This is a genomic window from Mesorhizobium sp. WSM4814, assembly GCF_055811595.1.
On the sequence record NZ_JBVVQT010000008.1, the window covers coordinates 1 to 111,762 of the forward strand.

The 111,762-nt window shown below is 62.3% G+C and carries 107 protein-coding genes and 1 tRNA gene; 31 read left to right on the plus strand and 77 right to left on the minus strand.

Going from position 1 to position 111,762, the window contains the following annotated elements; translation table 11 throughout:
• Positions 1-150: 150 nt before the first annotated feature.
• The 17 genes from lpxB to AC0L2V_RS14560 form a co-directional block, all read right to left on the minus strand.
• Entirely contained in the window at positions 151-1,317 is a 1,167-nt protein-coding gene (gene lpxB, locus AC0L2V_RS14480) for a lipid-A-disaccharide synthase (protein WP_473508462.1), read from the minus strand.
• Positions 1,307-2,209, minus strand: a complete 903-nt coding sequence (locus AC0L2V_RS14485) for an LpxI family protein (RefSeq protein ID WP_287222065.1) — start codon at positions 2,207-2,209, stop codon at positions 1,307-1,309. Before AC0L2V_RS14485 ends, lpxB begins: the two co-directional genes overlap by 11 nt.
• Positions 2,196-3,029 carry an acyl-ACP--UDP-N-acetylglucosamine O-acyltransferase gene (gene lpxA, locus AC0L2V_RS14490; RefSeq protein ID WP_473520451.1) on the minus strand — a complete coding sequence of 278 codons (834 nt, stop codon included), beginning with the start codon at positions 3,027-3,029 and terminating at the stop codon, positions 2,196-2,198. The genes AC0L2V_RS14485 and lpxA overlap by 14 nt, the downstream gene beginning before the upstream one ends.
• Before the next feature lie 13 nt (positions 3,030-3,042).
• Positions 3,043-3,501, minus strand: coding sequence for a 3-hydroxyacyl-ACP dehydratase FabZ (fabZ, locus tag AC0L2V_RS14495; RefSeq protein WP_023801228.1), 459 nt, complete (start codon positions 3,499-3,501; stop codon positions 3,043-3,045).
• Between the two features lies 1 nt (position 3,502).
• Positions 3,503-4,561, minus strand: coding sequence for a UDP-3-O-(3-hydroxymyristoyl)glucosamine N-acyltransferase (gene lpxD, locus AC0L2V_RS14500; protein WP_023801227.1), 1,059 nt, complete (start codon positions 4,559-4,561; stop codon positions 3,503-3,505).
• 180 nt (positions 4,562-4,741) lie between these two features.
• Positions 4,742-7,114 carry an outer membrane protein assembly factor BamA gene (gene bamA / locus AC0L2V_RS14505; RefSeq protein ID WP_091593793.1) on the minus strand — a complete coding sequence of 791 codons (2,373 nt, stop codon included), beginning with the start codon at positions 7,112-7,114 and terminating at the stop codon, positions 4,742-4,744.
• 217 nt (positions 7,115-7,331) lie between these two features.
• Positions 7,332-8,474, minus strand: coding sequence for an RIP metalloprotease RseP (gene rseP / locus AC0L2V_RS14510; RefSeq protein ID WP_473516748.1), 1,143 nt, complete (start codon positions 8,472-8,474; stop codon positions 7,332-7,334).
• Between the two features lie 134 nt (positions 8,475-8,608).
• A complete protein-coding gene (locus tag AC0L2V_RS14515) occupies positions 8,609-9,439 on the minus strand; it encodes a phosphatidate cytidylyltransferase (RefSeq protein ID WP_091593789.1) in 831 nt (276 codons plus the stop codon).
• The gene (locus tag AC0L2V_RS14520) at positions 9,436-10,167 is read right to left on the minus strand and encodes an isoprenyl transferase (protein WP_091593787.1); all 732 of its coding nucleotides are present in this window, start codon (positions 10,165-10,167) and stop codon (positions 9,436-9,438) included. Before AC0L2V_RS14520 ends, AC0L2V_RS14515 begins: the two co-directional genes overlap by 4 nt.
• A gap of 32 nt (positions 10,168-10,199) precedes the next feature.
• Positions 10,200-10,754 carry a ribosome recycling factor gene (gene frr / locus AC0L2V_RS14525; protein ID WP_077384157.1) on the minus strand — a complete coding sequence of 185 codons (555 nt, stop codon included), beginning with the start codon at positions 10,752-10,754 and terminating at the stop codon, positions 10,200-10,202.
• Positions 10,755-10,876: 122 nt separating this feature from the next.
• Positions 10,877-11,599 (minus strand): UMP kinase, encoded by a 723-nt coding sequence (gene pyrH / locus AC0L2V_RS14530; RefSeq protein WP_023801221.1) that lies wholly within the window; start codon positions 11,597-11,599, stop codon positions 10,877-10,879.
• Positions 11,600-11,919: 320 nt separating this feature from the next.
• Positions 11,920-12,843, minus strand: coding sequence for a translation elongation factor Ts (gene tsf / locus AC0L2V_RS14535; RefSeq protein ID WP_473520452.1), 924 nt, complete (start codon positions 12,841-12,843; stop codon positions 11,920-11,922).
• Between the two features lie 117 nt (positions 12,844-12,960).
• Positions 12,961-13,758 (minus strand): 30S ribosomal protein S2, encoded by a 798-nt coding sequence (gene rpsB, locus AC0L2V_RS14540; protein WP_473520453.1) that lies wholly within the window; start codon positions 13,756-13,758, stop codon positions 12,961-12,963.
• Positions 13,759-13,935: 177 nt separating this feature from the next.
• The gene (locus AC0L2V_RS14545) at positions 13,936-14,547 is read right to left on the minus strand and encodes a LysE family translocator (protein ID WP_473520454.1); all 612 of its coding nucleotides are present in this window, start codon (positions 14,545-14,547) and stop codon (positions 13,936-13,938) included.
• Positions 14,544-14,822 carry a DUF4031 domain-containing protein gene (locus AC0L2V_RS14550; protein ID WP_027151900.1) on the minus strand — a complete coding sequence of 93 codons (279 nt, stop codon included), beginning with the start codon at positions 14,820-14,822 and terminating at the stop codon, positions 14,544-14,546. Before AC0L2V_RS14550 ends, AC0L2V_RS14545 begins: the two co-directional genes overlap by 4 nt.
• Positions 14,823-14,908: 86 nt before the next feature.
• Complete coding sequence (locus AC0L2V_RS14555) at positions 14,909-16,207, minus strand: hypothetical protein (RefSeq protein ID WP_473520455.1); 1,299 nt, start codon at positions 16,205-16,207, stop codon at positions 14,909-14,911.
• Positions 16,208-16,306: 99 nt separating this feature from the next.
• Positions 16,307-17,134: a cell envelope integrity EipB family protein gene (locus tag AC0L2V_RS14560; protein ID WP_473520456.1), complete on the minus strand. Its 828-nt coding sequence runs from the start codon at positions 17,132-17,134 to the stop codon at positions 16,307-16,309.
• A 138-nt stretch (positions 17,135-17,272) separates the two neighbouring features.
• Here AC0L2V_RS14560 and AC0L2V_RS14565 point away from each other — a divergent pair, with 138 nt between their 5' ends.
• The 4 genes from AC0L2V_RS14565 (at position 17,273) to AC0L2V_RS14580 (ending at position 20,304) form a co-directional block, all read left to right on the plus strand.
• Positions 17,273-17,737 (plus strand): RidA family protein, encoded by a 465-nt coding sequence (locus AC0L2V_RS14565; protein WP_287069769.1) that lies wholly within the window; start codon positions 17,273-17,275, stop codon positions 17,735-17,737.
• Between the two features lie 7 nt (positions 17,738-17,744).
• A complete protein-coding gene (locus AC0L2V_RS14570) occupies positions 17,745-18,473 on the plus strand; it encodes a glycerophosphodiester phosphodiesterase (protein ID WP_473520457.1) in 729 nt (242 codons plus the stop codon).
• 56 nt (positions 18,474-18,529) lie between these two features.
• Positions 18,530-19,747, plus strand: coding sequence for a GNAT family N-acetyltransferase (locus AC0L2V_RS14575; protein WP_473520458.1), 1,218 nt, complete (start codon positions 18,530-18,532; stop codon positions 19,745-19,747).
• 122 nt (positions 19,748-19,869) lie between these two features.
• Positions 19,870-20,304, plus strand: a complete 435-nt coding sequence (locus tag AC0L2V_RS14580) for an HIT family protein (protein WP_473520459.1) — start codon at positions 19,870-19,872, stop codon at positions 20,302-20,304.
• A gap of 87 nt (positions 20,305-20,391) precedes the next feature.
• On the opposite strand, the gene clpA is transcribed toward AC0L2V_RS14580, so the two are convergent.
• The 6 genes from clpA to AC0L2V_RS14610 form a co-directional block, all read right to left on the minus strand.
• Positions 20,392-22,857 carry an ATP-dependent Clp protease ATP-binding subunit ClpA gene (gene clpA / locus AC0L2V_RS14585; RefSeq protein WP_473520460.1) on the minus strand — a complete coding sequence of 822 codons (2,466 nt, stop codon included), beginning with the start codon at positions 22,855-22,857 and terminating at the stop codon, positions 20,392-20,394.
• A gap of 6 nt (positions 22,858-22,863) precedes the next feature.
• On the minus strand, positions 22,864-23,190 hold the full coding sequence (gene clpS / locus AC0L2V_RS14590; RefSeq protein ID WP_023801212.1) for an ATP-dependent Clp protease adapter ClpS: 327 nt from the start codon (positions 23,188-23,190) through the stop codon (positions 22,864-22,866).
• 278 nt (positions 23,191-23,468) lie between these two features.
• Positions 23,469-25,145 (minus strand): ABC transporter permease, encoded by a 1,677-nt coding sequence (locus AC0L2V_RS14595; RefSeq protein WP_473520461.1) that lies wholly within the window; start codon positions 25,143-25,145, stop codon positions 23,469-23,471.
• 44 nt (positions 25,146-25,189) lie between these two features.
• Positions 25,190-26,215, minus strand: a complete 1,026-nt coding sequence (locus AC0L2V_RS14600; protein ID WP_473520462.1) for an extracellular solute-binding protein — start codon at positions 26,213-26,215, stop codon at positions 25,190-25,192.
• Between the two features lie 115 nt (positions 26,216-26,330).
• Positions 26,331-27,398 (minus strand): ABC transporter ATP-binding protein, encoded by a 1,068-nt coding sequence (locus tag AC0L2V_RS14605; protein ID WP_473520463.1) that lies wholly within the window; start codon positions 27,396-27,398, stop codon positions 26,331-26,333.
• A 154-nt stretch (positions 27,399-27,552) separates the two neighbouring features.
• Positions 27,553-27,882 (minus strand): phasin family protein, encoded by a 330-nt coding sequence (locus AC0L2V_RS14610; protein WP_023801209.1) that lies wholly within the window; start codon positions 27,880-27,882, stop codon positions 27,553-27,555.
• Between the two features lie 339 nt (positions 27,883-28,221).
• Between AC0L2V_RS14610 and AC0L2V_RS14615 the strand changes: the two genes are divergently transcribed.
• Positions 28,222-29,652 (plus strand): D-alanyl-D-alanine carboxypeptidase, encoded by a 1,431-nt coding sequence (locus tag AC0L2V_RS14615; protein ID WP_473520464.1) that lies wholly within the window; start codon positions 28,222-28,224, stop codon positions 29,650-29,652.
• A 44-nt stretch (positions 29,653-29,696) separates the two neighbouring features.
• Here AC0L2V_RS14615 and AC0L2V_RS14620 read toward each other — a convergent pair whose 3' ends face one another.
• The 4 genes from AC0L2V_RS14620 to AC0L2V_RS14635 form a co-directional block, all read right to left on the minus strand.
• Entirely contained in the window at positions 29,697-30,398 is a 702-nt protein-coding gene (locus tag AC0L2V_RS14620; RefSeq protein WP_091593763.1) for a DnaJ domain-containing protein, read from the minus strand.
• A complete protein-coding gene (locus tag AC0L2V_RS14625; protein ID WP_419693396.1) occupies positions 30,395-31,126 on the minus strand; it encodes a vWA domain-containing protein in 732 nt (243 codons plus the stop codon). The genes AC0L2V_RS14620 and AC0L2V_RS14625 overlap by 4 nt, the downstream gene beginning before the upstream one ends.
• Positions 31,127-31,223: 97 nt before the next feature.
• The gene (locus AC0L2V_RS14630; protein WP_473520465.1) at positions 31,224-31,661 is read right to left on the minus strand and encodes a DUF1489 family protein; all 438 of its coding nucleotides are present in this window, start codon (positions 31,659-31,661) and stop codon (positions 31,224-31,226) included.
• 122 nt (positions 31,662-31,783) lie between these two features.
• Positions 31,784-33,187, minus strand: a complete 1,404-nt coding sequence (locus tag AC0L2V_RS14635) for an L-serine ammonia-lyase (protein WP_287283966.1) — start codon at positions 33,185-33,187, stop codon at positions 31,784-31,786.
• 159 nt (positions 33,188-33,346) lie between these two features.
• On the opposite strand from AC0L2V_RS14635, the gene AC0L2V_RS14640 reads away from it, so the two are divergent.
• On the plus strand, positions 33,347-34,102 hold the full coding sequence (locus AC0L2V_RS14640) for a DUF599 domain-containing protein (protein WP_287210246.1): 756 nt from the start codon (positions 33,347-33,349) through the stop codon (positions 34,100-34,102).
• Positions 34,103-34,138: 36 nt separating this feature from the next.
• Here AC0L2V_RS14640 and AC0L2V_RS14645 read toward each other — a convergent pair whose 3' ends face one another.
• The 4 genes from AC0L2V_RS14645 to AC0L2V_RS14660 form a co-directional block, all read right to left on the minus strand.
• Positions 34,139-35,704 carry an amidase gene (locus AC0L2V_RS14645; RefSeq protein WP_473520466.1) on the minus strand — a complete coding sequence of 522 codons (1,566 nt, stop codon included), beginning with the start codon at positions 35,702-35,704 and terminating at the stop codon, positions 34,139-34,141.
• On the minus strand, positions 35,704-36,162 hold the full coding sequence (locus AC0L2V_RS14650) for a GNAT family N-acetyltransferase (protein ID WP_473520467.1): 459 nt from the start codon (positions 36,160-36,162) through the stop codon (positions 35,704-35,706). Before AC0L2V_RS14650 ends, AC0L2V_RS14645 begins: the two co-directional genes overlap by 1 nt.
• Positions 36,163-36,169: 7 nt before the next feature.
• The gene (gene gatC / locus AC0L2V_RS14655) at positions 36,170-36,457 is read right to left on the minus strand and encodes an Asp-tRNA(Asn)/Glu-tRNA(Gln) amidotransferase subunit GatC (RefSeq protein ID WP_128168140.1); all 288 of its coding nucleotides are present in this window, start codon (positions 36,455-36,457) and stop codon (positions 36,170-36,172) included.
• Positions 36,458-36,617: 160 nt separating this feature from the next.
• Positions 36,618-37,325 (minus strand): metal-dependent hydrolase, encoded by a 708-nt coding sequence (locus AC0L2V_RS14660; protein ID WP_473520468.1) that lies wholly within the window; start codon positions 37,323-37,325, stop codon positions 36,618-36,620.
• A 100-nt stretch (positions 37,326-37,425) separates the two neighbouring features.
• Here AC0L2V_RS14660 and ruvX point away from each other — a divergent pair, with 100 nt between their 5' ends.
• The gene (gene ruvX / locus AC0L2V_RS14665) at positions 37,426-37,911 is read left to right on the plus strand and encodes a Holliday junction resolvase RuvX (RefSeq protein WP_473520469.1); all 486 of its coding nucleotides are present in this window, start codon (positions 37,426-37,428) and stop codon (positions 37,909-37,911) included.
• Here ruvX and AC0L2V_RS14670 read toward each other — a convergent pair.
• The 3 genes from AC0L2V_RS14670 to AC0L2V_RS14680 form a co-directional block, all read right to left on the minus strand.
• Positions 37,878-38,219, minus strand: a complete 342-nt coding sequence (locus AC0L2V_RS14670) for a DUF6105 family protein (protein WP_473508484.1) — start codon at positions 38,217-38,219, stop codon at positions 37,878-37,880. The genes ruvX and AC0L2V_RS14670 overlap by 34 nt on opposite strands.
• 402 nt (positions 38,220-38,621) lie before the next feature.
• Positions 38,622-39,059, minus strand: coding sequence for a UPF0158 family protein (locus AC0L2V_RS14675; protein ID WP_473520470.1), 438 nt, complete (start codon positions 39,057-39,059; stop codon positions 38,622-38,624).
• 140 nt (positions 39,060-39,199) lie between these two features.
• On the minus strand, positions 39,200-40,828 hold the full coding sequence (locus AC0L2V_RS14680; RefSeq protein WP_023801194.1) for a DNA alkylation response protein: 1,629 nt from the start codon (positions 40,826-40,828) through the stop codon (positions 39,200-39,202).
• Positions 40,829-40,986: 158 nt separating this feature from the next.
• Between AC0L2V_RS14680 and AC0L2V_RS14685 the strand changes: the two genes are divergently transcribed.
• From AC0L2V_RS14685 to dprA, 4 genes are all read left to right on the plus strand, one after another.
• On the plus strand, positions 40,987-41,952 hold the full coding sequence (locus AC0L2V_RS14685) for an aspartate carbamoyltransferase catalytic subunit (RefSeq protein WP_128168134.1): 966 nt from the start codon (positions 40,987-40,989) through the stop codon (positions 41,950-41,952).
• Entirely contained in the window at positions 41,949-43,235 is a 1,287-nt protein-coding gene (locus tag AC0L2V_RS14690) for a dihydroorotase (protein ID WP_473520471.1), read from the plus strand. The genes AC0L2V_RS14685 and AC0L2V_RS14690 overlap by 4 nt, the downstream gene beginning before the upstream one ends.
• A gap of 146 nt (positions 43,236-43,381) precedes the next feature.
• Positions 43,382-43,969 carry a glycerol-3-phosphate 1-O-acyltransferase PlsY gene (plsY, locus tag AC0L2V_RS14695; RefSeq protein WP_473520472.1) on the plus strand — a complete coding sequence of 196 codons (588 nt, stop codon included), beginning with the start codon at positions 43,382-43,384 and terminating at the stop codon, positions 43,967-43,969.
• The gene (dprA, locus tag AC0L2V_RS14700; RefSeq protein ID WP_473520473.1) at positions 43,966-45,090 is read left to right on the plus strand and encodes a DNA-processing protein DprA; all 1,125 of its coding nucleotides are present in this window, start codon (positions 43,966-43,968) and stop codon (positions 45,088-45,090) included. Before plsY ends, dprA begins: the two co-directional genes overlap by 4 nt.
• 117 nt (positions 45,091-45,207) lie before the next feature.
• Here the strand turns inward: dprA and AC0L2V_RS14705 are convergent.
• Positions 45,208-45,283, minus strand: a tRNA-Lys gene (locus tag AC0L2V_RS14705).
• Between the two features lie 263 nt (positions 45,284-45,546).
• On the opposite strand from AC0L2V_RS14705, the gene AC0L2V_RS14710 reads away from it, so the two are divergent.
• Positions 45,547-46,113 carry a BA14K family protein gene (locus tag AC0L2V_RS14710; RefSeq protein WP_473520546.1) on the plus strand — a complete coding sequence of 189 codons (567 nt, stop codon included), beginning with the start codon at positions 45,547-45,549 and terminating at the stop codon, positions 46,111-46,113.
• Positions 46,114-46,193: 80 nt separating this feature from the next.
• On the opposite strand, the gene glpK is transcribed toward AC0L2V_RS14710, so the two are convergent.
• From glpK to coaD, 20 genes are all read right to left on the minus strand, one after another.
• Positions 46,194-47,687 carry a glycerol kinase GlpK gene (gene glpK, locus AC0L2V_RS14715; RefSeq protein ID WP_473520474.1) on the minus strand — a complete coding sequence of 498 codons (1,494 nt, stop codon included), beginning with the start codon at positions 47,685-47,687 and terminating at the stop codon, positions 46,194-46,196.
• Between the two features lie 88 nt (positions 47,688-47,775).
• Positions 47,776-49,500, minus strand: coding sequence for an ABC transporter substrate-binding protein (locus AC0L2V_RS14720; RefSeq protein WP_473490229.1), 1,725 nt, complete (start codon positions 49,498-49,500; stop codon positions 47,776-47,778).
• A gap of 72 nt (positions 49,501-49,572) precedes the next feature.
• The gene (locus AC0L2V_RS14725; protein WP_023801186.1) at positions 49,573-49,854 is read right to left on the minus strand and encodes a DUF2160 domain-containing protein; all 282 of its coding nucleotides are present in this window, start codon (positions 49,852-49,854) and stop codon (positions 49,573-49,575) included.
• A gap of 2 nt (positions 49,855-49,856) precedes the next feature.
• Positions 49,857-50,735, minus strand: a complete 879-nt coding sequence (locus AC0L2V_RS14730) for a carbohydrate ABC transporter permease (protein WP_473520547.1) — start codon at positions 50,733-50,735, stop codon at positions 49,857-49,859.
• A gap of 43 nt (positions 50,736-50,778) precedes the next feature.
• A complete protein-coding gene (locus tag AC0L2V_RS14735; protein ID WP_473520475.1) occupies positions 50,779-51,645 on the minus strand; it encodes a carbohydrate ABC transporter permease in 867 nt (288 codons plus the stop codon).
• Between the two features lie 2 nt (positions 51,646-51,647).
• On the minus strand, positions 51,648-52,718 hold the full coding sequence (locus AC0L2V_RS14740) for an ABC transporter ATP-binding protein (RefSeq protein WP_023801184.1): 1,071 nt from the start codon (positions 52,716-52,718) through the stop codon (positions 51,648-51,650).
• A gap of 12 nt (positions 52,719-52,730) precedes the next feature.
• Positions 52,731-53,813 (minus strand): ABC transporter ATP-binding protein, encoded by a 1,083-nt coding sequence (locus tag AC0L2V_RS14745; protein WP_023801183.1) that lies wholly within the window; start codon positions 53,811-53,813, stop codon positions 52,731-52,733.
• 28 nt (positions 53,814-53,841) lie between these two features.
• Positions 53,842-55,368 carry a glycerol-3-phosphate dehydrogenase gene (glpD, locus tag AC0L2V_RS14750; RefSeq protein ID WP_473520476.1) on the minus strand — a complete coding sequence of 509 codons (1,527 nt, stop codon included), beginning with the start codon at positions 55,366-55,368 and terminating at the stop codon, positions 53,842-53,844.
• Positions 55,369-55,507: 139 nt separating this feature from the next.
• A complete protein-coding gene (locus AC0L2V_RS14755; protein WP_128172387.1) occupies positions 55,508-56,275 on the minus strand; it encodes a DeoR/GlpR family DNA-binding transcription regulator in 768 nt (255 codons plus the stop codon).
• 126 nt (positions 56,276-56,401) lie between these two features.
• Positions 56,402-57,811, minus strand: coding sequence for a pyridoxal phosphate-dependent decarboxylase family protein (locus AC0L2V_RS14760; protein ID WP_473520477.1), 1,410 nt, complete (start codon positions 57,809-57,811; stop codon positions 56,402-56,404).
• A 54-nt stretch (positions 57,812-57,865) separates the two neighbouring features.
• The gene (locus AC0L2V_RS14765) at positions 57,866-58,597 is read right to left on the minus strand and encodes a proteasome-type protease (RefSeq protein ID WP_023801179.1); all 732 of its coding nucleotides are present in this window, start codon (positions 58,595-58,597) and stop codon (positions 57,866-57,868) included.
• A gap of 32 nt (positions 58,598-58,629) precedes the next feature.
• Complete coding sequence (locus AC0L2V_RS14770; protein ID WP_023801178.1) at positions 58,630-59,424, minus strand: transglutaminase family protein; 795 nt, start codon at positions 59,422-59,424, stop codon at positions 58,630-58,632.
• Positions 59,425-59,541: 117 nt separating this feature from the next.
• On the minus strand, positions 59,542-60,483 hold the full coding sequence (locus AC0L2V_RS14775; protein ID WP_236392442.1) for an alpha-E domain-containing protein: 942 nt from the start codon (positions 60,481-60,483) through the stop codon (positions 59,542-59,544).
• A gap of 208 nt (positions 60,484-60,691) precedes the next feature.
• Entirely contained in the window at positions 60,692-62,104 is a 1,413-nt protein-coding gene (locus AC0L2V_RS14780) for a circularly permuted type 2 ATP-grasp protein (RefSeq protein ID WP_287222125.1), read from the minus strand.
• Positions 62,105-62,275: 171 nt separating this feature from the next.
• The gene (locus AC0L2V_RS14785) at positions 62,276-62,512 is read right to left on the minus strand and encodes an Lrp/AsnC ligand binding domain-containing protein (protein ID WP_473490237.1); all 237 of its coding nucleotides are present in this window, start codon (positions 62,510-62,512) and stop codon (positions 62,276-62,278) included.
• A 220-nt stretch (positions 62,513-62,732) separates the two neighbouring features.
• The gene (gene tgt, locus AC0L2V_RS14790) at positions 62,733-63,863 is read right to left on the minus strand and encodes a tRNA guanosine(34) transglycosylase Tgt (RefSeq protein WP_473520478.1); all 1,131 of its coding nucleotides are present in this window, start codon (positions 63,861-63,863) and stop codon (positions 62,733-62,735) included.
• Positions 63,860-64,972, minus strand: a complete 1,113-nt coding sequence (queA, locus tag AC0L2V_RS14795; RefSeq protein ID WP_473520479.1) for a tRNA preQ1(34) S-adenosylmethionine ribosyltransferase-isomerase QueA — start codon at positions 64,970-64,972, stop codon at positions 63,860-63,862. The genes tgt and queA overlap by 4 nt, the downstream gene beginning before the upstream one ends.
• A 122-nt stretch (positions 64,973-65,094) precedes the next feature.
• Positions 65,095-65,607: a peptidylprolyl isomerase gene (locus AC0L2V_RS14800; protein ID WP_091593716.1), complete on the minus strand. Its 513-nt coding sequence runs from the start codon at positions 65,605-65,607 to the stop codon at positions 65,095-65,097.
• Between the two features lie 29 nt (positions 65,608-65,636).
• A complete protein-coding gene (locus tag AC0L2V_RS14805) occupies positions 65,637-66,227 on the minus strand; it encodes a peptidylprolyl isomerase (RefSeq protein WP_027151949.1) in 591 nt (196 codons plus the stop codon).
• Between the two features lie 74 nt (positions 66,228-66,301).
• The gene (gene coaD, locus AC0L2V_RS14810) at positions 66,302-66,802 is read right to left on the minus strand and encodes a pantetheine-phosphate adenylyltransferase (protein WP_473520480.1); all 501 of its coding nucleotides are present in this window, start codon (positions 66,800-66,802) and stop codon (positions 66,302-66,304) included.
• A gap of 325 nt (positions 66,803-67,127) precedes the next feature.
• On the opposite strand from coaD, the gene AC0L2V_RS14815 reads away from it, so the two are divergent.
• On the plus strand, positions 67,128-67,280 hold the full coding sequence (locus AC0L2V_RS14815; protein WP_084646649.1) for a hypothetical protein: 153 nt from the start codon (positions 67,128-67,130) through the stop codon (positions 67,278-67,280).
• Positions 67,281-67,337: 57 nt separating this feature from the next.
• Here the strand turns inward: AC0L2V_RS14815 and gyrA are convergent, their stop codons facing one another.
• Together gyrA and AC0L2V_RS14825 are read right to left on the minus strand one after the other, a co-directional pair.
• Positions 67,338-70,148: a DNA gyrase subunit A gene (gyrA, locus tag AC0L2V_RS14820; RefSeq protein WP_473520481.1), complete on the minus strand. Its 2,811-nt coding sequence runs from the start codon at positions 70,146-70,148 to the stop codon at positions 67,338-67,340.
• Between the two features lie 192 nt (positions 70,149-70,340).
• Positions 70,341-71,195, minus strand: coding sequence for a helix-turn-helix transcriptional regulator (locus AC0L2V_RS14825; RefSeq protein ID WP_473520482.1), 855 nt, complete (start codon positions 71,193-71,195; stop codon positions 70,341-70,343).
• Positions 71,196-71,297: 102 nt separating this feature from the next.
• Between AC0L2V_RS14825 and AC0L2V_RS14830 the strand changes: the two genes are divergently transcribed.
• Positions 71,298-71,834 carry a hypothetical protein gene (locus tag AC0L2V_RS14830; protein WP_473520483.1) on the plus strand — a complete coding sequence of 179 codons (537 nt, stop codon included), beginning with the start codon at positions 71,298-71,300 and terminating at the stop codon, positions 71,832-71,834.
• Between the two features lie 78 nt (positions 71,835-71,912).
• Positions 71,913-72,542 carry a MarC family protein gene (locus tag AC0L2V_RS14835; RefSeq protein ID WP_473520484.1) on the plus strand — a complete coding sequence of 210 codons (630 nt, stop codon included), beginning with the start codon at positions 71,913-71,915 and terminating at the stop codon, positions 72,540-72,542.
• Positions 72,543-72,624: 82 nt separating this feature from the next.
• On the opposite strand, the gene AC0L2V_RS14840 is transcribed toward AC0L2V_RS14835, so the two are convergent.
• A complete protein-coding gene (locus AC0L2V_RS14840; protein ID WP_473520485.1) occupies positions 72,625-73,053 on the minus strand; it encodes an OsmC family protein in 429 nt (142 codons plus the stop codon).
• A 132-nt stretch (positions 73,054-73,185) separates the two neighbouring features.
• Positions 73,186-73,698, minus strand: a complete 513-nt coding sequence (locus AC0L2V_RS14845; RefSeq protein ID WP_473520486.1) for a single-stranded DNA-binding protein — start codon at positions 73,696-73,698, stop codon at positions 73,186-73,188.
• Between the two features lie 237 nt (positions 73,699-73,935).
• Here AC0L2V_RS14845 and AC0L2V_RS14850 point away from each other — a divergent pair, with 237 nt between their 5' ends.
• From AC0L2V_RS14850 to AC0L2V_RS14870, 5 genes are all read left to right on the plus strand, one after another.
• A complete protein-coding gene (locus tag AC0L2V_RS14850) occupies positions 73,936-74,250 on the plus strand; it encodes an ArsR/SmtB family transcription factor (RefSeq protein WP_292484257.1) in 315 nt (104 codons plus the stop codon).
• Positions 74,247-74,723, plus strand: a complete 477-nt coding sequence (locus tag AC0L2V_RS14855; protein ID WP_473520487.1) for an SRPBCC family protein — start codon at positions 74,247-74,249, stop codon at positions 74,721-74,723. The genes AC0L2V_RS14850 and AC0L2V_RS14855 overlap by 4 nt, the downstream gene beginning before the upstream one ends.
• A 21-nt stretch (positions 74,724-74,744) precedes the next feature.
• Positions 74,745-75,350: an ATP-dependent Clp protease proteolytic subunit gene (locus tag AC0L2V_RS14860; RefSeq protein ID WP_473520488.1), complete on the plus strand. Its 606-nt coding sequence runs from the start codon at positions 74,745-74,747 to the stop codon at positions 75,348-75,350.
• Between the two features lie 764 nt (positions 75,351-76,114).
• The gene (gene uvrA, locus AC0L2V_RS14865; RefSeq protein WP_091593700.1) at positions 76,115-79,036 is read left to right on the plus strand and encodes an excinuclease ABC subunit UvrA; all 2,922 of its coding nucleotides are present in this window, start codon (positions 76,115-76,117) and stop codon (positions 79,034-79,036) included.
• Between the two features lie 189 nt (positions 79,037-79,225).
• Positions 79,226-80,032: a DUF72 domain-containing protein gene (locus tag AC0L2V_RS14870; RefSeq protein WP_473520489.1), complete on the plus strand. Its 807-nt coding sequence runs from the start codon at positions 79,226-79,228 to the stop codon at positions 80,030-80,032.
• A gap of 30 nt (positions 80,033-80,062) precedes the next feature.
• Here the strand turns inward: AC0L2V_RS14870 and AC0L2V_RS14875 are convergent, their stop codons facing one another.
• From AC0L2V_RS14875 to urtA, 6 genes are all read right to left on the minus strand, one after another.
• A complete protein-coding gene (locus tag AC0L2V_RS14875; RefSeq protein ID WP_091593697.1) occupies positions 80,063-80,239 on the minus strand; it encodes a hypothetical protein in 177 nt (58 codons plus the stop codon).
• Positions 80,240-80,753: 514 nt separating this feature from the next.
• On the minus strand, positions 80,754-81,449 hold the full coding sequence (gene urtE / locus AC0L2V_RS14880; protein WP_473508511.1) for an urea ABC transporter ATP-binding subunit UrtE: 696 nt from the start codon (positions 81,447-81,449) through the stop codon (positions 80,754-80,756).
• Positions 81,450-81,519: 70 nt separating this feature from the next.
• Positions 81,520-82,266 (minus strand): urea ABC transporter ATP-binding protein UrtD, encoded by a 747-nt coding sequence (urtD, locus tag AC0L2V_RS14885; protein WP_473490247.1) that lies wholly within the window; start codon positions 82,264-82,266, stop codon positions 81,520-81,522.
• A gap of 3 nt (positions 82,267-82,269) precedes the next feature.
• On the minus strand, positions 82,270-83,514 hold the full coding sequence (gene urtC, locus AC0L2V_RS14890; protein ID WP_473520490.1) for an urea ABC transporter permease subunit UrtC: 1,245 nt from the start codon (positions 83,512-83,514) through the stop codon (positions 82,270-82,272).
• Positions 83,511-85,127 (minus strand): urea ABC transporter permease subunit UrtB, encoded by a 1,617-nt coding sequence (gene urtB, locus AC0L2V_RS14895; RefSeq protein ID WP_473520491.1) that lies wholly within the window; start codon positions 85,125-85,127, stop codon positions 83,511-83,513. The genes urtC and urtB overlap by 4 nt, the downstream gene beginning before the upstream one ends.
• A 124-nt stretch (positions 85,128-85,251) precedes the next feature.
• The gene (urtA, locus tag AC0L2V_RS14900) at positions 85,252-86,562 is read right to left on the minus strand and encodes an urea ABC transporter substrate-binding protein (RefSeq protein WP_473508514.1); all 1,311 of its coding nucleotides are present in this window, start codon (positions 86,560-86,562) and stop codon (positions 85,252-85,254) included.
• Between the two features lie 292 nt (positions 86,563-86,854).
• Here urtA and AC0L2V_RS14905 point away from each other — a divergent pair, with 292 nt between their 5' ends.
• Positions 86,855-87,250: a hypothetical protein gene (locus AC0L2V_RS14905; RefSeq protein ID WP_473520548.1), complete on the plus strand. Its 396-nt coding sequence runs from the start codon at positions 86,855-86,857 to the stop codon at positions 87,248-87,250.
• Positions 87,251-87,316: 66 nt separating this feature from the next.
• Here AC0L2V_RS14905 and AC0L2V_RS14910 read toward each other — a convergent pair whose 3' ends face one another.
• The 3 genes from AC0L2V_RS14910 to AC0L2V_RS14920 all read right to left on the minus strand — a co-directional run bounded on the left by AC0L2V_RS14910 (position 87,317) and on the right by AC0L2V_RS14920 (position 89,958).
• Positions 87,317-88,888 (minus strand): GMC family oxidoreductase, encoded by a 1,572-nt coding sequence (locus AC0L2V_RS14910; protein WP_473520492.1) that lies wholly within the window; start codon positions 88,886-88,888, stop codon positions 87,317-87,319.
• 46 nt (positions 88,889-88,934) lie between these two features.
• Positions 88,935-89,483, minus strand: coding sequence for a gluconate 2-dehydrogenase subunit 3 family protein (locus AC0L2V_RS14915; protein ID WP_473520493.1), 549 nt, complete (start codon positions 89,481-89,483; stop codon positions 88,935-88,937).
• 79 nt (positions 89,484-89,562) lie between these two features.
• Positions 89,563-89,958, minus strand: a complete 396-nt coding sequence (locus AC0L2V_RS14920; protein ID WP_473520494.1) for a VOC family protein — start codon at positions 89,956-89,958, stop codon at positions 89,563-89,565.
• A 257-nt stretch (positions 89,959-90,215) separates the two neighbouring features.
• Between AC0L2V_RS14920 and AC0L2V_RS14925 the strand changes: the two genes are divergently transcribed.
• Entirely contained in the window at positions 90,216-90,521 is a 306-nt protein-coding gene (locus tag AC0L2V_RS14925) for a ribbon-helix-helix domain-containing protein (protein ID WP_027151971.1), read from the plus strand.
• Here AC0L2V_RS14925 and AC0L2V_RS14930 read toward each other — a convergent pair.
• Complete coding sequence (locus AC0L2V_RS14930) at positions 90,518-91,228, minus strand: purine-nucleoside phosphorylase (RefSeq protein WP_473520495.1); 711 nt, start codon at positions 91,226-91,228, stop codon at positions 90,518-90,520. The genes AC0L2V_RS14925 and AC0L2V_RS14930 overlap by 4 nt on opposite strands.
• 188 nt (positions 91,229-91,416) lie before the next feature.
• A complete protein-coding gene (gene cckA, locus AC0L2V_RS14935; protein ID WP_091593676.1) occupies positions 91,417-93,987 on the minus strand; it encodes a cell cycle histidine kinase CckA in 2,571 nt (856 codons plus the stop codon).
• 368 nt (positions 93,988-94,355) lie between these two features.
• Between cckA and AC0L2V_RS14940 the strand changes: the two genes are divergently transcribed.
• Positions 94,356-95,102, plus strand: coding sequence for a hypothetical protein (locus AC0L2V_RS14940; RefSeq protein ID WP_473520496.1), 747 nt, complete (start codon positions 94,356-94,358; stop codon positions 95,100-95,102).
• A gap of 85 nt (positions 95,103-95,187) precedes the next feature.
• Here the strand turns inward: AC0L2V_RS14940 and dksA are convergent, their stop codons facing one another.
• On the minus strand, positions 95,188-95,604 hold the full coding sequence (gene dksA / locus AC0L2V_RS14945; RefSeq protein WP_006202025.1) for an RNA polymerase-binding protein DksA: 417 nt from the start codon (positions 95,602-95,604) through the stop codon (positions 95,188-95,190).
• A 264-nt stretch (positions 95,605-95,868) separates the two neighbouring features.
• Between dksA and AC0L2V_RS14950 the strand changes: the two genes are divergently transcribed.
• From AC0L2V_RS14950 to AC0L2V_RS14975, 6 genes are all read left to right on the plus strand, one after another.
• Positions 95,869-96,372: a SixA phosphatase family protein gene (locus tag AC0L2V_RS14950; RefSeq protein ID WP_473520497.1), complete on the plus strand. Its 504-nt coding sequence runs from the start codon at positions 95,869-95,871 to the stop codon at positions 96,370-96,372.
• 318 nt (positions 96,373-96,690) lie between these two features.
• Positions 96,691-98,205, plus strand: coding sequence for a YcjX family GTP-binding protein (locus AC0L2V_RS14955; protein ID WP_473520498.1), 1,515 nt, complete (start codon positions 96,691-96,693; stop codon positions 98,203-98,205).
• Positions 98,202-99,290, plus strand: coding sequence for a YcjF family protein (locus AC0L2V_RS14960; protein WP_473520499.1), 1,089 nt, complete (start codon positions 98,202-98,204; stop codon positions 99,288-99,290). The genes AC0L2V_RS14955 and AC0L2V_RS14960 overlap by 4 nt, the downstream gene beginning before the upstream one ends.
• A 190-nt stretch (positions 99,291-99,480) precedes the next feature.
• Positions 99,481-100,032, plus strand: coding sequence for a hypothetical protein (locus AC0L2V_RS14965; protein ID WP_473490259.1), 552 nt, complete (start codon positions 99,481-99,483; stop codon positions 100,030-100,032).
• Between the two features lie 323 nt (positions 100,033-100,355).
• Complete coding sequence (locus AC0L2V_RS14970) at positions 100,356-102,191, plus strand: monovalent cation:proton antiporter-2 (CPA2) family protein (protein ID WP_473520500.1); 1,836 nt, start codon at positions 100,356-100,358, stop codon at positions 102,189-102,191.
• Positions 102,192-102,209: 18 nt separating this feature from the next.
• Positions 102,210-102,758 carry a DUF924 family protein gene (locus AC0L2V_RS14975; protein WP_031255672.1) on the plus strand — a complete coding sequence of 183 codons (549 nt, stop codon included), beginning with the start codon at positions 102,210-102,212 and terminating at the stop codon, positions 102,756-102,758.
• 48 nt (positions 102,759-102,806) lie between these two features.
• On the opposite strand, the gene folK is transcribed toward AC0L2V_RS14975, so the two are convergent.
• The 3 genes from folK to folP all read right to left on the minus strand — a co-directional run bounded on the left by folK (position 102,807) and on the right by folP (position 104,614).
• Complete coding sequence (folK, locus tag AC0L2V_RS14980) at positions 102,807-103,319, minus strand: 2-amino-4-hydroxy-6-hydroxymethyldihydropteridine diphosphokinase (protein WP_473520501.1); 513 nt, start codon at positions 103,317-103,319, stop codon at positions 102,807-102,809.
• Positions 103,303-103,662: a dihydroneopterin aldolase gene (gene folB / locus AC0L2V_RS14985; RefSeq protein WP_027151983.1), complete on the minus strand. Its 360-nt coding sequence runs from the start codon at positions 103,660-103,662 to the stop codon at positions 103,303-103,305. Before folB ends, folK begins: the two co-directional genes overlap by 17 nt.
• A gap of 109 nt (positions 103,663-103,771) precedes the next feature.
• Complete coding sequence (gene folP, locus AC0L2V_RS14990; protein ID WP_473520502.1) at positions 103,772-104,614, minus strand: dihydropteroate synthase; 843 nt, start codon at positions 104,612-104,614, stop codon at positions 103,772-103,774.
• An 84-nt stretch (positions 104,615-104,698) separates the two neighbouring features.
• Between folP and AC0L2V_RS14995 the strand changes: the two genes are divergently transcribed.
• Positions 104,699-105,316 carry a DUF922 domain-containing Zn-dependent protease gene (locus AC0L2V_RS14995; RefSeq protein ID WP_473520503.1) on the plus strand — a complete coding sequence of 206 codons (618 nt, stop codon included), beginning with the start codon at positions 104,699-104,701 and terminating at the stop codon, positions 105,314-105,316.
• A gap of 42 nt (positions 105,317-105,358) precedes the next feature.
• On the opposite strand, the gene AC0L2V_RS15000 is transcribed toward AC0L2V_RS14995, so the two are convergent.
• The 3 genes from AC0L2V_RS15000 to AC0L2V_RS15010 all read right to left on the minus strand — a co-directional run bounded on the left by AC0L2V_RS15000 (position 105,359) and on the right by AC0L2V_RS15010 (position 107,384).
• Positions 105,359-106,387: an NAD(P)/FAD-dependent oxidoreductase gene (locus tag AC0L2V_RS15000; RefSeq protein WP_473520504.1), complete on the minus strand. Its 1,029-nt coding sequence runs from the start codon at positions 106,385-106,387 to the stop codon at positions 105,359-105,361.
• 206 nt (positions 106,388-106,593) lie between these two features.
• The gene (locus tag AC0L2V_RS15005) at positions 106,594-106,914 is read right to left on the minus strand and encodes a 2Fe-2S iron-sulfur cluster-binding protein (RefSeq protein ID WP_455840385.1); all 321 of its coding nucleotides are present in this window, start codon (positions 106,912-106,914) and stop codon (positions 106,594-106,596) included.
• Between the two features lie 101 nt (positions 106,915-107,015).
• Complete coding sequence (locus AC0L2V_RS15010) at positions 107,016-107,384, minus strand: Hpt domain-containing protein (protein WP_027151987.1); 369 nt, start codon at positions 107,382-107,384, stop codon at positions 107,016-107,018.
• 292 nt (positions 107,385-107,676) lie between these two features.
• On the opposite strand from AC0L2V_RS15010, the gene AC0L2V_RS15015 reads away from it, so the two are divergent.
• On the plus strand, positions 107,677-111,762 hold a 4,086-nt coding region (locus tag AC0L2V_RS15015), incomplete at its 3' end, for a coiled-coil domain-containing protein (protein WP_473520505.1).

Genomic DNA, 111,762 nt, shown 5'->3' on the forward strand with positions numbered 1-111,762 from the left:
TAGTGAATAGTGAATAGTGAATAGTGAATAGTGAATAGTGAATAGTGAATAGTGAATAGTGAATAGTGAATAGTGAAGCAGGGTCTCTTTGTGGCCTATGGTCAAGCACGATTTTGACCGTTCACCATTCACTATTCACCACTTCACCATTCACCGCTTGATACACCTCATCACGACCCCCGCAGCGATGTCGCCGGACGGTCTGTCCACAGCCATGCGTCTGGCCACCTCGGCAAAACCATCCTTCTGCCATGCGCGATAGGGGGTGTCGGAAAACAGCGCCTCCAACTGCCGCGCCAGGTAGTGCGGTCGCACATATTCGTTGTAGCTTTCCGGCACGATCGGGCGGTCGGCGATGAGATTGGGCAAGGAGGCGCTCCATACGGTGATCAGGCGTTGGGCCATCCGCATGACTGGATCGAGCCGGTAGCAGGAGATCATCGGCACACCCGACAGCGCCAGTTCCAGCGACACCGTTCCCGATGCGATCAGCGCTGCATCGGCCTTGCCGAAGGCCTGCCATTTGCGCTCGGGATCAAGGATGATCTCCGGCTTCTCGTACCAACTTGCCACCGAAGCCCTGACCAGGTCGGCGACATGCGGCACCGTCGGCAACAGCAGGCGCAAGCGGTGTCCGCGCGCACGCAGGATCGAGATCGTCTTGCCGAACGGGCCGGCCAGCCGTCGCACCTCGCCGCGGCGCGAGCCGGGCAGCACAAGCAGTGTCTTCACACGATCGTCGGACAGGTCGCGCGGCAGGCTTTGCGCCTTGGCGGCGCCGAGCATGCCCGGATCGTGGGTAAGGCGATGGCCGACATAGGTGCCGGTCGGACCGCCGAGGCGGGCGAGTTCCCTCACTTCGAAAGGCAGGATACAGAGGATGTGGTCGACATACGGTTTCATCGCCACCGCCCTGCCTGGCCGCCATGCCCAGACGCTCGGGCAGACATAGTGGACGATCGGGATTGCCGGATCGGCGGCACGCACCTTTTTCGCCACGCGCAGCGAAAAATCCGGGCTGTCGATGGTGACAAGGCAGTCGGGCTTTTCATTGGCGACCGCAGCGGCCGTCTGGCTGATCCGTCGTATCAGGCGCGGCAGATCGCGCAGGATGGCGCTCAATCCCATCAGCGCGATCTCGCCGCCGTCGAACAACGGCGTGAGGCCGAGCGCCTGCAAATGCCGGCCGCCGATGCCGACGAGCCGGACCTCGCGGCCGGTCACGCGCTTGAGCGCCTCTACGATGTCGGCGCCAAGCAGATCGCCGGATTCTTCGCCGGCGACGATGGCGATCTTCAGCGGTCGCTCAGTCGCCATGCACCGGCTCCGCAGCAGGCAGGCCGATCACGAACAGGCCGAGCGCGTTGGCGCGAGCGACGACTGTCGGGCCTTCGAGAACCAGCGAGCGGCCGGCTTCGACGGCAATGCCGGCAAGTCCGGCGGCATGCGCCGCCTCGATCGTCTGCGGCCCGATCGAGGGCAGATCGGCGCGCAACTCCTGGCCAGGCTTGGCGCATTTGACCAGGACGCCGCGCGTTCTGCCGGCCAGCCTGCCATGGCCGCGCAACTGCCGTGTTCGATCGAGCAATCCGTCGGTGCCCTCGATGCCTTCCAGCGCGATGGCGCGGCCGCCGATCGCAACAGCCGCCTGGCCGATATCCAGCGCGCCGATGGCCATTGCCGCTGCGTGGGCCGCTTTGATGTCGCGCCAGTCGGATTTCCGCGGCGCTGCCTTGGTCAGCGCGCCTTCGGCGGCGACCAGTTCCGGCACGATCTCATGGGCGCCGACCACCTTGATGCCGCTGCGCTCGACCCTTCGCACGAACAGTTTCAGCACGGTGTCGTCGCCTTGGGTTACACCGACAAGAAGGCTGGGCACCCAGGCGAGCAGGCCGAGATTGAGGCGCATGGCGCTCAGCCTGGGGCGGCGTGTGATATGTCCCGCTGTCACCAGATGGGTAACATGACTATTTTTGAGCGTCGGCAGCAGAGAGCCGACATCCTCCAGCCTCAACGTCGCCTGCTCATACGCGTCGAAGTCGGATATGCGGTCGACCTCGCCCGCCACTATCACCACGAAGGGAGACTTGCCTTGCACAGCAAGCGCCCTGGCGACTTCGACCGGTAAACTGCCGCCGCCGGCAATGATGCCGACTTTGACGTCTGGCGCGAGATCAAGGCCCGTCCGGGTGCCCTCAATCTTCGTCATCGGCATCGTCGCCGCCACCGGCCTTGAGCGACGGGACGGCATAGTGCCGCTTACCGCGACTGGCGATGAAATCGATGATCTTCATGGCGGTCGGTGACGAGGCGAATTCCGCCTTGGCGAACTCGATGTTTTCACCGACGGTTCGGGAGCGATCGAAGATCGTCCTGTAGGCCTTGCGCAGCGTGTGGATCTCGGAGCGCGGCAGGCCGGCGCGCTTCAGGCCGATGATATTGAGGCCGCGAAGGCTGGCGCGATTGCCGACGGCGATGGCGTAGGGAATGACATCGCCGACGAATGCCGAGCAACCGCCGAGAAAGGCGTTGTCGCCGACGCGGACAAACTGATGAACTGCGCTGAGACCACCGATATAGACGTTGTCGCCGATCTCGCAATGGCCGCCCAACGTCGCCTGATTGGCGAAGGTGGCGTTCTTGCCGACGATGCAATCATGCGCGATGTGGGCATAGGCAAGGAAGTTGCCGTTGTCACCGATCGTCGTCTCGCCGCGGCTGGAATCGGTGCCGACGTGCATGGTCACGCCTTCGCGGATCGTGCAGTTCTCACCGACGACCAGCGTGGTGCGGCCGCCCTTGTGCTTGTTGTTCTGCGGCGGCGCGCCCAGTGTCGCCATCGGATACACCTTGGTCGACGCACCGATGGTGGTCGCGCCCATCACCGAGACGTGGCTGACCAGTTCGACGCGGTCGCCGAGCACCGCGTCGGCGCTGATGTGGCAGAATGGCCCGATGCGGACGCCTTCGCCGATTTTTGCGCCGGCCTCGATGACCGACGATGGATGGATGACTGTCTGGATTTTCATAAGCATTCGATCGTCAGTCGCTCGCGACCATCATCGCCGAGATCTCGGCTTCCGCGGCCTTGACGCCGTCGACGAGAGCCTCGCAGGCGAATTTGAGAAGGTTGCCGCGTTTCTTGATTTTCTTCACATGGATCTTCAACTGGTCGCCGGGAACGACCGGTTTACGGAATTTGGCGTTGTCGATGGTCAGGAAATAGACCAGCGACGGTTTTTCGGTGCCTAGGCTGCGGATGCAGATGGCGCCGGCCGTCTGCGCCATCGCCTCGACGATCAACACGCCGGGCATGACCGGCTGATCCGGGAAATGACCTTGGAAATGCGGCTCGTTTATGGTCACGTTCTTGATGCCGGTGGCGGACTCGTCGCCATCGATATCGATGATGCGGTCGATCATCAGGAACGGATAGCGATGCGGCAGGAGCTTCATCAGCCCCAATATGTCGACCGCCTCGAGCGTTGTCGCCGCAACCATCTCAGCTCTTCCCTCCGTCGCCCGATTTGCGCGCCCTGGCCAGTCTTCGCAGAGCCGCGATCTCCCGCATGGCTTCCGCCATCGGCTGCGCCGGGTACCCTCCCCAAATCTCGCCTGCGGGGACGTTGCTCATGAACCCGCTTCTTGCAGCAAGCTTGGCCCCTGTCCCTACCGTCAGGTGATCCGCAAGACCGACACCGCCACCCATGGTGACGTTGTCGCCCACCGTTACGGAACCGGAAATACCCGAAAGGCCGGCGATTATGCAATTGCGGCCGATGCGGACGTTATGAGCGATCTGGACCAGATTGTCGATCTTGGTGCCTTGACCGATAATCGTGTCGGACATGGCGCCGCGATCGACGGTGGTATTGGAGCCGATCTCGACGTCGTCCTGGATGACGACCCGGCCGATTTGCGGCACGCGCTCCGGGCCCTTGGCGCCGGCCACGAAGCCAAAACCGTCCTGGCCGATGCGGGCGCCGCCATGAATGATGACGCGGTTGCCGATCAGCGCGTACTGGATGCTGGCGCCCGGGCCGACATAGCCGTCGCGGCCGAACTGGCAGGAGGGACCGATAACGGCATGAGGAGCAATGACGGTTCCGCTGCCGATAGAAGCGCGAGGGCCGATGATCGCGCCGGCCTCGACGATCGCGCCGGCCTCGACGCGCGCCGATGGATCGATATGGGCATGCGGCGAGATACCGGTTTCGCCGGTCATCGGCGCCGGTGTCGCAGCCGCCGGGAAAAGCAGGCGGCCGACCATCGCGAAAGCCTGTTGCGGGCGCGGATGGATCAGAACCGCGATACCCGCAGGCGCCTTGCCAGCAAATTCGGCGGGGCATAGAACCGCCGCTGCTCGCAGCGATTGCATCAGCGCGAAGTTGCGTCTGCCATCGACAAAGACAAGAGCGTGCTCGCCGCCTTCGCTTGCCGGCGCCAAGGCTTCGATCGATCTATCGGAGAGGTCGGAATCGACAAGCACCGAGCCGGTCAGATTCGCGACTTCGCCAGCCGTATACCGGCGTGATGGCGCGAAGAACACCGGATCGGTCATTCCAGAAGCTATATCCAGCTAGCGCACGACCCCGAAAATCGGAATCGATTTTCGGAAAGGATAATGCGCAAAATCAAAGTCCTGCAGCGTCCTATGCGCGTCCAGGAGGATGCGCGGCGCCGTAGTGTCGAATTACTCTCTTCCGGACCGCTACGGCCCGGAAGTATCGTTGCCCGCCAATCAGAAGCGGGACGATATGCCGAAGTTGAATTCCTGCACGTCGTCGGTGTCCTCCTCGAGGACCGGGATCGCATAGTCGATCCGGATCGGACCAAAGGGCGACGCCCACATCAGGCCGACGCCGACAGAGGCGCGCCACTGCATGTCGACCGTCGACTGATCGACCAGTGAAGCATCGATCTTGCTGCCATAGAGCGTCGCCGCGTCGGCGAACACCGCGCCGCGCAGGCCGAAGCTTTCCGGAATAACCGGCATTGGGAACTGGGCTTCCGCCGAGGCATTGAAATAGGTGGTGCCACCAAGATGGTCGCCGGCGTCGTCACTGTCGACCGGGCCGATACCGCCGTAAGCGAAGCCACGGATCATGCGGTCGTTGCTCTGGAAATGATCGAAGATGCGCAGGTCGCCATCGCCGCCGTAGCCTTGGATATGACCAGCCCCGCCGGAAATCACCGCCACCAGATCAAGCTGCTCGGACAATGTCTGGTAGACGCTGCCACGCGTTGTCACCTTGACGAATTTGGCGTCGCCACCGAGGCCGGCGAATTCCGTGGTGACATTGGCGAAGATGCCTTCATGCGGGTTCTTCATGTCGTCGATGGTGTTGTAGACCAGGCCGAGACTGACCGACGACTTGAGCCACGGGCTTTCCGCGATGCCGTCCAGGATAGCCGTAGAAATGTTGCATTTGAGGGGGTCGTAGTCGCCGTTGGTCTCGCAGTCTTCGTCGAGCTCGTACTTCTCCTGGGAGATATTGTACGCCAGCTGCGTCGAGATGTCGTCGGTGATCGGCAGGCCGAAGCGCACTGTCGCGCCTAGCGTCTCGCTCTTGTAGTCGTCGCGTTCCCTGGTCCGGTTGAAGACATCGAAACCGGCGGCAATGCGCCGCCCGAGGAAATAGGGCTCGGTGAAGGAGAAGCTGTAGTCGCGCGAATTCTTGCCGCCGCCCGCGGAGAGCTTGATGAACTGGCCGCGTCCGAGGAAGTTGCGTTCGCTGATCGATCCTTCGACGGTCGGGCCTTCGGTGTCGCCACCGCTCGAATAGCCGGCGCCGACGGAGAACTCGCCGGTCGACTTCTCGACCACGTCGACCACCAGCACCACCTGGTCCGGCTCAGAACCGGGCACGGTCGAAACCTCGACTTTCTCAAAAAAATCGAGTGCTTCCAGCCGTTTCTTCGCGCGCTGGATGAGAACCTGGTTGAAGGCATCACCCTCACTCACGTCGAATTCTCGGCGAATGACAAAGTCGCGTGTCCGGTCGTTGCCGCGAATCTCGATGCGCTCGACATAGGCCTTGGTGCCCTGGTCGATCGTATAGACCACTGAAATGGTGTGGTTCTCGAAATTGCGGTCGCCGCGCGGCGTCACCTGGGCGAAGGGATAGCCGGAACCGGCGACCCTCTCGGTCAATGCAATGATGGTGTCTTCGACGTTCTCGGCGTTGTAGACATCGCCCTTGTGGGTTTCGACCACCGACTGCAGCGATGCGCCGTCGACCTCGGGAATCGTGCTCTCGACGCTGATGTCGCCGAAGGTGTAGCGCTCGCCCTCCTGCACGGTGATGGTTACCGTGTATTTATTGGTGGTTTCGTCGAGCTCGCCGACCGCGGAAATCACCTGGAAGTCGGCATAGCCGTGATTGTAATAAAAACGGCGCAGCAACTCCTGGTCAGCGTTGAGCTTGTCTTCGTCATAGACGTCGTCGCGCAGCACGAACGAAAGGATGGTCGAGCGCTTGGTCGAAATGACATCGGACAGGCGACGGCTCGAATAGGCGCTGTTGCCGACGAAATTGATCGCGGCGATCTGCGTGCGGCCGCCTTCGTTGATGTTGAACACCACGTTCACGCGGTTGTCGCCGAGATCCATGATCTGGGTGGTCACGGCGGCGTCGTCGCGGCCGATACGCCTGTAGGCGGCCTTGACCGCCTCGACATCGGCATCGAGCGCCTGCTGCGAGAATGTTCCACGCGGCTTCAACTGGACCGCGGCCGCCAGCGCGTTGTCCTTGAGCTTCTTGTTGCCCTGGAACAGCACCTGGTTCACGACCTGATATTCGGAAACCTTGATGACCAGCGTCGAACCGACCTGGTTGATCTGGACGTCCGAGAACAGCCCGGTGCCGAACAGCGCCTTGACCGCCTCGTCGATATCGGCGCTGGAAAACGGCCTGCCGGGCTTGATCGTGACGTAGTTGCGGATCGTCTCGGCGTCGACACGCTGATTGCCGCTGACTTCAACTCTTGAAACAACTGCGGCCTCGGCCGCCGATGTGGCAACGAACTGCACTGCGAGCGCACCTGGTACGACCAGGGCGGCGGACAGGGCCACCGCGGACGCGGCGCTCAGAAACTTGGATGCTGCCTTCATCGGGCTTTTGTACCTTTTCTCGAAGTCCCCACGGCGAGAAAACCGGACGTGCGGTAATTTCCCCTACCGTATTAACCGGATTTTCCCTACACGCAAGGCTCCTGGTTAATTTGTATTTACTTAACCCAATTGCGTGGCTTTCGCGTCACGCATATCCCCACGCATGGTAAACGGCGTCTCAACATTGGCTGTGCTGAAGCCAAATTTCTTCATGATTTCAGCATCCAAACAGGTCGTTCCAGAAAACGAACCCCATGAAGCCCAAGACGAGAAGCAGGCCAGCCCTGTAGCCCAATTCCATCATCCGTTCCGACACCGGTCGCCGAATGACGGCCTCCACGCCGTAGAACAGGAGATGGCCGCCGTCGAGCGGAGGAATCGGCAAAAGGTTCAGAATACCGATCCCGACCGACAGCAGCGCGACAAGTTGCACAAGCCAGTCGAAGCCGAGTTTTGCCGCCTGCCCCGACATCTTTGCGATCTTGATTGGGCCGCCCAGCTGGCATTTGTCTTCGCGACCGACAACGAAACGCTGCAGGAACTGACCGGTGCGCTGAATGATGTATCCGGTCTCCTCGACCGCCGCCCCTACCGCTCCGACCGGGCTGTAAGTGATCAGCCTGGGCTGGCCGAATTCCTGGTTGTTGACGACGCCGATCACCGCGACCTTGACCTTGTTGCCCAGCCCGTCTTGCTGCTCCATCAATTCGGGCGTCGCCGTAACGGTAATCTCCTTGCCGTCGCGCAGCATGACGAAGGTGATGGGGTCGCCACCGCGGCCCGAGACCCGGCGCTGGACGTCGGCGAAGGTCTGGACCTTGCTGCCGTCGACGCTGACGAAGCGGTCTCCGGGCAGGATGCCGGCCCTGGCCGCTGGGCTGCCCGCAGTGACTTCAGCCACCATTGGCTCCAGCACGGGCCGGCCATAGGCGGAAAACAGCACCGCGAAGACGGCGATCGTCAGCAGAAAATTGAACAGCGGGCCAGCCACCACAGTTGCCGCGCGTTTCCAGACCGGCTGCGTGTGAAAAGCGATCTTGCGTTCGGCAGCCGTCAGCGTTTCGATCTCCTCCGAACTGGGCTGGCTCGAGGTGGCGTTCATGTCGCCGACGAATTTGACGTAGCCGCCGAGTGGAATGGCGCAGAGCTTCCAGCGCGTGCCATGGCTGTCATTAAAGCCGAAGAGTTCCGGGCCGAAGCCGATCGAAAAGACCTTCACGCCGATGCCGCACCAGCGGCCGACGAGATAATGGCCCATCTCGTGAACGAACACGACGACGGTCAGCACGAACAGGAAAGGCACCAGCGTGCCGAGGACAAAGCCCTCCGTGCTGAAAACCGCGTGAAGAATCTCGTTCAATTCATGTCCTCAAAATTCGTCCGCAGCACGGCGGTACTGCGACTGTGGCATCAATCCAGGCGAATCCATGGCGCATCCTGCGCAGGTCAAGAAACCAGGCCCCCGAATCAATGCCGATAAAGAGCCAATGCCGATCAAGCTGGAAACAGCCACTGTGCCGGATGGTCGGCGGTCGCCGAAATCCAGCCGATGACGTACAGGGCGAAAGCCGCCGCGACAAGCCCGTCGACCCGGTCCATGACGCCGCCATGGCCCGGTATCAGCGTGCCCGAATCCTTGCGGTTGTGGCGCCGCTTCACCCATGATTCGAAAAGGTCGCCGGCCTGGGAGACGAGCGAAAGCACCAGCGCGACGACGCCGAGCGCTGCGAGATTGCCGGCTCCGGCCGCAGCGGCCAGAAGCAGCCCGGCAACCACGCCGCCGACGGCGCCGCCGAGCGCACCGCTCTGCGTCTTGCCGGGTGAGATCGACGGCGCCAGCTTCGGCCCGCCGACAGCGCGGCCGACGAAATAAGCTGCTATGTCGGTCGCCCAAACCACCGCGAACAGGAAGAGAATGGCGACGAGGCCGGAATGGTCGCCGTCGCGCAAAAGAGCAAGTGACAGTCCGGAAATGGCGGCATAGGCAAGGCCGGACGCGTCCCACTGTCCCGTTTGATGCATCGAAGTCTGGTGCATCGAAGCCACGACCACGGTGACAACGACCATCACCGCCACAAGAAGCAGCAGCCAGGACGCCGGCAGGCCGGCGACCAAGGCGCCGACGAAAACCAGAAGCAGCGCTTCCGGCAGAAGACCAAGACCCGTGGCGGCGACCGGGCGGCACATTCGCGTCCATTCGTAGAAGATCAGGATCGTCATGGCGGCGCAAAGCAGCCGGAAGGGCAGTCCGCCGAGCCAGGTCAGGCCGAGCGTGACGACCGCAAGCACGACGGCAGAAATAACGCGAAGCTGGAGGTTGCTCATCCCTTGGCTGTCACGGCGACGCCTTCAGCGCCAAGCCCGCCGAAACGGCGCTCGCGACCGGCAAAGTCGCGCAATGCGTCAGCCAAATGCTCGCGGCTGAAATCGGGCCAGTAGCAAGGCAGGAAGACAAGTTCGCTGTAAGCCGCTTGCCACAGAAGGAAATTCGACAGCCTGAGCTCACCGCTGGTGCGGATGACCAGTTCCGGATCCGGAATACCCCGGGTGTCGAGAGAGCCGGCAAAGGATTCGGCCGTGATCGCCTCGCTGTCGAGCTCGCCGCGCGCCACCGCCGCGGCAAGCTTGCGCGCGGTGCGCACGATCTCGTCGCGTCCGCCATAGTTGAAAGCGATGACCAGGGTCAGCGCTTCGTTGCGGACGGTCAGCGTTTCGGCCTCTTCAAGCAGGCTCCTGATGTCAGGCTGCAGCCCTGCCCTGTCGCCGATGATCCTGACCCGCACGCCATTTTGGTGCAGTTCGGCGAGGTCGCGGCGGATGAAGATTTTCAACAGGCCCATCAGGTCGCTGACTTCGGACTTCGGCCGCGACCAGTTTTCCGACGAGAAGGCGTAGACGGTGAGGAACGAGATGCCAAGACCAGGAGCGGCGCGCACCGTGTTGCGCAGCGCCTCGACGCCGGCACGATGCCCAGCAAGCCGTGGCAAGCCACGCGCCTTGGCCCAGCGTCCGTTTCCGTCCATGATGATCGCGACATGCGCGGGGCTTGTCATGTTCTCGCTTTCGAGCCAGCAGTGGCCAGACCCTAAACCTGCATGATTTCAGCTTCCTTATCGGAAAGCAGATGGTCGATGGTGCCGATCATCTCGTCGGTGAGCTTCTGGACCTGGTCGGACCGCTTGCGATGATCGTCCTCGCTGATATCGCCGTCCTTTTCAGCCTTTTTGAGGAACTCCATGCCGTCCCGGCGCACGTGGCGAACGGCGATGCGGGCATTCTCGGCATAACCATGCGAGATCTTGACCAGCTCCTTGCGGCGCTGTTCGTTGAGCTCGGGCAGCGGAATCCTGAGATTGGTGCCGTCGACGATCGGATTGAAGCCGAGATTGGATTCACGGATGGCGCGATCGACCGCACCGACCATCGACTTGTCCCAGACCGAAACCGAAATCATGCGCGGCTCCGGCACCGACACGTTTGCCACCTGGTTGATCGGCATGGTGGTGCCGTAGGCCTGCACCTGGATCGCGTCGAGCAGGTTGCTCGACGCGCGGCCGGTCCGCAGCGAAGCCAGATCGTGCTTGAACGCAGCGATCGCCCCGTCCATGCGCCGTTTGAGATCATCGTATTCGCCACTCATCATCGTCTCCTCGACCCGTTAGCCGGGTTCACTTCAGGGTAACCCGTATTCAAGCCTCGATCCGAAAACCGGTTCCCGTTTTTCGCCTACGGAAAACCTTCGGTTCGGCATCGGGCTCCCGATCAGTCGTCCGTGACGACCGTGCAACGTCCGCCGCCCCTCAGAATATCACCGAAACCACCCTTCTCGTGGATCGAATAGACGATTATCGGGATGTTGTTTTCGCGCGCAAGTGCAATCGCGGCCGTATCCATGATCGAAAGACCGCGTTTTATAACTTCGCCATGGCTGATGCGCTCGAAGCGGGTCGCATGCGGGTCCTTCTTGGGATCGGCGGAATAGACGCCATCGACCTGGGTGCCCTTGAACAGCGCGTCGGCGCCGATTTCCGCCGCGCGCAGCGCCGCGGCCGAATCGGTGGTGAAGAACGGATTGCCGGTGCCGCCGGCAAAGATGACAACCTTGCCCTGGTTCATGTAGGCGGTCGCCTGGCGCTGCGAAAAGCTCTCGCAAAGCTCAGGCATGGCGATTGCAGACAGCACCACAGCGTCGACGCCGATTTTGTTCAGCGAGGTGCGCAGCGCCAGCGAGTTGATGACGGTGGCGAGCATGCCCATATGGTCGCCGGTGACGCGATCGCCGCCCTTGGAGGCAACGGCCACGCCGCGAAAGATGTTGCCGCCGCCAATGACAACCCCAACCTCGATGCCCAGGGTACGGGCCTCGGCGATGTCGGCGGCGATGCGATCGACCACCGACACGTCGATGCCGAAATGCTGTTCACCCATCAGCGCTTCGCCCGACGCTTTCAGCAAGACACGTCGGTAGAGGGGCTTCACCGTCATCTGGTCCTCATCATTATGCGTGTGACGCGCCCGGGGCGGCTTCCCCGCTCAGGCGCTGCCCCGAAACATTGGCGTTCCGATACACGAAGGGCGCTGCGATGTCACGCGGCGCCGGAACCGGCAAACGCTCTTCCAGCCATTGGCTTACACCGAAAATGCAACTTGTGCGTGCAGATCCTTGCATGAGCAGATCCGGGCATGAGCAGATAGCCAGCCGGCCTGTCGCCGACGCCTGGCCTTCATCGATACCGCGCAAGAAATCGGCCGAGCATCCTCGCGGACACCCGGCCGTAAAGTCTTTCAAAAAGATAGAGTGCGTTTTACTTCTTGACCGCCGCCGCGACTTCCGCCGCAAAATCGGTCTCGTCCTTCTCGATGCCCTCGCCGAGCGCGAAGCGCAGATAGGCAGTGATCTTGGCCGGTGCGCCGATTTCCTTCTCGGCATCCTGCAGCGCCTTCTCGACGGTGATGTCGGGATTGAGCACGAAAGCCTGCTTGAGCAGCACGACCTCTTCGTAGAACTTGCGCAGGCGGCCCTCGACCATCTTCTCGATAATCGCTTCCGGCTTGCCGGACTGGCGCGCCTGGTCGGCGAAGATCGCCTTCTCGCGCTCGACCGCCGCCGGATCGAGTTCTTCCGTGGTCAGCGCCATCGGGTTGGTGGCGGCCACATGCATGGCGACCTGACGCGCAAAGGCGTTGGCGACCTGGGCGTTGCCAGATGTCTCGATGGCGACCAGCACGCCGAGCTTGCCAAGGCCGTCGGCAACCGCGTTGTGGACGTAGGTTGCGACGGCGCCCTGCTCGACGGTGAGCTTGGCCGAACGGCGGAAGCCAAGATTCTCGCCAATGGTGCCGACAGCGTCCTTGATGGTGTCGGCAACCGACTTGTCGGAACCCGGATACGGGGCTGCTGCAACAGCCTCGGTCTTGCCGCCATAGGCGAGCGCCACCTTGGCGACGTTGGCGACGATCTCCTGGAAGGCAGCGTTGCGGGCAACGAAGTCGGTCTCGGAATTGACCTCGACGACCGCCGCCTCACGCACGCCGGAATCGACGCCGATGAGGCCTTCGGCCGCGGTACGGCCGGCCTTCTTGTCTGCCTTGGAGATGCCCTTCTTGCGCAGCCAGTCGACGGCCTCTTCCATGTTGCCGTTGGTCTCGTTCAACGCCATCTTGCAGTCCATCATGCCCGCGCCGGTCAAGTCGCGGAGTTCTTTGACCTGTGCAGCCGAAATGCTCATTGTCGCCTCTTCGTTTAAAATGCACCGACGCACCACCGGTCCTCGATGATGCGCCTGGCGCCAGCGCTCAGCGCGCCAAAATATGAGAAAGATGAAGGCCGAAACCGGCCTTCGCTGTTACGCTTCCGGTGTCGGGGCGGCCGGTGTCTCGGCGGCCGGCGTCGGCTCGAGTGCCGGCTCGATCGGAGCCTCGGCCAAAGCGCCGACGTCGACGCCAAGCGCGCCCTGCTGGCGAGCAATGCCGTCGATTGCAGCCTTGGCGATCAGATCACAATAGAGCTGGATGGCGCGGGCCGCGTCGTCATTGCCCGGAATCGGGAAATCGATCTTGTCCGGATCGCAGTTGGAATCGATGATGGCGACGACCGGGATGCCGAGACGCTTGGCCTCGAGGATGGCGATCGCTTCCTTGTTGGTGTCGATCACGAACATCAGGTCTGGCGTCGAGCCCATGTCCTTGATGCCGCCCAGCGCCTTGTCGAGCTTCTCGCGCTCGCGGTCGAGGTTAAGGCGCTCCTTCTTGGTGAGCCCCTGGGCCTCGCCAGCCAGCATCTCGTCAAGCTTGCGCAGGCGCTGGATGGAGTTCGAGATCGTCTTCCAGTTGGTCATCATGCCGCCGAGCCAGCGGGAGTTGACATAGTACTGGGCCGAGCGCTGTGCGGCGTCGGCGACGATGTCGGACGCCTGGCGCTTGGTACCGACGAACAGCACGCGGCCACCCTTGGCGACGGTGTCGGAAACCTGCTTCAGCGCCTGATGCAGCAGCGGCACCGTCTGCGAGAGGTCGATGATGTGGATGTTGTTGCGGGCGCCATAGATATAGGGCGCCATCTTCGGGTTCCAGCGGTGGGTCTGGTGGCCGAAGTGAATGCCAGCTTCCAAAAGCTGGCGCATGCTGAAATCAGGCAGAGCCATTCTTATGTCCTTTTCCGGTTAGCCTCCACGGACACAGGCATTTCTGGACTTTGTCCTCGAACGCCACCGGAGGTTTCAGCCGGATTTCTCCCGGGCAGACACCAAAGTCCGTGTGTGGAATGAGCGCGCATATAGAGGGGATGCGCGGCAAACGCAAGCGCTGCGGTGTCTTGCAGCTCAGCGTGCGGCGATCAGCGCACCGGTGCCGATCATGGCGCCGCCGGCAAACCTGTTCATCAAGCGCATCCGCCTTGGCGTCTTGAACCAGCTCGAAGCCTGCCCGGCAAGCACCGCATAGACGCCCATAGTGATAATGTTGACGCCGATCACGACTGCAACCACGAGCAGCCCCTCAGCGAAGTTCATTGCATTGAGATCGAGGATCAATGGCATGATGGAGGCGTGGAACAGGATCGCCTTGGGATTGCCCAATGCGATGGAGATGCCGAGGTAAAATGATCGAGACAGTCTTGCCTGCGTTACCTCCAGTCCATTCGATCGCGCGGAAGCCGATCGCCACATCCTGATGCCAAGAAACATCAGATAGGCTGCACCCGCATATTTCAGGATGAGAAAAACCCATTCGAAGGTCTGTGCCAGTGCCACGAGGCCGAGCAGCGCCAAAGTCACCAGCACCGCGTCGCCAACGGCGATACCGAGGCCAGCTAGGAACGCGCGAACGAACCCGCGCGAGACGCCATTGGCAATGATCGTGAATACCGCCGGGCCAGGCGTGGCGGCGGCAAATGTGATCGCAGCGCAGTAAGCCAGAAATGCCGTCAACGTCATGGTCGTATCTTCCCCTTCGGCACCCGGACCCGCCGGAAAACAGCAACGATCTCCTCGCGGCTGCATTCGACGGCGCCTAGCCGCACCGCGCGGTCGCGCTCGAAGCCGGTTATGTCATAATGCGGCGCCGATGTCTTCGGCGGCCCCTGATAGGACGAGCGCTTGACGCCGAGCTGTGCTGCAAAACGATGCAGCTCGTCGGTGTCGTCGGCCAGCAGGTGACACCAGCGGTGGCCGACCCATTTCCAGATCGCCGCGTCGACATAGACCGCCATGAGGCTTGCCGCACTCCTTCATCTTGCGCCGACCAGCGGAGCCGCAGCCCACCCGCGGCCGAGACCCGACGCTAGCCATGCCAATGCTAGCGATGATAGAAGGGATTCGGATAGAAAATGAAGCTGCCGGCGGCTTCGAGTTCGGCCACGGTCGTGGTGATGGTCTCCTGCATGCGCCGGTGCAGTTCGGCGAGGGCATCGTCGATAGAGCCCGGAAAGGCGTGCAATCCCAACGGCTCCGGCACCCGGATATGCGCGCAGCGCGGCCCGGCCGGTTGCGGTACGAAGCAATTGACCGTGTCGCGCAGCGTGCCCTTGCAATAATCGTTGCGGATACGCTTCAGATGCTCTGCGATCTCCTCTTGCGCAATGCGCGGATTGGCTGAGGCCCACAGTCCGACGCGTTGGAGACGCTGGATCGTGTCCGCCAGCGAGCGGATCTGTTTTTGTCGCTCGGCGTCGCCGGTGCCTTCCCGCAGCCAGCGGCGCGCCCGGCGCAAAAGCTCGGCGATCTCGCTGGCGCCGGGATCGACCGAAATGCCCTCCCCCAGGCGCCGGCTCAATTCGAGCAGCAATTGCTTGTGCCGCGTAGCATACGAAGCCCGTTCGTCGGGCGCCATGCCGCAGGCAATCTCATCGCGCGACAGCAGCGTCGCATAGATATGGTGGACGCGCTCCGGCAGCGTATCGGCGGCACGACGCTCAATCTTCAGGCTCTTCTCGACATAGGCGCATTCCTGCGCCAGCGCCGGCTCGACATTTTTGGTGAAGGCGAGCTTCCAGATAACCGGCGCGATCCAGACTTTGAAATCCTGATCCGTGACGCGACCGCGCTTGAGCGCTTCGAACCCCATCTCGACCGCCCCCGGAAGAAGCGGAGCGACGACATTGCCATGCCAGCCGACGCCGCCTTCGGGATGCAAGAGAACGCCATGCCCTTTCAGCGCCCAGGCGATCGAGTGTTCCTTGGCAGCGCCGCTGTTGCCGGGTATCTGGGCGATCAGATTGTTGGCCAGCCAGAATTTCTGCATGATCCGGCCGAGGCCGTTGACGACGCCATGCGTGGCCCAGGATGCCGCGAGCGGACTGACCCTCGAGACGATCTCCTTGTCGATCATCCAGTCGGTGAAGAATTCCGGATGGTTGGGCGTGATGAACGTTGCCTTGCCTGCGCCGCAACAGGCCTTCAGCCGCTGCCGGTCGTCGTCGGGAAAGTCGATATGGCGGACATTGGCGACACCGCGCAATCCGGCCACGCGGTTGAACGGCAACAGGTCGCGAAACCCGGGAATGCCACGCAGCATGACGACCCGGTTGACGACAGTCATGATCCTGATCAGCGCCGGATTGGGCGTCGGCGCCACGAACACATCGATTTTGCTCAACCCAGCCCCCGATCGATCCCTCGGCGTAGAGGTTGAAATGCAATTGCGGCGTGTTCAAGTCATTCGCCGCCGCCTTGCGGGCGTGGCTAACCCAAGGCTCTATTTCGGCGGACAGGGTTTCGTCTGATCGAACAGCGAAAGATTGACCAGCTTGCCGGTCATCGAGAAGTCGTTGTAGTCCATGAGCAGGTCGCGCGTGATGCCGTTCTCATGCAGCTTGAAGCTGATCCGGTATTCCGGCACCTCCTCGCCTGACTTGTCGGTGCTGTCAAAATAGGCGATGTCGACTGGCCAGAATTTGTCGGTGGCGAGTTTTGCCAGTGCCGGCACTTCCGGATCGGTCTTGTCGGCATCGGCTTTCTTGCCGACGACGACGGTGGTGGTCATCACCTTGTTGGCATCTTCCGAACCGTCGAACAGGTTGGTTTCGTAGAAATTTTCGCCCTTTTCGGCCTTGTCGATCAGTTCGGCCAGATGCTGCGTCGGAAACTGTGTGGCCGGCAGTTCGACGCTGCTCTTCTCCGGCTTGTCGATGTCGACCTTGAGGCCGTTTGTCTCCTTCGTCGCGGTGCCCTTGACCTCCTTGTCGAGAGTCTGGTCGACAAAGGATTTTGTCACGAACGAGAAGGTCTTGCCTTCGGCGTCCTCGAAAGTGGTCGTCTGCTGGTCGGTCAGCCTTGTATTCTCGTTGGTGACGATCTGGGTGACGAAACGGAACTTCACCGTATAGCCTTCGCAAGGCGAGCCGTTGAACTCATAGACCATGCGGCCGGAAATGCCGGTGATGCCGGAGCGGTCGGAGGCCTTGTCCAGGGTCAGATCGTAAACCGCGCGATGCGCCTGCAGCGCCGGTACGGCAAAAGCCGGCGCCATCGAGAACACCGCTGGCAGCAGGACAGCGTGGAATGCGAGGCGTGTTGCGCGCATGAGGGGCTCCGATCATCGCGCCTGATGGCAGGCCGCAGGGAAAGAGGGTCCAGCTTAAAAAAAGTCGTGGCGGAAGCGAGGCAAAAATTGCAATTTCGGCCCGGCCTGCGCAGCGTCATCAAGCAATAGGGAAATACCATGAGTGAAACAATCGAAAAGCGGCTAAGCGATCTCGGCGTGACGCTTCCGGTCGCTGCCGCGCCCGCCGCCAACTACGTGCCCTATTGCAGGTCAGGCAATCTGCTGTTCATCGCCGGACAGCTGCCGCTCAGCGAGGGTAAGCTGCAGGCGAGCGGCCTGCTCGGCCGTGATGTCGACATCGCAACCGGCCAGGAAGCGGCAAAATACTGCGCGATCAACATATTGGCGCAGGCCAAGGCAGCACTTGGCGATCTCGAGAAAATCCGCCGCGTGGTGAAGATCACCGTCTTCGTCGCCTCGGCGCCGGATTTTTTCGAGCAGCACCTGGTTGCCAACGGCGCCTCGGATCTTCTGGTTGCAGTGCTCGGCGATCCCGGCAAGCATGCCCGCGCCGCCGTCGGTGCCGCCTCCCTGCCGCTTAATGCCGCAGTGGAAATCGAAGCCATCTTCGAAGTCGAATGAGCCCGGCATGACCGACCTTTCCTGGCTGACCGCCCGACCCATTGCCCATCGCGGCCTCCACGACATGAACAAGACGCGCTGGGAGAACACGCTTTCCGCCTTTGCCGCTGCGGCTGAACGCGGCTATGCGATCGAATGCGATGTGCATCTGTCGTCAGACCGCATCCCGGTGATCATCCACGATGGCGATCTGAAGCGGCTGACCGGCCAGGACGGTTTCGTCTGGCAGCGCACGGCAGCAGAAATGACGGCCCTCAAGATCGGCGGCACATCAGATCGTCTGCCGACGCTGCAGCAGGCCCTCGACCTGGTCGATGGTCGCGTGCCGGTGGTCGTCGAGTTGAAAGGGGTTCCCGGCCGTGACGAAGGCTTGGTGGAAAGCGTCGGCAAGATGCTCAAGAACTATAGGGGCAAGGCGGCGATCATGTCGTTCGACCACTGGCTGATCCGCGATTTCCCGAAACACGCGCCCGGTATTCCGGGCGGGCTGACCGCTTATGGCAAGGAAGCCAAGCTGATCGAGGCGCATTTCGCCATGCTGGCGCACGACATTGCCTTCACCTCCTACGCCGCCGGCGACCTGCCGAACCGGTTTGTCAGTTTTGTGCGCGAAAGGCTCAAAATGCCGGTCATCACCTGGACCGTGCTCGACCAACCGGCGGTCGACCTGACCTTCAGATATGCCGACCAGATGACGTTCGAAGGATTTGAGCCGGATCTTGTGCAGGTCGCCTGAACCGAGCTTGCATGAACTGAGCTTGCATGGACCGGCACGGAGCTTAAATAGGCCTCATGGATCAAGGCGATGAAGGCGACGGGCAAACGGCGAATGGAGCGTATGCGATCCGGGTTGCCTCCGGCATCGGAGCCTTCACCTGCGCCGAATGGGATGGCCTCGGCGGGACCTCACGCGGCGATACAGAAAACGGATACAACCCGCTCGTTTCATTCGCTTTTCTGAGCGCGCTTGAGGAGTCCGGCTGCGCCGTGCGGCGCACCGGCTGGCAGGGCCATCATCTCAGGCTCGAGACAGCGCAGGGAAAGCTGCTCGGTGCCATTCCCTGCTACCTGAAATCGCACAGCCAGGGCGAATATGTATTCGATCACGGCTGGTCGGACGCGTTCGAGCGCGCTGGCGGGCGTTACTATCCAAAACTGCAATGCGCCGTGCCGTTCACGCCGGTCACCGGCCCTCGCCTGCTGGTCAACAAGGGCGAGGACAGTCGTGCCGTGAAGGCCGGCTTGGCGGCCGGCCTGAAGGCGGTGACGGAAAAACTCGGCGTTTCCTCCGCGCACGTAACCTTCGCGCAGCTGAGGGATGTCGAGGCGCTGGAAGCGGCGGGTTTTTTGCACCGCACCGACCAGCAGTTCCACTTCTTCAATGAGGGTTATTCGACCTACGACGATTTTCTCGCCACTCTGGCATCGCGCAAGCGCAAGGCGATGAGGAAGGAGCGGCGCGAGGCGCTCGCTCACGGCATCTCGATCGACTGGCTGACCGGCAAGGACCTGACCGAAAGGGTCTGGGACGACTTCTTTGCCTTCTACATGGATACCGGCAGCAGGAAATGGGGGCGGCCCTATCTCAGCCGCGCGTTTTTCTCGATGATCGGCGAGCGCATGGCCGACGACATCCTGCTGGTGATGGCCAAGCGCAATGGACGCTACATTGCCGGCGCTATCAATTTCATCGGCTCCGATGCGCTCTACGGGCGCAACTGGGGCTGCATCGAGGACCACCCCTTCCTGCATTTCGAGGTCTGCTATCACCAGGCGATCGACTTCGCCATCAACCGTAAGCTGAAGGTGGTCGAAGCCGGCGCGCAAGGCGAGCACAAGCTGGCGCGCGGCTACAGGCCGGTGACCACGCATTCGGCGCATTACATCGCGCATCCCGGCTTGCGTAACGCGGTCGCCGACTATCTCAGGCGCGAGCGCCGCGAAGTGGAGCGGATGGCCGGCTATCTCGAAGAGCACACCCCGTTCCGCAAGGATCTGGCGGACGATTAGTTAGAGCGACATGCGTCCAATTGGACGCACAAACTACGCTCGAAAGTATCGTAGTTTCCGAAAATTGATTCCGATTGTCGGGTCGATGCGGTAGGAGCAAGGCACAATCCGGAGCGCACGCCATGGCCGAACAAACCACCTACGACAGCAACAATATCTTCGCGAAAATCCTGCGCGGTGAAATCCCGTCGCATCGCGTCTATGAAGATGACGCGGTTGTCGCCTTCATGGATGTGATGCCGCAAGGGCCGGGTCATACGCTGGTTGTGCCGAAGGCGCCGTCGCGCAACCTGCTTGACGCGGATCCGGCAACATTCGGCCCACTCTTCGCCGTCGTGCAAAAGGTGGCGGTGGCGGTGAAGAAGGCCTTCGGCGCCGATGGCGTCACCATCCTGCAGTTCAACGAGCCCGCTTCGGGCCAGACCGTCTACCACCTCCATGTCCACGTCATTCCACGCTTCGAGGGCATCCCTTTGAAGCCGCATAGCGGGCAGATGGAGAAGCCGGAAGTGTTGGCTGAGAACGCCGGCAAGATACGGACGGCGCTGACAAACTGATGCCGGGCTTCGCGCGTCCGGCCGCCCACCAGCTCTTCATGCAGCTAAAAAAGCCCCGTTTCCGGGGCTTTTTTAGCTTTCAGGCCATCATCCCTTGCGAGGCAGTTGCGGCACCAGGCTGCGCTTGCTGCCATCCTTGCCCTTGGGCTCCGCCTTCTGCGCGACCGCCTTTTTCGCGGCCGGCTTCTTGCCGGCAGCTTTCCTGGGCTTCGGCGTGTCGTCCGGTTCTTCCTTCTTCGGCTTGACCGGCGCCTCGTCGGCGAGTGACTCGAGCTTCAGCCCGGTTTCGCCGGTCTCCTTCTTGTCGACGGTGACACGCACCGTGCCGCCCTTCTTGAGCTTGCCGAACAGCACCTCGTCGGCCAGCGGCTTCTTGATGTGCTCCTGGATGACGCGGCCGAGCGGCCGTGCTCCCATGCGCTCGTCATAGCCCTTCTCGGCCAGCCAGGCGATCGCCTCCTGAGACAGGTCGAAGGTGACGCCACGCTCGGAGAGCTGGGCCTCGAGCTGCATGACGAACTTCTGCACCACCTGGTGGATGACCGGCACCGGCAGCGATCCGAACGGGATGATCGCATCGAGACGGTTGCGGAACTCCGGCGTGAACAGCCGGTTGATCGCTTCGACATCGTCGCCTTCGCGCTTGGTCGAGCCGAAACCGATCGCCGCGCGCTGCGCATCCGAGGCGCCCGCATTGGTGGTCATGATCAGGATGACATTGCGGAAGTCGATCTGCTTGCCGTTGTGGTCGGTCAGCTTGCCATGGTCCATGACCTGCAACAGGATGTTGAACAGATCCGGATGCGCCTTCTCGACCTCGTCCAGCAACAGCACGCAATGCGGATGCTGGTCGACGCCGTCGGTCAACAGGCCGCCCTGGTCGAAGCCGACATAGCCGGGAGGTGCACCGATCAGCCGTGAGACGGTGTGGCGTTCCATATATTCGGACATGTCGAAGCGGATCAGCTCGACACCGAGCGAGGCCGCGAGCTGCTTTGCCACTTCGGTCTTGCCGACGCCGGTCGGCCCCGAGAACAGGTAGGAGCCAATCGGTTTCTCCGGTTCGCGCAGGCCGGCCCGCGCCAGCTTGATCGCCGAGGTCAAAGCCGTGATCGCGGTGTCCTGACCGTAGACGACGCGCTTCAGCTCGATGTCGAGACCGGCCAGCACCTTCTCGTCGTCGGCGGAAACCGTCTTCGGCGGAATGCGAGCGATGGTGGCGATCGTCGCTTCGATCTCCTTGATGCCGATGGTCTTCTTGCGCTTGGCCTCCGGCACCAGCATTTGCGAGGCGCCGGTCTCGTCGATCACGTCGATCGCCTTGTCCGGCAGCTTGCGGTCGTTGATGTAGCGCGCCGACAGTTCGACCGAAGCCTTGATCGCCTCAGCCGTGTAGCGAACCTTGTGGAACTCCTCGAAATACGGCTTGAGACCCTTCATGATCTCGATGGCGTCCTCGATGGTCGGTTCGTTGACGTCGATCTTCTGGAAGCGCCGCACCAAGGCGCGGTCCTTCTCGAAGAACTGGCGGAACTCCTTGTAGGTGGTCGAGCCGATGCAGCGGATCGTTCCCGACGACAGCGCCGGCTTCAACAGGTTCGACGCATCCATGGCGCCGCCAGACGTCGCCCCTGCCCCGATCACGGTGTGGATCTCGTCGATGAACAGAACCGCGCCCGGATAATCCTCGAGCTCCTTGACGACCTGCTTCAGCCGCTCCTCGAAATCACCGCGATAGCGGGTGCCGGCCAGCAATGTCCCCATGTCGAGCGCGAAGATGGTGGCGTTATGCAGCACTTCCGGCACGTCGCCCTCGACGATGCGCTTGGCGAGGCCCTCGGCGATCGCCGTCTTGCCGACGCCGGGGTCGCCGACATAGAGCGGATTGTTCTTGGAGCGGCGGCACAGCACCTGGATGGTGCGGTTGATCTCGGACGCGCGGCCGATCAACGGATCGATCTTGCCGGCCTTGGCCTTGTTGTTCAGATTGACGCAATAGGCGGTCAGCGCGTCCTGCTGCTGCTTTTTCTTGCCGCTGTCCTCTTGCGGCTCGGCGCCGCTCTGGCCCTGCTCGTCATCGGCGCCACGCGGCGACCGCGTCTCGGATGCGCCGGGCCGCTTGGCGATGCCATGCGAGATGTAATTGACCGCGTCGTAGCGGGTCATCTGCTGTTCCTGCAGGAAATAGGCGGCATGGCTCTCGCGCTCGGCGAAGATGGCAACGAGCACGTTGGCGCCGGAGACTTCCTCGCGGCCGGACGACTGCACATGGATCACCGCGCGCTGGATGACGCGCTGGAAACCGGCCGTCGGCTTGGAATCCTCGTCATAGCCGGTAACGAGATTGTCGAGCTCAGTATCGATGTAGGTGAGAACCGTATGCTTCAACTCGTCGAGATCGACGTTGCAGGCGCGCATGACCGCGGCCGCCTCGGTGTCGTCGATGAGCGCGAGCAGCAAGTGTTCAAGGGTTGCGTATTCGTGGTGCCGCTCATTGGCGAGCGTCAGCGCCTGGTGAAGCGCCTTTTCCAGGCCTTGGGAGAAAGCCGGCATGTTACCTCACTTCTTCTCCATCACGCATTGCAGCGGATGCTGATTCTGTCGGGCGAAATCCATGACCTGAGACACTTTGGTCTCGGCCACCTCGAATGTATAGACCCCGCACTCGCCCACTCCATGATTGTGAACATGAAGCATGATGCGTGTGGCGGCTTCACGGTCCTTCTGGAAAAAACGCTCCAGCACGTGAACCACGAATTCCATGGGCGTGTAGTCGTCGTTGAGAATGAGGACCCGATATAAGCTAGGCTTCTTGGTCTTGGTTTTGGTGCGCGTGATGACGGCCGTGCCGCGACCGGTCTCGTTGCCGTCGCTGCCGTTTTGCATCCGCACCACATCTGTTGTGGCAGTCAAACCTGTCGTCACGTAACCCTGCCTTTTCGAATCCCCATGCGCGTTCGACATGTAGGTGTTCGATGAATGATTTTAAGCCCTTCTGTTTAGCTGACAATATGGCTAGGTGGCCAAACTTGACCGATTTTTCGAAATCGTGAAGGCAGCAGAGCCCCTGATTTCAAAATCGAGGGCATCGGCACGATCCGACAGGCGTGGAGCGGATGCGTCAGCCAACAGACGCGCTTTAATGCATGTCGCGCAGGACACACTCAGGATTTCCATCGTCCAAAACGAGCGAGAATAGCGACAGGCAAGGTGCCGACGAGGACTATGGCAAGTGCCGCGACCGACGCTTCCTCGTAGGTTCCGCGCGCCGCCTCGCCGTAGAGATGCGTCGCCAGGGTCTCGAAATTAAGCGGCCTCAGCAGAAGCGTCGCCGGCAACTCCTTCATGCAATCGACAAACACGAGCAAGCCCGCAGCGACGAGCGACGGTTTCGAAAGCGGCAGAAGAATATGCCGGAATGTGCCAGTCACATTCCGGCCGAGGCTGCGCGCGGCGTGATCGAACGAGCGCGGAATGCGGCTGAAGCCCGCCTCGACCGAACCGACCGCAATCGCCAGGAAGCGTGCGACATAGGCGTAGCCGAGCGCTGCTCCCGACCCGATCAGCAGCAGGCCGGTTGGCGCGCCCAGCCATGCGAGCGCGGTTCGGTCGATCATCTGATCGAGGGCTGCGACGGGCAACAATATTCCGATGGCCACCACGGTGCCGGGCATCGCATAGCCGACCGTGGAAATCCGCTGCAAAGCCGCCGTGACACGGCCGGGAAGCGAGCGCGCCGTATAGGCGATGACCACGCCGAAGAGCAGGATTGTGAGCGTAGCCATGGCCGACAAGGTGACGGTGTTGAGCGTTTCCGACAAGAGCCGGGGCGACAGTCCTGCGAAACGGACGCGCTTCCACGCCTCGACGGCAAGATAGCTCGCCGGGGCAATGAACCCGATGAACACCGGCAAAAGGCCGAGCGCAAAAACCATCAGGCCGGAAACGGTGCCGAGACGATGCGGTGTGAAACTCCGCGCCTTTTGTGCGCTCGACCAATAACGCTGACGACGGCGCGCCCAACGCTCGATGGTGACGAGCGCGAGCACCAATGACAGCATGGCGAGCGCAATCTGCGCCGCGCCCGGCAGGTCGGACCGCGTCACCCATGTCGTGTAGACCGAGACCGTCAGTGTCTTCACGCCCAGGAACTCCGAGGCACCGATGTCGTTCAGCGCCTCCATCAGCGCGAGGCTGACGCCGACGGCGATCGCCGGACGTGCCAGCGGCAGCGCAACGCGCCAGAAGACGCCGCCTTTGCCACTTCCAAGCGTGCGCGACACCTCGACCAGATTGGCCGCCTGGGTGAGAAACATCGCCCGCGTCGTCAGGTACACATAGGGGTAGAGCACGAAGCCGAGCAGCACGATGCAGCCGGCCATCGACCGGATGTCGGGAAGGCGGAATTCGTGTGGGCTGGTGTAGCCAAGGGCCGCTCTGAGCGCACCCTGGACCAAGCCGATCGGATGGAGAAGATCGAGATAGACGTAGGCGATTATGTAGGTCGGCACTGCGAGCGGGAGGAGCAGCGCCCATTCGAGAAACCTGCGGCCGGGAAAGTCATAGGCGGTGACAAGCCAGGCCGTCGAGGTGCCAAGAAGCGTGACGAGGACACCGACGCCGACGAGCAGCGCCGTGGTCTGCTGGAAGGCCTGTGGCAGCACATAGGCGAGGAGATGCGGCCAGAGCCCGCTCGATCCCCGCAGCGCCTGCCAGATAAGGGCGAGAACCGGAGTCGCCACCAGCGCAGCGACAAGCACCGTCGCCATGAACCACAGTCGCCCGGACCTGTACCGGGCGACCTTCACAGTGGAGGCTTTCCGCAGGTCGACATCCGACATCGGGAGATCACCGGGCGCAGCACTGCCCACGCCCGGATCGCCCATCAGTTGTCGAAGCCGACCTTCTCGGCCAGTCCGCTTGCCTGCTTGCGATGCTTGACGATTTCCGTCATCGGCACTGGATCGACCTTCAACGCGCCGAACGAGGCGATGATCGGGTCGATCGGAGCGCCGGCCTTGACCGGGTATTCGAAATTTGCCTTGGCATAGAGTTTCTGGGCGTCGTCGGAGACCAGATATTCCAGCAGCTTGACCGCCTCACCCTTGTTCGGCGCATGCTTTGCGACGGCCGCGCCGCTGACGTTGACCTGCGTGCCGCCATCCTTGAACGTTGGCAGGACGACCTTGATCGCGTCGCCCCAGGCGACCTGCTCCTCACCGCCCTTGCCGGAGCGCATCAGTCCGACGTAGTAGGAATTGGCGATGCCTATCTGGCAAATGCCGCCGAGGATGTCCTTGGCCACATCGCGGTCGCCGCCGCCCGCCTTGCGGGCGAGATTCCCCTTGACGGCGGCAAGCCATGCTTCCGTCGCCTCGGCGCCGTTATGTGCGATGTAATCGGCGAAAAGAGCGGTGTTGTAGGGATGCTGGCCGGACCGGATGCAGACCTTGCCCTTCCATTTTGGATCGGACAGGTCCTCGTAGTTGAACGCGGCAAGATCGAGATCCTTGGCCGCGTAGAGTACGCGGGCCCGCATCGACAGAGCAAACCAGTTGTTGGCCGGGTCACGCAGGTTCTCCGGGACCGCGGCTTTCAGAACATCTGATACGACCGGCTGCGTCAGGCCTTTTTCGGCCAGGTCAGCGAGGTTGCCGACATCGACCGTCATGAGAATATCGGCAGGTGAGCTTTCCCCTTCCGAGGCCACACGCTCCGCCAGACCATCTTTCATGAAGACTGTATTGACCTTGACGCCGCTCGAGGCGGTGAAGGCGTCAAGCAGCGGCTGGATCAGCCCAGGCTCACGCGTGGTGTAGATGTTCAGTTCGGCCGCCATGGCGCTGGCCCCGCCAGCGAGGGCGAAGACGCCGCCCACCAGGGCGAGTCGCAATGTGGAAAGGCTCTTCATGAAGCGGTCCTCCATTAATTGATTGGTGCGGCCGGCATTGGTTGACAGCCCAGGAATTGCTCGATCATATGTGACTAATTTAGTCAAGTTACTTTGCGACCAAAGCGCTTGCGACTTATGCCGCAGCGAATATCAGGACGCCGCCTGGATCTACGGTCAGGTGGATCGGCTCACCCGGCTTTACATCGATCCGGCTGGTGGTGCGCAAGCGCAAGAGGTCAGCAACGCCCTCGATCCTGACCAGCAATTGTTCGATCTCACCCAGAAAAGAGCGGTTGACGACAAGCGCCGGCAGACCTTCCTCGGGACCTGAAAGGGAGACGGCCTGCGGGCGGATGCAGGCAAACGCCTTGCCGCCTTCCGGAAGATCGAGCCGGGCTGGAAAGCTGCCCAGCACCGTTTCGACCCGGCCATCGCGGTAGATGCCCTCTAGCCTGTTGCACGGGCACAAGAATTCGGCGGCGTAGAGTGAGTTGGGATGATCATAGATATCGTAGCCCGTCCCGACCTGCACAACCCGCCCCTCCTGCATCAGCACAACCCGGTCACCGACGGAAAGGGCCTCCTCCGGGTCGTGCGTGACGAGGATCGCCGTCGTCCCCAAGGCTCTCAACGTCGAAATGGTCTCCTCGCGCACCCGCTCCCGCAGGCCACGATCAAGGTTGGAGAAAGGCTCGTCCATCAGCAGAATGACGGGTTTTGGGGCAAGCGCCCGCGCCAGTGCGACTCGCTGCTGCTCGCCACCTGAAAGCGTGTGTGGGTAACGGCCGGAAAGCGCCTGGATGCCGATTCGGGCGATCACCTCGGCCGCACGGGCGCTCGTCTCGCGCCGCGACAGCCGCTTGAGGCCGAAGGCCACGTTCTCCTCGACGGTCAGGTGCGGGAACAGGGCATAATCCTGGAACATGAATCCGATGTTGCGGTCTTCGGGCTCGACAAAGCTGTTCGCGCCCGCGATCTCAATGCCATTGAGCAGAATTCTTCCGCTGTCGGCCGTATCGACGCCTGCAATGATCCGCAAAAGCGAGGATTTGCCGCAACCGGACTGGCCGACCAGGCAGACGATCTCTCCAGGCGCAATCGAAAGCGAAACGTCATCCAGCGCCCGGGTGTCGCCGAAGCTTCGGCTGATGTGTTCGAGCGTTAGCGGAGCGCCGGCATCATTTATCGACCCATGCATCATTCGCCCTTAAGCTAAACCGACAAGCTGGCTCATTGCTGTTTAGATCAGCGTCGATCGGCTGGAAACTTAATTGCCATGAAAAAAACCCGGCCGCACGTTCGCGACCGGGTCCGTCTTGCTGGCCCAAGGGCCGTGTTCACATCTTGTAGCGAGATTATTTCGCCTTTGCGACGATCGATTCGAACGGCTTGTAGGCTTCCTTGGCGAGTTCGGCATAGAGGTCACCAATCTTGGTGGCTTCTGTGACGAAGGCTTCGTACGACTGCCTGGCAAAATCGGACTGGATCTCGATCGCCTTCTCCAGCGACTTGGCCGACAAAAGTTTCTCGGCTGCTGCGCTGCCGGCCTCGAAGCTTTTCTTGGTGTACTCGCCCGCCTCGGTGGCGATGGCCTGCGCGCCCTTGGAAAGGGATGCGAAGCTCTTCAAGCCGCTATCCGCAAACTCCTTGCCGTATTTGCTGAAATCTTCATAGGTCTGGGTCATTCACGCAATCCCTTGCCAGTTGTCCTTGAGCGGTGGACGCGGCCTTTTCCCGGGGCCGCGTTGTGCAATGCAAATAATATATTGTGCACTGCACAAAAGTCAAGTTTTTTACCGAGTGCGGGTTTCACCGGGTGCGGCCCCGGCCATCCGGCCAGCAGATCGGCGCAACCGTCGGGAAATGGCTAAGATTCGAATAAAGAAAAGCTCAAGCTCGAAGAAAATGGTGAACGCTGCGGTTACCATAAACGGATTGGTAACGCTGGCCGCGATAGCTTGGCTTGAAGTGAGGCAGGACCCCTTTGCCGCCTCCACCGCAACAAAAATTCAAAGGAACCATCGGTGCGTCAGGCGTTGTCGGGCATTCTCTCCAAATCCGCGTCCTCCTTGAAAACGATCATGATCCTCGCTTTGGCGATGACATTCGTCGTTGCCGGAGCTGCTTCGTCCATGGCGGCGAGGTCGGCGGCCATCGTCATCGACGCCAAGACCGGCAAGGTGCTTTACTCTTCGAACGCCGATGGCCGACGCTATCCCGCCTCGCTCACCAAGATGATGACGCTTTACCTGGCCTTCGAGGCCATGGCGAACGGCAAGATCGGCAAGAACTCCCGCGTCGTCTTCTCGGCCAATGCTGCTGCCGAACCGCCGACCAAACTCGGCGTCAAACGGGGCGGCGCGATCACCGTCGAGACCGCGATCCTGTCGATGGTGACCAAGTCGGCAAACGACTCGGCAACCGCAATCGGCGAACTTCTCGGCGGCAATGAAGCCAATTTCGCCCACATGATGACTGCCAAGGCGCGGGCACTGGGCATGAAGGGGACCGTTTTCCGCAACGCCCACGGCTTGCCAAATCCCGGTCAGTTCACCACCGCGCGCGACATGGCGGTGCTCGGCATCGCGCTGCGGGAGCATTTTCCCCAGTATTACAGCTATTTCTCGCAGCGTTCCTTTCTCTACGGCCGCAGGCGCATCAACGGCCACAACCGGCTGCTTGGACGCATCAAGGGCGTCGACGGCATTAAGACTGGCTACACCCGCGCCTCCGGCTACAATCTCGTCTCCTCGGTCGACGACGGCGATCGCCGCATCGTCGCGGTGGTCATAGGCGGGAAATCCGGCGGCAGCCGCGACAACCAGATGGCCGCATTGATCAAAGCCTACCTGCCGAAGGCGTCGTCGCGCGGCAGCGGGATGCTGATCGCCAAGGCTGGCGGCGGCAACCCGATCACCGCTCTGGCGAAAGTATTCCTGCCCAAGCGCGACGCGCCGACGCCGGACAGCAGGCCGGAAGACGATGCGGCGTACAACGAGGCCCCGGACGGCGATGCCATTGCCTCCCTGGTCGAGGAGGCCGAGCCCGTCGTTGAAGAAGCCACCCCCGTCGTTGAGACCACGCCCGTCTCTCGGACCAAAAAGCTCGAGACAATGGCCGCGGCCACGGCGGACGATGTGGCGACCGCACGGGTCGCAGCAGCCTATGGCGAACCGGCAAAGGTCGATCCCGTCAACACGGCATCGGTGCCGTCCGGCTGGGCAGTCCAGGTCGCCTCTTCGCCAAAACAGTCCGAAGCCCAGGCTCTCCTGGACGAGACGAGCAAACAGGCGCCTTCGGTCCTGGCCGATGCTGTGGGCTTCACCGTCGCCTTCGAGAAGGGCGGCGTCACATACTACCGCGCCCGGTTCGGCTTTGGCTCGAAGACTGCCGCCTCGAAAGCCTGCAACGCCCTGAAGAAAAAGAAAATCGAGTGCTACGCCGTCCACCAGTAGGCGGCGTCGAAACATCTCCCGGAAGAATTCTGCGTCGAAGGAGACTAGTTGTGATTGGAGAGCAAGACGTCCTTGGCTTCGTTGATCCGCGCCGCCAGAAACGAAGTGCCGCCGAGATCGGGGTGCAGGCGCTGCATCAGGCGGCGGTGCGCCTTGCGGACATCCGCCGCGGCGGCCCCCGCTTCAAGACCAAGGATCTTGTAGGCCTCCTCCTTAGTCATGGCGCCCGAACCTGGCGAAACACCCAGCCCGTCGCCACCATTCGCCTCCGCGTCTTTGCGCCAGATGGGAAATCTGCCGTCAAGATACGTCTCTAGCAGCTGGCGGCTCTCCGGGTCGCCGGGGAGTTCGCGATAAAGCTGCTGCAATTCCGCAAGGCTCATCGTGCCTAGCATCTTGCCTTCATGGCGGCCGGCGAGCACGAGCCCCTCCAGATTGCCGGTATCGTGATCAAGCTCCATTTCGAGGGCCGCGGTGCGCACCGTCGAATACTTGCCCGGCTCCAGTTTCGCCGTCGGCCGCTTCATCCGCATCGAGCCATACCAGGCGAGCGCCGTCGACAGGATCAAGCCGCCGATGCCTGCGCGTCCAACTAGAAGCGCGGCGACGCCGATCAGCGCCAGCAGGACAGGCCCAAGCGTCCTCATCCAGCTTGCGAGTTTCGCGGGGTCGGAGCGCAGAAACACCATGGCCACGCCGAGCAGCACCAAAAGCAACGCCACGAATGCGATAGTCGCGCCCGTCATTTCCTGCCGCTCCGCAGATGCTCGATCATCAGCCGGTCTTCCGGCCTGCCCCTGGCCTCCAGAGCCTTCAGCCCGCCCGTCGCAAACACCGCAACCGCCGATAGCAGGCTGGCCAAGGTTGCGGCGGCCCGCCGATCAAATCGGAACCAGGCGCCTTTGGACAGCCGCGCAATTTCCTTGAACGCCTTTTCCGCGCCGGCATCATGGCCCTCCTGAAAGACGAAGACAGGAACGCCGTGCAGGCCGAGGCTGCCGGCCTTTTCCGCCAGATCGTCGATATTTTCCTCCATCGCGTCGCCGATATAGACCAGCGCGTTGACCTTGGCCGCCGCCGTCTGTTTCAGCGCATGGGCGAGCACCTTGCCGATCTGAGTGTGGCCGCTGCGGCATTCGATCCGCGTCATCAGCTGCTTCAGCGCGTTCGTATCGGTGACGAATGCGGATGAGCGGCACTCGCCAAAACCGCGAAAATAGACCAATTGGACCTTGAGCGCCCCGGCCTTGCCGACGGCGTCGAACATCTCGCCCTGCAGCGCACAGGCGAGATCCCAGGTCGGCTGGCGGCTCATCGTCGCGTCGAGGGAAAGGATCAGCCTGCCAGTACCGGTTGCGGACGCAGCCAGCGTCCTTGCCTGACGGATAAACGCGTCGATCTCGCCGGTGCTCGATTGGGATTCGACCGGCGCAGGATTGGCCTTTGCGGGCACGGGCTGCTTCTTGTCGCTCATGACATTCAAGATGTGGCGTTGTCGCACAGCTTGCAAGCCCAGCATGAGGCTATCTGGAGGGCCGGCGATCACCGCATCTTTGAATTTTGGGGCGTTACTAGAGAAGGCCGAGATCGGCAAGCTCGCGCCTGAGTTTCGGCGGAATTTCGACCAATCCCGCTTTGCCCTTGGAGAGATCGGCCGGTGCGTCCGACGGTTTCAAATAGCGCCAGCCTTGAAAGGCGCGGCGCGGCTGCCATTCAGTCGGCACGACCGCGGGATCGAGGATCAGGTGACAGCGGCCGATACCCTCGTCATCGGTGAAAGGACGGATTTCGGTGATCAACTGGCGGCACTGCACGTTGCCCTTGATTACCCAGTAGAGGGAACCGCCATCGGTGACCTCGGCGCTGCGCGTCGGCGTCATGCGGGTGGTGTGGTAGTGCTCGACCGGTTCACCGGCGCGCCGCCGTTCGTCGAGGCGGAACGCGATCCACTCTTCGAGATCTTCGACGCTGTCGCAGCCAACGCAGAGCTTTATGAGATTGAGGGACATGGATCAAGGTTTAGTCCGGCGCGCGAAGGCGTCAACTGGCCCAATCCACTTTCTCCACAGTGCCGACTTTCTCCACAGTGCCGCTGTTCTCCACGGCGCCAATCCACAGTGCAAGGTTTGGCTCAGCATTCCACGATATTGACGGCCAGTCCGCCGAGGCTGGTTTCCTTGTATTTCTCGTTCATGTCGAGGCCGGTCTGGCGCATGGTCTCGATTGCGGCATCGAGCGGCACGAAATGAACGCCGTCGCCCTTGATAGCCAGCGACGCGGCAGTCACCGCCTTGACCGCGCCGAGCGCGTTGCGCTCGATGCAAGGCACCTGCACCAGCCCGCCGACCGGATCGCAGGTCATGCCGAGATGATGCTCAAGCGCGATCTCGGCGGCGTTCTCGACCTGCTCGGGCGTGCCGCCCATCACGGCGCACAGCCCCGCTGCCGCCATCGCCGAGGCCGAACCGACCTCGCCCTGGCAGCCGACCTCGGCACCCGAGATCGAAGCGTTGGTCTTGATGATGCCGCCGACCGCTGCTGCGGTCAGCAGGAAATCGCGGATGCTTGGCTGGTCGGCCTCGGGATGGAAATGCAGCCAGTAGCGCAGCACCGCCGGCAGCGTGCCTGCAGCACCATTGGTCGGCGCGGTGACGACGCGCCCGCCGGCGGCGTTCTCCTCGTTCACCGCCATGGCATAGATCGACAGCCAGTCGTTGGCGAGCAGCGGATTGGGCCGGTTCTGCCGCCACTGCTCCTGCAGCTTGTCATGCAATTGTCGCGCGCGTCGGCGCACCTTCAGGCCCCCCGGCATGATGCCGTCCTGCGACAGGCCGCGCTCGATGCAGCTCTTCATGGCGCTCCAGATGCCGTCGAGGCCAGCGTCGAGTTCTTCACGCGACATCTGCGTCTCTTCGTTGACGCGCTTCATGTCGGCGATGGAAAGACCGCTTTTCGCGGCCATCGACAGCATCTCGACAGCATTCTTGAAGGGGTATGGAACCTTCTTGCCTTCGCTCGTCACCGAGCCCTTCGCCTTCATCCGCTGCAGTTCTTCTTCGGAAACCACGAAGCCGCCGCCGATCGAATAGTAGATGCGCTTGAGCAGCAGGCGGTCGTCGGCATCATAGGCGGAGAAAGCCATGCCGTTGGCGTGGCCGGAAAGCGGCGTCTTGCGATCCAGCACCAGATCCGTGGCCGGGTCGAAGCGATAGGACGGATGGCCGGGCGGCGAAATCCGCTTCTCGGCGGCGATACGGTCGACGATGCTGTCGGCCTGATCGGGGTCTACCGTCTGCGGCGTCTGGCCGGCAAGCCCGAGCACGACGGCGCGATCTGAACCATGGCCGATGCCGGTATAGGCAAGCGAGCCGTGCAGGCTGGCGGCGATGCGGTCGACCTTGGCGCCGGCCGGGCGTGGCCAGTCATCTCCCGCGACCTCGTCGAGAAAACGCCGCGCAGCCGTCATCGGTCCCATCGTGTGCGAACTCGATGGTCCAATGCCGATCTTGAACAGGTCGAAAACCGAAAGGAACACGCGTCGCTCTCCTATTGGAATTTACATATAGGAATTCCTGTGATGTTTCCGCTCTTTCGAAGATTGCGGCGCTGCACCTGCCGACCTTGTTTGCTCCGGCAGCGACATCGTTGCGTTCCGCCATCGAAGCGCCGCCACCGCTTGTGGTAAGAGGGTTGCATGGGCGATTCCTTCCATCTGTCGACGGCAGACCTCGTTGCGCTGGGTTTTTTCGTTTTCGTGTGGGTGCTGCATACGCTCGCCTCCGACGGAAAGCTGGTCAGGCGCATGTCGCTGACGACGGCGATGAACGTCCAGCGTCAAGCTTGGATGCGGAACATGGCCGAACGCGAGGTCCGCATTGTCGACACCGCCATCATGGCCGGCCTTCAACAGGGAACCGCCTTCTTCGCCTCCAGTTCGCTGATTGCGATCGGCGGCTGTTTTGCCCTGCTCGGCGCCTCCGATCAGGTTGTTTCGGTGCTGAGCGACCTGCCGCTCGGCGCGACGTCGTCCCGCTCCGCCTTTCAGATGAAGGTGTTCGGATTGGTGCTGATCCTTGCCTATTCCTTTTTCAAGTTCGGCTGGGCCTACCGACTGTTCAACTATTGCTCGATTCTGATCGGTGCGGTGCCGATCCCGCACGGCGAGGCTTCACGCAACCCGGTCAGCGAGACTGCGGTATGGCGGGCGGCGCGCATGAACATGCTGGCCGGAAAGCATTTCAATTCCGGCATGCGCGGCGTGTTCTTCTCGATCGGCTATCTCGGCTGGTTCGTCGACCCAAAAGTGTTCGTGCTGTCGACGCTGCTGTTGCTGGCGGTTCTGGTGCGTCGCCAGTTCTTCTCGGCGGCGCGGCAAGCCGTGATCGGTCAGCCGCCCGAGCCGACACCCGGTCCGGGAAAAAGCCGATCGATGCGGCCCGACAGCCGGTAGGCGACGAGCCCTCACCCCTTCAGGTGGGAGACGACACTACCACCACTTTTCCGGCTGGAACGTACCCGCCGCCTGTTCGATGACATGGGCGGTCTGGAACAAGGTTTCCTCGTCGAACGGCCGGCCGATGAGCTGCAGGCCGAGCGGCAGGCCCTTGGCGTCGAGCCCTGCGGGCACGGCGATGCCCGGCAGTCCGGCCATGTTCACGGTCACCGTGAAGATGTCGTTGAGGTACATCTTGACCGGGTCGGCGGCCATGTCCTCGTCGGCGATGCCGAAGGCTGCCGACGGCGTCGCCGGCGTCAGGATGACGTCGACGCCGGCAGTGAATGCGTTTTCGAAATCCCGCTTGATGAGGTTGCGCACCTTCTGCGCCTGCAGATAGTAGGCGTCGTAGTAGCCGGCCGAGAGCACATAGGTGCCGATCATGATACGGCGCTTGACCTCGCGGCCGAAGCCGGCGGCGCGGGTCTTCTCGTACATGCCGACGATGTCCTTGCCCGGCACGCGCAGCCCGTAGCGGACGCCGTCATAGCGGGCGAGGTTCGACGAAGCTTCGGCGGGCGCGACGATGTAATAGGCCGGCAGCGCGTATCTGGTATGCGGAAGAGAAATGTCGACGATCTCGGCGCCGGCATCTTTCAGCCAGGCAATGCCCTTCTGCCACAGCGCCTCGATCTCCTCGGGCATGCCGTCGACGCGGTATTCCCTCGGGATGCCGACCTTCATGCCCTTGATCGGCTTGCCGATCGCCGCCTCGTAATCCGGCACCGGGCGGTCAACCGAGGTGGTGTCCTTCGGATCGACCGAGGCCATGGATTTCAAGAGAATCGCGGCGTCACGCACGTCGCGGGCGATCGGACCGGCCTGGTCGAGCGACGAAGCGAAGGCGACGATGCCCCAGCGCGAGCAGCGGCCGTAGGTCGGCTTGATGCCGACCGTGCCGGTGAAGGCGGCGGGCTGGCGGATCGAGCCGCCGGTGTCGGTGGCGGTGGCGCCGGCACACAGGAACGCCGAAACGGCGGAGGCCGAGCCACCCGACGAGCCGCCCGGCACGAGTTGGGCGTTATCCAGCATGCGCGCGGTCCTGGTGCCGCCGGCCGAGACAAAACCGCCATCGCCCTGATGCGTGGTCGGCATCACCATCGTGTCGACGCGTGAACGCCGCCACGGATTGACGACAGGGCCGTAGTAGGAGCTCTCATTGGACGAGCCCATGGCGAACTCGTCCATGTTGAGCTTGCCGAGCATGACGGCGCCGTCGGCCCACAGATTGGCGGTGACGGTCGATTCGTAGTGCGGCTTGAAGCCGTCCAGCACATGGCTGCAGGCCTGGGTGTGGATGCCTTCGGTGCCGAACAGGTCCTTGATGCCGAGCGGAATGCCTTCAAGCGACCCGCCCTCGCCCTTCGCAAGCTTCGCGTCCGAGGCCTTGGCCATGTCGCGCGCCTTGTCATCGGTTACGACGACATAGGCATTGAGCGCCGGATTGGCCCGCTCGATTGCCTGGAGATAGGCTTCGGTGATCTCGGTTGCGGTGATTTCCCTGGCGCGCAGCTTGGCGCGGGCCTGCGATATCGTCAGGTGGGTCAGTTCGCTCATCAGGCAAGGCTCTTTTCGTAAAACACCGACCACCCGGAATCGGGATAGTCCAGCACCGGGCCGCAGCGCGAAAATCCGGCGCGTTCATAGACGGTCCACGCAGCCGGATGGCGGTCGCCGGTTTCCAGCACCAGACGCTTCAGTCCTTCATTGCGCGCCAGCGCCTCGATTCGCTCGACGATCCCGGCGCCGATCTTCTGCCCGCGATGCGAAGGCCGCGTGTACATGCGCTTGACCTCGCCGACGGCGCCATCGTGGCGTTTCAGCGCGCCGCAGCCGATGGCGAGGCCGTTGTCGCGAGCGATGAAGACAGTCGTGTCGTTGTCGGCCATCTGCTCTACGGTCATGTGGGAGCAGTGCTCCGGCGGTGTCAGTTCCAGCAGCGTGTCGTTGAGCTCCTTGACCAGCCCGCGCACGTCGTCCTGCAGCGGCGTTTCGACGGCGATCTCGATTGCCATCGGCCCGCTACTCCACGACCTTTGGAACGAGGAAGAAATTCTCTTCGGTGGCCGGTGCGTTGGCGACGATGTCGGCCGCCTTGCTGCCGTCGGTGACGACGTCCGGGCGCTTCTTCATCTCCATCGGAATGACCGACGTCATCGGCTCGACGCCGGCGACGTCGACCTCGTTCAACTGCTCGACAAAGCCGAGAATGGCGTTCAACTCGCCGGTCATGCGCTCGGCATCCGCCTCGCTCACCGCAATGCGGGCGAGACGCGCGACGCGCTTCACTGTCTGCAGATCAACGGACATATTTGCTTGTGCCTCGGGAAAACCAGTTCGCGCTATAGCGGCGCGGCGCGTGCCGCGCAACATGCATCGTGCCGAGAACCGGCCCGGAAGGTCGATGGCAGCGCAACGCCGTCGCAGCGAACAGCTTGCGCCTTTGGCATGCGCTACAAGGTGCATGCTTCTACAAGGTGATTGTCCCGCCGATCTCCGGCAATGCCACCTTCACGCCGGAACCCTCCAACCCCGCGACGAACTTGTCGGCGGTCTGGTCGATGATCGGAAACGTGCCGAAGTGACTGGGAATGACCGTCTCGAACTGAAAGAAGCGCCGGCAGGCAAGGGCTGCCACCGCGCCGCCCATGGTGAAGCGGTCGCCGATCGGCACGATGCCGATCTTCGGCTCGTGCAGTTCGTTGATCAGCGCCATGTCGGAAAAGATGTCGGTGTCGCCCATATGATAGAGCGTCTTGTCTTCCTGGAAATGCAGCACGAGGCCGCCGGGACTGCCGAGATAGGTGTTCTGGCCCTTGTCGCCCGGGAACGACGAGGAATGCAGCGCCTGGACGAAGGTAGTGGTGAAGCCGCCGCAATCGACAGTGCCGCCGATATTGCCCGGATTGATCTTCTTGTCGCTGACGCCCTTGCCGACCAGGTACATGCAGACCTCGAAATTGGCGACCAGCATGGCGCCGCTTTTCCCAAGCACTTCAAGCGCACCACTGATGTGATCGCTGTGGCCGTGGGTCAACAGAACATGCGTGACCCCTTCCGCCGGCTCTTCCCAGCCGCCCGTCCATGACGGATTACCGATCAGGTAGGGATCGATGAGGATTTTCGCCTCGGCGGTTTCGACGCGAAATGCGGAATGTCCGTACCAGGTCAGTTTCATGAATGCCTTCCTCGATTTTTGCTTCGCCAAAGGATAGAACGCCGGCAGTGAAATTAAAGTCCCACAGCGTCCTTTGCGGCGTGTAGTCCGAGGAGAGCCGTTGAGCATCATCACCATCGAGGAGTTGCTGGCGCGGCTCGGCGGCGGCAAGACGCTGGCCGGGCTCGACCTTGGCGACAAGACGATTGGCGTGGCGGTTTCCGACCGGGGCTTTGCCTTCGCCCACCCGCGTCCCGTCATCATGCGCAGGAAATTCTCGCTGGATGCCGCAGTGCTGCTCGCCTTGCTGCAGAAAGAGAATGTCGGGGCCGTAGTGCTCGGCCTGCCGGTCAACATGGACGGGTCGGAAGGCCCGCGCGCCCAGAAATCCCGCGCATTCGCCCGTAACATGGCTGGTGTGACCGACCTGCCCTTCGTCTTGTGGGACGAGCGGCTGTCGACGGTGGCGGCCGAGCGGACGCTGATCGAGATGGATTTTTCGCGCCGCAAACGCGCCGGCAAGATCGATTCGGCCGCGGCGGCCTTTATTCTGCAGGGCGCGCTCGACCGGCTTCAGGCGCTCGGCGTCGACGCCTGGTCGAAATAGCGGTCGCGCATTATCCTGATCCAGCCACCGATCACCCGGCGGCGGCGAAACGCCCAAAACGCCATGAGCAGCAGGCTGTCGAGGATGCAGGCCTTTGCCACCATGCCCGGAATGAGCGCCGGATCGATGCCAAGCATCTCGCCATAGAGCTGGAAGACGAGGTCATGCAATTGGCGGCTCAGCATGACGTAGCCGAAATTGATGTCGTTGAACGACAGGAAGAACCAGCCCCAGAACAGGGCCAGCGGCGTCGCCCATAGCGCGAACAAGGTGCGCATCAGCGGTCCCTCAAGTTCGTGTCCGGCCACAAGGTCGCGTCCAAGCTGCCTGAAATGCGCGAGAGCGCCGAGTTGTGCGCCGCCGCGTTAGCCATCAAAGAGCTCAATATATGCCGCATAGCGTTCCTGCTTCCGTAAACAGGACAGTGGGCTTTGCGGCTTGCCGCCGCAATGGAAACCATTTGTTAAGGTTAACGGTCATCCACAGCGGCGCTGGATTCGTTCTTACCTTCTCCCCTTGTGGGAGAAGGTGGATCGGCGCGCAGCGCCGAGACGGATGAGGGGTGCTGGAAGAAATGAGGCGTGGGCGTTCCCTGGAACACCCCTCATCCGGCCGCTTCGCGGCCACCTTCTCCCACAAGGGGAGAAGGGAGAACCGCGCTTGCCCTCATCAGCATCGCGCTGGATCCCTTCTTACCTTCTCCCTCAACTTCAGCTGCTGACCTTGATGTCGTTATCCGCGCACCAGGTCTTCAACGCTTCTTCCGTGGCTTTTTGCTCGAAGTCGTACCATCGATCAACGGCGCCCCTGTGCTCCAAAAGATCCTTGAATCGGGCATAGGCACCCGCCCGGCTGAAGATCTCCCGAACCTTATCGTAATCGTCGGGCAGGTGGTGGCGCGCGAAGGACAGCACCAGCGGTTTGCCGAGATCGAGTTCGCGCTTGTCCGGAATGGCGATGTATCTTTCGCTGTCCTCGAGGTCGTCAGGCAGTTCTTCGACATCGTCCACCCATTCCGAATGCCAGTAGATCTTGCCTGTTTCCATGCACAGATAGGCCTCATTTTCGCCGGCTCCGCCGGAGTTCACGAATTCGAACGCATCCAGAAGCTCGCTGAAATTGACTGCCATTGCCATCTCGCTGCGCATGAGCCTGTCGTCGCCGTATACAACAACCCTATCTAATCGGGCGCGCGAACGTGGGAGTTCCCAAAGTCTCAGATTATTTGCGCCGCGCTCGCAATCAACTAGCGGCGCGACAGACGACGAGAAACCTTGCCGAAGTCGCTTCAGGTGACCGGGGGGTAGAGCGTGTCGATGATCATACGCGCGTCATGGCGCGAATCGAGCATGCCATAGGTGTTGCGCCACTGGCCGGCGAGGCGTGTCTCGACGAAGGCGTCGGCGATCCGCCCTGCCCCCAGCCTGCGAAGCTCCGCCGCCGCCGCCGACAGCGCCAGTTGCTCGGTGAGCAGACGAGCCGAGCCCTCATCGGTTGCCGCGACCTGCATGGCTGCCTTGAGCACACCGACGGTGCCGCGCCCGCCGGCGCCGAGATCGCGATCGATGCCGGCCAGCACCTCTTCGAACAGGCCGGGTGCACGCCCCAGCACGCGCAGCACGTCGAGCGCCATGACGTTGCCGGATCCCTCCCAGATCGCGTTGACCGGAGCTTCGCGATAGTAGCGGGCGAGCGGCGCCTCCTCGACATAGCCATTGCCGCCGAGGCACTCCATCGCCTCATAGAGCAGCGGCGGTGCGATCTTGCAGACCCAGTATTTGACGACCGGCGTCATGGCGCGCGCAAAAGCCGCCTCGCCGCGATCGCCGGCCGCCTCGTCGAAAGAGCGCGCCAGTCGAAATGACAGCGCGGTGGCGGCGGCGACGTCGAGCGCCATGTCGGCCAGCACGCGCTGCATCAGCGGCTGCTCGATCAGATTGGTTCCAAACACCTGGCGGTGACGGGTGTGGTGGACGGCTTCGGCCAGCCCGGCTCGCATGATCGCCGACGAGGCGATCGCGCAGTCGAGCCGGGTCAGCGTCACCATATCCATGATCGTCTTGACGCCTGCCCCGGGCTCGCCGACCATCTCGCCGATGGCATTGACGAACTCGACTTCGGACGAGGCGTTGGAGCGGTTGCCAAGCTTGTCCTTCAGCCGCTGGAAGCGGAAGCCGTTGCCCGAGCCATCGCCGAGAATGCGCGGAACGAGAAAGCACGAAAGTCCTTCCGGCGCCTGTCCAAGCACCAGGAACGCATCCGACATCGGCGCCGACATGAACCATTTGTGGCCGGTCAGCCGATAGAAGCTGCTGCCGGCGCGCTCGGCCCTGGTGACGTTGGCGCGGACGTCGGTGCCGCCCTGCTTCTCGGTCATGCCCATGCCGAGCGTTAGCCCGGCCTTTTCGACCGGTGGCTTCTGGCTCTGGTCGTATTTGCGTGTCGTCACCCGCGGCGCCCATTCGCGAAACAGTTTTGGGCTTGCCATCAGCGCTGCCAGCGAGGCGCTGGTCATGGTGATGGGACAGAGATGCCCGGTTTCGAGCTGCGCCGTCAGGTAGAAACGGGCGGCCCGCACCTGATGGCGACGGCCGATCTCGGCATCGCCATTTTCCCAGACCGACGAATGCAGCCCATTCGCCACCGACCGGCGCATCAGCGCATGATAGGCTGGATGGAACTCGACCAGATCGATGCGCCGGCCCTGGCGGTCGTGGGTCCTCAGCTTCGGCGTCTCGACATTGGCGAGGCGAGCCAGTTCCTGCGCCTCCTGCGTCAGCACGAAACGGCCAAGCCCATCGATATCCTTGCGCACCGGATCGGAAAAACGCTCGGCAAGCTGGATCAGCAACGGATCGCCTCGCCAGGCGTTGCCGCCTGCCAGCGGCGGCGGCTGGTTCGTCACGTCGTCGGTCACACACTGTCCTTATCATCACAAGGCCACGAATCCGAAGCCATCAGCTAGATATAGCCCAAGCCGCGCAACGCGCGCGACGAAAATACCGGGGAGAAAGGCCGCAATCCAAAGCTGGTGCTTGCAGCCAAAGGTCCTCCACCCTATAGCAGCGCCTTGAGATGACCGACGCTTCGTCCCTGCCACTCTACCCCCACCGCCATCTTCTGGGCATCCGCGATCTTTCCCCCGCCGACATCGAGCTTTTGCTGGACAGGGCGGACAGGTCGGTCGCGATCTCGCGGCAGTCGGAGAAGAAGGCCTCGACGCTGCGTGGCCGCACCCAGATCAACCTGTTCTACGAAGCTTCGACCCGTACGCAATCGTCGTTCGAACTGGCCGGAAAACGGCTCGGCGCCGACGTCATGAACATGTCGGTGGCCAGTTCTTCGGTGAAGAAGGGCGAGACGCTGATCGACACGGCGATGACGCTGAACGCCATGCATCCCGACATCCTGATCATCCGCCACCAGTCGGCGGGTGCCGCCGCGCTGCTGGCGCAAAAGGTCGGCTGCTCGGTGATCAATGCCGGCGACGGCGCCCATGAGCACCCGACGCAGGCGCTGCTCGACGCGCTGACCATCCGTCGCGCCAGGGGCCCGCTGTCGAAGCTGATCGTGGCGATCTGCGGCGACATCCTGCATTCGCGGGTGGCGCGTTCCAACATCATGCTGCTCAATGCGCTCGGCGCGCAGGTGCGCGTCGTGGCGCCGTCGACACTTTTGCCGGCCGGCATCGAGAAAATGGGCGTGATCGTCACCCGTTCGATGGCCGAAGGGCTCAAGGACGCGGATGTGGTGATGATGCTGCGGCTGCAGCGCGAGCGCATGGAAGGCGCCTTCGTGCCTTCGGTCCGTGAGTATTTCCACTATTTCGGCCTCGACGCCGAGAAGCTGAAGGCGGCCAAGGACGGCGCCCTGGTCATGCATCCCGGCCCGATGAACCGCGGCGTTGAGATCGCCTCGGAAATCGCCGACGGTCCGCAGAGCGTCATCCAAGAACAGGTGGAGATGGGTGTTGCCGTGCGCATGGCGGTGATGGAAGCGCTGCTCGATCCCCGCCGCAATTATGAGGGCCGCGGCGCATGAGCACAACGGTGTTCAGCCGGGCCCGCATCATCGATCCGTCGCGCGGCATTGACGAGGTCGGCACCGTCATTGTCGAGGGCCGCAAGATCGTCGCTGCCGGCAAGGCGGCCTTGAACCAGGGCGCTCCGCAAGATGCTAATGTCATCGACTGCGCCGGCAAGGCAATCATTCCCGGCCTGATCGATGCGCGCGTCTTCATCGGCGAACCGGGCGGCGAGCACCGCGAGACCATCGCTTCGGCCAGCGTGGCGGCGGCCGCCGGCGGCGTCACTTCCATCGTCATGATGCCCGACACCGACCCGGTGATCGACAATGTCGCGCTGGTCGAATTCGTGCTGCGCACCGCCAAGGATACGGCCGTCGTCAACATCTTTCCGGCGGCGGCGATCACCAAGGGGCTCGAAGGCCGCGAGATGACCGAATTCGGCCTGCTGCGCGAGGCCGGCGCGATCGCCTTCACCGACGGGCGGCACACCATAGCAAGCGCGCTGGTGATGCGCCGCGCGCTGACCTATGCGCGCGATTTCGGCGGCGTGATCGCGCATGAAACCCAGGACGCCGACCTCGCTTCGTCAGGTGTCATGAACGAAGGCCTCTATGCCAGCTGGCTCGGCCTTGCCGGCATTCCGCGCGAGGCCGAGTCCATTCCGCTGGAGCGCGACCTTGCGCTGGCGCGGCTGACTGGCGGCGCCTATCACGCGGCCAAGATTTCGACTGCGATGGCGGCAAACGCGGTAACGAGGGCCAAGGCCGACGGCGCCAAAGTCACAGCAGGCGTCTCGATCCACAATCTGTCGCTCAACGAGAACGATGTCGGCGAATACCGCACCTTCTTCCGGCTGACGCCGCCGCTGCGCGCCGAGGAGGACCGGCTGGCGATGATCGAGGCGGTCAAGGACGGCACCATCGACATCATCGTATCCTCGCACGACCCGCAGGACGTCGACACCAAGCGGCTGCCTTTCGCCGACGCCGCGGCCGGTGCCATCGGACTGGAAACGCTGCTCGGCGCGGCGCTGCGGCTCTACCACAATGGCGATATGACGCTGCTCAGGTTGGTTGAGACATTGTCCACCGCGCCGGCAAGACTGTTCGGCCTGCCCGGCGGCACGCTGAAGCCGGGTGCGGTCGCCGACCTTGCGCTGGTCGATCTCGACGAGCCATGGATCGTCAGCGAAAGCGGCATCCGTTCGCGCTCGAAAAACACCTGTTTCGAAGGCGCGCGGCTGCAGGGCAAGGTCTTGCAAACGATGGTGGCGGGCCGCACAGTGTTTTCGGCCTAATGCATGTCGCGCAAAAGCATGCCCTCGGGCCTGACCCGAGGGTGCGCAGCGGTTTTGCGATAACGACATGCATAAAACAGCAACCTAAAGCGCGTCGCATGAGGCCGGTCAAACGCGACGCGCTTTAGGGCATATCCGGGGGAACAATGGCTTACGGCATCGTCTTGGCGCTGGTGTTCGGCTATCTGCTCGGCTCGATCCCGTTCGGCCTCCTGATCACCCGTGCCGCTGGCCTTGGCGACGTCCGCAACATCGGGTCCGGCAATATCGGCGCCACCAATGTGCTGCGCACCGGCAACAAGGGCCTGGCCGCCGCCACGCTGCTGCTCGACGCGCTGAAAGGCACGGTGGCGGTGCTGATCGCCGGCTACTTTGCCCCGGAGCTCGGGCTCTGGGCCGGCTTGGGCGCCTTCTTCGGCCATCTCTTCCCGGTCTGGCTCGGTTTCAAGGGCGGCAAGGGGGTCGCCACCTATCTCGGCGTGCTGGTCGCTCTTGTCTGGCAGGTGGCGCTGATCTTCGCCCTCGTCTGGCTGGCCATGGCTTTCCTGTTCCGCTATTCCTCGCTGGCGGCGCTGACGGCAGCAATCGTCGTGCCGGTCGCGCTCTATGTCCTCAGCACGCCTCAGATTGCCGGGCTGTTCGCGCTGATGAGCCTGATCGTCATCATAAAACACCGGGCCAACATCACCCGGCTGCTGGCCGGCACCGAGAACAAGATCGGGGCCAGGGAGTGAGCCAGCGCGCCGCCGGGACGCGGCTCAGCGACCGGCAGCGGTTGAGCTGGCTTCGTTTGATCCGCACGCCGAATGTCGGTGCGGCCACCTTTCGCGACCTGATCAACCGTTTTGGCTCGGCCGAGACGGCGCTCGAGATGCTGCCCGAGCTGATGGTTTCGGGCGGCGCCAGAAAGGCCGTCCGCATCCCGACGGTGGCCGAGGCCGAGGCGGAACTGGAGACCGCACGGCGCGCCGGCGCCCGCTTCGTCGGCATTGGCGAGGCCGACTATCCGCCGCTGATGAAAAGCATGGACCATCCGCCGCCGCTGCTCGCGGTCAAGGGCGAAGGCGCGGTGTTCCGGCTGCCGGCGGTCGCCATAGTCGGCGCCCGCAACGCCTCGCTGGCCGGCATCAAGATGGCGCGGACGCTCGCCGCCGAACTCGGCCGCGACGGCTTCGGCATCGTCTCCGGCCTGGCGCGCGGCATCGACACGGCAGCACATCAGGGCAGCCTTGCGTCAGGCACGATCGGTGTGCTGGCCGGCGGCCTCGACCTGCCCTACCCGCCCGAAAATGCCGCATTGTGCAACGAGATTGCCGAGCGCGGCGGTGCCATCATTTCAGAGATGCCGTTCGGCTGGCAGCCGCGCGCCCAGGATTTTCCACGCCGCAACCGCCTTGTCGCCGGTGCGGCATTGGGGCTGGTCGTGGTCGAGGCGGCGCTGCGTTCCGGCTCGCTGATCAGCGCCAGGCTTGCCGGCGAGATGGGCCGGCTGGTCTTCGCCGTCCCCGGTTCGCCGCTCGATCCGCGCGCCGCCGGCGCCAACGCCTTGCTCAAGGACGGCGCCACCCTGGTCACCGAAGCATCGGACATTACCGGTGCGATCGCGCCGCTGGTCGGCGCACTGGCGCCAAGGACGCGGCTGCTCGAAGAGCCGCCCGACTTTTCGGCAACACCGCCACCCGGCGAAGATGACCGCGCCCGCGTCATCGAAGCGCTCGGCCCGACGCCGGTGGCGATCGACGAAATCATCCGCCACACCGGCCTGCATCCCGCCCAGGTTTTCATGGTGCTGCTGGAACTCGACCTAGCCGGCCGACTGGAGCGCCACGCCGGCGGCAATGTCTCGCTGGTGTGATCGAGACGATTCTTGAGAGAACCTGGCTCGACGCCGCTGGAAAACCCAAGGCGTCATGAAGCATCTCGCTTTAGACCGGGAACAGGAACGCTAACCTGTTGATTTTCATCGAAAAAATGGTGAGCGCGCAGGGATTCGAACCCTGGACCTACTGATTAAAAGTCAGTTGCTCTACCGGCTGAGCTACGCGCTCCCGCGGGCTCAGGATGCCGCCCTCGAAATTGCGCGGAACATAGGGAGAGTGTCTCGAACGGTCAACCGGAAAAAGAGGCCGCGCAAGCCGGACTTTTCGCGGTCTGCTGACGCCTCGCAAACCGTCTCGACGAGTTCGGAGTGGCTGTCTCGCACAAAAGCCGAGACCTATTACAAATCAGCGGCTTGCTATTTTTCGCGGAACAATTGCGCAACATCCCCGTTTTTATCGCTACAAGGGACGACGCTATCAAGGAGAAGGCCATGAACAGGATCATGTCGGGCTTGCTGGCGACCGTGCTGTCAGCGTCGTTCGCTGTAGCGCAGATCGTGCCGGTCAACGCCCAGCCCATCTATGTGCCGCTAGGCCAGAATGTCTCGTCGGATGTCCAGACTGTCGAACACAGACGGTGGAGGCGTGGTTTCGGCCGCGATTTCTCCCGTCGCGATTTCCGCCGTGAGTTCCGTCGCGATTTCCGTCGCGATTTTTCTCGCCGCGATTTCCGCCGCGATTTTTCTCGTCGCGATTTTGACCGCCGCGATTTTCGTCGTTTCGCCCGTAACGACGATTTCAGGTACTATCGCGGCTATCGCGGCTATCGCTATTATCGTCCTGGCTATCGTCGCTACAACGACTACTGGTTCCCGCTGGCGGCCTTCGCTACCGGTGCGCTGATCACCGGCGCGATCATCAACAACCAGAGCCGCCGCATCTATCGCGGCGATGCCCACGTGGAGTGGTGCTACAGCCGCTACAGATCTTACCGGGCCTACGACAACACGTATAAGCCTTACTACGGCCCCCGCCGGCAGTGCATCTCGCCCTATTGATAACCAGGGCGGAGTTGAATAAGCTTGTTGAAGAGCCTGCGCCGGCAACGGCGCAGGCTTTATCCTTCCGGTACGCGAATCTACAGCGGGCTCAGTGTCCGGCGCACAGCATGGCGCCAACCCGCCAGCTTTGCGGAACGGACCGATGCATCCATGTCCGGTCGAAAACGTCGCTCCAGCGCCCAGCTCCTGGCGAATTCCCTTGTCTTCGGCCAGACGCCGGCCTTCGAGCCGGCCAGCCATGCCGCGCCGAGCGCCGTCGTCTCCAGAATGGTCGGGCGGTCGACCGGCGCATCGAGGATGTCGGCCAGCCGCTGCATCGTCCAGTCCGACGCCACCATGCCGCCATCGACCCTGAGAACGGTCTTCGCTGACGCGCCCTTCCAGTCCCTGCGCATCGCGTCGAGCAGGTCGCGCGTCTGGAACGCAACGGATTCCAGTGCGGCACGGGCAAATTCCGCCGGGCCCGAATTGCGGGTCAGCCCAAAAATGGCGCCGCGCGCCTCGGCGTCCCAGTGCGGCGCGCCAAGCCCGACGAAAGCCGGCACCAGATAGACTTCCTGGGTCGGGTCGGCGCTCGCCGCCAGCACGCCGCTCTGCTCGGCCTTGCCGATCACCTTGATGCCGTCGCGCAGCCATTGCACGGCAGCGCCGGCGATGAAGATCGACCCTTCCAGCGCATAGGTGGTCTTGCCGTTCAGCCTGTAGGCAATGGTCGTCAGCAGACGATTCTTCGAGCGCACCAGATCGCTGCCGGTGTTGAGCAGCGCGAAGCAGCCGGTGCCATAGGTGGATTTCATCATGCCCGGCTCGAAACAGGCCTGGCCGATGGTCGCCGCGTGCTGGTCACCGGCCACACCGAGGACCCTTATCTCTGCGCCGAACAGGCTTTTCTCCGTGATTCCATAGTCGTCGGCGCAATCCTTCACCTGCGGCAGCATCTTTCCCGGTATGCCGAGAATGGCCAGGAGTTCGTCGTCCCAGGCATTCTTTTCGATGTTGTAGACCAGCGTGCGCGAGGCGTTGGTGGCATCGGTGGCGTGAACCTCGCCGCCGGTCAGCCGCCAGATCAGAAAGCTGTCGATGGTGCCGGCCAGCAATTCGCCTTTCTCGGCGCGTTTTCTGGCGCCCTTCACCTTGTCCAGCATCCAGGCGATCTTGGTACCGGAGAAATAGGGATCGAGCAGCAGGCCGGTCTTTCTGGTGAACTTCTTCTCCAGCCCCAGCTTCTTCAATTTCTGGCACAGCGGTGCGGTGCGGCGGTCCTGCCAGACGATCGCGTTGTGGATCGGCCTGCCGGTCGCCCTGTCCCAGATGACGACGGTCTCGCGCTGGTTGGTGATGCCGATAGCAGCGACATCCGATGCATCGCGGCCGGCGCTGTTCAGCGCAGCCTTCGCTGTCGCCACGACACTCGACCAGATTTCCTCCGGATCATGCTCTACCCAGCCGGAGGCTGGATAATGCTGGGTAAACTCTTCCTGGCCGCTGCCCACGACCTTCATGTCACCGTCGAACAGGATCGCCCGGCTCGACGTCGTCCCCTGGTCGATTGCTAGGATAAAGCCAGTCATTCTCACTCCCTCGGCGCAAACAGGGGAGACGGCAATTTGCCGCCTCCCCCGATTGGTGCGATGCGGGCGCGAACGCCCGGACCGATGCTCAGTTGCTCCAGCTCTTGACCAGCTCGTCGTAGTTGATGGTCTGCGGCTTGTCCTTCTCCGGCTCGATCTTCAGCTGCGGCGCGAGATTGCCCTTGGCGACGGCATCGGCGTTCCACTCCTCGAGGGTTTTTTCCTCGGCGAGTTTCGGTCCGATGTCGCCCTGCACGCCGGCGCGCTCGAGGCGCTCAAGCACCTCTTCCTGCTCGGCACAGAGCGAGTCCATCGCCTCCTGCGGAGTTTTGGCACCCGACGAGGCGTCGCCGATCGCCTGCCACCAAAGCTGTGCCAGCTTCGGATAGTCAGGGACGTTCGTACCCGTCGGCGACCACTGGACGCGGGCCGGCGAGCGGTAGAACTCGATCAGGCCGCCGAGCTTCGGGGCACGGTCCGTGAAGCTCTTGTGCTGGATCGTGCTCTCGCGGATCAGCGTCAGGCCGACATGGGCTTTCTTAACGTCGACTGTCTTCGAGGTGACGAACTGCGCGTAGAGCCAGGCTGCCTTGGCGCGGTCGTCAGGCGTCGACTTGAGCAGCGTCCAGGAACCCACGTCCTGGTAGCCGAGCTTCATCCCGTCCTTCCAGTACACGCCATGCGGCGACGGAGCGAAGCGCCATTTCGGCGTACCGTCCTCGTTCACGACGGGAAGGCCGTCCTCCACCATGTTGGCGGTGAAGGCCGTGTACATGAACATCTGCTGGGCAATTTCGCCCTGCGCCGGAACTGGCCCGGATTCCGAGAAGGTCATGCCCTGGGCAGCGGCCGGAGCGTAAGCCTTCATCCAGTCGAGATATTTCTGGATGGCATAGACCGACGCTGGACCGTTGGTGTCACCGCCGCGAGCCACGCAGGAGCCGACCGGCCGCGACTTCTCGTCGACCTTGATGCCCCATTCGTCAACCGGAAGACCATTCGGCAGCCCCTTGTCACCATTGCCGGCCATCGAAAGCCAGGCATCGGTGAAGCGCCAGCCGAGCGACGGGTCCTTCTTGCCGTAGTCCATATGGCCGTAGACTTTCTTGCCGTCGATCTCGCGGCCGGTGAAGAATTCGGCGATGTCCTCATAGGCCGACCAGTTGACGGGAACGCCGAGGTCGTAGCCGTACTTCGCCTTGAAGTCCGCCTTGTTCTTCTCGTCGTTGAACCAGTCGTAGCGGAACCAGTAAAGGTTCGCGAACTGCTGGTCGGGCAGTTGGTAAAGGTCGCCGTCCGGAGCCGTCGTGAACTTGGTGCCGATGAAGTCGGCGAGGTCGAGGTTCGGGTTGGTGACGTCCTTGCCCTCGTTCGCCATCCAGTCGGTCAGGCTGCGTGCCTGCTGGTAGCGCCAATGGGTGCCGATCAGGTCGGAGTCGTTGACATAGGCGTCGTAGATATTTTCGCCCGACTGCATTTGCGTCTGCAGCTTTTCGACAACATCGCCTTCGCCGATCAGATCATGGGTGATCTTGATGCCGGTGATGTCGGTGAACGCCTTGGCCAGCGTCGCCGATTCATAAGAGTGCGTCGCGATGGTTTCCGAGACGACCTTGATGTCCATGCCCGCAAAGGGCTTTGCAGCATCGATGAACCACTGCATCTCGGCTTCCTGGCCGGCGCGATCGAGCGTCGACAGGTCCTTGATCTCGGCGTCGAGAAACGCCTTGGCTTCGTCCATTCCGGCATAGGCCTGGCCGGCTCCGAGGAGCAGGACCAGAGCAGTCGTTGACGTCAGAAATTGCCTTCGCATGTATTTCCTCCACTGTTCAGTTCCAAGTGCTATCTGGAGCAGCCCCCGGGGATGCTCCAACAGTTTCCCCCTCTATACGTAGCGGAACACGCCGATGGCGTAGACCACGGAGAGAGCGAGAGCCCACCACAGGTTGGGTCCGACAAGACCCAGCCAAGCGAGATGGATAAAGGCGCTGCCAAGCAGCGATAGGAAGAGACGGTCGCCCCGCGTCGTCTCGAAGCGCAAGACGCCGATGCGCGGATTGCCGCCAGGCGAGGCATATTCCCAGACCGCCATGCCGCAGAGCAGCAGGAAGATGGTGCCGAAGAAGGCGGCGGTCGGCCAGGTCCAGGCCATCCAGGAGAAGCTCATGATCAAACCCTCCCCAGGGCAAAGCCCTTGGCGATATAATTTCGCACGAACCAGATGACGAGCGCACCCGGTATGATGGTAAGCACGCCGGCTGCGGCCAGCACGCCCCAGTCGAGGCCCGAGGCCGAAACCGTCCGCGTCATGATCGCGGCTATCGGTTTTGCCGCGGTCGTGGTCAGCGTCCGCGCGATCAGCAGTTCCACCCACGAGAACATGAAGCAGAAGAAGCAGGCCACGCCGACACCACTGGCGATCAGCGGCATGAATATCCTGAGGAAGAAGCGCGGGAAGGAATAGCCGTCGATATAAGCGGTCTCGTCGATTTCCTTCGGCACGCCCGACATGAAGCCTTCAAGGATCCAGACCGCCAGCGGCACGTTGAACAGGCAGTGCGCCAGCGCCACCGCGATGTGGGTGTCGATCAGGCCGAAAGCCGAATAGAGCTGGAAGAACGGCAGCGCGAACACCGCCGGCGGCGCCATGCGGTTGGTCAGCAGCCAGAAAAACAGGTGCTTGTCACCGAGGAAGCGGTAGCGCGAGAAGGCATAGGCTGCCGGAAGCGCCACGGCGACGGAAATCACCGTGTTCATAACCACATAGATGATCGAGTTGATGTAGCCCCTGTACCACGACGGATCATTGAAAATGACCGCGTAATTGGCAAGCGTCGGGTTTCTCGGCCACAGCGAGAAGGCGCCGAGGATCTCCTGGTTGGTCTTGAAGCTCATATTGACCAGCCAGTAGATCGGCAGCATCAGGAAGATGATGTAGATCGTCGGCACCAGCCACCAGAACCGCGACTCCTCGCCGCGCCGCCGCATCTTGCGGGCCAGCGCGGCGTTCGCCGTCTGCGCTTCCGCTGTAGCGGGGGTTTGCCGCATCAGCGTTCGTTCGTTGGCCGTGGTTTCCTCGAGGCGCGCCATCTCACCGCTCCGCATCGTAGGCTGTCATGACGGTGTAGAACACCCAGGACAGAAGCATGACAATCAGGAAATAGACGATCGACATGGCCGCCGCCTCACCGAGGTTGAACTCGCCTATGGCCAGCTTCACCAGATCGATCGACAGGAAAGTGGTGGTGTTGCCGGGCCCGCCGCCGGTCACGACGAACGGTTCGGTATAGATCATGAAACTGTCCATGAAGCGCAGCAGAACCGCGATCAGCAGCACCCGGTTCATCTTCGGCAACTGGATGTAGCGGAAGATCGCCCAGCGCGACGCCCCATCGATCTTGGCAGCCTGGTAATAGGCGTCGGGGATCGAAACCAATCCTGCGTAGCAGAGCAGGACGACGAGGCTCGTCCAGTGCCAGACGTCCATGACAATGACGGTGATCCAGGCGTCGAACGGGTCGTTGACATAGTTGTAGTCGAAGCCGAGCGCGCGCAGCGTATATCCGAGCAGGCCGATATCGACGCGGCCGAACACCTGCCAGATCGTGCCGACGACGTTCCACGGGATGAGCAGCGGCAGCGCCATCAGCACCAGGCAGACCGGAACGCCCCAGCCCTTCTTCGGCATGTTGAGCGCAATGAAGATGCCGAGCGGAATCTCGATGACCAGGATGATGGCCGAGAAGACCAGGTTGCGGCCCATCGCTTCCCAAAACCGGTCGGAATGCAGGATTTCCTCGAACCATTCCGCGCCCGCCCAGAAGAAGACGTTGTTGCCGAAAGTGTCCTGCACCGAATAATTCACGACCGTCATCAGCGGGATGATCGCCGAGAAAGCCACCAGCAACAGCACTGGCAGCACCATGAACCAGGCCTTGTTGTTCCAGGTCCTTCCCATGCTCAGCCTCCCATCTCGACGCGCCAGGAATCGGCATAGATGTTGATGCCGGCCGGGTCGAAAGCGATCTTCGGATCGGCGGGAATGTCCTCGTCCTCGCCGATGATCGCCGCGATGTCGCGGCCTTCGAAACTGGCGCGCACCACCTTGTGGCGGCCGATATCCTCGACCTTGCGGATCGAAACCGGCATGCCGCTGGCGCCAAGCCTGACATATTCGGGGCGGATGCCGAGTTCGATCGCACCGGTGATCCCGGCCTTGGGCGCGCCCGGCAATTCGATCGTCTGGCTGCCGAGCCGCGCGCTCCTGCCTTCGACCGCGACCGGCATGACGTTCATGCCCGGCGAGCCGATGAAATAGCCGACGAATGTATGCTTGGGGCGCTCGAACAGTTCGGCTGGCGAGCCGATCTGCACGATCTCGCCCTCATACATGACGACGACGTTTTCGGCGAAGGTGAGCGCCTCAGTCTGGTCGTGCGTGACATAGACCATGGTGAAGCCGAAGCGCCTGTGCAACTGCTTCAACTGCGAACGCAGCACCCATTTCATATGCGGGTCGATGACGGTCAGCGGCTCGTCGAACAGGATCGCGTTGACATCGGAGCGCACCAGCCCGCGTCCGAGCGAGATCTTCTGCTTCTGGTCGGCGGTCAGCCCCCTCGCCTTTCGCTTGGCCATGTCGGCCAGACCGGTCATGTCAAGGGTTTCACGCACCTTGCGGTCGACGTCGGGTTCCGCAACGCCGCGGTTGCGCAGCGGGAAGGCCAGATTGTCGTAGACGGTCATGGTGTCGTAGATGACCGGGAACTGGAACACCTGAGCTATGTTGCGCTCCTGCGTCGACAGATTGGTGACGTCCTTGCCGTCGAACAGAAGCTCGCCGTGCGACGGATACAACAGGCCGGAAATGATGTTGAGCAGCGTGGTCTTGCCGCAGCCCGACGGCCCCAGCAGCGCATAGGCGCCGCCGTCCTCGAAGGCGTGATGCACCTCCTTCAGCGCATAGTCCTTGTCCGACTTCGGATGCGGCCCGTAGGCGTGGCGGATGTGATTGCAGTCGATGCGCGCCATGTGCCCTCCTCCTCAAGCCGCCAGCATCTGTGGCGGCGCGGCCGAGCGGCCGTTCGCGTCGAACACCATGATGTGCCGCGGGTCGATGAACACCTCGATGGTCTGGTCCGGCTCGAACACCAGGATGCCGTGCTCAAGCATGACCCAGCGGACATCGGCGAAATCGAGATGCACGAAACTTTCAGACCCGGTGATCTCGGTGACCGAGACCTTGGCTCTCACCGCCACCGCCGACGGGCTCGGCCGGGCAAGGGAGAGATGGTGGGGCTGGAAGCCGATCGTGTAACTCGTATCGGCAATACCGACGAGTTCAGCCGGCACCGGGAGGCTCACCCCACCTTCAAGAAGGAAGCTCGAACCGCTCTTCTTCAGCACGATCGTGTTGAGCGGCGGATCGGCGAACGTCCTGGCCGTGACGAGGTCGTTCGGCCTGCGGAAGACGTCGATCGTCGGGCCGAACTGGGTGATGCGGCCTTCGGAAAGCGTCGCGGTGTTGCCGCCGAGCAGCAAGGCTTCGTGCGGCTCGGTCGTGGCGTAGACGAAGATGGTGCCGGTTGCCGCAAAAATCTTCGGCAATTCCGCGCGCAACTCCTCGCGCAGCTTGTAGTCGAGATTGGCGAGCGGCTCGTCGAGCAGCACGAGGCTGGCGTTCTTGACGATGGCGCGCGCCAGCGCGGTGCGCTGCTGCTGGCCGCCGGAGAGGCTGAGCGGCGTGCGGTCGAGAAAGGGCGTCAGCTTGAGAAGGGCTGCGGCATTGCGCACCTCCTTGTCGATCTTTGCCCGCTCGGCACCGGCCACCCTCAGCGGCGAGGCGATATTCTCGTAAACGGTCATCGCCGGATAGTTGATGAACTGCTGGTAGACCATGGCGACGTTGCGCTTCTGCACCGGGATGCCGGTGACATCCTTGCCATCGAACCAGACCGAGCCGGATGTCGGCACGTCAAGGCCGGCCATCAGCCGCATCAGGCTGGTCTTGCCGGAAAGCGTCGGCCCGAGCAGGACGTTGAGCGAGCCATGCTGAAGCGTCAGCGAGACGTCGCGTATGTGCTCCGCCGCGCCGACCGTCTTCGACACGTTTCTCAGTTCCAGCATGATGCCTCCTCCCAGGCTTTCTGCATGACTATTCGGCAGCCGCGACATGGCGCCGGCTTATCCCGCGCATGAATTCGTCGAGCGCTGCCGCCTGCTCGCGGCTCAGTTGCAGGCCGCGCTTGGTCCTGCGCCACAATACATCTTCGGCCGTCATCGCCCATTCATTTTGAACGAGGTAGCGCACCTCGGCCTCGTAGAGATCGGCGCCAAAGTTGCGGCCAAGGTCGGCATTCGACCTGGCGAGGCCCAGCAGCATCCTTGCGCGAGTCCCGTAAAGCCGGGTCAGGCGGCGCGCCAGACGCGCATCGAGGAACGGATAGGCCGTTTTCAGTTTCGCCACTTCGGCGTCGAAGCCGCTCGCCGGGAAATCGCCGCCCGGCAGCGGCGCGTTTGCCGTCCACGGCTTGCCGCGCTTGCCGAGAAAACCCTCGATCTTCTCGAGCATCGATTCCGACAGCCGGCGATAGGTGGTGATCTTGCCGCCGAAGGTGTTGACGATCGGCGCCGTGCCTTCGCCGCCGTCGGTCTTCAGCACATAATCGCGGGTCGCTTCCTGCGCCTTCGAGGCGCCGTCGTCATAAAGCGGGCGCACGGCGGAATAGGTCCAGACGATGTCCGAACGCTTGACCGGTTGCGCGAAATATTCGCTCGCCGCAGCACAGAGGTAATCGATCTCGGCATCGCTGATCTTCACGTCGCGCGGGTCGCCGGAAAAGTCCTGGTCGGTGGTGCCGATCAGCGTGAACTCTTCCTCGTAGGGGATGGCAAAGATGATGCGGCCATCCTTGTTCTGAAAGAAATAGGCGCGCGGATCGTCGAATTTCTTGCTGATGACGATATGGCTGCCCTGTACCAGCCGGACATTGTGCACGTCGTTCAACCCGACCGTAGCCGACAGCACGTGGTCGACCCATGGGCCGGCGGCGTTGACCAAAAGCCGCGCCTTGACCTCCTCGGTGTCGCCGGTCTGCGTGTTTTGCAGCCTGACCGTCCAGAACTCGCCTTCACGGCGTGCGTCGACGACTTTCGTGCGGGTTCGTATCGTTGCGCCGCGATCGGCGGCGTCGCGGGCGTTCAACGCCACCAGCCGCGCATCGTTGACCCAGCCGTCGGAATATTCGAAGGCCTTGCGAAACAACGGCTTCAGCGGCTTGCCGGCTGGGTCGTTTGCCATGTCCAGCGTCTTGGTCGCCGGCAGCAATTTGCGCCCGCCAATGTGGTCGTAGAGGAAAAGGCCGAGCCTGATCAGCCAGGCCGGGCGCAGGCCCTTGGCATAGGGCAGCACGAAGCGCATCGGCCAGATGATGTGCGGCGCGTTCTTCCAAAGGATCTCGCGCTCCATCAGCGCCTCGCGCACCAGGCGGAACTCATAGAACTCCAGATAGCGCAAGCCGCCATGGATCAGTTTGGTCGAGCCCGAGGACGTGCCGCTGGCCAGATCATTCATCTCGGCAAGGAACACCGAGAAGCCGCGCCCAACCGCATCGCGGGCAATGCCGCAGCCGTTGATACCGCCACCGATGACGAAGATGTCATGGATCGGGGATGCGCTCACAAAAAGTCCTCCCGGATTTCGCATTGCAGCATTTTTAGGTTTTTACGAAACCGTGTCGGGATTATTTCGAAATAGGAACGAATGTCAAACGAAATATAAACAGCGGGAGTTGCCGCAACGGCACCATCAGCGGTCCCATCTAGGAGAGCGAGGTTTCGATCAGTTGAACCTCTGCTTCCTGGCAGATCTTGCGCACCGACGGGATGTCGCAGCGGTCGGTGATGAAAGTGTTGACCTGCGACAGGTGGCCGATGCGAACCGGCGCCGTCCGCTCGAACTTGGTCTGGTCGGAAACGAGGATGACATGCCGGGCATTGGCGATGATCGCCTGCGCCACCTTCACCTCGCGAAAATCGAAATCGAGCAACGCACCGTCATGGTCGATCGCCGAGGCGCCGATCACCGCGTAGTCGACTTTGAACTGCCTGATGAAATCGACCGCCGCCTCGCCGACCACACCGCCGTCGGAACCCCGCACGACGCCGCCGGCAATAACAACTTCGATGGAAGGATATATGCGCATCCTGTTGGCAACATTGATATTGTTGGTGATGACCATCAGGCCGGCATGATCGAGAAGCGCCTTGCTGACCGACTCCGTCGTGGTGCCGATATTGATGAACAGCGAGGCGTTGTCCGGGATCAGCCTGGCTGCGGCGCGGCCGATCGCCTCCTTCTCGTCGGCGGCGATCTTGCGCCTCGCCTCGTATTCCATGTTCTCGATGCCGGACGGGAACAGCGCCCCGCCATGGATACGGGAAAGCAGGCGCTGGTCGCACAGATCGTTGAGGTCCTTGCGGATGGTCTGCGGCGTCACGTTGAAATGCGTTGCCAGATCCTCGACCAGCACGCGGCCATTGTCCTTGGCCATCTGGATGATCTCGGAATGACGCGGCGACAGATACATCGGTGACCTCCCGTTTTCGTTTTCCTTGTCTATAGCGAAAAACGAAAGCTATGAAAAGGCATAGGCCGACTAGCGAAAAGCGCATGCGTCCAAAGACAAACCTTGACGCAACTTCGCCGACCAATTTCAGGTCAGCCGGTGGGCGATTTTGGTGATGACCTCGAATGCGGTGTCGACATCCGCCGCCGTCGTCTCGAACTGGCCGACCTGAAAGCGGATCGCGACCCGCCCGTCCACCCGTGTCTGCGTCAGGTAGATGCGGCCATCGTCGTTGATCGCGTTGACCAGCCGCAGGTTGTGTTCGTCCGAATCGATGCCGGCCGCCCGATGCCGGAACGAGAACAGCGACAGCATCGGCTCCGAGACGATCTCGAAATCCGCTTCCCTGGCCAGCCGCTCGGCCAGCCCTTCGCTCCAGGCGACATGGTTGCGGATCATGGTCCGCAGATTTTCCAGCCCGTGGGCGCGCAGCAGGAACCAGAGTTTCAGTGCGCGAAAGCGCCGCCCGAGCGGCACCGACCATTCGGAATAGTTGATGATGCCGTCGCGCCCATGCGTCTCCAGGTAGTCCGGTTTGATGGCCAGCGTCCGCACCAGGTCTTCCGGCCGGCGGATGAACTGCATCGAGCAGTCGAACTGCGCGCCCAGCCATTTGTGTGGGTTGAAGACGATGGAATCCGCCTGCTCCACGCCCGCCCAGAAATGCCGGTATTCCGGACATATCATCGCCGATCCGGCCCAGGCGGCATCGACATGCAGATAGAGGCCGTGCCGTTTCGCCACCGCGGCGACGCCGGCGATGTCATCAGTGCCGCCGGTGCTGGTGCCGCCGACGCAGGCGATGATGCCGGCCGGCAGCATGCCCGCTTGCCGGTCGGCGGCGACAGCCGCTTCGAGAACCGCGACATCCATGGCGCGGAAGCGGCCGGCAACCGGAATGCGCACGAGATTGTCCTCGCCGACGCCCGACACCCAGATCGCCCGGTCGATGGAGGTGTGGACCTGATCGGAAGAATAGACGCGCAATATCGGCTGGCCTTGCAGGCCCTTCTTGTTGCCCTGCCAGTCGAGCGCGCGCTCGCGCATTGTCAGCACGGCGGCGAGCGTCGCCGACGACGCCGAATCCTGCATGACGCCGGAAAACCCTTCCGGCAGGCCGAGCGCCTGACGCATCCAGTCGACGACGCACGTCTCGAGTTCGGTCGCTGCCGGCGAAGTTTGCCAGAGCATGCATTGCGCGGCCATAACCGGGACCAGATATTCGGCCACCACCGAAACCGGTGCGGCATTGGCCGGGAAATAGGCGAAGAAGCGCGGATGCTGCCAATGCGTCATGCCGGGCAGGATTTTGCGCTCGAAGTCGGCGAAGATTGCCTGCATCGTTTCGCCATGTTCCGCCGGCGAGACGTCGATGCTTCTGGAGATTTCGCCCGGTTCGACGAGCGGCCGCACCGGTCTTTCGCGAAGTGTGCTCCTGTAGTCGGCACCCCATTCGGCCGCGCGCAGCGACCATTCCCGGAATTCGTTGCTATTCATCTTGCTCTCCGTCAGATCGAGCCCAGCGATCAAAGAGCACGAAAACGGAGGCTTTCACTCGGGAAAGTCAGGCAGGCTCGCAAAAGCAGCCTTCAGTGCATTCGACCAGCCGTCCGAGATCGTCCGATAATATTGGTCGTCCTGGGCGATCCGCTTCTTCAGGCTGACCTTGAAGGCGTCCTTTTCGTAGAACAGCAGGTCGAGCGGCAGACCGACCGACAGGTTCGATTTCAGCGTCGAGTCGAACGACACCAGCAGCAGTTTCACCGTCTCGGCGAAACTCATCGCCTTCTCATAGGCGCGGATGATGATCGGCTTGCCGTATTTGGTCTCGCCGATCTGGAAGAACGGCGTGTCTTCGGTCGATTCGATGAAATTGCCTTCCGGATAGATCATGAACAGCCGCGGCGCGCTGCCCTTGATCTGGCCGCCGAGGATGAAGGAGGCATTGAAGTAGGAATCGGCCTTTTCGCCCGCCGGCGACGAACTGGCGATGACTTCCTTGACGGTGTCGCCGACCAGCCGCACCGTCTGGTACATCGACGGCGTTTCAAGCAGCGTGGCGTGGCGATCGGCCACCGCCTTGGTGCGCTCGTCGAGCAGGCTGACGACAGCTTGCGTCGTCGCCAGATTGCCGGCCGACATCAGCACGATGACGCGCTCGCCCGGCTGCTCCCAGACATGCATCTTCTTGAAGGTAGAGATCGAATCCATGCCGGCATTGGTGCGCGTGTCCGACATGAACACGAGCCCGCGATCGATCTTCAAGCCGACGCAATAGGTCATCGAATCCCTTTGGCAGCAAATCCTGCCGGGGATTACTGCTCCACGGTGACGGTCACCGCAAGCTGTTCTTCCGCTTGTCCCAGCCGAATTCCTGATACGGGCGTGGCGTCGCGGTAATCACGGCCGGTTGCCACCTTCACATAGCGTTCGTCGGGCGAAATGCCGTTGGCGACGTCGAACGCGACCCAGCCAAGGCCCGCAACATGCGCTTCGGCCCAGGCATGGCTCGCCGCCTGCTCGACCGCCGCATCCATCATCAAATAGCCGCTGACGTAGCGGGCAGGAAAACCCATGGCCCGCGCGGCGGCGGCAAAGATGTGGCTGTGGTCCTGGCAGACGCCGGTCTTGAGCGCCAGCGCGTCCTCGGCCGGGGTCGCCGCGTTGGTGGTGCCCATCGTATAGGCGACGCGCTCGCCGATCACCGCCATCAGCCGGTGCAACCTTTCGATATCGGCCCCCTCGCCGACCGAGGCCGCGAGTTCGCGAATACCGCCGCCGATCGTGGTCAACGGCGTTTCCTGGCCAAACAACCACAGCGGCGCGAAACCCTGATGTGGCCCGCTGACGCCTGATGTGTCGCGCGTCACCACCTCGCCCGATGCCTCGACGGTGATGAAATCGCGCTCGCCTTCGACGCTCAAAAGCCGCGTGTCGTTGCCGAAATGGTCGGTGAAGCGCACCTCTTCGCGCGCCCCTTCGATCTTCAGCGCCCAGGACAAGACGGTCTGTGTCGGTCCGCTGACTGGAAGCAGCCGCAGCCGCTGCAACAGATAGTGCACCGGCGCATCGTAGCGGTACTCGGTCCGGTGAGTGATCTTCAGCCGCATTGCTCTCGTCCCCTGAGCATGATCTTTTCCGGAAACCAGCTTCCACTTTCCGGGATCATGCTCGTCCCCCGAGCATAATCTTTTCCGGAAACCGGCTTCCACTTTCCGGGATCATGCTCAATAAAACCTGTAGTCCTGCGCGATCTCGTCGCCGAGCCTGATGTTGTCGCGGATGAAATTGGCCAGGAATTCATGCAGGCCGGCGTCGAATATGTCCTTGATCGAGCCGGCGGCCAGCATGGCCTGGGTCTTGCCGGCTGTCACATGACAGGCATGGCGCTCACCATAATCGTCGCCCAGGAATCTGAGATGCTCCGTCAGGAAGCGGTAGCAGAAGGTCAGCGAGCGCGGCATGCGAACGTTGAGGATCAGATAGTCGGCAATGTTGCTCGGCTTGTAGTCGGCCTCGTAGACCCAGCGATAGGAGCGATGCGCCGACACCGAACGCAGGATCGATTCCCACTGGTAGTTGTCGAGCGTGGAGCCGACCCACGAGATCGACGGCAACAGCACGTAGTATTTCACGTCCAGGATGCGCGCCGTATTGTCGGCGCGTTCGACATAAGTGCCGAGTTGCGAGAAATCGAAGATCTCGTTGCGCAGCATGGTACCGTAGAACGAGCCGCGGATTAGCGCCGTTTCGCGCTTGATCGCGTCGAGCACGCTGGGCAGGTCGCGTTCGTCGATCGGCTTGGCCAGCATGCGCTTCAGCGACATCCAGGCTTCGTTGATGCTTTCCCAGGTTTCGCGCGTCAATGCGGTGCGCACCATGCGGGCATTGTTACGGGCCGTTTCGATCGACGTCATCGTGCTCGACGGGTTGGATGTGTCGCGCAGCAGGAAATCGGCGACGTTGGCGGCGGTATAGTCGGAATATTTCTGCGTGAAGGCAGCGTCCGAACCGGCACTGAGCAGCACCGAATTCCACTCTTCGGAGGCGTTCTGGGTGCGGGTCAGCGCCATGCGCAGCCCGGCATCGACCAGCCGCGCCATGTTTTCCGCCCGCTCGATGTAGCGGTTCATCCAGTAGAGCCCGTTGGCGGTGCGGCCGAGAAGCATTCTACGCGGTCCTTCGGACGGTGAATGGTGAATGGTGAATGGTGAATGGCCAAATTTTTCCAGGGCACGACGCCGCGTGCTTTATTTCAGGGCATTTCACCAACATCAACGACATGTCATCCTTATCTATTCACTATTCACTATTCACTATTCACTATTCACTATTCACTATTCACTATTCACTATTCACTATTCACTACTTCCCACTCTAATCATCCAGCACCCACGTATCCTTCGTCCCGCCGCCCTGGGACGAATTGACCACCAGTGAGCCTTCTTTCAGCGCCACACGCGTCAGCCCGCCCGGCACGATCTGGATGCGATCAGATACCAGCACGTAGGGCCTGAGATCGACATGGCGCGGCGCCAGTCCCTTGTCGGTCAGGATCGGACAGGTCGACAGCGCCAGCGTCGGCTGGGCGATGTAGTTCGACGGTCTTGCCGCGAGTTTCTTGGAAAAATCCTCGCATTCCTTCTTGGTAGCCGCCGGCCCGACCAGCATGCCGTAGCCGCCGGAGCCATGCACCTCCTTCACCACCAGCTCGTCTATATGTTCGAGCACGTATTTCAGGCTGTCCGGCTCCGAGCAGCGCCAGGTCGGGATGTTGCCGAGGATCGCTTTGCGGCCGGTGTAGAATTCAACGATCTCGGGCATGTAGGAATAGATCGCCTTGTCGTCGGCGATGCCGGTTCCCGGTGCATTGGCGATGGTGATGTTGCCGGCACGGTAAACATCCATGATGCCGGGCACACCCAGTGCCGAGTCGGGGCGGAAGGTCAGCGGATCGAGGAAAGAATCGTCCACCCTTCGATAAAGCACGTCGATCTGCTTGTAGCCTTCGGTCGTGCGCATCGCGACGTGGCCATCGACGACGCGCAGATCCTGCCCCTCGACAAGCTGCACACCCATCTGGTCGGCAAGGAAGGCATGTTCGAAATAGGCGGAGTTGAAGCTGCCCGGCGTCAGCACGGCAATGGTCGGCGCGCCCTTGGTGCCTTGCGGCCGCACTGCCGCCAGCGACTGGCGCAAGAGCTGCGGATAGTTTTCCACCGGCCGCACCTTGATCTGCTGGAACAGCTCGGGAAAGAGCTGCATCATCGTCTCGCGGTTCTCCAGCATGTAGGAGACGCCGGACGGCGTGCGCGCATTGTCCTCCAGCACGTAGAATTCGTTCTCGCTGATGCGAACGATATCGACGCCGATGATATGGGTGTAGACGCCGGCCGGCGGCCGCACCCCGATCATCTCCGGCAGGAACGCCTCGTTCTTGGCGATCAATTCCTTGGGGACGCGCCCGGCGCGCAAAATCTCCTGGCGGTGGTAGATATCGTCGAGAAAGGCGTTCAGCGCCTGGACGCGCTGCTCGATGCCTTGCGTCAGCCGTCGCCATTCATTGCCGGAAATGATGCGCGGAACGATGTCGAAGGGAATTAGGCGCTCGGAGGCTTCCTGCTCGCCATAGACGGCAAAGGTGATGCCGGTCTTGCGAAAGACGCGTTCGGCGTCCTGCATCTTTTCGGTAAGCCTGGCCGGATCCTGCTCCTTCAGCCAGCGATCGTAAGCCGAATACGGTTTTCTCAATCCGGAGATTTCCGGAAGCATTTCGTCGAACGCTGCCAATCGCTTACTCCCTGTGAGGCCATTTCACTGGCGTCACCGGAGAAAATCAAGCGCAATCGGTGATTTGGGGGATGTTGGCGATCAGTATGTCGCGACCTGCCTAAAATTAGGGCAGCGCCGATAAGGCTGGGTCAGGCTTTGCCTGGTGCCCGGGCAGGTGGCAGGCGCCGCTCAGAACGCGCGGAAGGTGACCACCGTAAACGTGTCCTTGATGCCGGGAAGAGTCTGCACCTTCTCGTTGACGAAGTGGCCGATGTCTTCATCGTCGTCGACATAAAATTTGGCGAGCAGATCGTAGTCGCCGGCTGTCGAGTAGATTTCCGAGGCGATCTCGGCATCGGCCAATGCGCCGGCAACGTCATAGGACTTGCCCAGATCGCACTTTATCTGCACGAAAAATGCCTTCATTGCCCGGTCCTGCTCAAGCTTGCACGCATAGGCCGCCCTTGTGGCAGACTGCCGCCCGGCTTTCAAGCATCAGGACAGCGCTCAGGCGGAACCCCACTTGGAGGAAGAAGCTTAACTGCAGGCAACCGGCGAATGTTCGCGGGGTGCTGAAACCGTGGAACTCCGCCAAGCGCATGCTGTGCCTGCGCACATCCACGTCGCTGAGCATTTGAGGGCTTGATCACATCGCCGGGATATCGCCCCTAGCCCAGCCCTCGGAAATTTCCGCCGCCCGCGCCTCGAACGCGCCGGTTTCGATGGCAGCACGAATGTCCTGCATCAGCTTCTGGTAGTAGGAAAGATTGTTCCAGGTCAGCAGCATCGCTCCCAGCGCCTCTTGCGAGCGGACCAGATGGTGCAGGTAGGCGCGTGAATAATCTCTGGCAGCCGGGCAGTCACTCTCCTCGTCCAGCGGGCGCGGATCGTCGGCATGGCGGGCGTTGCGCAGATTGACCTTGCCTCGCCTTGTATAGGCGAGGCCATGGCGGCCGGCGCGTGTCGGCATCACGCAATCGAACATGTCGATGCCGCGCGCCACCGATTTCAATATGTCGTCGGGCGTGCCGACACCCATCAGATAGCGCGGCCTGTCCGCCGGCAGCTCCGGGCAGGTGATGTCGAGCATTTCGAGCATCACCGCTTGCGGCTCGCCGACCGCCAGCCCGCCGATCGCGTAGCCCTTGAGGTCAATCGCTTTCAGCGCCTGCGCCGAGCGCAGCCGCAGGGCCGCTACGTCGCCGCCCTGGACGATGCCGAACATCGCCTTCCCCTGCTGGTCGCCGAACGCCGTCCTGCAACGCTCGGCCCAGCGCAGCGACAGCTCCATCGCCCGCTCGATCTCCTTCTCCATGGCCGGCAGCGCCGTGCATTCGTCGAGCTGCATCTGGATGTCGGCGCCGAGCAGTCCCTGGATTTCGATCGAGCGCTCGGGCGACATCTCATAGGCGGCGCCGTCGATATGGGAGCGGAAGGTGACGCCCTTTTCGGTCAGTTTCCTCAGCTTCGACAGCGACATCACCTGGAAGCCGCCGCTGTCGGTCAGGATCGGGTGCGGCCAGCGGGCGAATTCATGCAGACCGCCAAGCCGCGCCACACGCTCGGCGCCCGGCCGCAGCATCAGATGATAGGTGTTGCCAAGGATAATGTCCGAGCCGACGCCGCGCACCTGATCCATATACATGGTCTTGACCGTGCCGCCGGTGCCGACCGGCATGAAGGCCGGCGTACGGATTTCTCCGCGCGGCATGGTGATGGAGCCGCGCCGCGCTTTGCCGTCGGTCGCCAGCACCTTGAAGGTGAACGCTTTAGTCATTGAATTCCTTGTTCTATACCGGGCGCGCGTCCATCGTTCTCCTGCTTGAGCAGCAGACTTGCATCTCCGTAGGAGTAGAACCTGTAGCGGTTCTCGATGGCATGCGCATAGGCCGCATGCATCGTTTCCAAACCGCAAAACGCCGAAACCAGCATGAACAGCGTCGAGCGCGGCAGATGGAAATTGGTCATCAGCATGTCGGCGGCCTTGAAGCGATAGCCGGGCGTGATGAAGATATCGGTCGGACCCGACCATCCAGCCAGCATGCCGTCCTTCCGCGCGGCGCTCTCCAGCAGGCGTAACGATGTCGTGCCGACGGCGATGATGCGCCCGCCACGCGCCTTTGCCGCGTTCAGCGCCCTGGCGGTTTCCGGACTGACCGAACCGATCTCGGCATGCATCTTGTGATCGGCGGTGTCGTCGACTTTCACCGGCAGGAACGTGCCGGCGCCGACATGCAGGGTGACGAAGCGCCGTTCGACGCCCTTGCCATCGAGGGCGGCGAAAAGCTCGGGCGTGAAATGCAGGCCGGCAGTGGGGGCCGCCACAGCCCCCTCCTCCCTGGCATATATGGTCTGGTAGTCGCTGCGGTCGCGTTCGTCGTCGTCGCGCTTCGAAGCGATATAAGGCGGCAGCGGAATGTGGCCGACGGCGTGCAGCGCCTCGTCGAGAAACGCACCTGAGAGGTCAAAACCAAGCAAAGCCTCGCCAGCCTCGCCCTTTTCGATCACCGTGGCATCGAGCTGGCCGAGAAAGCAGGAATTGGCGTCATGGCCGAAATGGATGCGGTCACCGGCGGCGATGCGCTTGCCCGGCCGCATGAAAGCCAGCCAGCGGTCCGGCGCCACCCGCATGTGCAGCGTGGCTTCGATTTGCGCCGCCGCTTCGCCGCGCCGCCTGATGCCCTTCAACTGTGCCGGAATGACCTTGGTGTCGTTGAAGACCAGCACGTCACCGGTCTCGAGCAGCGACGGCAGCTCGCGCACCGTCCGGTCTTCGAGACCTTCACCCGGCCTTACAACCAGCATTTTGGCGCTGTCGCGCGGTTCTGCCGGTCGAAGCGCGATGCGCTCCTCCGGCAGATCGAAGTCGAAAAGATCGACGCGCAAGAAAATCCCGCCTCAAAATTCCGGGCAGGTCACCGCCCGGGCGCCAGCGATCGACCCCGTCGCCAGCGCCGGAGCGGCCACCGCGGCAAGTATCCGAGTGATAGCTGCGACCGCCGAGGAGGTCATTTCACGTCGGCCGCGACCTTCAGCGACACGATCTTGTCGGGATCCGGCACCGGCTCGCCGCGCTTGATCTTGTCGACATTGTCCATGCCTTCGATGACCTGGCCCCAGACCGTGTATTGGCGGTTGAGGAAGGCGGCATCGTCGAAGCAGATGAAGAATTGCGAATTGGCCGAGTTCGGGTTCTGCGAGCGCGCCATCGAGCAGGTGCCGCGGCCGTGATTGGCGTTGGAGAACTCCGCCTTCAGGTCGGGCTTGTCGGAGCCGCCGGTGCCGGCGCGCGCCGGTGCGAAAGAGGGCTTGCTGGAATTGCCGAATTTCACGTCGCCGGTCTGCGCCATGAAACCGTCGATGACGCGGTGGAACACCACGCCGTCATAAGCGCCTTCGCGCGCCAGTTCCTTGATGCGGCCGACATGGCCAGGCGCCAGATCGGGAAACAGTTCGATGACGACCTTGCCCTTGGTCGTTTCCATGATGAGCGCGTTCTCGCGGTCCTTGATCTCGGCCATGTCAGAATATCCTTTTGAAATAAATGGGTTTACTTGCCGTCGGCGGCGATGCGCACCTTGATCATGCGATCGGGATCGGTGACGACCCCGTTCTGCGCCGCGTCGCCTTTCTTGATCTTGTCCACCAACTCCATGCCGTTCTCGACATTGCCGACGATGGTGTACTGGCCATCGAGCGGCGGCGCCGGCGCGAACATGATGAAGAACTGCGAATTGGCGGAATCCGGGTCCTGCGAGCGGGCCATCCCGACCACGCCGCGCTGATAGCGCTCGGTCTTCGAGAATTCGGCCGGCAGGTCGGGAAGATCGGAACCGCCGGTGCCGACAGCGTCGGCGCTGAAGCCGTTCTTCATGTTGCCGAACTTCACGTCGCCGGTCTGCGCCATGAAGCCGTCGATGACACGGTGGAAAGCGACGTTGTCATAAGCGCCCTGGCGCACCAGCTTCTTGATCTGCTCGACATGCTTCGGCGCGAGATCGGGCCTGAGCGCGACGGTCACGTCGCCGTCCTTAAGCGTGATGATCATCGTGTTTTCCGGATCGGCGGCGAACGCCGAAACGGAGGCCGTCACAAGACCGAAAAGAACGACAAAACAGGTGGCGAGCCTTTTGAGCTGCATGGATCTTTCTCCGAAAACCTTTGTTTCCCGCATGTCGTTGCCCCAAACCGAGTTCCACGTTTGGGCGACATGCATTATTTCGCAAATTTGGCGGTGAGTGCGCCAGCCACGGCCGCCGGCACGAAGGGGCGAATGTCGCCGCCCATCGAGGCTATCTGACGGACAAGTGTGGCGGTAATGGTTCGCACCGAAGGGCTGGCGGGCAGAAAAACCGTCTGCAGTTCCGGCGCCATGGTCTCGTTCATACCGGCCATCTGCATCTCGTAGTCGAGATCGGTGCCGTCGCGCAGGCCACGGATCATGATCGAGGCGCCCTGCTTCCTGGCAGCGTCGATGACCAGCCCGTCGAAAGCGACGACCTTGATGCGCGCGCCGCCGCGGCCGAATTCGGCCTTCGTCGCAGCTTCGATGAGGCCGACCCGCTCCTCGAACGAGAACAGCGGTTTCTTGCCGGGATGAATTCCGATCGCTGCATAGACGGTGTCCGCCACAGCCAGCGACGCCTTCAGCACGTCGAGATGGCCGTTGGTCGGCGGGTCGAAGGAGCCGGCATAAAGGGCGATGCGTTCGGTCATGGCAGGTGCTTCTAGCGAGCCTCTCTCGCAAAGGCAAATCCGATCGGCGAGCCGCCAATGCAAGTCGCCGCAAACGCCTGCCTTTGGGGCCTGACCCGAGGGTGCGCAGCGGTTTGGAACAACGGCATCCACCCAAACGGGGCTTCAAAGCGCATCGCCTTAGCCACGGTAATCTCGATGCGCTTTGAGTGAACCTTTTGGCCGAGATGAACGACCAATGAATGGGGCGATCACGAAGGCTTCACGCAGCGTTCATTAGATTGCAGCTTCAGAAGATGAAACCAAAACCCCATTTGATCGTTGCTAGGTGCAGGAGAACACGCACATGCTGATCTACATGCTCGCCACCGCAATGACCATCGCCATGCTGATCGCCACCGTATTCGGGCTGCATCAGGAAGCAGAGCGCGTCCGCGCCAAGTCCAATGCCAAGCGATTCGGAGGCTTCGGTATCCGCAAGCCTTCACGCCACTTCTAGACCGGCCACTATCGGCTGACGGCGCCGGTCCATCGGGCCGGCATTGCTCATCAAGACCTACTCGGCGTTATTGTCCGGACCAGCGCCTTCAGTGCCGGTATCCAGAGTTGCGTCGCCCTCGACACTCTCTTCTGCTTCCTCGTCCGACTGCGGTTCCGTTATCCGCTCCACCGAAACGACCTTCTCGCCGTCGGCCGTGTTGAAGATGGTTACGCCCTTGGTGGCGCGGCTGGCGAAGCGAATGCCGTTGACCGGCACGCGGATGACGGTGCCGCCATCCGAGACAAGCATGATCTGGTCGTCATTGCCGACCGGGAAAGTCGCCACCAGGCGGCCGATCTCAGCCACTTTCGACACATCCGTGGCGCGGATGCCCTTGCCGCCGCGCCCTATCTGGCGGAAATCATAGGAAGACGAGCGCTTGCCGTAGCCATATTCCGTCACCGTCAGCACGAACTGCTCGTGTGCCTTGAGGAATTCGTAGCGCTCGTCGGAAAGCTCCGTCTCCTCGCCGACCTCCTCATTGGTGAGCTGGAAGTCTTCGTCCTCGCCCGCCGCAATGCCGGCGGCGAGCCGCCGTTCGGCCGCCACCCGCTTGAGATAAGCGGCGCGCTCGGCCGGCGACGCATCGACATGTTCGATCACCGCCATCGAAATCACCCGGTCGCTGGCAGCCATGGCGATGCCGCGCACGCCGACCGAGTTGCGGCTCTGGAAAACGCGCACGTCGCTGACCGAGAAGCGTATGCACTGGCCGGAGCTTGCGGTCAAAAGCACATCGTCATTGTCGGTGCAGGTCTCGACGCCGAGTATCTCGTCGCCCTCCTCTACCAGCTTCATGGCGATCTTGCCGTTGCGATTGACCTGGACGAAATCCGACAGCTTGTTGCGGCGCACCGTGCCGCGCGTCGTGGCGAACATCACGTCGAGTTCGCCCCAGCTGGTCTCGTCCTCGGGCAGCGGCATGATGGTGGTGATGCGTTCGCCCTGCTCCAGCGGCAGCATGTTGATCAGCGCCTTGCCGCGCGACTGCGGGTTGCCGATCGGCAGGCGCCACACCTTTTCCTTGTAGACGATGCCGCGCGAGGAGAAGAACAGCACCGGCGTGTGCGTATTGGCGACGAACAGCCGGGTGACGAAATCCTCTTCCTTGGTCGACATGCCGGAGCGGCCCTTGCCGCCGCGGCGCTGCGCCCGGTAGAGCGACAACGGCACACGCTTGATATAGCCGGAATGGCTGACCGTCACGACCATGTCCTCGCGCTGGATCAGGTCCTCGTCTTCCATATCCGCCCCGCCCTCGGACAGCTCGGTGCGGCGCGGCGTGCCGAACTCGTCGCGCACGGCGGCAAGCTCGTCCTTGACGATCTGCTGGATGCGCGCGCGGGACGACAAAATGTCAAGATAATCAACAATTTCCGCGCCGATCGTGTTCAACTCGTCGGCGATCTCGTCGCGGCCGAGCGCGGTCAGCCGCTGCAGGCGCAGTTCGAGGATGGCGCGCGCCTGTTCCTCGGACAGATTGTAGGTGCCGTTCTCGTTGATGCGGTGGCGCGGATCGTCGATCAGCAGGATCAGCGATTCGACGTCGCCCGAGGGCCAGCGCCGCTCCATCAACTGCTCGCGCGCCGTCTGCGGATCCGGCGCGCTGCGGATCAGCTTTATCACCTCGTCGATGTTGGCGACGGCTATGGCAAGGCCGACCAACACATGGGCACGGTCGCGCGCCTTGCGCAGCAGGAATTTCGTGCGCCGGCTGATCACGTCCTCGCGGAAGGCGACGAACGCCTTCAGCATGTCGGTCAGCGTCAGCAATTCCGGCTTGCCGCCGTTCAGCGCCACCATATTGGCGCCGAACGACGTCTGCAGCGGCGTGAAACGGTAGAGCTGGTTGAGGATGACGTCGGCGACGGCGTCGCGCTTCAGTTCGATGACGACGCGGTAGCCCTGGCGGTCGCTCTCGTCGCGGATATCGGAAATGCCCTCGATGCGCTTGTCGCGCACCAGCTCGGCCATCTTCTCGATCATCGACGATTTGTTCACCTGGTAGGGAACTTCGGTGATGACGATCGATTCACGGTCGTTGCCGCGCGCCTCGACGTTGACGCGGCCGCGCATGACGATGGAGCCGCGGCCGGTCGAATAGGCGCTGTAGATGCCGGAACGGCCGAGCACGATGCCGCCGGTCGGGAAATCCGGCCCTGGAATGATCTCCATCAACGCCGGCAGATCGATTGCCGGATTGTCGATGAGGGCAATGGCGCCGTTGCAGACCTCGCCCAGATTGTGCGGCGGGATGTTGGTGGCCATGCCGACGGCGATGCCGCCGGAGCCGTTGACCAACAGGTTCGGAAAGCGCGCCGGCAGGACTTTCGGTTCGCTGCCGGACGCATCATAAGTGTCCTGGAAATCGACGGTGTCCTTGTCGATGTCTTCCAGCAACTCATGCGCGACCTTGGTTAGCCGCGATTCGGTGTAACGCATCGCCGCCGGCGGATCACCGTCGATCGAGCCGAAATTGCCCTGCCCGTCGATCAGCGGCACGCGCAGCGACCAGTCCTGCGCCATCCGCACCAAGGCGTCGTAGATCGAGGCGTCGCCATGCGGATGGTATTTACCCATCACGTCGGCCACCGGGCGCGCCGACTTCACATATTTGCGGTTCCAGTGGTAGCCGCTCTCATGGGCAGCGTAGAGGATGCGGCGATGCACCGGCTTCAACCCGTCGCGCACGTCGGGCAGCGCACGGCTGACGATCACGCTCATCGCGTAATCGAGATAGGAGCGCTGCATCTCCTCGATGATGGATATCGGCTCGATGCCGGTGGGCCCGCCGTCGGCGCCGCGCGGTGTCTTCTGGTCGGTCAAATCAGGTCACAATCAAATCGGGAATCACTCGGTGCTTATATAGGAAGCCGGGCCGAAACTCCAACGCCCGCGGCAGTTTTCCAGTGTCGGTTTTTGTGGTGATTTCAAAAGGATATCACTGATTGCGACGATATGGCCGAGGCGCTTTCGTGGCCGGCGGCGCAAGGCTCACTGTCAGGCCAATTTTTTGCTTCACAAGGCCGGAAGCACGGACGCGTTCGGCAATTTATCGCCTCGCCGCCGGAGCCGGTAGGCGCCGGGCGCCTCCCCCATCACGCGGCGGAAACGGCGGTTGAAGGTCGACAAATCGTTGAATCCGGCCTCGAAGGCGATCGTCGAGATCGCCTCGTCCGACATGCGCAGCTGCACCGCCGCCCTGTGCAGCCGGGTTTTCAGCACGAACTGGTAGGGCGTCATGCCCGCGACATGCCGGAAGCTGCGCAGGAAATGGTAAGGGCTGGTCGCCGTTTCGCTTGCAAGCTCGGCGAGCGAGACCGGGCTTTCGGCATCCTTTTCGATGCGCCGCACCGCCTCCGCAACGCGTTTCTGATCGCGGCGGCTCGGTGACCGGGCAGCGGGCGTGATACCGGAGGCGACGGCGGCGCCGGCAATCCGCAGTCCGAGTTCCTCGAACGCCTCGATGTCGCCCACATCGCGCGCGGCTTCCGCCTCGGCCAGCAGCCGTGCCAGCGCCGGCAAGGGCGGCAGAAGCGGCGTCTCGAAGGCCAGCTTCTTCGCGCCCGGCGTGTCGGCGACGATCTGCTCCATATAGGCCGGGCTGAAGTGATAGGAGATGCAGCGGTCGCCGGCGCCATGCTCGTGCCCACACTCGTAGCAAGTGCGGGGGTTGCCGAGCAGAATCGCGCCCGGCGTCAGCATCGCCGTGCCTTGGCGTGCGCGGTAGCGGAAGGTGCCGTTGGTCACCACTGCGACGCAGAAGTTGCGATGCTCTTCCTCGAACGGGCGATCAGCGACGCCGGCAGTGCAGACCACGTCCGACACCCGCCAGCCTTTTCCGGACGCCAGTGTATGCACGCTCGTCGTCATGGTCGAAACATAGCAATTTTTCCCAAGCGCAAGAAGACTGCCAGGGCCTATTCTTCCCATTCTCCTGACAAGATGGGTCTCCTGACAATGTGGGCAGAAACCATGTTCAAATCATCCTCCTTTGCCGAAGCCCTGCACAGTGACGGGCCTGCCGCAGACCTTGCCGAGAAACTGAACCTTTACGGCCGCTTCGTCGGCGGCTGGACGTTCGATGCCACGCGCCATCTCGAAGACGGCCAGGTGCTGACCGGACGCGGCGAGGTGCATTTCGGCTGGGTGCTCGAGGGTCGCCCGATCCAGGACGTATGGATCTTGCCCGCGCGGAACAGTGGCGCACAGAGCTCGCTCGGCAAATGGAGCTTTCATGGCACGACACTGCGCGTCTATGACCCGGGCGTCGACGCCTGGCATATCTTCTGGAGCGATCCGCGCACCCAGTATTCCAGCCGCCAGCTCGGCCGCGCCGAGGGCGACACCATCGTCCAGCAAGGCGCCGACGGCACCGGCGCCTCGGTGCGCTGGAGTTTCTCCCGGATCACCGAAGATTCGTTCCGCTGGCTGGGCGAACGCTCGCAGGACGATGGCGCGACCTGGCGGCTCGAAGTCGAGTTCCTGGCGCGGCGCACCGCCAGCGCCTGACCTGCATGGTTTCCCCTGACGCCGCTTTGCTCTACCAATGCTGGGGTCTCGGGCACCGCCCGGCGGGGAGGGTCAGAGATGCCGAGCTTCGACAGCCTGTTCAACGCCTTCGTCACCATTCTGGTGACCATCGACCCGCCTGGCCTGGCGCCGCTCTTCCTCGCCGTGACGCGCGGCATGAACCGCGAGGAGCGCAACCAGGTTTCCGTCCGCGCCTCGATCATCGCTTTCCTGGTGATGGCGCTGTTTGCAATCGCTGGCGCATCGATCCTGTCGGTGTTCGGCATCACGCTGCCGGCGTTCCGCGTCGCCGGCGGGTTCCTGCTGTTCTTCATCGCCTTCGAAATGGTGTTCGAGCGCCGGCAGGACCGCAAGGAGAAGATCGGCGACGTCGCCATCACCAAGGACATGATCCACAACATCGCCGCCTTTCCGCTGGCGATCCCGCTGATCGCCGGTCCGGGCGCGATATCAGCGACCGTCCTGCTGTCAGGCTCGTTTCCAGGTTTTGGCGCGCAGGCAGCCCTTGTCGGCATCATCGCGATCTGCCTTGTCATCACCTATCTGGTGTTCGTGCTGGCCGAGCGCATCGACCTGGTCCTCGGCCAGACCGGCCGTTCGATCCTGACACGGCTGCTCGGTGTCATCCTGGCGGCGCTCGCCGTGCAGTTCGTCGCCGACGGCGTCAAGGCGTTGATGGCAGCATGATAATGAAAGCGGCCTCGCGCTTGATTGCCGAGGCCGTCATTTTCGTTGTCCATCTCGCGCAACGAACCGCCACTGGCGAGCGCTATCCTACTTCGCCGTCGTCAATAACTTCGAAGTCGTGGGTGATCTCGGCGGTCTTGGCCATCATTGCCGAGGCCGAGCAGTATTTTTCGATCGAAAGATCGATTGCCCGCCTGACCTTGTCAGGCGAAAGCGCGCGGCCCTTGACGATGAAATGCATATGGATGCGGGTGAACACCCGCGGCTCCTTCTCCGCCCGGTCGGCATCGAGTTCGACCACGCAGTCTTCGACCGCCTCTCGGCCCTTTTCGAGGATGTGGACGACATCATAGGCCGAGCAGCCGCCAGTGCCGAGCAGCACCAGTTCCATCGGGCTTGGCCCCGGCGTCTTGCCATCCGGTCCGAACGCGGTTCCCAGCACCACCTTGTGACCGCTGCCCGACTCGCCGACGAAAGTGCGCTCCTCGACCCATTTGACCCGTGCTTTCACCTGATACGTCCTTTCACCGCACACCGCTCAAACGGACAACGTCCCGAAAATCCGAGGCAGATTTTCGGGACGCCAATGCGTGGCCCCAAATAGCTGGCTGTCAGCTCGCGCAGAGCCGCTTGCTCCAAGCGATCAGAACGGAATTTCGTCGTCGAGTTCGCGCGACGAACCGCCGCCACCCTTGTTGCCGCCACCGCGATTGAGATTCTCGCCCGGGCCGGACTGGCCGAAATCGGAACCGCGGCTGCTGCCGCCACCAGCATAGCTGCCGACCTGACCGCCCTCGCCCTGCCCGCGTGCGTCGAGCATCTGCAGCTCGCCACGGAATTTCTGCAGCACGATTTCGGTCGTGTAGCGGTCATTGCCGGTCTGGTCCTGCCATTTGCGCGTCTGCAACTGGCCCTCGACATAAACCTTCGCACCCTTCTTCAGATACTGCTCGGCGACCTTGGCGAGTTGCTCGTTGAAGATGACGACATTGTGCCACTCGGTCTTTTCCTTGCGCTCGCCGGAAGTCTTGTCGCGCCAGCTTTCCGACGTGGCGACGCGGATATTGACGACCGGCTCACCCGAATTCAAACGGCGGATTTCCGGATCCGCCCCGAGATTGCCCACCAGAATGACCTTGTTGACGCTACCCGCCATGACACTTCTCCGCGCTCATCCGAAACAAATTTTTCTCGCTCTCACCTTATAGACTGCGGACATTCCCCGCCTGCCGTGGCTGGCTTTTCCCACAAGGTTTTTGTTCTCTTTTCGTTCTAGGCTCATCCATCCGTATTGTCAAGGAATGTCAGCAATCGATGGGTCCCGCCGTGCCGTTCCATATGGGCGCGAAAAGACTGCTTGCCAAATCAATAAGTGTAGACTTATGCTTCTGCCATGATCGAAGCAGAGATTTTTCGAGCGCTTGCCGACCCGACGCGCCGCGCCGTCTACGAACGGCTCGCCGCCGGCGAGATGACGGTGTCGGAACTGCGCCGCGGCATGAGCGTGTCGCAACCGGCCGTCTCGCAGCATCTCGCGGTGCTGCGCGGCGCCGGCCTGGTGGCCGAGCGGCGAGCCGGCCGCAACGCCTATTATCGCGCGGATCCGCAAGGGCTTGATCCTCTGCTCGGCTGGATCGAGCGATACCGTGCGTTCTGGCCCGAGCGTATCGAACGGCTCAAGGCGGTTTTGAAGGATATGGACCAATGACGGCAAAACAGCATTCAGACATGACGGCAGACTCGATCGAGTTCGAGTGCGAGCTTCCAGAGCCGCCGGAAAAAGTGTGGCGGGCGCTGACGGTGCCGGACCTGCTCGCGGCCTGGATGATGCCGAACGACATCAAGCCCGAGGTCGGCAGCCGCTTTGCCTTTGCCAAGGCGGATGCACCTATCGAATGCGAAATCCTCGACGCCGAGCCCGAGCGCCTGTTGCGCTACTCCTGGCGGGAGCGGCCGGCGCCTGGCAATACAGCGGATCCGCTGGACAGCCCATTGGACAGCATCGTCACTTTCACGCTTGACCGCACTGTGTCGGGCGGCACGCATCTGCGCATCGTCCACGACGGATTTGTGCGAGTAGCCACGCCTGCGGTTGCCGGCGCCGGTTGCCGGCTTTCACTCAACGCACACAGACAGATCATAGCCGCAAACACGCCTCGCCTCTCCCTGCGCGCGGCCTGAGCAGCACAACGGAGAAAAGCGATGAGCGGTTTTGCCAATCTGGTGCCGATGGTGATCGAGCAGTCGAGCCGCGGCGAACGCGCCTTCGACATTTTCTCGCGGCTGCTGCGCGAGCGCATCGTGTTCATCAACGGTCCGATCGACGACAATGTATCGGCGCTGGTCTGTGCCCAGCTCCTGTCGCTGGAATCCGACAATCCCGACAAGGAGATATCGCTCTACATCAACTCGCCGGGCGGCGTGGTGACCAGCGGCTTCGCCATCTACGACACGATGCAGTACGTTTCTTGCCCCGTATCCACCGTCTGCATGGGCTTTGCTGCGTCGATGGCCTCGTTCCTGCTGATGGCCGGCACACCGGGGCGACGCATCGCGCTGCCCAACACCAGCATCCTGCTGCACCAGCCGTCAGGCGGTTTCCAGGGCCAGGCCTCCGACATCCAGCGTCACGCCGAAGGCATCCTCAGGACCAAGCGGCGCATGACCGAGCTTTACGCGCGCCACTGCGGTCGCACGTTCGAAGAGGTCGAACGCACGCTCGACCGCGACCATTTCATGACCGCCGCGGAGGCAAAGACATGGGGCCTTGTCGACCATGTTTTTGATACGCGCAAACAGGCGGCTTGAAAGCCCAACGCCATGAGCGCCAGTCGCCGACATTCGAGCTTGCTCGTGCTGCGCTTGCGCCACTGAAAAACAAATAGCCCCGCCGCTGCTTCCGCAAACGGTCGGGGCCTTCTTGGATCTGAAATCCAATGGCCGGGAGCGAACTGCCGGCTCTTTGATCTCGGATGCTTCGCGGCGTTCAGCCGACGATCCGACTAGTAGTCTCTGATTTTAAATGGGATCGGCAGGTCACGGTTTGTCGGGCGGCGCAAACGCCTGGCCCTGGCACTTATGCCTGCCGCGGCTCCAGTGACACGTGGAGCCTCAAGGGACTGTCCGGTGGAGTCATTCCTCTGCTCTCCTCTTCTGTCCATTGCGACTGGTGTCGTCCGAAGCGCATATCGCAAAAGCCTGCAACTCGTGCAGGCCGCCTTAGGGCGGCGAGGCCATCGAAAGATAGTCGGCTTCGGTGACGTCTGGAGTCTGACTCCCTAAGGCTGAGACGTCAACAGCTGGATAGCCGATTTACCAAAAACGTGATCGCTTGTGTGGCGAATCCAAAATTTGCATCCGTTTTGAGCAGCGCGACGTTGGCTGTGGATACATGGACGCATTTGTCAGGAGCGTGTTCGGCCTTTGTTCTTTCTGCTTGCTCGCCCGCGCAAAAGACGGTTAAAGGCTTTGGTCGAGAGTTCTCTCGAAATGGTAGCTAAAATACCTACATGGGAGATGGCCGGGATAACCCGCCATCCCACGAGATTCCAGATCTGAGGCGGCGACCGGCGATGGCCGACCATAAATATCTTTCCATTCGCGGGGCGCGCGAACACAATCTGAAGAATGTCGATCTCGACCTGCCGCGTGACAGCCTGATCGTCATGACCGGCCTGTCGGGGTCAGGCAAGTCGTCGCTTGCCTTCGACACCATCTATGCCGAGGGCCAGCGCCGCTACGTCGAGAGCCTTTCGGCCTATGCGCGGCAGTTCCTCGAAATGATGCAAAAGCCTGATGTCGACCAGATCGACGGCTTGTCGCCGGCCATCTCCATCGAGCAGAAGACCACGTCGAAGAACCCGCGCTCGACGGTCGGCACCGTCACCGAGATCTACGACTACATGCGGCTGCTGTTCGCGCGCGTCGGCATCCCCTATTCGCCGGCCACCGGCCTGCCGATCGAGAGCCAGACGGTTTCGCAGATGGTCGACCGCGTGCTGGCGGTCGAGGAAGGCACGCGTCTATTCATCCTGGCGCCGATGGTGCGAGGCCGCAAAGGCGAATACCGCAAGGAACTGCTGGAGCTGCAGAAAAAGGGTTTTCAGCGCGTCAAGGTCGATGGTGTCTTTTACGAGATCGCCGACGTGCCGGCGCTGGACAAGAAGTACAAGCATGACCTCGACGTCGTCGTCGACCGCATCGTCGTGCGCGGCGATCTGGCGACGCGGCTTGCCGATTCCATCGAGACCGCGCTGAAGCTCGCCGACGGGCTGGCGGTGGCCGAATTCGCCGACCGGCCGCTCGACGCCAGCCAGACCGGCGAGGATTCGGTCAACAAATCGAAGAACGAGACGCATGAGCGCATCCTGTTCTCCGAAAAATTCGCCTGCCCGGTGTCCGGCTTCACCATTCCCGAGATCGAGCCCAGGCTGTTCTCCTTCAACAACCCGTTCGGCGCCTGCCCGACCTGCGACGGCCTCGGCAGCCAGCGCGCCATCGACGCCAGCCTGATCGTGCCCGACGACAATCTGTCGCTGCGCGCCGGCGCCGTCAGCCCATGGGCGAAATCGACCTCACCCTATTACGTGCAGACGCTCGAGGCGCTGGGCAAGGCTTATGGCTTCAAGCTCGGCGACAAGTTCCGCGACCTGACCGCAGAGGCAAAGCAAGCCATCCTGCACGGCACCGGCGAGCGCGAGGTCACTTTCCAGTACGATGACGGGCTGCGCTCCTACCAGACGACAAAGACATTCGAAGGCGTCATCCCCAATCTCGAGCGACGCTGGAAGGAAACCGAATCCGCCTGGATGCGCGAGGAGATCGAGCGCTTCATGTCGGCCACGCCTTGCCCGGCCTGCCGCGGCTACCGGCTGAAGCCGGAAGCGCTGGCGGTGAAGATTGCCGGCAAGCACATCGGCGAGGTCACCGAGCTGTCGATCCGCAAGGCCGACCAATGGTTCACCGAACTGCCCGCCGCACTCAGCGACAAGCAGAACGAGATCGCGGTGCGCGTGCTCAAGGAAATCCGCGAGCGGCTGCGCTTCCTCAACGATGTCGGGCTCGACTACCTGACGCTGTCGCGCAATTCCGGCACGCTGTCGGGCGGTGAGAGCCAGCGCATACGGCTGGCCTCGCAGATCGGCTCCGGCCTCACCGGCGTGCTCTATGTGCTGGACGAGCCGTCGATCGGCCTGCACCAGCGCGACAATGCGCGCCTGCTCGACACGCTGAAGCATTTGCGCGACATCGGCAACACGGTGATCGTCGTCGAGCATGACGAAGACGCCATCCTGCATGCCGACTATGTCGTCGATATCGGCCCGGCCGCCGGCATCCACGGCGGCCACATCATCGCGCAGGGAACGCCGCAGCAGATCATGGCCAGCCCCGCCTCGATCACCGGCAAATATCTGTCCGGCGAGCTCGAAGTGGCGACGCCGGCGGTGCGGCGCGAGGCCAAGAAGAACCGGCGCCTGAAGATCGTCGGCGCGCGCGGCAACAATCTGAAGAATGTTACCGCCGAAATCCCGCTCGGCACCTTCACCGCCGTCACCGGCGTCTCCGGCGGCGGCAAGTCGACCTTCCTGATCGAGACCTTGTTCAAGGCAGCGTCGCGCCGCATCATGGGTTCGCGCGAGCACCCGGCCGAGCACGACCGCATCGAGGGCCTCGAATTCCTCGACAAGGTCATCGATATCGACCAGTCGCCTATAGGGCGGACGCCGCGCTCCAATCCCGCCACCTATACCGGCGCCTTCACGCCGATCCGCGACTGGTTCGCCGGGCTGCCGGAGTCCAAGGCGCGCGGCTATCAGCCAGGTCGCTTCTCGTTCAACGTCAAGGGCGGTCGCTGCGAGGCCTGCCAAGGCGACGGCGTCATCAAGATCGAGATGCACTTCTTGCCCGACGTCTATGTCACCTGCGACGTCTGCCACGGCAAGCGCTACAACAGAGAGACGCTCGACGTCCTGTTCAAGGGCAAGTCGATTGCCGACGTGCTCGACATGACGGTCGAGGAAGGCGTCGATTTCTTCGCCGCCGTGCCCGGCGTGCGCGACAAGCTGGAGACGCTGAAGCAGGTCGGCCTCGGCTACATCCATGTCGGCCAGCAGGCGACGACGTTGTCGGGCGGCGAGGCGCAGCGCATCAAGCTGGCCAAGGAACTGTCGCGCAAGGCGACCGGCAAGACGCTCTACATCCTCGACGAGCCCACCACCGGCCTGCATTTCCACGACGTCGCCAAGCTCTTGGAAGTGCTGCACGAGCTGGTCGACCAGGGCAACACGGTGGTCGTCATCGAGCACAATCTCGAGGTAATAAAAACCGCCGACTGGGTGCTCGACCTCGGTCCCGAAGGCGGCGACGGCGGCGGCGAGCTGGTGGCCTCAGGCACGCCCGAGGATATCGTCCGCGAAAAGCGCAGCTACACCGGCCAGTTCCTGCGGGAGCTGCTGGAGCGGCGGCCCGGAGGCAAGCGCGAAGCGGCGGAGTGAGTGAAGACTGGCTGGCGTCTGGAAGAACCTTCAAATGAAGATCAGAAGAGCGCTTGCCGGTGATCCTGATGCTGTCGTCCGGCTGACGCAAGCCGCCTATGCACCCTACGCCCAATCCGCATTTCGACATGGTTAAAGCTGTCGAGACGCTCGCTACGGCCTGATCCATTTCAACCCGGGAGGACGACAGTGACTCAATCTGGAACAATCCGCGCCGGCATGGGTGGCTGGACCTTCGAGCCCTGGGACAAGTCTTTCTACCCGGACAAGTTGTCCAAGGCGAAGCAACTGCACTATGCAACCCGGCAGGTGCCAAGCATCGAGGTCAACGGCACCTATTATTCGAGTTTCAAGGAGCCGACCTTCGTCAAATGGGCAAACGAAGCCCCGGACGGTTTTGTCTATTCGCTGAAAGGCAACCGTTTCGTCACCAACCGCCGCGTGCTCGGTGAAGCCGGCGAGTCGATGACGCGTTTCCTGGGATCGGGCGTCGCCGCGCTCGGCGACAAGCTCGGGCCGATCCTGTGGCAGTTCGCGCCAACCAAAAAATTCGACCCGGACGATTTCGAGGCTTTCCTCAAGCTGTTGCCTGAGAAGCAGGACGGCGTTGCGCTGCGCCATGCGGTCGAGGTGCGCAACGACAGTTTCGTCGTGCCGGAGTTCGCCGCCCTGGCGCGCCAATACAAGGTGGCGATCGTCTATGCCGACCACGCCAAATATCCAGCAATCGCCGACGTCACCGGCGATTTCATTTATGTCCGGCTGCAGACCGGCAGCGACGACAATCCCGACTGCTACACGCCAAAGGTGCTCGACGAATGGGCGGCGCGGGCAAAGACCTGGGCCCAGGGCAAGGCGCCGGCCGACCTGCCGCGCGCCGATCCCTCAACCGAAGCACCGGTCAAACCGCGTGATGTGTTCGTCTACTTCATCACCGAAGGCAAGGCCCGCGCGCCGTTCGGCGCCATGGCGCTGATGAAGCGCGTCACAGGCTGACGTTGGCGGCACAGCGCATCCACCCTTCGGTCATGCCGCCACCACGACTTCGTTGTAGGCATCGAGATCGACGAAGAACACCTTGGTGAGCTCCGCGATCAGTTCGTCGTGGTCGTATCCTTGCGATTTCAGAATATCGATGGCGGTCATGATGTCGACGTGCTCGGTAAGCCGTCGTTTCTGGTGGTCCTCGACGTAACGTTCCATCGGCTGCCCTGGCCCAAGTGCCCCAAATGCGTTTGAACAACGATCAGATCGCAGGATGGAGGCTGCTTGCACGGAACGTGCCGGCTGAGCCTGCGCCTGATCTGTCGACGTGATTGATACGGAAAGCGGCCGACTCAACAAGGCCAAGTAAAGCCTAGCATGCAATCTTCAGCGCGCCAGAGGCGTTCAGGAACAAAGGCGTTCAGGATAGACTGGGCGGGCATTCGCGACTTCGTCATCCTTGGGCGCAGCGACGCGAAGCGGCGCGAAGACCCAAGGATCCATGCCGTAACTTCAGAGCGTCGCCACGGTACAGAATCCAGGATTGTGTACGCTGGAAAACGGCTTCTGTTCTTGACCGCTGCACTCTTTGGCTGACTGCACGGCGTGGATCCTGGGGTCTGCGCCGCGTCGCTCCGCTCCTTGCTTCGCCCCAGGATGACGAAGGGAGGGATGGTTCGGCTAATCCCAAAGGTGCGATTCGCCAGCGAGGAGAACCGTCATTCTTCCCGCGCTAAACGGTCAGGAACTTCCTCACATCGGCCCGGTCGAGATCCTCGGCCGGGCCGGTGTGGACGATCAGGCCGCGGTCCATGATGTTGACCTCGTCGGCCAGTTCCCGGCAGAAATCGAGATACTGTTCGACCAGCAGCACGGCGATATCGGCCTGGTCGCGCAGATAGCGGATGGCGCGGCCGATATCCTTGATGATCGACGGCTGGATGCCTTCGGTCGGCTCGTCGAGCACCAGCAGTTTCGGCCGCATCACCAGTGCCCTGCCAATGGCAAGCTGCTGCTGCTGGCCGCCGGAAAGGTCGCCGCCGCGGCGCGCGAGCATCTGCTTCAGCACCGGGAACAATTCGAAGACGTGGCCGGGAATGTTGCGGTCGACGCGCTTCAATGGCGCAAAGCCCGATTCGAGGTTTTCCCGCACGGTGAGCAGCGGGAAGATCTCCCTGCCCTGCGGCACGAATGCGATGCCCGACCGGGCGCGATCATACGCCGCGCTCCGGTCGAGCGCCTTCCCCTCGAAGGCAACGCTTCCGCTCGTCAGCCGGTGGTGGCCGACGATCGATCTCATCAAACTGGTTTTGCCGACGCCGTTGCGGCCGAGCACGCAGGTGATCTTGCCGGCGCCGGCCTTCAGCGAGACGCCACGCAGCGCCTGGGCGGCGCCGTAGTGCAGCGTGGCGTTGGAGACTTCGAGCATGGTCAGCGCCTTCTCCAGCGCCTGAAGAACGAAAGATCGAAATGATGGAACGGAACGCGCCAGACCATGGTCATCTCCCCAGATAGACTTCGACGACACGCTCGTCGGCCGAAACGAAATCGAGCGAGCCTTCGGACAGCACCGAGCCTTCGTGCAGGCAGGTGACCTTGACGCCGAGCTCGCGCACGAAATGCATGTCGTGCTCGACGACGATGACCGAATGGTCGCGGGCAATATCCCTGAGCAGCCGCGCGGTCTCCTCGGTTTCGGCGTCGGTCATGCCGGCGACCGGTTCGTCGACCAAAAGCAGCTTCGGATCCTGCGCCAAAAGCATGCCGATCTCGAGCCATTGCTTCTGGCCGTGGCTGAGATTGGCGGCAAGCTCGTCGCGCTTGTCACCGAGCCGGATGATGCCGAGGATGTCGTCGATCCGCCGCGCCTCCGCCGCCGAGCGGCGATGGAACAGTGCCGGGAAGATCGAGCGTGGGCCCTTCAGCGCCAGCATCAGGTTGTCCTCGATCGTGTGGCTTTCGAACACCGTCGGCTTCTGGAATTTCCTGCCGATGCCCATCATGGCGATCTCGGCCTCGTCATGTTTCGTCAGGTCGACCTGCCCGTCGAAATAAACCTCGCCCGAGTCGGGGCGCGTCTTGCCGGTGACGATGTCCATCATCGTGGTCTTGCCGGCGCCGTTGGGACCGATGATCGCCCGCATCTCGCCCTTGTCGAGCACCAGCGACAAATTGTTGATGGCGCGAAAGCCGTCGAAGGAAACCGAGACGCCGTCGAGATAGAGGATGGTGTTGCTCTTCGGCATTGCTCACTCCGCCGGCTGCGGTTCGGGGCCGGATGCGGACCAGTCGCCCGGCGTTCTCGCAGCCGAGCGAACGATCTTCGGCGGTGGCGGGACGTCAGGATCGGTGCCGGCCTCCCCAACGATCGGGTCGGCGATCGAGGCTGCGCGCAGCGCCCTGGCATTGGCGCGCCAGGAATCCCACATGCCGACAATGCCCTTGGGCAGGAACAGCGTGACGGCGACGAACAGCCCGCCCAGCGCAAACAGCCAGAACGCCGGCAGCACGCCGGTGAACCAGGATTTGCCGGCATTGACCACGAGCGCGCCGATGATCGGCCCGACGATTGTGCCGCGTCCGCCGACGGCCGCCCATACCACGACCTCGATCGAATTGGACGGCTCGAACTCGCCCGGATTGATGATGCCAACCTGCGGCACATAGAGCGCGCCGGCAATGCCGGCCATGACAGCCGACACGGTGAAGGCGAACAGTTTGACGTTTTCGGCGCGCCAGCCGAGAAAGCGCGTGCGGCTCTCGGCGTCGCGCACCGCCATCAGCAGCTTGCCGTATTTGGAACCGACGATCGCCCAGGTGACGAACACGGCGAGCGCCAGGGTGACGGCGCTGGCCGCGAACAAGGCCGAGCGTGTCGCATCGGCCTGCACGTTGTAGCCGAGAATATCCTTGAAATCGGTCAGGCCGTTGTTGCCGCCGAAACCCATGTCGTTGCGGAAAAACGCAAGCAGCAGCGCATAGGTCATCGCCTGGGTGATGATCGACAGATAGACGCCGGTGACGCGGCTGCGGAAGGCGAACCAGCCGAAGACGAAGGCGAGCAGGCCGGGCACCGCAAGCACCATGATCGCGGCAAACCAGAATTGGTCGAAACCATACCAGAACCACGGCAATTCCCCATAATTCAGGAACACCATGAAGTCCGGCAGCAGCGGATTGCCGTAGACGCCGCGCGAACCGATCTGGCGCATCAGATACATGCCCATCGCATAGCCGCCGAGCGCGAAGAAGGCGCCGTGGCCGAGCGAAAGGATGCCGCAATAGCCCCAGACGAGATCGAGCGCCAGGGCGAGCAGCGCGTAGCAGAGGTATTTGCCGGTGAGCGCGACGACATAGGACGGCACGTAGAACGCACTTGTCGGCGAGACCGCAAGATTGAGCAGCGGCACGATGATGGCGGCCGCCAAAAGGATGAAGATCGTGATGGCGATGCGGCGGTCGGCGCCGGCGGCGAAGAAGCGTCCGGTGATCATGCTTCCACCGACCTGCCCTTCAGCGCGAACAGGCCGCGCGGGCGTTTCTGGATGAACAGGATGATGAGGACCAGCACGACGATCTTGCCGAGAACCGCGCCGGCATAGGGTTCGAGGAACTTGTTGACGATGCCGAGCGAGAAGGCGCCGACCAGCGTCCCCCAGAGATTGCCGACACCGCCGAAGACGACGACCATGAAGCTGTCGATGATGTAGCCGCGGCCGAGATTGGGCGAGACATTGTCGATCTGGCTGAGCGCGACACCGGCGATGCCGGCAATGCCGGATCCCAGGGCAAAGGTCAGCGCGTCGACCCACGGCGTCCTGATGCCCATCGACGCGGCCATGCGGCGATTGGCGGTGACGGCGCGCATCTGCAGGCCCCAGGGGGTGCGCTTCATCACATAAAGCAGCACCGCGAACACGCCGAGCGCGAATACCAGTATCCAGAGCCGGTTCCAGGTCACCGCAAGCTGGCCGATATAGAACGAACCCGACATCCACGACGGATTGCCGACCTCCTGGTTGGTCGGCCCGAAGATGGTGCGCACGGCCTGCTGCAGGATCAGCGAGACGCCCCATGTCGCCAGCAGCGTCTCCAGCGGCCGGCCGTAGAGAAAACGGATCACGCCCCGCTCGATGACGAGGCCGACGAACGCCGCGACCGAGAAGGCGAGCGGCAGCGCGATGACCAGCGACCAGTCGAACAGGCCGGGAAAGGAGGTTCGGATCACCTCCTGCACGACAAAGGTCGTGTAGGCGCCGAGCATCACCATTTCGCCATGCGCCATGTTGATGACGCCCATGACGCCAAAGGTGATGGCGAGGCCGATCGCCGCCAGCAGCAGCACCGATCCGAGCGAGATGCCGTACCAGATGTTCTGGCCCGCATCCCACAGCGCCAGCGTCGAATTGATGTTGGCGATCGCCGCCGTCGCCGCGTCCTTGACCGCGCCTTCGGAATTGGCCTCGACGGCGGTGAGCAGGGACAGGGCGTTGCGATCGCCGCGCCCGCCAATCAGGGCGACCGCCGCCAGTTTGTCGGTCTCCGGCCTGTCGGACACCAGAACCGATGCGGCGCGGGTCTGTTCGAGCAGCGCTTTGACGCTTGCCACGCTCTCGCTGGCGATTGCGGCATCGAGCGGCTCGATGTTTGTCGCGTCGGGCGTCCTGAACATGGTGTCGGCGGCGGCAATGCGCGCGGCCGGATCTTTTGCGCCGAGCGTCAGCGTGCCCAGCGCATCGCGGATGGCGCGGCGCAGCGTGTTGTTGACCTTGATCTTGGTGATCTCGCTTTTGGCCGCGTCGCCGGATTTTTCACCGCTCAGCGGGTCGAGCAGCTCAACGCTGCCGCCAGCTGCCTTGCCGATGAAAACCAGCGAATCGGCCTTGCGGACGTAGAGATCGCCCTCGGCAAGCGCGCCAAGCGGACGTTCGACGGCAGTATCACCGGTGGCGGCCAGCTCGCGCACGACAGCTTCGGTGGCCGAGAAATTCGAGGCAGTGGCAAATTTGGCGATGATGGCGCGCAGATCCGCTTCTGCAGCGTTCGACGGCGACAGCATCCCCAGGAGGAGCAGCAGCGTCAGGCCGATCGCGCGGGTGAGGATCATCGATTTCTGCGATTCTTGATGGTTGAAACTTCGCGTCCGGGCGAACTGGAGGAGAGGACGAGTTCGCCCGGACGCGTCGCGGTCCAGGTCGTGGAGAAATCCACGACCGTCAGACCCGGGAGGATCAGTTGGTTCCCTTGCCGCCGCATTTGCCGGTGGCGACATTAAAATTGCCGCAGGACAGAGGCGCGCGCCAATCGGAGATCAGGTCCTTCGAATCGGCCAGATAGTCGGACCACTCGTCGCCCATCACCAGGCCAGGCGTCTGCGACACGGTCTCGAACTGGCCATCGGCCTGGATTTCGCCGATCAGCACCGGCTTGGTGATGTGATGGTTCGGCATCATGGTCGAATAGCCACCGGTCAGGTTCGGCACCGAGACGCCGATCACGGCGTCGATGACCTTGTCAGGATCGGTGGTGCCGGCCTTCTCGACCGCCTTCACCCACATGTTGAAGCCGACATAATGGGCTTCCATCGGGTCGTTGGTGGTGCGCTTGTCGCTCTTGATGAACTTGTGCCAGTCGGCGATGAACTTGGCGTTCTCGGGCGTATCGATGCTCTGAAAATAGTTCCAGGCGGCGAGATGACCGACGAGCGGCGCGGTATCGAGACCGGCAAGCTCTTCCTCGCCGACCGAGAAGGCCATGACCGGGATGTCCTCGGCCTTGACGCCCTGGTTGCCAAGCTCCTTGTAGAACGGCACGTTGGCGTCGCCATTGACCGTCGAGACGACGGCGGTCTTCTTGCCGGCGGAGCCGAACTTCTTGATCGCCGCCACCTCGGTCTGCCAATCGGAGAAGCCGAACGGCGTGTAGTTGACCATGATGTCTTCGGCAGCGACGCCCTTGGCTTTCAGATAGGCTTCGAGGATCTTGTTGGTGGTGCGCGGATAGACGTAGTCGGTGCCTTCAAGCACCCAGCGCTTCACCGAACCGCCGTCCTCGCTCATTAGATAGTCGACAGCCGGAATAGCCTGCTGGTTCGGCGCTGCGCCGGTGTAGAACACGTTGCGCTCGCTCTCCTCGCCCTCATACTGGACGGGGTAGAACAGGATGTTGTCGAGTTCGCTGAACACCGGCAGCACCGACTTGCGCGACACCGAGGTCCAGCAACCGAACACCGCCGCGACCTTGTCTTTGGAGATCAGCTCGCGCGCCTTTTCGGCGAACAGCGGCCAGTTCGAAGCCGGATCGACGACGACCGCTTCGAGTTTCTTGCCGAGCAGGCCGCCCTTTGCATTCTGCTCTTCGATGAGCATCAGCATGGCGTCCTTCAGCGTCGTCTCCGAAATCGCCATGGTCCCCGACAGCGAGTGGAGGATACCCACCTTGATCGTGTCGTCAGCCGCCCTGGCCGGGACGCTCATCAGCAGGCCGGCCGTGACCGCGCCTGCCGAAAACATTTTTGTTATTGTCGAGAAACTGCCCCGCATATTTCAAAACTCCCTGACTGGTTGATCGCATCGCGAACAGACCATGCAACGGCTGTGCCAACCGCAGGAGCAAAATCAAGCGGGTCTGGATTTCCTAACCCTATCAGCCGTTTAATATATTAGCCGCCAAAGATAAGCGCCGCTGCCGGTGCTCTGCTTGAGAAAAAGTCCCCCGCTATCGCCCAATTTTTGATCACTCGCGAATTAATGCATGAATTTTGAGCAAAAGACGGCGAACGGTTGCGGCGCTGCAGGAAAATGGGGCAGGATCGATCTTCAAGAGAGCGACCACATGACCTCCAGGATTTCTCGCATTTTCAGCACCATGCTTCTGGTTGCGGCAACCGGCAGCGCCCGCGCCGACTTCACCGATGGCAAATTGCCGGATGGCACCTATCACTGCGAAGTCTATCTGCTTGGCGTGTTCCTCAGCCTTGGCGACATCACCGTCAAGGGCAATGTCTATAGCGGCCCGGTGAGCTTCGAAACCGCCCGGCAGGGCTACAACTATCAGATGAATGCAAATGGCGAGATCACCTGGTTGGGCCCGTTGGGCGGCTACACGACCGGCGGCAACTCGATCTCGCTCACGCAAGCCACCCTGGACGGTCAAACCAGCCCGTCCTTCGACATCATCATGAAGCAGCCTGACGGCGCCTTCACCGCCTCGACCTGCACGAAGCGTTGAACGGCCGACAAGAAGAGGCGCGAAACCTTGTGAGGTTCCGCGCCAGCAGCAGTCGGGAGGCTATGGCTAAATGCTTTTGGCCGACATTTGTCCGGCAATGTACTCGGCCTGACGGATCGCCAGCGACACGATCGTCAATGTCGGATTTTCAGCCCCGCCCGTGGTGAACTGGCTGCCATCCGACACGAACAGGTTCTTGATGTCGTGCGCCTGGCCATGCTTGTTGACGACGCCGTCGGCCGCCTTCTCGCTCATCCGATTGGTTCCGAGATTGTGGGTCGACGGATAGGGTGGCGTCGGGAAGGTCCGCGTCGCCCCGACCGCCTCGTAGAGCGCCGAGCCCTGCTTGTAGGCGTGGTTGCGCATCGCCGTGTCGTTGGCATGGTCGTCGAAATGGACGTCCGCCACCGGCATGCCGTGCGCGTCCTTGATATCGGCATGCAGCGTGATGCGGTTTTCCTGGCGCGGCATGTCCTCGCCGACGATCCACATGCCGGCCATGTGGTCGTAATGGTCGAGCGCCGTGGTGAAGGAACGCCCCCAACCGCCGGGATTGAGGAAGGCGGCCATGAACGGCAGGCCGAGCGACAGCGTCTCGAGTTCGTAGCCGCCGACGAAGCCGCGCGAGGGATCGTTGCGGGCCTCATCACGGATGATACCGGCCATGGTGGTGCCGCGATACATATGCACCGGCTTGTCGAAGATGCCGTAGACCGAGCCGGTGGTGTGGCGCATGTAGTTCTTGCCGACCTGCCCCGACGAATTGGCAAGGCCGTCGGGAAACTGGCTCGATGCCGAATTGAGCAGCAGCCGCGGGCTCTCGATCGAATTTCCGGCGACCGCGACGATGCGGGCCTTCTGTTCCCTCAGTCTGCCGTCCTTGTCGGCATAGTCGACCCCGGTTACCTTGCCCGACGCATCGTGGTTGATCTTGATGGCCATGGCATTCGGCCTGACCTCGAGATGGCCGGTCGCCTCGCCCTTGGGAATTTCGCTGTAGAGCGTCGACCATTTGGCGCCCCATTTGCAGCCCTGGAAGCAGAAGCCGGTCTGCTGGCAGGCATTGCGGTCGTCGCGCGGCTCGGAATTGATTGCCATCCGGCCGGTGTGGCACTCCTTGTAGCCGAGCTTGTCGGCGCCGGCCTTCATCACCTTGAAGTTGTTGTTGCCGGGAAGGCCCGGGATGTTGCTGGTGAGCGTCACGCCTAGCTTGTCTTCGGCCTTTGCGTAGTAGGGCTCGAGTTCGCCAAGCGTGATCGGCCAGTCGAGCAGGTTCGCGCCTTCCAGTTTTCCGTAGGTCGAAAGCGTTTTGAATTCGTGCTCCTGAAAGCGCAGCGAGGCACCTGCCCAGTGCGTGGTCGAGCCGCCGACCGCCTTGACGATCCATGCCGGCAGGTTGGGGAAATCCTTCGCCACCCGCCAGTCGCCCGAGGTCGTGCGCTTGTCGGTCCAGGCGAGTTGGGCGAATGAACCCCACTCGTCATTGATGAAATCCTCGTATTCGTGACGGGCGCCCGCCTCCAGCATGACGACATCGATGCCCTTCTGCGCAAGTTCATTGCCGAGCGTGCCGCCGCCGGCGCCCGAGCCGATGATGACGACCACGCCGTCGTTGTTGAGATCAAATGGTGCTGCCAAGGTTTCCTCCCATGATGTCTATTGTGTGCGGTTGCGACCATGGGGCTCAGAGCCACTCGATGTCGTCGAACCCGCGCGCCATGTAGCCGCCCTTGGAGTAGGACTCGCCCTCGTAGCCGAAGATCGGCCAGACCTCCTTCTGGTTGTAGAGGCCGACGACAAGCCCGCCGCGGACGGCCTGGAAGAACGGCGTGTCCTCGATATCCCTGAGCACCGCAACGCGCTGCTCCTCCCAGCCGAGACCGGTGTAGCCGTCCTTGCCCGATTTCAGGTCGAGATCGGCGATGCCCTTTTCGATAAGGTTGTTGTGGGCAGGGTCCTTGCCGGCCTGCTCATCGTGCGCCTTGACGGCGATTGCGTAATATTTGTCAGGCACTTGGTCGTGCGGGTAGATGTCGCGCGCCATCTGGATCAGGGTCGCCATGGTTTCGGGCTTGAGCGCGGATGTTTCGAGACCCCAGGCATGTTCCGGGCTGATGACGGCACTGCCTGAAATGACCAGCAGCGCGCCGACACCGCCGCGCTTCAGTAGCTCGCGGCGCGATAGAACTGGCTTCGTTTCATGGACCGGCTTGCTCTCATAAATTGTGACCAATTGTTCCTCCCTTGCTTGCTGTCTGCACCCGAAGGTGCCCTGGCTGGCGCCGCGCTGGCCGGCGCGGCCGTCGTATCTTCTATTTGAACCGGCCCTGACGCTGCAGGACCTCGATCTTGTAGCCATCGGGATCCTCGATGAAGAAGAAGCGTGCGAGCAGCGCTCCGTCGCGGTTGAACTCGACGATCTTCTTCGGAATCAGGCCAAGCGCGCCGAGCCGGTCATGCTCGCTGTCCAGATCGGCGACCGAAACCGCGAGATGGCCGTAGCCGTCGCCGAGCGCATAAGGCTCCTGGCGGCCCTTGTTGACGGTGAGCTCGACCTCGAGCTCCGCCTCGGCATTGGTCAGATAGACGAGCGTAAAGGTTTCGAAATCGAGCCGTTCGGCGACGTCCAGTCCAAACGCTTTCCGGTAGAAGTCGACGGACCGGGCCTCGTCGAGAACCCGGATCATGGTGTGGATCGCCTTCGCCAAATGACACTCCGTGCGGTAAGCGCGATGTGCGCGTCGGCGTGATTATGCGCGGGTTGCGGCAAACGTGGTGGCAGCCGATTACCACGCGCTAATCTAACGACGGGGAAAACCGCCTAAGGACGAAAGTCCGATTGCTGTTTTCCGCTTTCCAGCTGAAGATAATTGGCCACGACAAGGCACTGCCAAAGGCGCGAATCACTGCCGATTGCGCCCAAAATCAATAAGAACGGCCAGATCAATAGGAACGGGAGGTAACGATGTGCAGGGTTTTTGCCGGGCAGGATCCGGACGGCTACCGGCAGATCAACCGGTCGATTCGTATCGACGGGCATTCGACCAGCATCCAGCTCGAGGCGACGTTCTGGGCATTGCTCGACGAGATCGCCGACAGCCAGGGCCTGACGACGCCGAAATTCATCTCGAAGCTTTATGACGAGGCCATCGAGATCAATGGCCAGATTCCGAACTTCGCCTCGATGCTGCGCACGACCTGTGCTCTCTATCTGCGCGGCCATCGGCCCGGCATCGAAGAACACACGGCGCCGAAGCGGCAGGCAGCTTAACTTTCGATCGCGACATCGAGCGCCAGGCGGGTCATATCGGTGAAGAGCGCCTGGCGTTCGGAATAATCGGTTTGCTCGCCGGTCACCACATTGTCGACGACAGTCAGCATCGACAAGGCCCTGGCGCCGAAATGCGCGGCGATGCGATAGAGCGCGCTGGTCTCCATATCCACGGCCAGCGCGCCCTGTGCCTGCGCTTCGGCGAAGCGGTCGCGCCCCTTGGGGTGATAGAATATGTCGCTGCAGATGGTCAGCCCGGCCTTATGTTCGATGCCGATTTCGGCAGCCCGGGCCAGGGCTTGGGAAACCAGACCCGGATCGGGTCCGGCATCAGCACCATAGAGCCCAAAAACCTGGCCGCTCTCGGAACTTTCACCCCGCACCGCTTGCGAGATCACCAGACTGCGCAGTTTGACCGCGGCAGTCAGGGCACCACAGGTACCGGTGCGGATCAGTGTCCTCACGCCATGGAAGTCGAGCAATTCGTGCGCGTAGATCAGGAATGACGAGACGCCGATGCCGGTGGACTGGATGCTGACGGGCTTGCCGCGAAACAAGCCGGTAAAGCCGAGGGCCTGCCTTCGACGGTTGACGCAGCGCGGCGCCTCGAGAAAGGTTTCCGCCATCCATTCGGCACGCTGCGGATCGCCCGGCAACAGCACTGTTGCCGCATAATCACCCTTGCCTGCCTCGTTGTGCGGCGTCACGGCATGCTCCCCCAAAACCCGCCGTCTGTTTGGCCCCATAATCATGGCAGTCTCACGCCATTTCGCAAGTGCGAATTAGTGAGCCCTAAAGCGCGTCGCATTGACCGGTCTCATGCGGCGCGCTTTAGGTTGTTGTTTTTGTGCATGTCGTGATCGCAAAACCGCTACACACTTTTGCGCGACATGCATTAAGATTCCAGCACGTCCTTGACGATTGTGGCCAGTTGCTTGAGCGAAAACGGCTTCGGCAGGAAACCGAAATGCGCGTCTGCCGGCAGGTTCTTGGCGAACGCGTCCTCCGCGTAGCCGGAAACGAAGACGAATTTGATGTCCGGCTGCCGCTTGCGCAATTCGCCGAGCAGCGTCGGCCCATCCATTTCCGGCATCACCACATCGGAAACGACAATGTCGATCTTGCCGCCGAGCGCCTCGAAGATTTCCAGCGCCTCGACGCCCGAGGACGCTTCGTGGACGGTGTAACCGCGCGACGTCAGCGCCCGCATGCCGCCCATGCGCACGGCATCCTCGTCCTCGACGAGCAGCACCGTGGCCGAACCTGACAGGTCCTTGGCTGCGTCGGCGACCTTTGCCGGTGCAGCCGGCGCCTCGCCGGGCTCGCCTGCCGTTCTCGCCTCAGCAATGTAGCGCGGCAGGAAGATGCGGAACACCGATCCTTTGTCGACCTCGGACTCGCAGAAGATGAAGCCGCCTGTCTGCTTGATGATGCCATAGACCATCGACAGGCCGAGGCCGGTGCCCTTGCCGACCTCCTTGGTGGTGAAGAAGGGTTCGAAAATCTTCTTGAGCACTTCGGGGGCGATGCCGCTGCCGGTGTCTTCAACTTCGACCACCACATAATCGGCAGGCGCAAGTTCGCGGTAGGGAAGGCTCTTGCTCTCCTGTGTGGTCACATTGCGGGTGCGCACGGTGAGCTCGCCGCCGTTCGGCATCGCGTCGCGCGCATTGACCGCCAGGTTGACCACCACCTGCTCGAACTGCCCGATGTCGACCTTCACCGGCCACAGATCGCGGCCATGATCGACCTTCAGCTTGATGTCGTTGCCGACCAGACGGGCCAGCAGCATCCGCAGATCGGCAAGCACGTCGGTCAGGTTGAGCACCTCCGGCCGCAGCGTCTGCTTGCGCGAGAAGGCCAGAAGCTGCCGCACCAGCGAGGCCGCCCGGTTGGCATTCTGCTTGATGTTCATGATGTCGGGGAAGGACGGGTCCGACGGGCGGTGGTTGGTCAACAACAGGTCCGACGCCATGATGATGGCGGTCAGCACATTGTTGAAGTCGTGTGCGATGCCGCCGGCAAGCTGGCCGACCGCCTGCATCTTCTGGCTTTGCGCCATCTGGCCCTCGAGCGCCTTCTGCTCGGTGGTCTCGACGGCGTAGACGATGGCCGATTCTTCGGCGCCCTCGCCGGTGCCGTCGGCAACCGCGTTGACGTAGAAGCGCATGTGCCGTTCTTCATTGCCGGGCAGCAGCGTATCGATCGGTTCGATATCGGCCTGCCGTTGTCGCGCTTTTTCGAACGCCGCGGCAAAGGCGGGGCGGTCGCGCTCATGGATCACCGTGTCCAGCCGCACGCGCCGATCGACCGCGTCCCCGTCGACGACGGAGGAAAACAGCGACAGGAAAGGCGCGTTGGTGCGCAGGATGCGCCCGCGGTTGTCGACAGCCGCTATTGCCATCGGCGTCGAATTGAAGAAGCGGGTGAAGCGGATCTCCGAGGCGCGCAGATCGGCGGAAGCGTCCTCGCCTTGCGTCCGGTTGAGCACGATGGTGCGCGTCGGACCGTTGGCGCCCTCGCGGCTGGCCGAAACCCGATGCATGAAACGCACGGGCAGCGCCTCGCCCTTCACTGTCGTCAGATCGAGATCGATGACCGCATTGCGGGTGGTGCCGGGATCGGCCTTGACCGAGCGGACCAGCGCCATGCCGTCGCCAGCGACGATCTCCGCAAGCGTGACGGCACCAGGCGTGAAGCTCGTCAGGTCGATGCCCAGCCACTCCGCAAGCGTGGCGTTGATGTAGGTGACGCGGCCTTCCTGGTCGGCCGAAAAGAAGCCGGCAGGCGCATGGTCGAGATGGTCGATGGCCTCCTGCAGATCAAGGAAGAAGCGCTCCTGCTCGGCCCGTTCTTTCGAGATGTCGGCGAGTTGCCAGGCGAGCAAGGGCAGCCGCTGGCCCGGAACGCTGAATGCGCGGGCGCGGACACGGTACCAGCGCGCGCCCGGCTCGGCGCCGGGTCGAATGGATTGGGCAAGGCGAAACTCACCGTCGCCGGGCTGGCCGTCGCGCAGGCCGGAGGCGAGCCGGTATATGGTCACCGAGGCCTCGGGAACATCGGACAGCAACCCTTCGACGGTCTTTAGATCCGCCGCAGAAGCCGCGCCCGTCATGTCGGCATAGGCCCGATTGGCGTAGACGACACGACCCTTGGTGTCGGTGACCAGAAGGCCTTGCGACATTGAATCGACGAAGGCCTTCGACAGCTCGTCACTCGTCGAGCGCGGTGTGATCTGCACGAAGCCGATGGCGGTGGCGAACAGGAAGCCGACACCGATCATCGCCAGCACGCCAAGCATTCCAAGCAGGAATGGATCGCCAAGACGTTCTCGGAAAAGGCCGAAAACGATCGCCGCCCCTGTCAGCACAACGATGAAGACGATGAGCCGGGTGACCGCGCCCGGTCGCGTGTTCTGGTCGACGATCGGTACCGGATAGAAATCGCCGCGCGCTTCCTTGGCCATGTGCCCCCTGCTCGTGAATTCCGGTACTTGCCCTGCCCGGTTGAATCACATTCTCAGGGTCCGGAAAAGGCCTTGGCGGCAACTGTCCGCTAAAAATGACACCCGTTCGGCGCCTGGTGCGGCGAATCCGAAATTCGCATCATTCCTGGTCCGACGCGAGCGAATTTCGGATTCATCACGCCAGCAACTTGCTGAAAATCCAGCGTCGTGGATTGAAGTGGGGACGCTGACGCCCTCAATTCGCAGGAGCTTGAAATCCACCACATGGGTGTTTCAAGCTGTTCACGAAGCGCGAAACGTAACTTGCAGTCGCGTGCCGCAACAGTCTAGTGTCGCGTCTTCTTCGAAAGCTGATTTTGGGTGCACCAATGCTGCAGTGGCTGGATAGCGTGGCGGGTCCCGGTTATGCCGCGGCGATCCTGTGGACCTTTGTCGCGCTTGTCCTTGTGGTCATTGTTCTCCTCATCATCAAGCTGGTCCGCAATCTGACTTTTGGAACATTCGTTGCCGGCGGCAGGAACCGCAAGACGCGGCTGGCCGTGATGGACGCCACCGCAGTCGACAGTCACCGCCGGTTGGTGCTGGTGCGCCGCGACGATATCGAGCACCTGCTGCTGATCGGCGGCCCGACCGACGTCGTCGTCGAACGCGACATCAGGCTGTCGGCGCTACGCCGTCCTGCACTGACCGGAGATGGCGGCGGCCATCAGCCGGCACCGCCGCCGCGCGCGCCGCAACCGGCTCCCGCGCCAGTGAGGCAAGCACCGTCTCCGCCGCCGGCAAGCACGGCCCCAACGCCTGTCCGGCCGCATCAGCCCGCACCGGCGCCGAGGCCAGCAGCGCAAAGCCCTCAATCGGCGACCATCACGCCGCTGCCCGCCTACACCAATGCTGTTCGGTACGCGCCATCGCCGGCAAGACAGGATTCCCCGGCAAAGCCGAATTCCCCGGCAAAAGAGGATGCCATCGACGATACGCTGATGAGGGAGCTCGAGGTCCCGTTTGATGACCCGCACCCCGCCAAGCCGGAGAGCAAGCCGGCGGCGAAAGCGCCGTCGTCTCTCGATGACGAGATGACGAAGCTTCTCGGCGAGTTGTCCAGCCAGAAGAGATAACCGGCCAACAGCCAACAAAAAAATGGCCGGAGACCGGCCCTGACAAATTCGCTATTGGCTGCGTTTTGGACGCGTCGCCCGTGCTTCAGTCGTCGCGGTAGACCTTCTCGCGGCGTTCGTGACGCTCCTGCGCCTCGATCGACAGGGTCGCGATCGGACGCGCATCGAGCCGCTTCAGCGCGATCGGCTCGCCGGTTTCCTCACAATAGCCGTAAGTGCCTTCATCGATGCGCTGAAGTGCAGAATCGATCTTTGAAATGAGTTTCCGCTGGCGATCGCGGGCACGAAGTTCGATGGCGCGGTCGGTTTCCGAAGAGGCGCGATCGGCGAGATCTGGGTGGTTGGCGTTTTCCTGCTGCAGGATTTCGAGAGTTTCGCGCGCTTCGCGCAGTATGTCGTTCTTCCAGGTGACGAGCTTCAGGCGAAAGTAGGATTTCTGCCGCTCGTTCATGAACGGCTCGTCTTCGGAGGGTACGTAATCGGCGGTAACGATGTCGTTCATTCGACTCACCCAGACAGCCCCAAATTTGGCGCCTATATATTCACGGACCGAATGCTGCACAAGCGCAATCGACGACTGATTCACGCAATTGTTAATCTCGGCCAATACGCCATGGGCTGCATCATTCGCATGAAGGGCGCGACCGAATTCGCGTATGATTCGTTAGGTTTGTAGGGCGCCGGCCATTGTGCGCAAGGCGTTTCTCATGACTAATCCCGCAGCGCCTTTTGACGAGTTTCGGTGTTTGGCACAAGCGAGGGACCGGTGAGCAAGCTTTATCTGCTGAGGCATGCAAAGGCCGGATGGGCCCTGCCGGGCATGCGCGATTTCGATCGTCCACTCGACGCATCCGGCGTCGCCGACGCCGATACGATGGGTGCGGTCATGCGGGCCTGCAACTACATTCCGGACCTGACCCTTTGCTCGAATGCAAAGCGAGCGCGCCAAACGCTTGAAGGCCTTGCCGGTCACACCGATACGGGCCGGGTTCTGTTCCTGGAGACGCTCTACAGCGAGGATGCCGCCGGCTATCTCAACCTCATCCGCGGCAATGGCGGGCCAGGCTCGCTGCTCGTCGTCGGCCACAATCCGATGACGGAAGATCTCACCATCGCGCTTTCGGGTGATGGCGAGGAGGTCGCCAGGGGAATGCTGAACCACGGCTTCCCGACCTCCGGCCTCGCGGTCGTCCGTTTTCCAGGCAGTCTTGCCAACGCCGCGCAAGGCACCGGCTATCTCGAAGCCTTCCTGTCGCCGGCCGATATCTGACGCCATTTCAAACGTAGCGTGGTGGATTTGAAGTTCCTGCCACTTCAATGGCATCAGCGTTCAGGAACTTCAAATCCAAAACCACGCTACAGCGCCGCGCGTCCTCTTGGACGCGCAAAGGACGCTGTAGAACTCATTTTGCGCATGATCCTTTCCGAACCTATGGTTCGGGTTCATGCGCGAAACGATGGTTTGCCAGTGTGACTTAGAACCGAAATTCGCTCACTGCGATGCTCCAAGGTACCGCGAATTTCGGATTCGCCACACTAGCCGGCAGCGCCTATATCGGGGCGGACCGAAGCCCCGAGAGACCCCATTTTGGCATCATCGCTGACCACTTTCACCGACGAGGCGAAGATTGCCCTGGATACGCTGTCGGGGCGCGCTACCGGACTTTTTTCGCCATCGCTGCGGCTGGGTGTTACCGGCCTCTCCCGCGCCGGCAAGACGGTGTTCATCTCAGCCTTTGTCCACAATCTGATCCATGGCGGGCGGTTGCCGCTGTTCGAGGCGCAGAAATCGGGGCGTATCGCCCGTGCCTTTCTCGAAGAGCAACCCGATGACGCCGTGCCGCGATTCCAGTACGAGGACCACATCGCGGCCCTGGTCAACGACCGCCTGTGGCCGGATTCGACACGTGCCATTTCCGAGCTGAGGCTTACCATCGAATATGAATCGGCCTCCGGCTGGAGCCGCATGTTCTCATCAGGCAGATTGTCGGTCGATATCGTCGACTATCCTGGGGAATGGCTGCTTGACCTGCCGCTGCTCGGGAAATCCTACGCTGATTTCTCACGCGAAGCCTTTGACATGGCCGTGCTGCCGGTGCGCGCCGACCTTTCGCAGGAATGGCGCGCGCTCTCCGCCGCAATCGACCCGAATGCCGACGCCGATGAGATGACGGCGCGACGCCTCGCCGAGAGCTTCGCCGCATATCTCAAGACATGCAAGCTCGACGAGCGGGCGCTTTCGACCCTGCCACCCGGCCGTTTCCTGATGCCCGGCGACCTTGAGGGCTCACCGGCGCTGACCTTCGCGCCGCTGCCGGGCCTGAGCGAGCGGCGGGCGCGGCCCGGGTCGCTTCAGGCGATGATGGAGCGGCGCTATGAGGCCTACCGGACGCATGTCGTAAAGCCGTTCTTCCGGGAGCACATCACGCGCCTCGACCGTCAGATCGTTGTGATAGACGCCTTGCAGGCCTTGAATGCGGGACCCGGCGCAATGGCCGATCTCGAACGTGCGGTGACCGAAATCCTCGCCTGTTTTCGCCCCGGCCGCGGCAATTTCCTGACCGACATTTTTTCAAGGCGCATCGACCGCATATTGGTGGCGGCGACAAAGGCGGACCATCTGCATCACGAAAGCCATGACCGGCTGCAGGCGATCGTGCGGCGGCTCGCCGACCGCGCCGTGGCGCGGGCGAATTTCACCGGCGCCGATGTCGACGTGGTCGCCCTGGCGGCGGTGCGAGCGACCCGGGAAGGCACGGTCAAGCAAGACCGCGAAACGCTGCCGGTCATCATCGGCACACCGTTGAAAGGTGAAAAGATCAACGGCGAAACATTTGATGGCAGAACAGAAACAGCCATATTTCCCGGTGACTTGCCGGAGAAAATTGATGCAGTGTTCGATGTCTCCGGACCAGACCGTCGGCAGAACCCAGGCCATCGGCAGAGCCCAGGCCCTCGGCAGGGCAATGAGGACCCGGCGATCCGCTTCGTGCGCTTTCGCCCGCCAAAACTCGAACGCACTGCCGAAGGCGTCACGCTGTCGCTGCCGCATATCAGGCTCGACCGCGCCCTGCAGTTCCTGATCGGAGATCATCTGGCATGACCCCGCCCCGCAAGCCGGCGGCATTTCGCATCGAGCCGGAAGCACCGCCAAAGCAACAGGCGGCCTTGCGCCAGCCCGACGCCGCTGCGGCCAGAAAACCACGCACCGTGAACGCTGACCTTGCCGTCGTCACGCCGGCGGAAATCGACGTTTTCGACGAACCGGACATCATCGCCGCCGAACCGCCGCCGGCGACCGCGCCGAGGCAGCGCTCGATATCAGGCAGCCTGTTTTTCGGAGCATTGGGCGTTCTGGTTTCGCTGGCCCTCGGCCTTTGGACCGACCAGCTGATTCGGGATCTGTTTGCCCGTGCCGAATGGCTGGGCTGGCTGGCCGCCGGCATGGCCGTGATCGCGCTGCTCGCGCTTCTGGTCATCCTTGCCCGCGAGTTCCTGGCGATCGCCCGCCTCGCCGAGGTCGAAAAGCTGCAGAAGCTGGCGCTCGACGCCATCGCCCGCGACGATCCGAAAGCCGCTCGCGCCGTGGTCGACGAATTGTCGGCCTTTGTCGCGGCCAAGCCCGAAACCGCGGCCGGCAGACGCGCCCTGGCAGACTTGCGCGACGAGATCATCGACGGTGGCAATCTGGTGCGCCTGGCCGAGACCGAAATCCTCGGCCCCCTCGATGCGCGCGCCAAGGTGATGATCCTCGAAGCGGCAAAGCGTGTGTCGCTGGTGACGGCGGTCAGCCCTCGCGCTCTGGTCGACGTCGCCTATGTCGTGTTCGAAGCCGGCCGGCTGATTCGCCGCCTGTCGGAGCTTTATGGCGGCCGGCCGGGCACGCTGGGGTTCTTCCGGCTGGCACGCAGCGTTCTCGCCCATCTGGCGGTGACCGGCTCGATTGCCGTCGGCGACAGTTTCGTGCAGCAGATCGTCGGCCATGGCCTTGCCGCCCGGCTCTCGGCAAAACTTGGCGAAGGCGTCGTCAACGGCATGATGACGGCGCGCATCGGCATTGCTGCGATGGAGACCGCAAGGCCCCTGCCCTTCAGCGCCGCGAGGCGGCCCGGCATGGGCGATTTCCTGTCCGCGCTGACATCATTTGCAACCAAAAAGCAGAAGGAAACATCCGCTTCCGACACCTGACGACCGTCTTCGACGCCGCACGTCCTGATGGCGCGCAAAGGGATGCTGCAGCACGTTTGTTCTGCCCATGATCCGAGCGCAAACCGCGTCCGATTTTCGGGGTCATGCGCAAGCGGTGACGAAGCATTAACCAATCTTGTTCATGGTCGGACGGGTTCCAAACCAGTCTCTTTGTTGCCGGGTGTCGTCGATGAAAAGCGTGATCTTGTCTAGCGTCCTGCCCATGGCAGTCGTGGTTTCAACAACCGCCGGCATGGCCGAAAAGACCTTTGCGGCAGAACGGGACAAGAAGTTCTTTCAATCGGTGAAAGGCGAATGGGTCGGCCCGGGGGAAATCGTCGCCGGCAAATACAAAGGCACGAAATTCACCTGCAATTTCACCGGTTCGACGCCGGACGGCAAGATCGGCATGTCGCTCGACGGCGGTTGCCGGGTCGGCATGTTCACCCAGCAGATGTCGGCGACGATCCAGCACAAGGGCCGCGAGGGCTACAAGGGCAGCTTCATGGGCGGTGCCGCCGGTTCCGGGCTCGACATCATCGGCGGCAACGTGGTCAGCGCCAACAAGGTCGTCTTCACCATCAACCGTAACCAGTTGCGCGGCGTCATGCAGGCTCTTGTCCCCAACGACAATTCGATGACAGTGACGGTTGCGGTGCGCGTCGACCAGCAGTTGGTGCCGGTCATCGGCATGAAGCTGAAGCGCGTCGATACGCTCGAAGTCGGCTCCATCGCGCCGTGAGTAGTGAATGGTGAATGGTGAATGGTGATATCACTTCAGACTACTACTGACTACTGAATACTGACTACTGACTACTGACTACTGACTACTGACTACTGACTATTCACTATTCACTATTCACTATTCACTATTCACTATTCACTATTCACTATTCACTATTCACTATTCACCATTCACTGCCAAAGCCACGGCCACCGGAGCGCCTGCAACACTGCTGCACCAGTCTCCGGATTCGGACTGTTCGATCTCAGCCGAAGCCCCTATCTTGGCGGCTCGATACCGCAGCACGTGCAGCGGTCGCTAGAGAGAATGGAACGGCAGGCATGGCGGCAGAAGCAGCGGGCAGCGATCTGATCCACGTCGTGGCGCTGCTCGCCGCAGGTGTTGTCGCCGTGCCGATCTTCAAGCGCATCGGGCTTGGCTCCATCCTCGGCTATCTTGCGGCCGGCGTGGTCATCGGCCCGTTCGGCATCGGCATCTTTTCCGAATCGGAAGCCATTCTTCACGTCGCCGAGCTCGGCGTCGTCATGTTCCTGTTCATCATCGGGCTGGAGATGCAGCCGTCACGGCTGTGGGGCTTGCGCCGGGAGATCTTTGGCCTTGGGGCGTTGCAGGTCGGCGTCTGCGCGCTGTTGCTGACCGGGGTCGGACTGGCGGGAGGTTTTCCGGTCTCGCAATCCTTCGTCGCCGGCGCCGGTTTCGTGCTGACCTCGACGGCGATCGTCATGCAGCTTCTGGAGGAACGCGGTGAGATCGCCGCGCCAAAAGGCCAGCGCATCGTCTCCATCCTGCTGCTTGAAGACCTGGCGATCGTGCCGCTGCTGGCGCTGATCGCTTTCCTGGCACCGGGCGGCGCCGATATGAGCGTGACGCAACGGCTGACGGAGGTGGGCATCGGTCTTGCCGCCATCGTTGGCCTGGTGCTGGCCGGGCGTTACCTGCTCAATCCGTTCTTCCGCATCCTGGCGGATGCCCGCGCCCGCGAAGTGATGACCGCCGCCGCCCTTCTGGTCGTTCTGGGGTCGGCGCTTGCCATGCAGCTCAGCGGCCTGTCGATGGCGATGGGCGCTTTCCTGGCCGGCGTGCTGTTGTCGGAATCCACCTTCCGCCATCAGCTCGAGGCCGACATCGAACCCTTCCGCGGTGTGCTGCTCGGGCTGTTCTTCCTCGCTGTCGGCATGTCGCTCGACCTGCACGTGGTTGCCCAGAGCTGGCGGCTTGTCGCCATCTACGTCGTCGCCTATATGGTGATAAAGGCGATCGGCATCTATCTCGTCGCCCGCATCCTCAAGACCGGCCACCGGGAGGCGCTCGAGCGCGCCGTCTTCATGGCGCAAGGCGGCGAATTCGCCTTCGTCCTCTATTCCGCCGCGGCGGCGGTCGGCATCATCGACAGCCAGGCTAACGCGACGCTGACGGCGATCGTCATCATCTCCATGGTGCTGACGCCGCTGGCCATTCTGGCATTGCGGTATCTGACGCCACGCGACGAGCAGTCGCTCGAAGGCGTCGACATCGCCGATGGCCTGACCGGCAGCGTGCTGATCATCGGCTTCGGCCGCTTCGGCCAAATCGCCAGCCAGCCGCTTCTGCTGCGCGGGATCGACGTCTCGATCATCGACAATGAGGTCGAGATGATCCAGGCGGCGGCCGATTTCGGTTTCAAGGTCTATTATGGCGACGGCACGCGGCTGGACATTCTGCGTGCCGCCGGCGCCGGCCGCGCGCGCGCCGTGTTGATCTGCGTCGACAAGCCCGATGTCGCCGTCCGCATCGCAAAGCTGATCAAGGCGGAGTTTCCCCTGCTCACCGTGCTGGCACGCGCTTTCGACCGCGGAACCGCACTGCAGTTGATACGTGCCGACGTCGATTTCCAGATTCGCGAAACCTTCGAATCAGCGCTTGTCTTCGGCGGCTCCACGCTGGAAGCACTGGGCGTCGACCCCGAGGAAGTCGCCGAGGTGATCGAGGACGTCCGCCAGCGCGATTCCGCCCGTTTCGAGTTGCAGCTCGCCGAAGGGGTTCGCGCCGGAGCGCGCTTCCTCAAGGGCAATATCGGCACACCCATTCCGACACCGCTCAGCCAGCCGCGCCGCTCCGGTCAGGCGCTCAATGAAGAAACCGCCGGCGTTCTGCACAAATCCGAGCCTGCCGACTAAACATTGGAGAGCAAACAGATGATCGAACTGGACGAGCGCGCGCTCTCCGTCACCAAATTCTGGCGTGACGCCGGGAAAGATGCATGGTTCGAGAAGAATGACGCCTTCGACGCGGAGTTCCGCAACTGGTTTCTCGAGCTGCATTACGCTGCCGCGCGGCGTGAATGCGACGGATGGTCGGAGCATGCCGAAGGCTCACTGGCGCTGATGATCCTGCTCGACCAGTTCCCGCGAAACTGCTTTCGCGGCACCGGCCATATGTATGCCACCGACCCGCTGGCAAGGCATTTTGCCGAAAAGGCGATCGCCGCCGGCCAGGATCTCGCGCTCGACGAAGAGCTTCGCGTCTTCCTCTATTTGCCTTATGAGCATTCGGAGCATCTCGCCGACCAGCTCAAATCGGTGGACCTCACCACCGCCAAAGCCCAATCCTATCTGAAGTATGCCGTCGAGCACCTGGAGATCATTCAGCGCTTCGGCCGTTTTCCGCATCGAAACAGGATGCTTGGCCGCGAGACGACGCCGGAGGAACAGGTGTTCCTCGACGGCGGCGGGTTTTCCGGCTGAGCTCAGTGCATCGGAGCCAAAAATGGTTAGAGGTTTTGGTTCGATGCTTTAGGTCAGCCACCAATCCCGACCGGACGACAATTGCTCGATGCCGGCGCTGTCGAGAGCGGCAAGCCGCTCTGCCACGCTTCTGCCGTCGACGGTGAGGTCAGGCGCGATCTCGGCCAGCGGCGCAAGAACGAAGGCGCGCTCCAGCATGCGCGGATGCGGCACTTCCAGCCCGGTTTCGTGGATGATCCGATCGCCGAACACCAGAATGTCGATGTCGATCAGCCGTGGACCCCAGCGCTCCTCGCGCACCCGCTTCAGCCTGCGCTCGACGTCGAGACAGAGATCGAGCAATGCATGTGGCGCGAGCACGGTCGAAATTTCGGCGGCCGCATTGAGAAAATCCGGCTGGTCGAGCTTGCCCCAGGGCGGCGTGCGGTAAAGCGAGGAGACGACAACGACGCGCGTGTTCCCGCCGGCGTCCAGCATGCGCAGCGCAGCGCCCATCGACCTTGCCGGGTCGCCGAGATTGCCGCCAAGGCTGAGGTAGACCGTGTTATTGGGGCCAGGCAACGGTCACCTCGACATGATCGAGCACGCCGGGCACCGGCGCGTTCGGCTTGCGCACAGTGATCTCGGCCTTTTTGATCTGGGGAAAGCGGGCTGTCAGCGCCCGGGCCACCTCCAGCGCCAGCGCTTCTATCAGAAAACGCCTCTCCCCGGTGATGATCTTTTCGATCACCCCGAAGGCAACGCCATAGTGGACGGTATCTTCGATGGAGTCATCGACCAGCGCGCGGCCGGGTTCGACGGTGAGCGCAGCGTCGACATAGAAACGCTGGCCGAGCGTCTCCTCCTCATCCAGCACGCCGTGCCGAGCGAAGAAGGCGCAATTTTTCATGCGGATGATATACATCGCTCAGCGTCCTGCTCGATTGGAGCGATGCGCGTCCGCTTGGGCGCACAGACTACGCTCTAAGGCTTTTAATCTACGCATCCTGCTGGAATCGATTTCGATTTGCGAGCTATGCGGCGGTTTCACGCGCCAGCATAGCATCCGCAACCGCCAGCGCATCCACATTGATTGCGACATCGTGGACGCGAAAAAGCCGCGCGCCCTTGAGCCTCAGTATCACGCTCGTCGCCGCTGTTCCTGCGTCTCTGGCCGAGGCGTCGCGGCCGGTGACGGCGCCGATGAAGCGCTTTCGCGATGTACCGGCCATCAGCGGAAAGCCCAAGACATCGAGCTCGGAAAACCGTGCCATCAGGTCGAGATTTTCCTCTGCGCTTTCCTTGGCGAAGCCAAAGCCCGGATCGAGCACGATCTGGTCGTCGGCAACGCCGCTTCGCCGGGCGATTTCCAGGGACTTCCCGAGGAAGAAAAACTGATCCTCGATCACGTCGGGCAGTTTTTGCCTGTCACGCCCGGTGTGCATGATGACAAGGCCGGCGCCGGTTTCGGCCGCGACCCGCGCGATGCCTGGTTCGCGTTGCAGGCCCCAGACGTCGTTGAGGATGTGGGCGCCGGCGGCGACGGCAAGCCGGGCGGTGTCCTCGCGATAGGTGTCGACCGAAATCAGCGCCTCGCCGAGCCCGGCGAGCGCCTTGATGACAGGCAGCACGCGGGCCTGCTCTTCCTCGATGGCTACCGGAAATGCGCCGGGGCGTGTCGATTCCCCACCGACGTCAATGACGGAGGCCCCCTCTTCCACCATCCGGCGCGCCTGGGCAATCGCCTGTTCGGGCGCGACGAACAGTCCGCCGTCAGAAAAACTGTCCGGCGTGACATTGAGAATACCGACGATCTCCGCCTTGCCGCCAAGGTCGAGATGGCGCCCATGCGCCAACTGCCATCGCCCTGTCGTCATTGTCGATAAACCATGTGTGATCCACCAAAGATCAATTCCGTTGCGTCGGCAACGGCCGTAGCGCAAGGTAGGCGAAGAGGCAACATGATGAAACGATCCCTGCTTTGCGCCCTGATGCTTGCTTGTTCCGCCTTGCCGGCGGGCACGGCGAATTTGGTGAAGACATATAGCTATTTCAGCATCGGCGGCAGAACGCTCGATGATATCGGATCCCAGCTTACGAAACTTGGACCTCGAGTGAAGAGCACCGGGATGCGGCATCCAGGCGCCACGCAGATGGCGTTCACCACCCGCGTCAGCTATGCGGAAAGATCGAACTCCTGCGCGATTGCCGACGCCAATGTCACCGTCAAGGTCAAGGTGATCCTTCCCGACTGGCGCCGCCCGCGCAAGGCTGATGCCGGCGTAAGGCTGTTTTGGGATACATTGTCCGCCGACATCAAGCGTCATGAGGACCGCCATGTCGAGATCGCCAAGAATCATGCCGGCGAACTCGAGGATGCGCTGAAGGCGACCCACCCGCGCAAGACGTGCCAGGAGGCCAAAGCCAAGGCAGCGGAGATCTCCGCCGCTATTCTTGCCAAGCACGACCGCGCTCAGATGCAGTTCGATCGCGTCGAAACCATCAATTTCGAAAGCCGCATCCTGCGGCTGCTGCGTTATCGCATGAAGCGCATCGAAAACGGCCAGCTGCCGGGTTAGCTTCGGCCAGACGGTAAGGGCGATTCTCGTCGAGTAAGAGACTCAGCCGGCGACGCCGAGCTTCTTCTGCAGGCTGGTCGACGACGTCGTATACTGGAATACGATGCGCTCGCCGGGGCTGACGATGCGCTTGGCCGCCTGCGCCATCAGCGCGACCTCATGGAAGCCCGACAGGATCAGCTTCAGCTTGCCGGGATACCAGTTGATGTCGCCGACGGCGAAGATGCCCGGCACCGACGTCTGGAATTTCTCGGTGTCGACCGGGATCAGGTTCTCATGAAGATTGAGCCCCCACTCGGCGATCGGTCCGAGCTTCATGGTCAGGCCGAAGAACGGCAGCAACCGAGTGCACGGCACCTCGCTGTCACCATCGGGACCCTTGATGGTCGCCGCCGAGAGATGGCCGTCCGTGCCGGTCAGCCCGGTCACCTGCCCGACCTGAAAATCCAGTTCCTTCATCTCCTGCATGGCGTACATCTTGTTGACGCTGTCGGGCGCCGCGCGGAACTCCGGCCGCCGGTGGACAAGTGTCACACTCTTGGCCACCGGCTGCAGGTTCAGCGTCCAGTCGAGCGCCGAATCGCCGCCGCCGACGATAACCAGGTCGTGGCCGCGGAATTCCTCCATCCGGCGCACCGAGTAGAAGACGCTCTTGCCCTCATAAAGCTCGATGCCCGGAATTGGCGGCCGCTTCGGCTGGAATGAGCCGCCGCCCGCGGCGATAACCACAATCTTGGCTTCAAACACCTCGTTCTCGTCGGTGATGACGCGAAAGCTGCCGTCCTCGAGCTTTTCGAGGCTCGAGACCATGCGGTTAAAGGTGAAGTCGGGCTTGAACGGCGCGATCTGCTCAAGCAGTCTGTCGACCAGGCCCTGGGCCGAGATCGATGGCCAGCCAGGAATGTCGTAGATCGGCTTTTCCGGATAGAGTTCGGCGCATTGCCCGCCGGGCCGATCGAGTATGTCGATCAGATGGCAATTCATGTCGAAGAGGCCGAGCTCGAACACGGCGAACAGGCCGACAGGCCCTGCCCCGACAATCAATACGTCCGTCCTGATGATATCGGTCATGAATGCGCCTTCGATGCGCATGACCCCGAAAATCGGAATCGATTCTCGCCGGGGATCCTGCGCCAAATCACCGTGCTACAGCTGCTTTGCGTGGTCCAGGGAACGTGCGGCGCTGTAGAGAACGGCGCGACACTGCATGACCATTGGCCCGCTGCCAAGCCGGCGCCGGAAAAATCGGCTATATCCCCCGCTTAAGCCTCCACGCTTCAGCCCTGGCGGGCGGGCACGCGCACAACCAGGCCGTCGAGAGCGTCGCGCACCTTGATCTGACAGGAGAGCCGTGAGTTCGGCTGGACGTCGTAGGCGAAGTCCAGCATGTCCTCTTCCATCGCTTCCGGCTCGCCGACCTCCGCCGCCCATGCCTCATCGACATAGACATGGCAGGTCGCGCAGGCGCAAGCGCCGCCGCATTCGGCCTCGATCCCCGGCACGGCGTTGCGGATCGCGTTCTCCATGACGGTCGAGCCGTTTTCGGCATCCACGTCAAAATGTGTGCCATCATGGGCGATGAAGGTCAGCTTGGTCATTTGTCACCTGAAGGGAGTCCCAGCCGAGATAATCACTCCCGCAGACAAGTCAACTGCGGCGCGAAAGCGTCGCTCTATGCCGTTTTTTTTCGGAAATGGGTTTAACGGCTGATGGCGGCGACGAAATCGCGGACTTCTTCGATCAGGGAGCCAAGCCGCTTGAGGGTATTGGTATCTTCAGGTTGAAGTTCGATCGCGCCGGCGCAATCGGCAACAGCGAAGGCGCCGACGCCGCGCGCCGAGCCTTTCAGCCCGTGCGCCAGGAGCAGTCTTTGCTTCACATCGGCGTCGACGATCCTGTCGCGAACCGACAATGCCTGCTGCACGAACAGCGCCAGCACCTCCTGTTCGAGGCTGCGGTCGCCCATCGTCTGGCGCGCCAGATGCGCCAGGTCCACGGGCCGCGACCCGGCCGTTCCCGACACATCGCCGCCGGGCATCGAGAAGGCAATGCCGTTTTCGCCACGCATGACTCTGCAACTCCGTTCTTCCAGCCGCCAAAAAACGAGGCAGCCGCCAAAAAAATAGGCCCATCCTGTGGACGACGGGTTAATGATTGGCCCGAAAAAATGTTGCGATAGCGGCGCCGGAATCACAGTTCTGTTAACCTTATATTTAAAGTTTTACGTATCGCACGGAATGCAGGTTTTCTTTACCCCGGTGTGTCATTACGATACGAAAGGTCCATTTTCAGCCTCTTGCGTGGGACACGAAAAGCAACATCAACAAGTCCCGCGGCAGCTTGTACAGGGTAGCGAAGGCATGGCGAAGAAAACATCGACGACAAGAACGCTTGACAACGACGTAGCCAGGGAACTCGAAAAAGCACTTGAAATCGATCTGAGCGGCGATGCCGGCGGCGATCTCGACATCGCCGCGTCGATGGAGGATCTGGAAGCGCAGATATCGCAGGCCGCCGACGAGTTGGCACGTGAGGGCCGTGACCAGGATGCCGAGCCTGTCGCCAACCAGAACCAGGATGCCGAGCCTGTCGCCGACCAGAGCCAGAATGCCGAGCCTGTCGCCAACCCGAGCCAGAATGCCGAGCCTGCCGCCAATCAGGACCAGAAAGCCCAGGATCAGAGAGAAGCGGCAAACGCCAGGCCGGCTGAACTGCGCCCCGTTGAAACGCGCCCCTTTGAAACGCGCCCCTTTGAAACGCGCAATGGCACGCAGCCGGCCGGCTTCACGCCGGCCAACGATCCTCGTCAAAAAGATTACAAGACGCTGCTGCACACCCTCAATCGGCGTGCCTCGAACACGATCTACTGGGTCGTGGCGCTCGTTTCGCTCGCCTGGATCGCGGGCGCCGGTGCATTGGCCAATCTGCTGTTTGGCCCAGGCATTTGGCAAATCCGCACCCCCGGCCAGTTTTTCGCCCGTCCCGAACTGATGGGCCTGGCGATCGCTGCGATCCTGCCCGTCCTCCTGTTCTGGGCGTTTGCAGCCATGATCCGCCGCGCGCAGGAGATGCGCATCGCTGCTCAGTCGATGACGGAGGTGGCTTTTCGCCTGACCGAGCCGGAGCAAATCGCCCAGGATCGCGTCATGATGATCGGTCAAGCCGTCCGCCGCGAGGTTGCGGCCATGGGTGAAGGCATCGAGCGCACGCTTGCACGTGCCGTCGAGCTCGAAACCCTGGTCCACAGCGAGGTCAACCAGATCGAGCGCTCCTATTCGGAGAATGAATCCCGCATCCGCTCGCTTGTCGACGGGCTGGGCAGCGAGCGCGAAGCGGTGGTCACCCACGCCGAACGCGTGCGCGCCACGATCGCCGGCGCGCATGAGACGCTGAAGGACGATATCGGGGCTGCCAGCGACATCATTCGCGACAGCATCCTCAACGCCTCGACCAAACTGTCGATGACCATCACCAATTCCGGCGAGACGCTGATCGACAGGATCAACCAAAGCTCGCTGTCGATCTTCGATTCGGTGGAAGGCCGGCTCGAATCCATCACTGACCGGCTATCAACCTCCGGCGAAGCCTTCGCCAGCCTTCTCGACACACGCATTGCCAAGCTGACGGAGACGACCGACGGCCTCACCCGGTCGCTGACCGATCTGCTCGACGATCGGACCTCCGGCATGGTGTCCCTGCTCGGCGGCGCCGCACGCACGCTCAACTCCGAATTTGAAGCCAGCCTTGACGGCATCGAGCGGACGCTGGCCGAACGCGGCCAGGTGCTGATCAGCGAGTTCCAGACCCGCGCCGAAGCGCTGGACACCGGCACCCAAAAGCTCAACGCCGCGCTCGAGGCCCGCGCACGCCAGATCAACGAGACCCTGGTCGAGCGCGCGCGCGAAATCGCCCATACCTTCCAGGAGAGCAAGGAGACGCTTTCGGCGATGATCGATCAGGGCAAGACCCAGATCGGCGCCGACATGGCCGACATCGTTTCGTCGACCTCGTCGATGCTCGAAGCACGCGCCGGCGATTTCGCCGGCCGCATGGAAGCGGCCCGTCATGTGGTGTCGCGCGCCTTCGACGCCGACATCCAGCGGCTTGCCGATGCCCGCGTCGGCATCGAGGAGGCTGTCGAGAACCACAGCCGCAAGCTTTCCGAAAGCCGCGAACACATGACGGCGGCCATGCAGGCCGATCTGGAGAAATTCGCCGAAAGCCGCGCCGGCATCGACGCGGCTGTCACCGACCAGGTGCAGAAGCTTGGCGAAGGCCGCAACCTGATCTCGCGCGCCCTCGAGGAGGATCTGCGCAAGGTCAACGAGTCGCGCGCCGCCATCGATGCGTCGCTCGGCAGCCATCTCGAACGGCTCGAAGAGGGCCGCAACAGGCTTTCGCAGGCCTTGAACGAAGACTCCGGAAAACTTGTACAAGCCCGCACAATCATTGACGAAATGGTTGCCGGCCATGTTGGCAAGCTTGCCGAAGGCCGCAGCATTCTTTCACGCGCTCTCGATGCCGATCTCGGCAAGCTGGCCGACAGTCGCGCCAGCATCGACGGCCTGGTCGCTGGCCAGGTCGAGAAGATCGCCGAAGGTCGCGCCTTGCTCGCCAAGGCGCTGGAAACCGACATTGTCGGCATCAAGGGTCTCATCGAGACCCATTCCGCCAAACTGGCGGAAGACCGCAGCGAGCTTTCGCGTTCGCTCCAAGACGATCTGTCGGGCATCCGAGGCCTGATCGAGGACCATTCGGGCAGGCTCGCCGACGATCGCAGCCTGCTTTCGCAAACGCTCGAGGCAGACCTTGCCAAATTGGCGGAAAGCCGGTCGAGCATCGATGGGCTGGTCGCCGGTCAGGTCGAGAAGCTGGCCGAAGGCCGCAACATCCTCAAGCGCGCGCTCGAATCCGATCTCAACACGATCAAGGAGGTCATATCAGGCCAGTCGGAAAAGCTGGCGGAAGACCGTGGTCAGCTCTCTAAGGCGTTGGAAACCGACCTGCAGAGCGTGAATGGCCTTATCTCCGATCACATGAACCGGCTCTCCGAGGACCGTTCAATCCTGTCGAGGGCGCTCGAAGACGATCTCGCCAAGCTGGCCGAAAGCCGGTCCAGCATCGATGGGCTGGTCACCGGGCAGGTCGAGAAACTGGCCGAAGGTCGCGACATTCTCAAGCGCGCGCTCGAATCCGATCTCAACACGATCAAAAGCGTTCTATCAGACCAGTCGGAAAAGCTGGCGGAAGATCGTGGTCAACTGGCGCGAGCGTTGGAAACCGACCTGCAGGGCGTGAATGGCCTTATCTCCGATCACATGAACAGGCTCGCCGAGGACCGTTCAATCCTGTCGAAGGCGCTCGAAGACGATCTCGCCAAGCTGGCGGAAAGCCGGTCGAGCATCGACGGGCTGGTTGCCGGCCAGGTCGAGAAACTGGCCGAGGGTCGCGACATCCTCAAGCGCGCGCTCGAATCCGATCTCAACACGATCAAGGAGGTCCTATCAGGCCAGTCGGAAAAGCTGGCGGAAGACCGTGATCATCTCTCGAAGGCGTTGGAAACCGACCTGCAGAGCGTGAACGGCCTTATCTCCGATCACATGAACAGGCTCGCCGCAGATCGCTCGACCCTGTCCCAGGCGCTCGAAGACGATCTCGCCAAATTGGCGGAAAGCCGGTCGAGCATCGATGGGCTGGTTACCGGGCAGGTCGAGAAACTGGCCGAGGGTCGCGACATTCTCAAGCGCGCGCTCGAATCCGATCTCAACACGATCAAAAGCGTTATATCGGACCAATCCGAAAAGCTTGCGGAAGACCGCTCGATCCTGTCGAAGGCGCTCGAGGACGATCTCGCCAAGCTGGCGGAAAGCCGGTCGAGCATCGACGGGCTGGTTGCCGGCCAGGTCGAGAAGCTGGCCGAAGGCCGCGACATCCTCAAGCGCGCGCTCGAATCCGATCTCAACACGATCAAGGACGTCATTTCAGGCCAGTCGGAAAAGCTGGCGGAAGATCGTGGTCAACTGTCGCAGGCCTTGGAGACCGACCTGCAGAATGTGAACGGCCTGATCTCCGATCACATGAACAGGCTCGCCGCAGACCGCTCGACCCTGTCCCAGGCGCTCGAAGACGATCTCGCCAAATTGGCGGAAAGCCGGTCGAGCATCGACGGGCTGGTTGCCGGCCAGGTCGAGAAGCTGGCCGAAGGCCGCGACCTGCTCAGACGCGCATTGGAAGCCGACCTCAATACCATCAAGGGTGTCGTCGCCGATCAGTCTCAGCAGCTGACCGACAATCGCGCAGAGTTCGCGCGGGCGCTGGAGGCCGATCTCGGCGGTGTCAATGGTCTTGTGAACAGCCACGCCGAGAAGCTCATCCAGGACCGCTCAATCCTGTCCAAGGCGCTCGAAGACGATCTCGCCAAGTTGGCGGAAAGCCGGTCGAGCATC

Bases quoted from the DNA above. Each gene is read 5' to 3' on its own strand.
- lpxB (WP_473508462.1), bottom strand. From the start codon at position 1,317: ATGGCGACTGAGCGACCGCTGAAGATCGCCATCGTCGCCGGCGAAGAA.
- AC0L2V_RS14485 (WP_287222065.1), bottom strand. From the start codon at position 2,209: ATGACGAAGATTGAGGGCACCCGGACGGGCCTTGATCTCGCGCCAGAC.
- lpxA (WP_473520451.1), bottom strand. From the start codon at position 3,029: ATGAAAATCCAGACAGTCATCCATCCATCGTCGGTCATCGAGGCCGGC.
- fabZ (WP_023801228.1), bottom strand. From the start codon at position 3,501: ATGGTTGCGGCGACAACGCTCGAGGCGGTCGACATATTGGGGCTGATG.
- lpxD (WP_023801227.1), bottom strand. From the start codon at position 4,561: ATGACCGATCCGGTGTTCTTCGCGCCATCACGCCGGTATACGGCTGGC.
- bamA (WP_091593793.1), bottom strand. From the start codon at position 7,114: ATGAAGGCAGCATCCAAGTTTCTGAGCGCCGCGTCCGCGGTGGCCCTG.
- AC0L2V_RS14515 (WP_091593789.1), bottom strand. From the start codon at position 9,439: ATGAGCAACCTCCAGCTTCGCGTTATTTCTGCCGTCGTGCTTGCGGTC.
- AC0L2V_RS14520 (WP_091593787.1), bottom strand. From the start codon at position 10,167: ATGACAAGCCCCGCGCATGTCGCGATCATCATGGACGGAAACGGACGC.
- frr (WP_077384157.1), bottom strand. From the start codon at position 10,754: ATGAGTGGCGAATACGATGATCTCAAACGGCGCATGGACGGGGCGATC.
- pyrH (WP_023801221.1), bottom strand. From the start codon at position 11,599: ATGACGGTGAAGCCCCTCTACCGACGTGTCTTGCTGAAAGCGTCGGGC.
- tsf (WP_473520452.1), bottom strand. From the start codon at position 12,843: ATGAGCATTTCGGCTGCACAGGTCAAAGAACTCCGCGACTTGACCGGC.
- rpsB (WP_473520453.1), bottom strand. From the start codon at position 13,758: ATGGCTCTGCCTGATTTCAGCATGCGCCAGCTTTTGGAAGCTGGCATT.
- AC0L2V_RS14545 (WP_473520454.1), bottom strand. From the start codon at position 14,547: ATGACGTTGACGGCATTTCTGGCTTACTGCGCTGCGATCACATTTGCC.
- AC0L2V_RS14550 (WP_027151900.1), bottom strand. From the start codon at position 14,822: ATGGCGGTCTATGTCGACGCGGCGATCTGGAAATGGGTCGGCCACCGC.
- AC0L2V_RS14560 (WP_473520456.1), bottom strand. From the start codon at position 17,134: ATGCGCGCAACACGCCTCGCATTCCACGCTGTCCTGCTGCCAGCGGTG.
- AC0L2V_RS14565 (WP_287069769.1), top strand. From the start codon at position 17,273: ATGAGTGAAACAATCGAAAAGCGGCTAAGCGATCTCGGCGTGACGCTT.
- AC0L2V_RS14570 (WP_473520457.1), top strand. From the start codon at position 17,745: ATGACCGACCTTTCCTGGCTGACCGCCCGACCCATTGCCCATCGCGGC.
- AC0L2V_RS14575 (WP_473520458.1), top strand. From the start codon at position 18,530: ATGGATCAAGGCGATGAAGGCGACGGGCAAACGGCGAATGGAGCGTAT.
- AC0L2V_RS14580 (WP_473520459.1), top strand. From the start codon at position 19,870: ATGGCCGAACAAACCACCTACGACAGCAACAATATCTTCGCGAAAATC.
- clpA (WP_473520460.1), bottom strand. From the start codon at position 22,857: ATGCCGGCTTTCTCCCAAGGCCTGGAAAAGGCGCTTCACCAGGCGCTG.
- clpS (WP_023801212.1), bottom strand. From the start codon at position 23,190: ATGCAAAACGGCAGCGACGGCAACGAGACCGGTCGCGGCACGGCCGTC.
- AC0L2V_RS14595 (WP_473520461.1), bottom strand. From the start codon at position 25,145: ATGTCGGATGTCGACCTGCGGAAAGCCTCCACTGTGAAGGTCGCCCGG.
- AC0L2V_RS14600 (WP_473520462.1), bottom strand. From the start codon at position 26,215: ATGAAGAGCCTTTCCACATTGCGACTCGCCCTGGTGGGCGGCGTCTTC.
- AC0L2V_RS14605 (WP_473520463.1), bottom strand. From the start codon at position 27,398: ATGATGCATGGGTCGATAAATGATGCCGGCGCTCCGCTAACGCTCGAA.
- AC0L2V_RS14610 (WP_023801209.1), bottom strand. From the start codon at position 27,882: ATGACCCAGACCTATGAAGATTTCAGCAAATACGGCAAGGAGTTTGCG.
- AC0L2V_RS14620 (WP_091593763.1), bottom strand. From the start codon at position 30,398: ATGACGGGCGCGACTATCGCATTCGTGGCGTTGCTTTTGGTGCTGCTC.
- AC0L2V_RS14625 (WP_419693396.1), bottom strand. From the start codon at position 31,126: ATGAGCGACAAGAAGCAGCCCGTGCCCGCAAAGGCCAATCCTGCGCCG.
- AC0L2V_RS14630 (WP_473520465.1), bottom strand. From the start codon at position 31,661: ATGTCCCTCAATCTCATAAAGCTCTGCGTTGGCTGCGACAGCGTCGAA.
- AC0L2V_RS14640 (WP_287210246.1), top strand. From the start codon at position 33,347: ATGGGCGATTCCTTCCATCTGTCGACGGCAGACCTCGTTGCGCTGGGT.
- AC0L2V_RS14645 (WP_473520466.1), bottom strand. From the start codon at position 35,704: ATGAGCGAACTGACCCACCTGACGATATCGCAGGCCCGCGCCAAGCTG.
- AC0L2V_RS14650 (WP_473520467.1), bottom strand. From the start codon at position 36,162: ATGGCAATCGAGATCGCCGTCGAAACGCCGCTGCAGGACGACGTGCGC.
- gatC (WP_128168140.1), bottom strand. From the start codon at position 36,457: ATGTCCGTTGATCTGCAGACAGTGAAGCGCGTCGCGCGTCTCGCCCGC.
- AC0L2V_RS14660 (WP_473520468.1), bottom strand. From the start codon at position 37,325: ATGAAACTGACCTGGTACGGACATTCCGCATTTCGCGTCGAAACCGCC.
- AC0L2V_RS14675 (WP_473520470.1), bottom strand. From the start codon at position 39,059: ATGCGCAGCGAGATGGCAATGGCAGTCAATTTCAGCGAGCTTCTGGAT.
- AC0L2V_RS14685 (WP_128168134.1), top strand. From the start codon at position 40,987: ATGACCGACGCTTCGTCCCTGCCACTCTACCCCCACCGCCATCTTCTG.
- AC0L2V_RS14690 (WP_473520471.1), top strand. From the start codon at position 41,949: ATGAGCACAACGGTGTTCAGCCGGGCCCGCATCATCGATCCGTCGCGC.
- plsY (WP_473520472.1), top strand. From the start codon at position 43,382: ATGGCTTACGGCATCGTCTTGGCGCTGGTGTTCGGCTATCTGCTCGGC.
- AC0L2V_RS14710 (WP_473520546.1), top strand. From the start codon at position 45,547: ATGAACAGGATCATGTCGGGCTTGCTGGCGACCGTGCTGTCAGCGTCG.
- glpK (WP_473520474.1), bottom strand. From the start codon at position 47,687: ATGACTGGCTTTATCCTAGCAATCGACCAGGGGACGACGTCGAGCCGG.
- AC0L2V_RS14720 (WP_473490229.1), bottom strand. From the start codon at position 49,500: ATGCGAAGGCAATTTCTGACGTCAACGACTGCTCTGGTCCTGCTCCTC.
- AC0L2V_RS14725 (WP_023801186.1), bottom strand. From the start codon at position 49,854: ATGAGCTTCTCCTGGATGGCCTGGACCTGGCCGACCGCCGCCTTCTTC.
- AC0L2V_RS14730 (WP_473520547.1), bottom strand. From the start codon at position 50,735: ATGCGGCAAACCCCCGCTACAGCGGAAGCGCAGACGGCGAACGCCGCG.
- AC0L2V_RS14735 (WP_473520475.1), bottom strand. From the start codon at position 51,645: ATGGGAAGGACCTGGAACAACAAGGCCTGGTTCATGGTGCTGCCAGTG.
- AC0L2V_RS14740 (WP_023801184.1), bottom strand. From the start codon at position 52,718: ATGGCGCGCATCGACTGCAATCACATCCGCCACGCCTACGGGCCGCAT.
- AC0L2V_RS14745 (WP_023801183.1), bottom strand. From the start codon at position 53,813: ATGCTGGAACTGAGAAACGTGTCGAAGACGGTCGGCGCGGCGGAGCAC.
- AC0L2V_RS14755 (WP_128172387.1), bottom strand. From the start codon at position 56,275: ATGTATCTGTCGCCGCGTCATTCCGAGATCATCCAGATGGCCAAGGAC.
- AC0L2V_RS14760 (WP_473520477.1), bottom strand. From the start codon at position 57,811: ATGAATAGCAACGAATTCCGGGAATGGTCGCTGCGCGCGGCCGAATGG.
- AC0L2V_RS14765 (WP_023801179.1), bottom strand. From the start codon at position 58,597: ATGACCTATTGCGTCGGCTTGAAGATCGATCGCGGGCTCGTGTTCATG.
- AC0L2V_RS14770 (WP_023801178.1), bottom strand. From the start codon at position 59,424: ATGCGGCTGAAGATCACTCACCGGACCGAGTACCGCTACGATGCGCCG.
- AC0L2V_RS14775 (WP_236392442.1), bottom strand. From the start codon at position 60,483: ATGCTTCTCGGCCGCACCGCCAACGGGCTCTACTGGATGAACCGCTAC.
- AC0L2V_RS14785 (WP_473490237.1), bottom strand. From the start codon at position 62,512: ATGAAGGCATTTTTCGTGCAGATAAAGTGCGATCTGGGCAAGTCCTAT.
- tgt (WP_473520478.1), bottom strand. From the start codon at position 63,863: ATGACTAAAGCGTTCACCTTCAAGGTGCTGGCGACCGACGGCAAAGCG.
- AC0L2V_RS14800 (WP_091593716.1), bottom strand. From the start codon at position 65,607: ATGGCCGAGATCAAGGACCGCGAGAACGCGCTCATCATGGAAACGACC.
- AC0L2V_RS14805 (WP_027151949.1), bottom strand. From the start codon at position 66,227: ATGCAGCTCAAAAGGCTCGCCACCTGTTTTGTCGTTCTTTTCGGTCTT.
- coaD (WP_473520480.1), bottom strand. From the start codon at position 66,802: ATGACCGAACGCATCGCCCTTTATGCCGGCTCCTTCGACCCGCCGACC.
- AC0L2V_RS14815 (WP_084646649.1), top strand. From the start codon at position 67,128: ATGCTGATCTACATGCTCGCCACCGCAATGACCATCGCCATGCTGATC.
- AC0L2V_RS14825 (WP_473520482.1), bottom strand. From the start codon at position 71,195: ATGACGACGAGCGTGCATACACTGGCGTCCGGAAAAGGCTGGCGGGTG.
- AC0L2V_RS14830 (WP_473520483.1), top strand. From the start codon at position 71,298: ATGTTCAAATCATCCTCCTTTGCCGAAGCCCTGCACAGTGACGGGCCT.
- AC0L2V_RS14835 (WP_473520484.1), top strand. From the start codon at position 71,913: ATGCCGAGCTTCGACAGCCTGTTCAACGCCTTCGTCACCATTCTGGTG.
- AC0L2V_RS14845 (WP_473520486.1), bottom strand. From the start codon at position 73,698: ATGGCGGGTAGCGTCAACAAGGTCATTCTGGTGGGCAATCTCGGGGCG.
- AC0L2V_RS14850 (WP_292484257.1), top strand. From the start codon at position 73,936: ATGATCGAAGCAGAGATTTTTCGAGCGCTTGCCGACCCGACGCGCCGC.
- AC0L2V_RS14855 (WP_473520487.1), top strand. From the start codon at position 74,247: ATGACGGCAAAACAGCATTCAGACATGACGGCAGACTCGATCGAGTTC.
- AC0L2V_RS14860 (WP_473520488.1), top strand. From the start codon at position 74,745: ATGAGCGGTTTTGCCAATCTGGTGCCGATGGTGATCGAGCAGTCGAGC.
- uvrA (WP_091593700.1), top strand. From the start codon at position 76,115: ATGGCCGACCATAAATATCTTTCCATTCGCGGGGCGCGCGAACACAAT.
- AC0L2V_RS14875 (WP_091593697.1), bottom strand. From the start codon at position 80,239: ATGGAACGTTACGTCGAGGACCACCAGAAACGACGGCTTACCGAGCAC.
- urtE (WP_473508511.1), bottom strand. From the start codon at position 81,449: ATGCTCGAAGTCTCCAACGCCACGCTGCACTACGGCGCCGCCCAGGCG.
- urtD (WP_473490247.1), bottom strand. From the start codon at position 82,266: ATGCCGAAGAGCAACACCATCCTCTATCTCGACGGCGTCTCGGTTTCC.
- urtC (WP_473520490.1), bottom strand. From the start codon at position 83,514: ATGATCACCGGACGCTTCTTCGCCGCCGGCGCCGACCGCCGCATCGCC.
- urtB (WP_473520491.1), bottom strand. From the start codon at position 85,127: ATGATCCTCACCCGCGCGATCGGCCTGACGCTGCTGCTCCTCCTGGGG.
- urtA (WP_473508514.1), bottom strand. From the start codon at position 86,562: ATGCGGGGCAGTTTCTCGACAATAACAAAAATGTTTTCGGCAGGCGCG.
- AC0L2V_RS14905 (WP_473520548.1), top strand. From the start codon at position 86,855: ATGACCTCCAGGATTTCTCGCATTTTCAGCACCATGCTTCTGGTTGCG.
- AC0L2V_RS14925 (WP_027151971.1), top strand. From the start codon at position 90,216: ATGTGCAGGGTTTTTGCCGGGCAGGATCCGGACGGCTACCGGCAGATC.
- cckA (WP_091593676.1), bottom strand. From the start codon at position 93,987: ATGGCCAAGGAAGCGCGCGGCGATTTCTATCCGGTACCGATCGTCGAC.
- AC0L2V_RS14940 (WP_473520496.1), top strand. From the start codon at position 94,356: ATGCTGCAGTGGCTGGATAGCGTGGCGGGTCCCGGTTATGCCGCGGCG.
- dksA (WP_006202025.1), bottom strand. From the start codon at position 95,604: ATGAACGACATCGTTACCGCCGATTACGTACCCTCCGAAGACGAGCCG.
- AC0L2V_RS14960 (WP_473520499.1), top strand. From the start codon at position 98,202: ATGACCCCGCCCCGCAAGCCGGCGGCATTTCGCATCGAGCCGGAAGCA.
- AC0L2V_RS14965 (WP_473490259.1), top strand. From the start codon at position 99,481: ATGAAAAGCGTGATCTTGTCTAGCGTCCTGCCCATGGCAGTCGTGGTT.
- AC0L2V_RS14970 (WP_473520500.1), top strand. From the start codon at position 100,356: ATGGCGGCAGAAGCAGCGGGCAGCGATCTGATCCACGTCGTGGCGCTG.
- AC0L2V_RS14975 (WP_031255672.1), top strand. From the start codon at position 102,210: ATGATCGAACTGGACGAGCGCGCGCTCTCCGTCACCAAATTCTGGCGT.
- folB (WP_027151983.1), bottom strand. From the start codon at position 103,662: ATGTATATCATCCGCATGAAAAATTGCGCCTTCTTCGCTCGGCACGGC.
- folP (WP_473520502.1), bottom strand. From the start codon at position 104,614: ATGACGACAGGGCGATGGCAGTTGGCGCATGGGCGCCATCTCGACCTT.
- AC0L2V_RS14995 (WP_473520503.1), top strand. From the start codon at position 104,699: ATGATGAAACGATCCCTGCTTTGCGCCCTGATGCTTGCTTGTTCCGCC.
- AC0L2V_RS15000 (WP_473520504.1), bottom strand. From the start codon at position 106,387: ATGACCGATATCATCAGGACGGACGTATTGATTGTCGGGGCAGGGCCT.
- AC0L2V_RS15005 (WP_455840385.1), bottom strand. From the start codon at position 106,914: ATGACCAAGCTGACCTTCATCGCCCATGATGGCACACATTTTGACGTG.
- AC0L2V_RS15010 (WP_027151987.1), bottom strand. From the start codon at position 107,384: ATGCGTGGCGAAAACGGCATTGCCTTCTCGATGCCCGGCGGCGATGTG.